102 protein-coding genes, 3 tRNA genes and 3 rRNA genes are annotated in these 111,967 nt (G+C 51.4%); 64 read left to right on the top strand and 44 right to left on the bottom strand.

The features are described from left to right. The 4 genes from ACJHYR_RS05875 to rrf (ACJHYR_RS05860) form a co-directional block, all read left to right on the top strand. Positions 1-78, top strand: a 23S ribosomal RNA gene (locus tag ACJHYR_RS05875); the annotation flags it as partial. 96 nt (positions 79-174) lie between these two features. Then, positions 175-290, top strand: a 5S ribosomal RNA gene (gene rrf / locus ACJHYR_RS05870). Positions 291-304: 14 nt separating this feature from the next. Beyond that, positions 305-380, top strand: a tRNA-Thr gene (locus tag ACJHYR_RS05865). Positions 381-419: 39 nt separating this feature from the next. Beyond that, positions 420-535: ribosomal RNA gene (gene rrf / locus ACJHYR_RS05860) — 5S ribosomal RNA — on the top strand. Between the two features lie 62 nt (positions 536-597). Here rrf (ACJHYR_RS05860) and ACJHYR_RS05855 read toward each other — a convergent pair. The 7 genes from ACJHYR_RS05855 to acrE all read right to left on the bottom strand — a co-directional run bounded on the left by ACJHYR_RS05855 (position 598) and on the right by acrE (position 9,928). After that, entirely contained in the window at positions 598-1,356 is a 759-nt protein-coding gene (locus tag ACJHYR_RS05855) for an amino acid ABC transporter ATP-binding protein (RefSeq protein WP_000078348.1), read from the bottom strand. A 7-nt stretch (positions 1,357-1,363) separates the two neighbouring features. Continuing rightward, the gene (locus ACJHYR_RS05850) at positions 1,364-2,467 is read right to left on the bottom strand and encodes an amino acid ABC transporter permease (protein WP_001306044.1); all 1,104 of its coding nucleotides are present in this window, start codon (positions 2,465-2,467) and stop codon (positions 1,364-1,366) included. Positions 2,468-2,476: 9 nt separating this feature from the next. Further along, positions 2,477-3,658: an amino acid ABC transporter permease gene (locus ACJHYR_RS05845; RefSeq protein WP_072837426.1), complete on the bottom strand. Its 1,182-nt coding sequence runs from the start codon at positions 3,656-3,658 to the stop codon at positions 2,477-2,479. Between the two features lie 67 nt (positions 3,659-3,725). Beyond that, entirely contained in the window at positions 3,726-4,751 is a 1,026-nt protein-coding gene (locus ACJHYR_RS05840; protein ID WP_000738584.1) for an amino acid ABC transporter substrate-binding protein, read from the bottom strand. Positions 4,752-5,180: 429 nt separating this feature from the next. Next, positions 5,181-5,402 carry a membrane protein gene (locus ACJHYR_RS05835; protein WP_000825639.1) on the bottom strand — a complete coding sequence of 74 codons (222 nt, stop codon included), beginning with the start codon at positions 5,400-5,402 and terminating at the stop codon, positions 5,181-5,183. A gap of 252 nt (positions 5,403-5,654) precedes the next feature. Beyond that, positions 5,655-8,759 carry a multidrug efflux RND transporter permease subunit AcrF gene (gene acrF, locus ACJHYR_RS05830; protein WP_001273305.1) on the bottom strand — a complete coding sequence of 1,035 codons (3,105 nt, stop codon included), beginning with the start codon at positions 8,757-8,759 and terminating at the stop codon, positions 5,655-5,657. An 11-nt stretch (positions 8,760-8,770) separates the two neighbouring features. After that, positions 8,771-9,928, bottom strand: a complete 1,158-nt coding sequence (gene acrE, locus ACJHYR_RS05825) for a multidrug efflux RND transporter periplasmic adaptor subunit AcrE (protein ID WP_072837425.1) — start codon at positions 9,926-9,928, stop codon at positions 8,771-8,773. Positions 9,929-10,326: 398 nt separating this feature from the next. Between acrE and acrS the strand changes: the two genes are divergently transcribed. Further along, on the top strand, positions 10,327-10,989 hold the full coding sequence (gene acrS, locus ACJHYR_RS05820) for a multidrug efflux transporter transcriptional repressor AcrS (RefSeq protein WP_410233094.1): 663 nt from the start codon (positions 10,327-10,329) through the stop codon (positions 10,987-10,989). A 2-nt stretch (positions 10,990-10,991) separates the two neighbouring features. Here acrS and ACJHYR_RS05815 read toward each other — a convergent pair whose 3' ends face one another. From ACJHYR_RS05815 to ACJHYR_RS05770, 10 genes are all read right to left on the bottom strand, one after another. Beyond that, on the bottom strand, positions 10,992-11,171 hold the full coding sequence (locus ACJHYR_RS05815) for a DUF2556 family protein (protein WP_001295275.1): 180 nt from the start codon (positions 11,169-11,171) through the stop codon (positions 10,992-10,994). Between the two features lie 83 nt (positions 11,172-11,254). Then, positions 11,255-12,139, bottom strand: a complete 885-nt coding sequence (gene yhdJ, locus ACJHYR_RS05810) for an adenine-specific DNA-methyltransferase (protein WP_059328206.1) — start codon at positions 12,137-12,139, stop codon at positions 11,255-11,257. Between the two features lie 85 nt (positions 12,140-12,224). Then, complete coding sequence (fis, locus tag ACJHYR_RS05805; RefSeq protein ID WP_000462905.1) at positions 12,225-12,521, bottom strand: DNA-binding transcriptional regulator Fis; 297 nt, start codon at positions 12,519-12,521, stop codon at positions 12,225-12,227. A gap of 25 nt (positions 12,522-12,546) precedes the next feature. After that, entirely contained in the window at positions 12,547-13,512 is a 966-nt protein-coding gene (dusB, locus tag ACJHYR_RS05800; RefSeq protein ID WP_001219652.1) for a tRNA dihydrouridine synthase DusB, read from the bottom strand. Between the two features lie 328 nt (positions 13,513-13,840). Beyond that, on the bottom strand, positions 13,841-14,722 hold the full coding sequence (gene prmA / locus ACJHYR_RS05795) for a 50S ribosomal protein L11 methyltransferase (RefSeq protein WP_001145827.1): 882 nt from the start codon (positions 14,720-14,722) through the stop codon (positions 13,841-13,843). 11 nt (positions 14,723-14,733) lie between these two features. Continuing rightward, entirely contained in the window at positions 14,734-16,185 is a 1,452-nt protein-coding gene (gene panF / locus ACJHYR_RS05790) for a sodium/pantothenate symporter (RefSeq protein WP_001175722.1), read from the bottom strand. Next, positions 16,175-16,417 (bottom strand): YhdT family protein, encoded by a 243-nt coding sequence (locus tag ACJHYR_RS05785; protein ID WP_000381170.1) that lies wholly within the window; start codon positions 16,415-16,417, stop codon positions 16,175-16,177. The genes panF and ACJHYR_RS05785 overlap by 11 nt, the downstream gene beginning before the upstream one ends. A gap of 108 nt (positions 16,418-16,525) precedes the next feature. Next, entirely contained in the window at positions 16,526-17,875 is a 1,350-nt protein-coding gene (gene accC, locus ACJHYR_RS05780) for an acetyl-CoA carboxylase biotin carboxylase subunit (protein WP_000884639.1), read from the bottom strand. 10 nt (positions 17,876-17,885) lie between these two features. Then, positions 17,886-18,356: an acetyl-CoA carboxylase biotin carboxyl carrier protein gene (gene accB / locus ACJHYR_RS05775; protein WP_000354622.1), complete on the bottom strand. Its 471-nt coding sequence runs from the start codon at positions 18,354-18,356 to the stop codon at positions 17,886-17,888. 977 nt (positions 18,357-19,333) lie between these two features. Next, positions 19,334-20,308: an MDR family oxidoreductase gene (locus ACJHYR_RS05770; protein WP_001148440.1), complete on the bottom strand. Its 975-nt coding sequence runs from the start codon at positions 20,306-20,308 to the stop codon at positions 19,334-19,336. 151 nt (positions 20,309-20,459) lie between these two features. Between ACJHYR_RS05770 and csrD the strand changes: the two genes are divergently transcribed. The 8 genes from csrD (at position 20,460) to tldD (ending at position 32,935) form a co-directional block, all read left to right on the top strand. After that, positions 20,460-22,400: an RNase E specificity factor CsrD gene (csrD, locus tag ACJHYR_RS05765; protein WP_410233093.1), complete on the top strand. Its 1,941-nt coding sequence runs from the start codon at positions 20,460-20,462 to the stop codon at positions 22,398-22,400. A gap of 304 nt (positions 22,401-22,704) precedes the next feature. Next, positions 22,705-23,748, top strand: a complete 1,044-nt coding sequence (gene mreB / locus ACJHYR_RS05760) for a rod shape-determining protein MreB (RefSeq protein ID WP_000913396.1) — start codon at positions 22,705-22,707, stop codon at positions 23,746-23,748. Positions 23,749-23,813: 65 nt separating this feature from the next. Further along, a complete protein-coding gene (gene mreC, locus ACJHYR_RS05755; RefSeq protein ID WP_000802511.1) occupies positions 23,814-24,917 on the top strand; it encodes a rod shape-determining protein MreC in 1,104 nt (367 codons plus the stop codon). Next, entirely contained in the window at positions 24,917-25,405 is a 489-nt protein-coding gene (mreD, locus tag ACJHYR_RS05750) for a rod shape-determining protein MreD (protein WP_000179409.1), read from the top strand. The genes mreC and mreD overlap by 1 nt, the downstream gene beginning before the upstream one ends. 8 nt (positions 25,406-25,413) lie before the next feature. After that, positions 25,414-26,007 (top strand): nucleoside triphosphate pyrophosphatase YhdE, encoded by a 594-nt coding sequence (gene yhdE, locus ACJHYR_RS05745; RefSeq protein WP_000203099.1) that lies wholly within the window; start codon positions 25,414-25,416, stop codon positions 26,005-26,007. Then, positions 25,997-27,466, top strand: a complete 1,470-nt coding sequence (rng, locus tag ACJHYR_RS05740; RefSeq protein ID WP_000123197.1) for a ribonuclease G — start codon at positions 25,997-25,999, stop codon at positions 27,464-27,466. The genes yhdE and rng overlap by 11 nt, the downstream gene beginning before the upstream one ends. Positions 27,467-27,533: 67 nt before the next feature. Further along, the gene (gene yhdP / locus ACJHYR_RS05735; protein WP_034173261.1) at positions 27,534-31,334 is read left to right on the top strand and encodes an AsmA2 domain-containing protein YhdP; all 3,801 of its coding nucleotides are present in this window, start codon (positions 27,534-27,536) and stop codon (positions 31,332-31,334) included. 155 nt (positions 31,335-31,489) lie between these two features. Continuing rightward, the gene (tldD, locus tag ACJHYR_RS05730) at positions 31,490-32,935 is read left to right on the top strand and encodes a metalloprotease TldD (protein WP_000055909.1); all 1,446 of its coding nucleotides are present in this window, start codon (positions 31,490-31,492) and stop codon (positions 32,933-32,935) included. 127 nt (positions 32,936-33,062) lie between these two features. Here tldD and aaeR read toward each other — a convergent pair whose 3' ends face one another. Continuing rightward, positions 33,063-33,992 (bottom strand): HTH-type transcriptional activator AaeR, encoded by a 930-nt coding sequence (gene aaeR, locus ACJHYR_RS05725; RefSeq protein ID WP_000440317.1) that lies wholly within the window; start codon positions 33,990-33,992, stop codon positions 33,063-33,065. Positions 33,993-34,174: 182 nt separating this feature from the next. Here aaeR and aaeX point away from each other — a divergent pair, with 182 nt between their 5' ends. The 4 genes from aaeX (at position 34,175) to ACJHYR_RS05705 (ending at position 37,655) form a co-directional block, all read left to right on the top strand. Further along, a complete protein-coding gene (gene aaeX, locus ACJHYR_RS05720) occupies positions 34,175-34,378 on the top strand; it encodes a p-hydroxybenzoic acid efflux pump operon protein AaeX (RefSeq protein ID WP_000051841.1) in 204 nt (67 codons plus the stop codon). Between the two features lie 7 nt (positions 34,379-34,385). Further along, entirely contained in the window at positions 34,386-35,318 is a 933-nt protein-coding gene (gene aaeA, locus ACJHYR_RS05715) for a p-hydroxybenzoic acid efflux pump subunit AaeA (protein WP_000854033.1), read from the top strand. Between the two features lie 5 nt (positions 35,319-35,323). Beyond that, positions 35,324-37,291: a p-hydroxybenzoic acid efflux pump subunit AaeB gene (gene aaeB / locus ACJHYR_RS05710; RefSeq protein WP_000510962.1), complete on the top strand. Its 1,968-nt coding sequence runs from the start codon at positions 35,324-35,326 to the stop codon at positions 37,289-37,291. A gap of 91 nt (positions 37,292-37,382) precedes the next feature. Beyond that, positions 37,383-37,655: a barstar family protein gene (locus ACJHYR_RS05705; RefSeq protein ID WP_001029005.1), complete on the top strand. Its 273-nt coding sequence runs from the start codon at positions 37,383-37,385 to the stop codon at positions 37,653-37,655. Positions 37,656-37,710: 55 nt separating this feature from the next. Here the strand turns inward: ACJHYR_RS05705 and yhcN are convergent, their stop codons facing one another. Both yhcN and argR read right to left on the bottom strand, forming a co-directional pair. Further along, positions 37,711-37,974, bottom strand: coding sequence for a peroxide/acid stress response protein YhcN (gene yhcN / locus ACJHYR_RS05700; protein WP_000695690.1), 264 nt, complete (start codon positions 37,972-37,974; stop codon positions 37,711-37,713). A 364-nt stretch (positions 37,975-38,338) separates the two neighbouring features. After that, the gene (gene argR, locus ACJHYR_RS05695; RefSeq protein ID WP_001257846.1) at positions 38,339-38,809 is read right to left on the bottom strand and encodes a transcriptional regulator ArgR; all 471 of its coding nucleotides are present in this window, start codon (positions 38,807-38,809) and stop codon (positions 38,339-38,341) included. A gap of 434 nt (positions 38,810-39,243) precedes the next feature. On the opposite strand from argR, the gene mdh reads away from it, so the two are divergent. Beyond that, a complete protein-coding gene (mdh, locus tag ACJHYR_RS05690; RefSeq protein ID WP_001315036.1) occupies positions 39,244-40,182 on the top strand; it encodes a malate dehydrogenase in 939 nt (312 codons plus the stop codon). Positions 40,183-40,244: 62 nt separating this feature from the next. On the opposite strand, the gene degS is transcribed toward mdh, so the two are convergent. The 3 genes from degS to zapG form a co-directional block, all read right to left on the bottom strand. Continuing rightward, positions 40,245-41,312, bottom strand: coding sequence for an outer membrane-stress sensor serine endopeptidase DegS (degS, locus tag ACJHYR_RS05685; RefSeq protein WP_059328204.1), 1,068 nt, complete (start codon positions 41,310-41,312; stop codon positions 40,245-40,247). 89 nt (positions 41,313-41,401) lie between these two features. After that, positions 41,402-42,769: a serine endoprotease DegQ gene (degQ, locus tag ACJHYR_RS05680; RefSeq protein WP_001295271.1), complete on the bottom strand. Its 1,368-nt coding sequence runs from the start codon at positions 42,767-42,769 to the stop codon at positions 41,402-41,404. 153 nt (positions 42,770-42,922) lie between these two features. Continuing rightward, entirely contained in the window at positions 42,923-43,321 is a 399-nt protein-coding gene (gene zapG / locus ACJHYR_RS05675; protein ID WP_001295270.1) for a Z-ring associated protein ZapG, read from the bottom strand. 193 nt (positions 43,322-43,514) lie between these two features. On the opposite strand from zapG, the gene zapE reads away from it, so the two are divergent. The 5 genes from zapE (at position 43,515) to sspB (ending at position 47,233) form a co-directional block, all read left to right on the top strand. Then, entirely contained in the window at positions 43,515-44,642 is a 1,128-nt protein-coding gene (zapE, locus tag ACJHYR_RS05670) for a cell division protein ZapE (RefSeq protein WP_001192326.1), read from the top strand. A 218-nt stretch (positions 44,643-44,860) separates the two neighbouring features. Further along, positions 44,861-45,289 (top strand): 50S ribosomal protein L13, encoded by a 429-nt coding sequence (gene rplM / locus ACJHYR_RS05665; protein ID WP_000847559.1) that lies wholly within the window; start codon positions 44,861-44,863, stop codon positions 45,287-45,289. Positions 45,290-45,304: 15 nt separating this feature from the next. After that, positions 45,305-45,697: a 30S ribosomal protein S9 gene (gene rpsI / locus ACJHYR_RS05660; protein WP_000829818.1), complete on the top strand. Its 393-nt coding sequence runs from the start codon at positions 45,305-45,307 to the stop codon at positions 45,695-45,697. Positions 45,698-46,091: 394 nt separating this feature from the next. Beyond that, on the top strand, positions 46,092-46,730 hold the full coding sequence (gene sspA / locus ACJHYR_RS05655; protein WP_000257293.1) for a stringent starvation protein SspA: 639 nt from the start codon (positions 46,092-46,094) through the stop codon (positions 46,728-46,730). A gap of 5 nt (positions 46,731-46,735) precedes the next feature. Continuing rightward, a complete protein-coding gene (gene sspB / locus ACJHYR_RS05650; RefSeq protein WP_000366118.1) occupies positions 46,736-47,233 on the top strand; it encodes a ClpXP protease specificity-enhancing factor in 498 nt (165 codons plus the stop codon). 43 nt (positions 47,234-47,276) lie between these two features. On the opposite strand, the gene dcuC is transcribed toward sspB, so the two are convergent. Beyond that, complete coding sequence (gene dcuC, locus ACJHYR_RS05645) at positions 47,277-48,644, bottom strand: anaerobic C4-dicarboxylate transporter DcuC (RefSeq protein WP_001586301.1); 1,368 nt, start codon at positions 48,642-48,644, stop codon at positions 47,277-47,279. Between the two features lie 379 nt (positions 48,645-49,023). Between dcuC and nanR the strand changes: the two genes are divergently transcribed. From nanR to nanQ, 6 genes are all read left to right on the top strand, one after another. After that, positions 49,024-49,815 (top strand): transcriptional regulator NanR, encoded by a 792-nt coding sequence (gene nanR / locus ACJHYR_RS05640; protein WP_000523844.1) that lies wholly within the window; start codon positions 49,024-49,026, stop codon positions 49,813-49,815. Positions 49,816-49,936: 121 nt separating this feature from the next. Then, on the top strand, positions 49,937-50,830 hold the full coding sequence (gene nanA / locus ACJHYR_RS05635; protein ID WP_000224714.1) for an N-acetylneuraminate lyase: 894 nt from the start codon (positions 49,937-49,939) through the stop codon (positions 50,828-50,830). 108 nt (positions 50,831-50,938) lie between these two features. Then, positions 50,939-52,429, top strand: a complete 1,491-nt coding sequence (gene nanT / locus ACJHYR_RS05630) for a sialic acid transporter NanT (protein ID WP_000108262.1) — start codon at positions 50,939-50,941, stop codon at positions 52,427-52,429. Between the two features lie 47 nt (positions 52,430-52,476). Further along, a complete protein-coding gene (locus ACJHYR_RS05625) occupies positions 52,477-53,166 on the top strand; it encodes an N-acetylmannosamine-6-phosphate 2-epimerase (RefSeq protein ID WP_001306034.1) in 690 nt (229 codons plus the stop codon). Further along, complete coding sequence (gene nanK / locus ACJHYR_RS05620) at positions 53,163-54,038, top strand: N-acetylmannosamine kinase (protein WP_000209038.1); 876 nt, start codon at positions 53,163-53,165, stop codon at positions 54,036-54,038. The genes ACJHYR_RS05625 and nanK overlap by 4 nt, the downstream gene beginning before the upstream one ends. Continuing rightward, positions 54,035-54,499: an N-acetylneuraminate anomerase gene (gene nanQ / locus ACJHYR_RS05615; RefSeq protein WP_000979890.1), complete on the top strand. Its 465-nt coding sequence runs from the start codon at positions 54,035-54,037 to the stop codon at positions 54,497-54,499. Before nanK ends, nanQ begins: the two co-directional genes overlap by 4 nt. Before the next feature lie 59 nt (positions 54,500-54,558). Here the strand turns inward: nanQ and ACJHYR_RS05610 are convergent, their stop codons facing one another. The 3 genes from ACJHYR_RS05610 to gltB all read right to left on the bottom strand — a co-directional run bounded on the left by ACJHYR_RS05610 (position 54,559) and on the right by gltB (position 61,761). Beyond that, positions 54,559-55,686 carry a YhcG family protein gene (locus tag ACJHYR_RS05610; RefSeq protein ID WP_001586299.1) on the bottom strand — a complete coding sequence of 376 codons (1,128 nt, stop codon included), beginning with the start codon at positions 55,684-55,686 and terminating at the stop codon, positions 54,559-54,561. A gap of 183 nt (positions 55,687-55,869) precedes the next feature. Then, a complete protein-coding gene (gene gltD / locus ACJHYR_RS05605; RefSeq protein ID WP_001521405.1) occupies positions 55,870-57,288 on the bottom strand; it encodes a glutamate synthase subunit GltD in 1,419 nt (472 codons plus the stop codon). 12 nt (positions 57,289-57,300) lie between these two features. Beyond that, positions 57,301-61,761: a glutamate synthase large subunit gene (gene gltB, locus ACJHYR_RS05600; RefSeq protein WP_000965039.1), complete on the bottom strand. Its 4,461-nt coding sequence runs from the start codon at positions 61,759-61,761 to the stop codon at positions 57,301-57,303. A gap of 674 nt (positions 61,762-62,435) precedes the next feature. On the opposite strand from gltB, the gene ACJHYR_RS05595 reads away from it, so the two are divergent. The 4 genes from ACJHYR_RS05595 (at position 62,436) to mtgA (ending at position 67,405) form a co-directional block, all read left to right on the top strand. After that, positions 62,436-63,365 (top strand): TIGR01212 family radical SAM protein, encoded by a 930-nt coding sequence (locus ACJHYR_RS05595; protein ID WP_001306030.1) that lies wholly within the window; start codon positions 62,436-62,438, stop codon positions 63,363-63,365. Between the two features lie 95 nt (positions 63,366-63,460). Continuing rightward, positions 63,461-65,797, top strand: coding sequence for an aerobic respiration two-component sensor histidine kinase ArcB (gene arcB / locus ACJHYR_RS05590; RefSeq protein ID WP_000809774.1), 2,337 nt, complete (start codon positions 63,461-63,463; stop codon positions 65,795-65,797). A gap of 229 nt (positions 65,798-66,026) precedes the next feature. Then, entirely contained in the window at positions 66,027-66,680 is a 654-nt protein-coding gene (elbB, locus tag ACJHYR_RS05585) for an isoprenoid biosynthesis glyoxalase ElbB (protein ID WP_001300411.1), read from the top strand. Next, entirely contained in the window at positions 66,677-67,405 is a 729-nt protein-coding gene (mtgA, locus tag ACJHYR_RS05580) for a monofunctional biosynthetic peptidoglycan transglycosylase (protein WP_000047064.1), read from the top strand. The genes elbB and mtgA overlap by 4 nt, the downstream gene beginning before the upstream one ends. Here the strand turns inward: mtgA and yrbL are convergent. The 12 genes from yrbL to ACJHYR_RS05520 all read right to left on the bottom strand — a co-directional run bounded on the left by yrbL (position 67,402) and on the right by ACJHYR_RS05520 (position 76,210). Beyond that, positions 67,402-68,034 (bottom strand): PhoP regulatory network protein YrbL, encoded by a 633-nt coding sequence (gene yrbL / locus ACJHYR_RS05575; protein ID WP_000620396.1) that lies wholly within the window; start codon positions 68,032-68,034, stop codon positions 67,402-67,404. The genes mtgA and yrbL overlap by 4 nt on opposite strands. A 212-nt stretch (positions 68,035-68,246) precedes the next feature. Further along, positions 68,247-68,519, bottom strand: a complete 273-nt coding sequence (gene npr / locus ACJHYR_RS05570) for a PTS phosphocarrier protein NPr (protein ID WP_000216791.1) — start codon at positions 68,517-68,519, stop codon at positions 68,247-68,249. Next, complete coding sequence (gene rapZ, locus ACJHYR_RS05565; protein ID WP_000243741.1) at positions 68,516-69,370, bottom strand: RNase adapter RapZ; 855 nt, start codon at positions 69,368-69,370, stop codon at positions 68,516-68,518. Before rapZ ends, npr begins: the two co-directional genes overlap by 4 nt. 45 nt (positions 69,371-69,415) lie before the next feature. Further along, positions 69,416-69,907, bottom strand: coding sequence for a PTS IIA-like nitrogen regulatory protein PtsN (gene ptsN / locus ACJHYR_RS05560; RefSeq protein WP_000183676.1), 492 nt, complete (start codon positions 69,905-69,907; stop codon positions 69,416-69,418). Between the two features lie 117 nt (positions 69,908-70,024). Continuing rightward, entirely contained in the window at positions 70,025-70,312 is a 288-nt protein-coding gene (gene hpf / locus ACJHYR_RS05555) for a ribosome hibernation promoting factor (protein ID WP_001176599.1), read from the bottom strand. Positions 70,313-70,334: 22 nt separating this feature from the next. Next, complete coding sequence (rpoN, locus tag ACJHYR_RS05550; protein WP_000809051.1) at positions 70,335-71,768, bottom strand: RNA polymerase factor sigma-54; 1,434 nt, start codon at positions 71,766-71,768, stop codon at positions 70,335-70,337. A gap of 47 nt (positions 71,769-71,815) precedes the next feature. Further along, positions 71,816-72,541 (bottom strand): LPS export ABC transporter ATP-binding protein, encoded by a 726-nt coding sequence (gene lptB, locus ACJHYR_RS05545; RefSeq protein ID WP_000224099.1) that lies wholly within the window; start codon positions 72,539-72,541, stop codon positions 71,816-71,818. Positions 72,542-72,547: 6 nt separating this feature from the next. Beyond that, positions 72,548-73,105, bottom strand: coding sequence for a lipopolysaccharide ABC transporter substrate-binding protein LptA (gene lptA / locus ACJHYR_RS05540; protein ID WP_000669785.1), 558 nt, complete (start codon positions 73,103-73,105; stop codon positions 72,548-72,550). Next, on the bottom strand, positions 73,074-73,649 hold the full coding sequence (lptC, locus tag ACJHYR_RS05535; protein WP_000030537.1) for an LPS export ABC transporter periplasmic protein LptC: 576 nt from the start codon (positions 73,647-73,649) through the stop codon (positions 73,074-73,076). Before lptC ends, lptA begins: the two co-directional genes overlap by 32 nt. After that, on the bottom strand, positions 73,646-74,212 hold the full coding sequence (kdsC, locus tag ACJHYR_RS05530; RefSeq protein ID WP_000030006.1) for a 3-deoxy-manno-octulosonate-8-phosphatase KdsC: 567 nt from the start codon (positions 74,210-74,212) through the stop codon (positions 73,646-73,648). The genes lptC and kdsC overlap by 4 nt, the downstream gene beginning before the upstream one ends. Before the next feature lie 20 nt (positions 74,213-74,232). Continuing rightward, complete coding sequence (gene kdsD, locus ACJHYR_RS05525) at positions 74,233-75,219, bottom strand: arabinose-5-phosphate isomerase KdsD (protein WP_001295557.1); 987 nt, start codon at positions 75,217-75,219, stop codon at positions 74,233-74,235. Between the two features lie 13 nt (positions 75,220-75,232). Next, positions 75,233-76,210, bottom strand: coding sequence for a calcium/sodium antiporter (locus ACJHYR_RS05520; protein WP_000922873.1), 978 nt, complete (start codon positions 76,208-76,210; stop codon positions 75,233-75,235). A gap of 209 nt (positions 76,211-76,419) precedes the next feature. Here ACJHYR_RS05520 and mlaF point away from each other — a divergent pair, with 209 nt between their 5' ends. The 7 genes from mlaF (at position 76,420) to murA (ending at position 81,250) form a co-directional block, all read left to right on the top strand. Further along, positions 76,420-77,229: a phospholipid ABC transporter ATP-binding protein MlaF gene (gene mlaF, locus ACJHYR_RS05515; protein WP_000438245.1), complete on the top strand. Its 810-nt coding sequence runs from the start codon at positions 76,420-76,422 to the stop codon at positions 77,227-77,229. Between the two features lie 7 nt (positions 77,230-77,236). Continuing rightward, entirely contained in the window at positions 77,237-78,019 is a 783-nt protein-coding gene (gene mlaE, locus ACJHYR_RS05510) for a lipid asymmetry maintenance ABC transporter permease subunit MlaE (RefSeq protein WP_000925795.1), read from the top strand. A 4-nt stretch (positions 78,020-78,023) separates the two neighbouring features. Next, positions 78,024-78,575 carry an outer membrane lipid asymmetry maintenance protein MlaD gene (gene mlaD, locus ACJHYR_RS05505; protein WP_001296448.1) on the top strand — a complete coding sequence of 184 codons (552 nt, stop codon included), beginning with the start codon at positions 78,024-78,026 and terminating at the stop codon, positions 78,573-78,575. An 18-nt stretch (positions 78,576-78,593) separates the two neighbouring features. Then, positions 78,594-79,229, top strand: coding sequence for a phospholipid-binding protein MlaC (mlaC, locus tag ACJHYR_RS05500; RefSeq protein WP_000476484.1), 636 nt, complete (start codon positions 78,594-78,596; stop codon positions 79,227-79,229). Next, a complete protein-coding gene (gene mlaB / locus ACJHYR_RS05495) occupies positions 79,229-79,522 on the top strand; it encodes a lipid asymmetry maintenance protein MlaB (protein WP_000004488.1) in 294 nt (97 codons plus the stop codon). The genes mlaC and mlaB overlap by 1 nt, the downstream gene beginning before the upstream one ends. A gap of 159 nt (positions 79,523-79,681) precedes the next feature. Further along, positions 79,682-79,936, top strand: coding sequence for a BolA family iron metabolism protein IbaG (gene ibaG / locus ACJHYR_RS05490; protein ID WP_032140254.1), 255 nt, complete (start codon positions 79,682-79,684; stop codon positions 79,934-79,936). Between the two features lie 54 nt (positions 79,937-79,990). Then, positions 79,991-81,250 carry a UDP-N-acetylglucosamine 1-carboxyvinyltransferase gene (gene murA, locus ACJHYR_RS05485; RefSeq protein ID WP_000357259.1) on the top strand — a complete coding sequence of 420 codons (1,260 nt, stop codon included), beginning with the start codon at positions 79,991-79,993 and terminating at the stop codon, positions 81,248-81,250. Between the two features lie 47 nt (positions 81,251-81,297). Here murA and sfsB read toward each other — a convergent pair whose 3' ends face one another. Together sfsB and ispB are read right to left on the bottom strand one after the other, a co-directional pair. Beyond that, positions 81,298-81,576, bottom strand: a complete 279-nt coding sequence (gene sfsB, locus ACJHYR_RS05480) for a DNA-binding transcriptional regulator SfsB (RefSeq protein WP_000445406.1) — start codon at positions 81,574-81,576, stop codon at positions 81,298-81,300. 226 nt (positions 81,577-81,802) lie between these two features. Further along, positions 81,803-82,774: an octaprenyl diphosphate synthase gene (gene ispB, locus ACJHYR_RS05475; protein WP_001047336.1), complete on the bottom strand. Its 972-nt coding sequence runs from the start codon at positions 82,772-82,774 to the stop codon at positions 81,803-81,805. A gap of 258 nt (positions 82,775-83,032) precedes the next feature. On the opposite strand from ispB, the gene rplU reads away from it, so the two are divergent. The 4 genes from rplU to cgtA all read left to right on the top strand — a co-directional run bounded on the left by rplU (position 83,033) and on the right by cgtA (position 85,902). Further along, the gene (gene rplU / locus ACJHYR_RS05470) at positions 83,033-83,344 is read left to right on the top strand and encodes a 50S ribosomal protein L21 (RefSeq protein ID WP_000271401.1); all 312 of its coding nucleotides are present in this window, start codon (positions 83,033-83,035) and stop codon (positions 83,342-83,344) included. A gap of 20 nt (positions 83,345-83,364) precedes the next feature. After that, positions 83,365-83,622 carry a 50S ribosomal protein L27 gene (gene rpmA / locus ACJHYR_RS05465; protein ID WP_000940595.1) on the top strand — a complete coding sequence of 86 codons (258 nt, stop codon included), beginning with the start codon at positions 83,365-83,367 and terminating at the stop codon, positions 83,620-83,622. 126 nt (positions 83,623-83,748) lie between these two features. Further along, on the top strand, positions 83,749-84,714 hold the full coding sequence (locus tag ACJHYR_RS05460; RefSeq protein ID WP_000813037.1) for a DMT family transporter: 966 nt from the start codon (positions 83,749-83,751) through the stop codon (positions 84,712-84,714). Positions 84,715-84,729: 15 nt separating this feature from the next. Next, positions 84,730-85,902 (top strand): Obg family GTPase CgtA, encoded by a 1,173-nt coding sequence (gene cgtA / locus ACJHYR_RS05455; protein WP_000673561.1) that lies wholly within the window; start codon positions 84,730-84,732, stop codon positions 85,900-85,902. 186 nt (positions 85,903-86,088) lie between these two features. Here the strand turns inward: cgtA and dacB are convergent, their stop codons facing one another. Beyond that, a complete protein-coding gene (gene dacB / locus ACJHYR_RS05450; RefSeq protein WP_001212619.1) occupies positions 86,089-87,522 on the bottom strand; it encodes a serine-type D-Ala-D-Ala carboxypeptidase in 1,434 nt (477 codons plus the stop codon). Positions 87,523-87,769: 247 nt separating this feature from the next. Between dacB and greA the strand changes: the two genes are divergently transcribed. Continuing rightward, positions 87,770-88,246, top strand: a complete 477-nt coding sequence (greA, locus tag ACJHYR_RS05445) for a transcription elongation factor GreA (protein WP_001148001.1) — start codon at positions 87,770-87,772, stop codon at positions 88,244-88,246. 155 nt (positions 88,247-88,401) lie between these two features. Here greA and yhbY read toward each other — a convergent pair whose 3' ends face one another. Beyond that, a complete protein-coding gene (gene yhbY, locus ACJHYR_RS05440) occupies positions 88,402-88,695 on the bottom strand; it encodes a ribosome assembly RNA-binding protein YhbY (RefSeq protein WP_001054420.1) in 294 nt (97 codons plus the stop codon). 125 nt (positions 88,696-88,820) lie between these two features. Between yhbY and rlmE the strand changes: the two genes are divergently transcribed. The 7 genes from rlmE to ACJHYR_RS05405 all read left to right on the top strand — a co-directional run bounded on the left by rlmE (position 88,821) and on the right by ACJHYR_RS05405 (position 96,497). Next, on the top strand, positions 88,821-89,450 hold the full coding sequence (gene rlmE / locus ACJHYR_RS05435; protein WP_000145975.1) for a 23S rRNA (uridine(2552)-2'-O)-methyltransferase RlmE: 630 nt from the start codon (positions 88,821-88,823) through the stop codon (positions 89,448-89,450). A 99-nt stretch (positions 89,451-89,549) separates the two neighbouring features. After that, on the top strand, positions 89,550-91,484 hold the full coding sequence (gene ftsH / locus ACJHYR_RS05430; protein WP_100032703.1) for an ATP-dependent zinc metalloprotease FtsH: 1,935 nt from the start codon (positions 89,550-89,552) through the stop codon (positions 91,482-91,484). Positions 91,485-91,573: 89 nt separating this feature from the next. Next, on the top strand, positions 91,574-92,422 hold the full coding sequence (gene folP, locus ACJHYR_RS05425) for a dihydropteroate synthase (protein ID WP_000764731.1): 849 nt from the start codon (positions 91,574-91,576) through the stop codon (positions 92,420-92,422). Then, entirely contained in the window at positions 92,415-93,752 is a 1,338-nt protein-coding gene (gene glmM, locus ACJHYR_RS05420; protein ID WP_000071137.1) for a phosphoglucosamine mutase, read from the top strand. Before folP ends, glmM begins: the two co-directional genes overlap by 8 nt. A gap of 227 nt (positions 93,753-93,979) precedes the next feature. After that, positions 93,980-94,312, top strand: a complete 333-nt coding sequence (gene secG / locus ACJHYR_RS05415; protein ID WP_001295556.1) for a preprotein translocase subunit SecG — start codon at positions 93,980-93,982, stop codon at positions 94,310-94,312. 14 nt (positions 94,313-94,326) lie between these two features. Then, a tRNA-Leu gene (locus ACJHYR_RS05410) sits at positions 94,327-94,413 on the top strand. A gap of 458 nt (positions 94,414-94,871) precedes the next feature. Beyond that, positions 94,872-96,497, top strand: coding sequence for a phosphoethanolamine transferase (locus ACJHYR_RS05405; RefSeq protein ID WP_072837422.1), 1,626 nt, complete (start codon positions 94,872-94,874; stop codon positions 96,495-96,497). A gap of 7 nt (positions 96,498-96,504) precedes the next feature. Here the strand turns inward: ACJHYR_RS05405 and argG are convergent, their stop codons facing one another. Beyond that, the gene (gene argG, locus ACJHYR_RS05400) at positions 96,505-97,848 is read right to left on the bottom strand and encodes an argininosuccinate synthase (protein WP_000207680.1); all 1,344 of its coding nucleotides are present in this window, start codon (positions 97,846-97,848) and stop codon (positions 96,505-96,507) included. A gap of 347 nt (positions 97,849-98,195) precedes the next feature. On the opposite strand from argG, the gene ACJHYR_RS05395 reads away from it, so the two are divergent. The 12 genes from ACJHYR_RS05395 (at position 98,196) to mtr (ending at position 111,908) form a co-directional block, all read left to right on the top strand. Beyond that, positions 98,196-98,272: transfer RNA gene (locus ACJHYR_RS05395), tRNA-Met, on the top strand. A 206-nt stretch (positions 98,273-98,478) separates the two neighbouring features. After that, positions 98,479-98,931, top strand: coding sequence for a ribosome maturation factor RimP (rimP, locus tag ACJHYR_RS05390; protein WP_001300397.1), 453 nt, complete (start codon positions 98,479-98,481; stop codon positions 98,929-98,931). A 27-nt stretch (positions 98,932-98,958) separates the two neighbouring features. Then, a complete protein-coding gene (nusA, locus tag ACJHYR_RS05385; protein WP_001031055.1) occupies positions 98,959-100,446 on the top strand; it encodes a transcription termination factor NusA in 1,488 nt (495 codons plus the stop codon). 24 nt (positions 100,447-100,470) lie between these two features. Then, positions 100,471-103,143, top strand: coding sequence for a translation initiation factor IF-2 (gene infB / locus ACJHYR_RS05380; protein WP_000133044.1), 2,673 nt, complete (start codon positions 100,471-100,473; stop codon positions 103,141-103,143). A 159-nt stretch (positions 103,144-103,302) separates the two neighbouring features. Beyond that, complete coding sequence (gene rbfA / locus ACJHYR_RS05375; RefSeq protein ID WP_001040205.1) at positions 103,303-103,704, top strand: 30S ribosome-binding factor RbfA; 402 nt, start codon at positions 103,303-103,305, stop codon at positions 103,702-103,704. Then, the gene (gene truB, locus ACJHYR_RS05370; protein ID WP_000089714.1) at positions 103,704-104,648 is read left to right on the top strand and encodes a tRNA pseudouridine(55) synthase TruB; all 945 of its coding nucleotides are present in this window, start codon (positions 103,704-103,706) and stop codon (positions 104,646-104,648) included. Before rbfA ends, truB begins: the two co-directional genes overlap by 1 nt. 148 nt (positions 104,649-104,796) lie before the next feature. Next, on the top strand, positions 104,797-105,066 hold the full coding sequence (rpsO, locus tag ACJHYR_RS05365) for a 30S ribosomal protein S15 (protein WP_000059466.1): 270 nt from the start codon (positions 104,797-104,799) through the stop codon (positions 105,064-105,066). Between the two features lie 246 nt (positions 105,067-105,312). Then, on the top strand, positions 105,313-107,448 hold the full coding sequence (gene pnp / locus ACJHYR_RS05360) for a polyribonucleotide nucleotidyltransferase (RefSeq protein ID WP_077248662.1): 2,136 nt from the start codon (positions 105,313-105,315) through the stop codon (positions 107,446-107,448). Positions 107,449-107,556: 108 nt separating this feature from the next. Then, on the top strand, positions 107,557-108,441 hold the full coding sequence (gene nlpI, locus ACJHYR_RS05355) for a lipoprotein NlpI (protein ID WP_000802080.1): 885 nt from the start codon (positions 107,557-107,559) through the stop codon (positions 108,439-108,441). Positions 108,442-108,547: 106 nt separating this feature from the next. Then, positions 108,548-108,628, top strand: a complete 81-nt coding sequence (gene yrbN / locus ACJHYR_RS05350) for a protein YrbN (protein WP_010723222.1) — start codon at positions 108,548-108,550, stop codon at positions 108,626-108,628. Beyond that, positions 108,621-110,510 carry an ATP-dependent RNA helicase DeaD gene (gene deaD, locus ACJHYR_RS05345; RefSeq protein ID WP_001295553.1) on the top strand — a complete coding sequence of 630 codons (1,890 nt, stop codon included), beginning with the start codon at positions 108,621-108,623 and terminating at the stop codon, positions 110,508-110,510. Before yrbN ends, deaD begins: the two co-directional genes overlap by 8 nt. 153 nt (positions 110,511-110,663) lie before the next feature. After that, positions 110,664-111,908, top strand: coding sequence for a tryptophan permease (gene mtr / locus ACJHYR_RS05340; protein ID WP_000224345.1), 1,245 nt, complete (start codon positions 110,664-110,666; stop codon positions 111,906-111,908). Positions 111,909-111,967: the final 59 nt, after the last annotated feature.

The raw sequence follows: 111,967 nt of genomic DNA, 5'->3' as shown, positions 1-111,967 counted from the left end.
CGACGTTGATAGGCCGGGTGTGTAAGCGCAGCGATGCGTTGAGCTAACCGGTACTAATGAACCGTGAGGCTTAACCTTACAACGCCGAAGATGTTTTGGCGGATGAGAGAAAGATTTTCAGCCTGATACAGATTAAATTAACCGGCGGTAAGCGGGTTAATAAAACAGAATTTGCCTGGCGGCCTTAGCGCGGTGGTCCCACCTGACCCCATGCCGAACTCAGAAGTGAAACGCCGTAGCGCCGATGGTAGTGTGGGGTCTCCCCATGCGAGAGTAGGGAACTGCCAGGCATCAAATTTAGCGTGCTGATATGGCTCAGTTGGTAGAGCGCACCCTTGGTAAGGGTGAGGTCCCCAGTTCGACTCTGGGTATCAGCACCACTCTTTAGGTTAAAGTTCGGCAGATTAGAAAAGAATTTGTCTGGCGGCAGTAGCGCGGTGGTCCCACCTGACCCCATGCCGAACTCAGAAGTGAAACGCCGTAGCGCCGATGGTAGTGTGGGGTCTCCCCATGCGAGAGTAGGGAACTGCCAGACATCAAATCAAGCGAAAGGCCATCCGAAAGGATGGCCTTTTTGCTTTTCGAACTAACATTCAATTAATGGATTACCTGCGATAAAAATGCCCTCGTACGCTCTGATTTAGGATGCGCAAAAAATTCATCAGGTGCAGCTTGCTCCACTATTTCCCCACGATCCATAAAAATCACCCTGTCAGCGACGGTTCGTGCAAACCCCATCTCATGTGTTACACACAACATTGTCATACCCGACTGCGCCAGCCCAATCATCGTATCCAGCACTTCTTTCACCATCTCCGGATCGAGCGCTGACGTAGGTTCATCAAATAGCATGATCTTTGGTTTCATACAAAGTGAACGTGCTATGGCAACGCGTTGCTGCTGACCACCAGAAATCTGTCCGGGAAACTTCTGGGCATGTTCGGCAATTCTCACCCGCTCAAGGTAATGCAACGCCAGATCTTCAGCCTCTTTCTTAGGCATCTTGCGTACCCAAATCGGTGCCAGGGTACAGTTCTGTAGAACGGTCAGATGAGGGAAGAGATTGAAATGCTGAAAGACCATTCCCACTTCCTGCCTGACGCGCTCAATATTGCGGATATCTTCATTAAGTTCGATGCCATCCACCACGATCCGTCCCTGTTGATGTTCTTCCAGATGATTAATACAACGAATGGTTGTCGATTTACCGGAACCAGAAGGGCCACACAGAACGATCCGTTCTCCCGGTTGCACGGTTAAATTTATATTTTTCAAAACATGGAATTGCCCATACCATTTATTGACGTTTTCCAGCGTAATCATCGCGTTAGCAGGTTGCAGTAAAATTTGGCTCATAGTGTCCTCAATGCGGTGTACGCCCGGTGTTAAAACGTTTTTCCAGATGTTGGCTATAACGTGACATGCTGAAACAGAAGATCCAGTAGATCAGTGCGGCGAAAACATACCCTTCCGTCGACATACCCAACCAGGCGGGATCAACGGTTGCCTGCTGAACGCTACTGAAAAGATCGAACAACCCGATGATGATCACCAGGCTGGTATCTTTGAAGAGTGCGATGATGGTATTTACCAGCCCAGGAATTACCAGCTTCAACGCCTGTGGCAGAATAACCAGCCCCTGAGTTTTCCAGTAACCCAACGCCAGCGACTCTGCCGCTTCATATTGCCCTTTAGGCAGCGCCTGTAATCCGCCTCGCACGACTTCCGCAACATATGCTGACTGAAACAGGATCACGCCAACCAGCGCGCGGATCAGTTTGTCGATACTGGTGCCTTCTGCCATAAACAACGGCAGCATGACCGAAGACATAAACAGAACGGTAATCAGCGGTACACCGCGCCAGAACTCGATAAAAATGACCGATAAGATACGCACAATCGGCATATGGGAGCGGCGACCTAACGCCAGTAAGATCCCCCACGGCAGCGCCCCCGCAATCCCAACTGATGCAATAATTAAAGTTAGCGTCAGCCCGCCCCATTGCCGGGTTTCAACCCGCTCAAGACCAAAAAAACCGCCATACATCAGCCACCAGACAATCAGTGGGTACATCACCGCCCAGACCGCAATATAGCGACCGCGATGCGGGAGTATTTTCCAGAACATTGGTGCGATCGACACAAGCCCAATCAGTAATGCCAGGTTAATTCGCCAGCGTTGGTCGTGTGGGTAAAGCCCATACATAAACTGACCAAATCGTTCGTGGATGAAGACCCAACAGGCACCGGCTTTTGTGCAGTCGGCACGCGTTGAGCCAACCCAGTTAGCCTGCAAAAATGCCCAGTTCAGCAACGGTGGGATCAGTTCCCACATCAACCATATGCAGCCAATAGTCAGCAGGCTATTGCTCCAGCTGGAGAACAGATTTTTTCGCACCCACACCATCGCGCGGCTTGAGTTATGGCTCGCCGGGCGCGGGGGATGAGACAGCAATACTTTTGTCATCATGACTCCTTAGCGTTCAACGATCGCGATGCGGCGGTTATAGATATTCATCAGCAGCGAGATAGTCAGGCTGATAATCAGATAGACCGACATGGTCATGGCTATCGTCTCGATGGCTTGCCCAGTCTGGTTTAGCACGGTGCCAGCAAACAGCGAAACCATATCCGGATAGCCAATAGCGGCGGCAAGAGAGGAGTTTTTGACGATGTTGAGATACTGGCTGGTTAACGGCGGAATAATCACTCGCAGTGCCTGGGGAATAATGACCTGGCGTAGCGTAACCGGGTTGGGTAATCCCAGTGACCGTGCCGCTTCATGTTGACCATAAGGCACTGCCTGGATCCCAGCGCGGATAATCTCGGCGATAAATGCAGAGGTATAAACCGAAAGCGCCAGCGTTAAGGCTACCAGTTCAGGAATTAAAACCATCCCGCCACGGAAGTTAAAGCCTCGTAGGGCTGGAACATCCCAGTGTAGTGCTGCGCCAAAAAGCCATTGCGCCAGTAAAGGCAAACCAATGATCAACACTGCGGCGATCGGCCAGGTGCGGCGCAGCTGTCCGGTCTTTATCTGGTATGTTTTATTAAAGCGGAATAGCCCAACAGAAAGGACTATAGCCATAACAACAGCCAGGATAAACGCAATAAATCCGTCTCCCAGCTGCGGTGACGGAATATAAAGCCCACGATTGCTCAAAAAGGCCAGATCAAACGCGCTCACAGCCTGGCGTGGTCCGGGCAAATTGCGCAACACGGCAAAGTACCAGAAGAATATTTGCAGCAGCGGCGGAATATTACGGAAGATCTCAATATAAATTGTGGAAAGCTTTCGTAGCAGCCAGTTATCCGAAAGTCGCGCCAGACCGATAAAGAAGCCCAGAACAGAAGCGAATATAATACACAATGCAGAAACCAGTAGCGTATTGAGTAAGCCAACAATGAAAACGCGTCCGTAGGTATCACCCTGCTGGTAATCGATCAAATGCTGGACAATACCGAAGCCAGCGCCGCGATCCAGAAAGGCAAAACCTGAAGTAATGCCACGATTACTGAGATTCGTCACAGTGTTGTGAAATAGCCAACCAACAATGCCGACAACAGCAACAACGGCAAGGATCTGGAATAACCAGGCGCGAACCGTAGGGTTGGCAAAGGAGAGTGAGCCTTTAACGGTTGAGCGGCGATGAGACATAGAAACCTCGGAAAGCATAACGCTGAAGAGAGCGCCGCCGTAGCGACGCTCGTTACCTCACACCGACTTAACGCACGGGCGGCGCGTACTGAATACCGCCGTTATTCCAGAGATTATTTTGCCCACGTTTAATTTTCAGCGGGCTTTCTGAACCTACGTTACGCTCAAAAATTTCCGAGTAGTTACCCACCTGTTTGATGATGTTGTAAGCCCATTTATTATCCAGCTTCAGATCCTTGCCGTAATCGCCCTCTTTACCCAGCAGATGTGCCATATCAGGCGTTGCTGGATTAGCCGCTTTTTCATCGACGTTTTGCGAGTTAACGCCCATCTCTTCAGCATTCAGCATGGCGAAAAGCGTCCAGCGTACAATCGAGAACCATTCATCATCGCCACGACGAACTACCGGCCCAAGCGGTTCTTTAGAGATAACTTCCGGTAAGACAATCCATTCAGCTGGGTTGCTTAATTTGATGCGCAGGGCATACAGTTGTGATTGATCCGAGGCCAACGTATCGCAGCGACCAGATTCCAGTGCCTTCGCTGATTCGTCAGAGCGATCGAAAGTCACTGGTGTGTACTTCATATTGTTTGCCTTGAAGTAATCAGCAACATTGAGTTCGGTATCAGTACCCGCCTGAATGCAGACTGTTGCACCATCCAGTTCTTTTGCGCTTTTTAGCCCCGCTTTATCGTGCGTCAGGAAGCCAATGCCGTCGTAATAAGTGACGCCAGTAAATGCCATTCCCATTCCTGCGTCGCGTGATGAAGTCCAGGTCGTATTACGGGAGAGCAAATCCACCTCCCCTGACTGTAAAGCCGTGAAGCGTTCTTTTGCAGTGAGCGGGGTATATTTCACTTTCGTGTCGTCACCAAATACAGCTGCCGCAACACCACGACAAACATCTACATCAATACCTGAAAACTTACCGTCAGCATCGGCATAAGAGAACCCAGGTAATCCATCACTGATCCCGCATTGCACAAACCCTTTTTTCTGAACGGCATCAAGCGTCGCGCCAGCATGCGCCTGATTTGCAACGGCAAGCAGCACGCTGGCGGCAGCCAGTGTGGCTATCATCATCTTTTTCATAATGCTTCCTGTGAGGCGAAAATTATCGTTATAGGACGTTTGGGAAACGTCTTTTACCTGTCTGTGGCCATCCTCTTATAAGCAAAAGTAGTGCCAGCTTTTGCGCACGATTTCGCGTCGCAATAAGCTGAGTGTAGACAGGAAATAATAAAAACAGCGCCCCGCAATGGTGCGAAAATGAAACATGCGCCACATTTTGGCGCAAAATATTTACGCATTTTTACTAAGCAGAATAATGATTGTTAGCGTGAGTATATTTCTGGTAGGAAGTGTGAAAATTAAATTGATGCGTTATTTCGAAAGCAGCGAAATAACGCGATATAACATGCTAAATCAGCAGGGAATTACCCAGCAGAATATAGCAATATTTTATCTTATGGAGAGATACTGTATCGTTAAACAGAGCGCGGTACTCCGCGCCCTGTGCAGTTATTTCGACAGAGCGATGATCCCCATCGTCAGGCCAGCAACAGCTGCAGCCCCGCCAGCAATAGCCCCAGCCGTTTCCCAGTTATCCTGAGTCGTGCCTTTCATACAGGTATTAGTGTGAACCAGTCGGCCCTGATCGTCATAAACCGGAACGCAGGGCGAATCGTGAGCACAGCCCGCCAGCAATGCGGTGAGCAATGCCACAGGAATTAATCTTTTCATGGTGTTACCTCAGTAATAAACGCTAACGCTTAATAAGTTAACTCTCTTATTAACGAGCTGAATGCCATTTTATCACTGGAGGTTATAAATCTTGCGGAATGAATAATGACAAATTATGTGAATTGTAAAAATAGTGAAGGGAACGGGAACTATAGAAAGTTTTTAAAGAGTGAGTAGAGGAATATCTTATTAATTTTTATGGGTTTCACTGGAAATAATAAAGGCACCCGAAAGTGCCTTTATGTTTCTGATTTATCCTTTAAAGCAACGGCGGATCACCACAAAGAACACCGGCACGAAGAAGATTGCCAGCAACGTTGCAGAAACCATCCCGCCCATTACCCCGATACCCACTGCGTTCTGCGCGCCACTGCCGGCACCGTTACTGATAGCTAGCGGTAATACGCCGAGAATAAAGGCGAGAGAGGTCATCAGGATAGGACGCAGACGCATACGTACTGCCATTAGTGTCGCTTCAACAACACCTTTACCCTCTTTCTCCATGAGATCTTTAGCGAACTCAACAATCAAGATAGCGTTTTTAGCCGACAAGCCAATTGTCGTTAGCAAGCCCACCATAAAGTAGACGTCATTTTTTTGATTAAAGAGTGTCGCCGCCAGTAGCACGCCGACAATCCCTAACGGCACGACCAACATAACCGAGACAGGAATTGACCAGCTTTCATAGAGTGCAGCAAGGCACAGGAAAACAACCACAAAGGAAATTGCTACCAGAGCGGGAGCCTGGTTTCCCGATAGGCGTTCCTGATATGACATACCCGTCCAGTCATAACCAATGCCAGCTGGTAATTGTGATGCAAGGTTTTCCATCAACGCCATGGCATCGCCGGAACTGGTTCCTGGCGCGGCTTCCCCCTGAATCTCCATTGACGGCAGACCGTTGTAGCGCTCCAGTCGCGGAGAGCCATACACCCAATGTGCAGTGGTAAAGGCAGAGAATGGCACCATTTCGCCATTGGCGCTACGGACATAAAGTTTATCGACATCTTCTGGCAGCATACGAAATTTGGCATCCGCCTGAACATACACCTTTTTTACGCGACCACGGTCAATGAAGTCGTTAACGTAAGTCCCACCCAACGCCGTTGAAATGGTCTGATTGATGTCAGAAAGTGAAACACCTAATGCTTGCGCCTTTTCCTGGTCAACTTCCAGTTTAAACTGCGCGGTGTCTTCCAGACCATTAGGACGCACGCTGACTAAGCTGGCAGGATGTTGCGCCGCCATGCCAAGCAACTGGTTACGGGCCTGGGTCAGGGCATCATGACCCAGCCCAGCCTGATCAATTAACTCAAAGTCGAAACCCGTTGCCGTGCCCAGTTCAACAATGGCTGGCATATTGAATGGAATGACAAAACCGTCGCGGATCTTGCCCAATTCCATTTTGGCACGATGGATTACCGCTTCCGCACTGTTTTCGTCACCACTACGCTCTTCCCACGGTTTCAGACTGACGAAAGCCATACCGGCGTTTTGTGCCTGGCCGCTGAAGCTAAAGCCGTTAACCGTAAAGACACTTTCTACGTTCGCTTTCTCGTTCTTCAGATAGTAATCCGTCACTTGATCCAACACTTTTTGCGTTCGCTCTTGCGTCGCGCCAGCGGGTAACTGAATCATAGTCAGAAAGACACCCTGATCCTCTTCAGGTAAGAAGGAAGACGGAAGACGTAAAAACAATACCACCATTCCAGCAACAATTAGTGCATAGATCAGTAAATATCGTCCTGTGGAACCGAGGATTTTGCCGACGCTGTTGGTGTAGTGGTTAACGCTATGATCGAAGGTGGTATTAAACCAGCCGAAGAAACCGCCCTTATTTTCGTGATGCTCAGCAGAGACGGGTTTGAGCAGTGTTGCACATAACGCTGGGGTAAGAATCAATGCCACCAGAACAGAAAGCGCCATTGCCGAAACGATGGTGATAGAGAACTGGCGGTAAATTGCCCCAGTAGAACCGCCGAAGAATGCCATTGGAATAAATACCGCTGACAGCACCATCGCGATACCCACCAGTGCGCCCTGGATTTGCGACATTGATTTTTCCGTCGCTTCTTTTGGCGGGAGCTTATCCTCCATCATCACGCGCTCGACGTTCTCCACCACCACTATCGCATCATCGACGAGCAGCCCGATGGCAAGCACCATCCCGAACATCGTTAGTGTGTTGATGGAGTAACCAAAAGCGGCGAGGATGGCAAACGTCCCTAACAACACCACGGGTACCGCAATGGTGGGGATCAGCGTTGCTCGCATATTCTGCAAGAATAGATACATCACCAGGAACACCAGCATAATAGCTTCGAACAGCGTTTTTACCACTTCGTGAATAGAAAGCTGGACGAATGGTGTGGTGTCATAAGGGTAGAGAACCTTCATTCCCTGCGGGAAGAATGGCTGTAATTCCGCCAGTTTTGCCTTAATGGCTTTCGCGGTATCGAGAGCATTCGCGCCGGTTGCCAGCTTAATACCCAGGCCCGCCGCCGGTTTACCGTTGATGCGAGCGATAACGTTATAGTTTTCACCGCCAAGTTCAACCCGTGCGACATCTTTCAGGCGTACCACCGAGCCGTCACTGTTTACGCGCAAGGTCACTTTGCCGAATTCTTCCGGATTTTTTAACCGCGTCTGAGCAATAATCGAGGCGTTCAACTGTTGCCCTGGTAACGCTGGCGTTCCGCCCAACTGTCCGGCAGCGATCTGATCGTTCTGTACCTTCAACTGGTTAATCACATCAACCGGCGTCAGTTTATATTTGTTTAGCAGATCGGCGTCCAACCAGATACGCATCGCATACTGTGCGCCGAAAAGCTGTACGTCACCGACGCCATTCAGACGGCTAAGCGTATCTTTAACGTTAGAGGCCACATAGTCCGATATATCGTCCTGTGTGGTGCCTGGGTTATCAGAGACAAAGCCCGCCACCATCAAATAGCTGCTACTGGACTTTTCAACACTGATCCCCTGCTGCTGTACTTCCTGCGGCAGCAACGGCGTGGCGAGCTGGAGTTTGTTCTGCACCTGCACTTGCGCGATATCTGGATCGGTCCCGGACTGGAAGGTAAGGGTAATTGTCACGCTACCGGCAGAATCGCTGGTGGAGGACATATACATCAGGTTATCGATACCATTCATATTCTGTTCGATAACCTGCGTCACCGTATCCTGCACGGTCTGCGCATCAGCGCCCGGATAGTTTGCCGAAACAGAAACTGCAGGCGGCGCAATGGTTGGGTATTGGGCGACGGGCAATTGTAGGATCGCCAGTACACCCGCCATCATCAGAATAATGGCCAGCACCCATGCAAATATCGGTCGTCGAATAAAAAAGTTTGCCATGTCAGATTGCCTTACTTCGATGCAGAATCTGCGGGGGTATCGGTAGTGGCTTTAACCTGCTCTCCCGGACGCGCTTTTTGCAGGCCGCTGACAATGACTTGATCGCCAGATTTCAGCCCTTCGCTAATCAACCATTTATCGCCAATCGCCTGGCTGGCAACGACAGGGCGCGCTTCAACCTGACTTTTATCGTTAACAATCAGCACGGTTGCATCACCACGCGGTGTGCGGCTAACGCCTTGTTGCGGGATAAGAATGGCATCAGATTGGACGCCTTCATCAATCCGTGCGCGCACAAACATACCAGGTAAAAGCGTATGTTGCGGGTTAGGGAAGACAGCACGTAGGGTTATGGAGCCGGTGCTTTCATCAACGGTAACATCGGAGAATTGCAGCGTACCTTTCAGGGGATAGGTTTGACCGTTCTCCATGACCAACTCTACGTTGCTGGTGGCGTTTTCCTTATGCAAATTTCCTTGCTCTACGGATTGCTTCAGCCTCATAAAATCGTTGCTGGATTGGGTCACATCAACGTAGATAGGATCGAGCTGCTGGACAGTCGCCAGTTCAGTCGTTTGCCCATTAGTGACAAGAGCGCCTTCGGTCACAGTCGATTTGCCGATACGTCCGCTAATTGGCGCAGTCACTTTGGTATAAGCAAGATTGATGTGAGCGCTTTCGACTGTGGCTTTTGCGGCAATCACGGCGGCATCGGCCTGGCGAGCATCAGCAATGGCCTGGTCGTACTCCTGCTGGCTGATGTATTTCGTACCCACGAGCGGAACGTAACGTTTTACCGTCAAATGCGCGATGGCGGCGGCGGCTTCACTTTTCGCCAGTTCGCCTTTCGTGCTGTCATAACTTGCCTGATAGGTCGCGGGATCGATCTGGTACAGAGACTGGCCTGCTTGCACATCGCTGCCTTCAGTGAAATTGCGATTCAGTACGATCCCGCTAACCTGTGGGCGAACTTCGGCTATACGGTAAGCATTGGTGCGGCCTGGTAATTCAGTCTTAACTTCTAACGGGGCCGTTTTCACAATATGAACGGTAACCTGCGGTTCACCGACGTGAGCTTTCTCTTCTCCCTTATCGTTACAACCGGCGATTAAAGCCGCGGAGATCAGAATAAAGGAGGGCAGGAGGAAAAACCTGGCATGTTTCGTCATTACTATTCCTCAAAAAACCAAAAGCGCGTTATTTACCCAAAAAGGCAACGCGTTAACTCGCAGAAAGAAAAATACAGTTCGCTATCCTACAAATTATCATTCGTCGATGTAAGGAATAGTTATGAATACTGGCGTCTCAAGGCACATAAACACAAAAAAAGATTAATATTCTACTGTTTTATTTTGACGCGGGTTGAAAGAGGTAGAATCAAATCCTCGTAAATTGAAATATATATTGATAGAGTGAATGTATTTTAGGTAAATAATAAACGTTATTTATTTGACGATTTATAGCAACTCAATATTAGCCTCTTGTATAAATATACATTAGGTGATAGATTAACCTTCGCTATTTTCTCATCCTGTGTCGAATATATTTATTTCCTGAATAATTAATCATGGCAAAAAGAACCAAAGCTGAAGCCCTGAAGACCCGGCAAGAACTGATTGAAACTGCCATCGCCCAGTTTGCGCAGCATGGCGTAAGCAAGACGACGCTCAACGACATTGCCGACGCCGCTAACGTTACGCGTGGCGCTATCTACTGGCACTTCGAAAACAAGACTCAACTGTTTAATGAGATGTGGTTGCAACACCCTTCATTGTGGGAGTTAATCCAGGAACACTTGACGGCTGGATTAGAGCATGACCCGTTTCAACAATTGCGTGAAAAATTGATTGTCGGCTTGCAATATATTGCCAAAATTCCCCGCCAGCAGGCGTTGCTGAAAATCTTATATCACAAATGTGAATTTAATGATGAGATGCTGGCCGAGGGAGTGATACGCGAAAAGATGGGCTTTAATCCGCAGAATCTCCGCGAAGTATTGCAGGCATGTCAGCAACAAGGTTGTATAGCAAATAATCTCGATTTAGATGTTGTGATGATTATTATTGATGGTGCCTTCAGCGGAATTGTTCAAAACTGGTTAATGAATATGGCGGGTTATGATCTTTATAAACAAGCACCCGCACTGGTCGATAACGTATTAAGAATGTTCATGCCAGATGAAAACATAACGAAATTAATTCATCAAACGAGTGAATTAAGTGTCATATAAATTCACATTCTGTCCTGAAAATTCAGTTCATCACAGTTAACCAGTTTTAGTGGATTAACTGAGTTCATATTGCGGCATTTGTCTGTTTCTGTTGCCAGCAGTTCAATCCACTGCATCAGTAAAGTATCAAACAGAAAAACGAAGACAGCGAAAACGACGAGCCACCAATACTTGCGAATCATTACCTGAGCCTGTGCATGTTTAACCAAGTCTGGCAGGAAATATACACGAAATGAATAATCTGAAAACCAGGCTTACACTTCCTTTACTTTGCAATGAGATCGGGGTCAACTTCGCTTAACCTGCTTCGTTTTGACAGGTTGCCGGTCTTTCTTTTTTTCACTTTCGCCAGTTCTTCCGCAGAGTAATGCGACGTGACATCCAGCCGTCGAAGCCCCATTTTGATGTACTCGCTGTTGATCTCAATACCAATGAATTTTCGCCCGCTGGCGACGGCTACGGCACCGGTAGTAAAGCTACCGGCAAACGGGTCGAGAACGATATCGCCTGGGTTGGAAGAGGCGAGAATAATGCGTTTCAGTAAGGCTTCCGGTTTTTGCGTCGGGTGATTCTCATATTCATCCATTAAATAACGCACGCGCGGAAAATCCCAGACGTTACCCGGTACTTTTTGATGATTGTAAGGCTGTGGAGGATTTTTGCGATAATCGATTAACGCACGCTGCGATCCGGTTTTGGCTTCTACCAGAATAGCATCACCGTTGAATGTGTAGTTCTTTGCGTCTTTCACCATCATCAGGATGGGTTCGTACATGGAGCCGTAGTGTTTTTTCGCCTGCACTCCAGAACTGTCATATGACCAGACGATGCGACTTTTGATGGTAAAAAGCTTGCGGCACTGGAGATCGATAAAGGGCATGTTTTCCGTGCTATTCATGATGTACATGCTGCCCTGCTTTTTCAGAACGCGATGGCACTCTGCAATCACTTCAAACAGCCAGTCGATAAACAGATCTTCTTTCCAGGCTTCGATCAGACCATCAAAATTTTTACCGATGTTATACGGTGGGTCGGCAAAGATCAGATCGACACTTTCGGCGGGGAGCTTTTTAAGTTCGGTTAATGCATCACCCTGGATGATGGTCTTTGCTTCATTACCAAATCGGGTCGGTTCACATCCTGTTCTCATGGTCACTCCCTTTGTGACACCTATAAAAAAGGCGCTTCCCCATGCCGAGTAGCGCCTTTTTAATCAAGCATTTAGCTAACCTGAATTAGTTCATGCCGTATTTTTTCAATTTTTTACGCAGCGTACCACGGTTGATGCCCATCATCAGCGCAGCACGGGTCTGGTTACCACGGGTGTATTGCATCACCATGTCCAACAGGGGCTGTTCTACTTCAGCCAGTACCAGCTCATAGAGGTCATTCACATCCTGACCGTTCAGTTGAGCAAAATAGTTCTTCAGTGCCTGTTTAACCGAGTCACGCAGGGGTTTTTGGGTTACCTGATCCTGAGAGTTAACGGTAGAAACGGTCAGTACGTCAGAATTTACGCGTTGTTCGAACATAGTTCTGTCAGCTCTTTATTTCTGTTTACGCAAAATTTTCGAAGTATGCCTCCAACGCCTCCAGCTGTTCGCTGGCATCCTCAATGGCGTTGAATGTGCGCCGAAACTGGTCATTTGGAGCGTGTTCCTGGAGATACCAGGAAACGTGTTTACGTGCAATTCGGTACCCTTTTGCCGGACCATAAAAGTCATGCAGTTCCCGAACGTGCGCGCAAAGCAAGCGCTTAACCTCTGCCAAAGGCAGCGGGGGCAGCAACTCCCCAGTGTCCAGATAATGCTGGATTTCCCGAAAGATCCAGGGTCTTCCCTGAGCTGCGCGGCCTATCATCAGGGCATCCGCCCCTGTATAGTCGAGCACAGCTCTGGCTTTAAGCGGGTCAGTAATGTCGCCATTCGCGATAACCGGAATGGAAACTTTCTGCTTAACTGCCCGAATACTGTCGTACTCAGCTTCTCCATTGAACAAACAGGCGCGTGTACGGCCATGAATGGTCAGAGCCTGAATGCCACAGTCTTCAGCCAGTTGGGCAATCTCTTCGCAGTTACGGTGTTCCGGTGCCCAGCCAGTGCGAATTTTCAGGGTAACAGGAACGTCCACTGCATTGACGACCTCGGTAAGGATCGATTTAACGACATCCGGGTACTGCAAGAGGGCTGAACCTGCGAGCTTGCGATTCACTTTTTTAGCCGGGCAACCCATATTGATATCAATAATCTGGGCACCGCTTTCCACGTTAATACGTGCTGCATCTGCCATTTCTTTCGGATCGCTACCAGCAATTTGCACGGTGCGAATACCGGGTTCATCAATGTGCACCATCCGTAAACGAGATTTGTCGCTTTCCCAAACCTGAGGGTTAGAAGACATCATCTCGGATACTGTCAATCCGGCTCCCATCTCGTAGCACAACGTCCGAAAAGGTCTGTCTGTAATGCCAGCCATGGGCGCTGCGATCAGGCGATTTCTGAGCTGATATTGTCCGATGCGCATGAGTTAAGAAATGACCATACTGTGACTGCAAGGCGGCGTATATTACGCATTTTTTGCACGAGATGAAAGGCCAAACTTTGACCAATCCTCTGAGATGGATCAAAGAATTGCATTTAAAATGAGCGTAGCGCGATAATTACTCATAAAAATCATCATATTAGAAAATAGTGACTAAAATTTACACTCAAAGAAATTTGAGTAAGTTCTCACTTTTTCTTTATGAATGAAAATTTTGGCACGCAAATTTGCGTAAATAATCGGCAAATTCACGTGCCTTTTGTGACCTTGCTCGCACTTCGCCCTGCGTCACCCTACGGCGATGCGAAGGTTAATTCTTACGACCGGTAATGCGGCACCACTCTTCTTTTTCCACGACCGGGTCCAGAGCGAAGCTGTCGGCATAAGCTTCGCAAACGCTCTCTGCCTGGCTTGCCAGAATACCGGAAAGGCCCAGCAAACCGCCTGAAACTGGCAGGACGCTGATTAACGGTGCCAGTTCACGTAATGGGCCTGCAAGGATGTTAGCGACCACCACGTCGGCTTTCATTTCTTCTGGCTGATCTTTCGGTAAGTAGAGTTCCAGACGGTCAGAGACGCCATTACGTTCCGCGTTGTCGCGGCTGGCCTGAATCGCCTGCGGATCAATATCAATACCAATGGCTTTTGCTGCACCCAGTTTCAGCGCCGCGATAGCCAGAATGCCGGAACCGCAGCCAAAGTCGATGACTGTTTTACCGGTTAAATCGAGGCTGTCGAGCCATTGCAGGCACAGAGAGGTAGTTGGATGGGTACCCGTACCAAACGCCAGCCCTGGGTCTAACATCACGTTGACGGCGTTTTCGTCCGGCACATCACGCCAGCTTGGGCAGATCCACAGTCGTTCACCAAAGCGCATCGGGTGGAAATTATCCATCCATTCGCGCTCCCAGTCTTTATCTTCCAGTTGTTCGATTTTATGCGCGAAGCCCGCGCCGAGCAGCGGATGGTTTTCCAGAATCGCCACCACGTCGTTCATATCGGTTTCAGCGTCGAACAGACCAATCACATCGGTGTCGCCCCACAGGCGCGTTTCGCCCGGCAGCGGCTCAAATACAGGCGTATCGTGGGTATCCTGAAAAGTGATAGAAACGGCACCCGCTTCCATCAGCGCATCGCTAAGATCTTCCGCGTTCGCGCCGGTAGTGTTCAGTTTCAGTTGGATCCAAGGCATGGCAAAACTCTTTATTTATCAGTAGTCAAAACGGTAGCTTGCGGGACGGATGTACCGAAACGGTTTCCGACCAGGAAAGCCAGCAAACTTAGTAGTAACGAGGGCACGATAGGGTGGAAGCCCAGGTACTGAATATTCAGCGTCGCGAGTACGGCATACAGTACGCCGCCAACAATCATCGCACTTAGCGCGCCTTTGGCGTTGGCGCGTTCCCAGTAAAGACCCAGTACCAGCGGCCACAGGAAAACGGCTTCCAGCCCACCGAAGGCCAGCAAATTCAGCCAGATGATCATTTCTGGCGGCTTCCAGGCGGCAAGCAGCAGCAACGCACCGAGAACTAACGTAATTACCGCCGACATCCGCTTCAGACGCGTCTCGTTTTGCATTTGATCCGGACGGATATTCAAATAGAGATCTTTAATGATCGTAGCGGAACTTTGCAGCAACTGGGCATTGATCGTCGACATGATCGCAGCCATAGGTGCAGCCAGGAAGATCCCGGCAGCAAACGGTGGCAACACTTTTACCATTAACGTCGGGATCACCAGGTCCGGTACGGTGAGATCGGGGATCACCGCCCGACCTAACGCTCCGGCCAGGTGCATACCGAACATCAGGATTGCGACCACAATCGTACCGATGATGATCCCCCGATGTACGGCTTTGCTGTCTTTATAAGAGATACAGCGCACCGCAGTATGTGGCAGGCCAATCACGCCAAAACACACCAGCACCCAGAACGACGTCATAAACGCAGGCGACAGAATATCGTCAGCGCCTTGTGGCGTAACCAGTTGCGGATCGATGGTTTGCAGCGTCTCTACCGCATTGCTTAAGCCGCCAGCAGCATGGACCACGCCAATAAGCAGCACAACGGTGCCAATCAGCATCACCAGTCCTTGCATGGTGTCGTTCAGCACGCTGGCGCGAAAGCCGCCGAAGGCGGTGTAAAGCGCAATGCTGATGCCAAAAATCAGCAAACCTGTTTCATAAGGGATACCCGCCGCAGTTTCCAGCAGACGCGCACCGCCGATAAACTGCACGGTCATCGCACCAACGAACGCAACCAGCAAACTTAAACTCGCCAGCCACACCAGCAGACGACTCTGGTAGCGGGCAAACAGCATATCGTTCAGCGTCACCGCATTGTAGCGGCGCGCAAGAATCGCGAACTTCTTGCCGAGAATACCGAGCGAAAGCCAGACCGCAGGAAGCTGAATCATCGCCAGCAATACCCAACCCAGGCCGTATTTATAAGCAGCGCCAGGCCCGCCGATAAACGAACTGGCACTGATATAGGTCGCGGTGAGCGTCATCGCCAGCACAATACCGCCCATAGAGCGGCTGCCGAGGAAATACTCATTAAGGAAGGTGCCTGTGCTCCGTTTACGCATCGCATAAACAGAGATACCGAACACCACCACCAGATAGGCGACCAGCGGTAGAATCACTTCAAGCTGCATCGTCATCCTCCAGTGGGATATCGCGATAGATAAATTTCACCATCGCCCAGCACAGTCCAATAAACAGCAGCGGCGTCAGGATGCAGGCCATCTCAAACCAGCGCGGAAAGCCGGTAAAACCGGGGGCAACGCCAGGTAAGTAAGCGGCTACTAACCATACCGCCAGATACAAAAGGGTCAGCCCCAGCGCCCAGCGCGCCTCTTTATGGGCCTGAACAAAACGAGTGTCCATTTTTTGTCCCTGATGGGTGAAGAAAGCGGGGATTGTACCTTATGGGGGTTGTCGATCCCCAGTAATAAAAAAGGCCGGAAAATCCGGCCTTTTGACGCTTTTGCAGTCTTATTTTTCCTGAAGACCGAGTTTTTTCTCCAGATAGTGGATATTAGTGCCACCATGCTGGAAGTTCTCGTCATTCATGATGCGGATCTGCAGATCAACGTTGGTTTTGATACCGTCGATGATCAGCTCCTGCAGCGCATTCTTCATGCGGGCAATCGCCACGTCACGGTTTTCACCGTAGCAAATCAGCTTACCGATCATTGAGTCATAGTACGGCGGTACGGTGTAGCCCGCGTAGATATGAGACTCCCAACGTACGCCAAAACCGCCAGGTGCGTGGAAACGGGTAATTTTGCCCGGACTTGGCAGGAAGGTGTTCGGATCTTCGGCGTTGATACGACATTCCACCGCATGGCCGCGAACGTGAACTTCTTCTTGCTTGATCGACAGCGGTTGACCGGCAGCGATACGCAGCTGTTCTTTGATCAGGTCAACGCCGGTGATCATTTCAGTAACCGGGTGTTCTACCTGAATACGGGTGTTCATTTCGATGAAATAGAACTCGCCGTTTTCGAACAGGAACTCGAAAGTACCCGCACCGCGATAGCCGATATCAACACATGCTTTAGCGCAACGTTCGCCGATGTAGCGACGCAGTTCCGGGGTAATGCCCGGTGCTGGTGCTTCTTCGACCACTTTCTGGTGGCGGCGCTGCATGGAACAGTCACGTTCCGCCAGATAGATAGCGTTGCCTTGACCGTCAGCCAGTACCTGAATCTCGACGTGGCGAGGATTTTCCAGGTATTTCTCCATGTAAACCATATCGTTGCTGAAAGCAGCTTTCGCTTCCGCACGGGTCATGGAGATGGATTGTGCCAGTTCAGCGTCGCCGCGCACTACGCGCATACCGCGACCGCCGCCGCCGCCGGAGGCTTTGATAATTACCGGATAACCAATGCGTTTAGCAATGGCGCGGTTTTTATCCATATCGTCGCCCAGCGGGCCGTCAGAACCCGGTACGCAAGGAACGCCCGCTTTTTTCATCGCCGCGATTGCGGATACTTTGTCGCCCATCAGGCGAATGGTTTCTGCTTTCGGGCCGATGAAGATAAAGCCGGAGCGCTCAACCTGCTCGGCAAAGTTGGCGTTCTCGGAGAGGAAGCCGTAGCCCGGATGGATTGCTACTGCGCCGGTGATTTCAGCGGCGCTGATGATTGCCGGGATGTTCAGATAACTTTTTACTGACGGAGCAGGGCCGATACAGACCGTTTCATCTGCCAGTAATACGTGTTTTAGATCGCGATCCGCGCTGGAGTGCACAGCGACAGTCTTGATGCCCAGTTCTTTACAGGCACGAAGAATACGCAATGCAATCTCGCCGCGGTTGGCAATAACAATTTTATCCAGCATGTTCGCCTCGTTACTCGATGACGACCAGCGGCTCGTCAAATTCTACCGGTTGTCCACTTTCGACCAGAATTGCTTTCACGGTACCGGATTTGTCCGCTTCGATCTGGTTCATCATTTTCATGGCTTCAACGATGCACAGGGTATCGCCCACGTTGACTTTCTGACCCACTTCGATGAACGCTTTCGCGTCCGGGCTTGGGGTGCGGTAGAAAGTACCAACCATCGGGGAACGTACGATGTGACCACTGATTTCCGCTGCTGCTGGCGCTTCCATGGAAGGAACGGTCGCCGGAGCGGCTGCGTTAGATTGAGCTGGCTGCTGCATCATTGGTGCAGCGTAAGCTTGTTGCATCACAGGGAAACTTGCGGCAGGAGCTGCACGGCTAATGCGTACTGACTCTTCGCCTTCAGAAATTTCCAGTTCGGAGATGCCTGATTCTTCAACCAGCTCGATCAGTTTTTTAATCTTACGAATATCCATGAGTGGGTTCCGTACTCTTTGTTTAGTGTGATTGTGACAGGCGTTTCACCGCCGTCTGTAAAGCGTATGCCCCGACAGCTGTATGCATAGCGATAAATTCCAGCAGGCCGGGACGCCGGTCTATTTTGCCCCAGAGTGTCAATGTTAGACTTGACGGACATTATGCAGCGATCTGCTGCTATCCTCCGGCAAAAAACAAAATATACCTTCGTTGCGCCAATGTCACCTTTTCCGCAGCGCAAAAACTGCGTCAGGGAGGACGAGGTCGCACATTATAACGATTTCGTAGCAATTGGCAGCTAAATACTGGTCTTATCAGGGAAGATAATCAACAGCTAACATGTAAATAACCTTCAACACCGTGTAATTTGCAACAAGCCGCACAATTCACGAAATTAGCGCCATCATCGACGGAACTTCTTATAACGTAAGGCTAAAAGCTGTAAAGCCAGCCCTGCGAAGATGAGGGGCTGTAATGAGATAATCTTCACAGACCACAAATAATGTAGGGATGCCAGGATCGCGACAAGATAGACGACATTACGCAGCGGTTGCTGAGGATTACGCAATTTTCACTGTATCGTCTGGATAGATGTGAATGCTAAAGCACGCAAAATCAACCGTCTGACAATGCTCAGCATCAAATACGTTCGAGTGGTTAATTTGTAGGCAAATAAAATCAGATTATTCACCCCATGGTACCAGAAATCAGTAACAGGTTAAGCGTAGCGTCGCCCAGGCAAAGCACCATAAACCTAACAGGCGACGGAGGCGTATCAATAATGGCTGTTTAGTGGAGTAACAGTGCGCATCAATTTATGGTCAGTCGAAATCATGACTTTCCAGTTTGGATGATGTTGTACAACTTCATGACCAAGATGTTCGACGAAAGCTGTCCGGCTAACCGCTTTTCCCGTTAACCGATTGAATAATGATTTCAAAATGAGTTCCCTCTCTTATTAATCCTTGCTAAATGGTTAGTTAACCTTCACCAGCGTGCGACCCTGGATCTGGTTATTAATGATGGCCTCGGCAAACTTCGGTGCCTCTGCCAGAGATATCTCTTGTGCCGCCTGGGTATAGAATGATTCCGGTAAATCGGCGACCAATCGCTGCCAGGCTTGTGCGCGGCGTGTTGGTGGCGTCATCACTGAATCCACCCCCTGTAAACGGACATTACGCAGAATAAATGGCATGACCGTGGTCGGCAGAGTGAAACCACCCGCCAGACCACAGGCCGCCACGCAGCCGCCGTAATTCATTTGCGCCAGCACTTTTGCCAGCACTTTGTCGCCAACGGTGTCAATTGCCCCAGCCCAGACTTGTTTTTCCAGAGGACGGGATTCGGCAAACTCATCGCGAGGGAGAATACGGCTGGCTCCTAAACTTTTCAGATATTCATGGGTACTTTCGCGACCAGAAACGGCAACGACCTGATAACCCAACTTATGCAGCAGCGCCACGGCGGTACTGCCGACGCCACCACTGGCACCCGTCACGACAATCTCCCCATCCTGCGGGCGAACACCGGCATCTTCCAGCGCCATCACACACAGCATGGCGGTAAAACCGGCAGTACCGATAATCATTGCTTTACGCGCGTCCAGCCCTTGCGGCATGGCAACCAGCCAGTCACCTTTCACTCGCGCCTGCTCCGCCAGCCCCCCCCAGTGGTTTTCACCAACGCCCCAGCCAGTGAGTAACACCTCCTGACCGGCATGAAAACGCGGATCTTCGCTGGTGCGTACAGTTCCGGCAAAATCGATCCCAGGAATCATCGGAAAATTACGGATGATTTTTCCCTTACCGGTAATCGCCAGCGCATCTTTGTAGTTCAGGCTCGACCAGTGAACATCAACCGTGACATCGCCCTCCGGCAGGCAACTTTCGTCCAGAGTCTTTACCGATGCGAGAGTTTTGCCGTCCTGCTGTTCTAAAAGTAACGCCTGCATAAGTGGTCCTCATGTGCATGATGGATTGGAAAATAATTTCTGAAGACTATACTCGCTAATGGAAAAGCAAAGCCGATGAAGCGCAATAAATTGCGAGATAAATCTGATTTGCTAGTATGCCCGCTTCCTCACTATCGGAGTTAACACAAGGATGAGATTAACGACGAAATTTTCGGCCTTTGTTACGCTGCTCACCGGGTTAACAATTTTTGTGACTTTGCTGGGCTGTTCGCTAAGTTTCTACAACGCCATTCAGTATAAGTTTAGTCATCGCGTTCAGGCGGTGGCGACGGCGATTGATACCCATCTTGTGTCGAATGACTTCAGCACATTAAGGCCACAAATTACCGAATTAATGATGTCAGCAGATATCGTTCGTGTAGACCTGCTGCATGGTGATAAACAGGTTTATACCCTCGCCAGAAATGGTAGTTATCGTCCGGTTGGCACCAGCGATCTGTTTCGCGAACTGAGCGTTCCGTTGATAAAGCATCCGGGGATGTCGCTGCGTCTGGTTTATCAGGATCCGATGGGCAACTATTTCCATTCGTTGATGACCACCGCGCCGCTCACGGGGGCGATTGGCTTTATCATTCTTATGCTCTTCCTGGCGGTACGCTGGTTACAACGGCAACTTGCCGGGCAAGAATTGCTGGAAACCCGGGCTACTCGTATCTTAAACGGTGAGCGTGGCTCTAATGTGTTGGGAACCATCTATGAATGGCCGCCCAGAATCAGCAGTGCGCTGGATACGCTGCTTCGTGAAATTCAGAACGCACGCGAACAACACAGCCGTCTTGATACGCTGATCCGCTCTTATGCCGCCCAGGACATGAAAACCGGCCTCAATAACCGACTCTTCTTCGATAATCAGTTAGCAACGTTACTGGAAGATCAGGAGAAAGTAGGTACCCACGGGATCGTGATGATGATTCGTCTACCGGATTTCAATATGTTGAGCGATACCTGGGGGCACAGCCAGGTTGAAGAACAGTTCTTCACTCTGACGAATCTGCTGTCGACATTTATGATGCGCTATCCTGGCGCACTGCTGGCGCGTTACCACCGCAGTGATTTTGCTGCGCTGTTGCCGCACCGGACGTTAAAAGAGGCTGAGAGCATAGCCAGTCAGTTAATCAAAGCCGTCGATACCTTGCCGAACAATAAAATGCTCGATCGCGACGATATGATCCACATTGGTATCTGCGCCTGGCGTAGTGGTCAGGATACCGAGCAGGTAATGGAACATGCAGAGTCTGCCACGCGTAATGCGGGATTGCAGGGCGGCAATAGCTGGGCTATTTACGATGACTTGTTGCCTGAAAAAGGACGCGGTAATGTTCGCTGGCGTACGCTTATCGAGCAAATGCTCAGTCGCGGCGGCCCGCGCCTTTATCAAAAACCGGCAGTTACTCGCGAAGGTCAGGTTCATCATCGCGAACTCATGTGCCGCATCTTCGATGGTAATGAAGAGGTTAGCTCGGCGGAGTATATGCCGATGGTCTTGCAGTTTGGCTTATCGGAAGAGTATGACCGTCTGCAAATCAGCCGTCTTATTCCACTATTGCGTTACTGGCCAGAGGAAAATCTGGCGATTCAGGTTACCGTTGAGTCGCTGATTCGCCCGCGTTTTCAGCGTTGGCTGCGCGATACGTTAATGCAATGTGAAAGATCGCAACGAAAACGCATAATTATTGAACTTGCAGAGGCCGATGTTGGTCAACATATCAGTCGCTTACAACCTGTTATTCGTTTAGTGAATGCTTTAGGGGTACGGGTAGCTGTCAACCAGGCTGGTTTGACGCTGGTAAGCACCAGTTGGATCAAAGAACTTAATGTTGAGTTACTCAAGCTCCATCCGGGGCTGGTCAGAAACATTGAGAAGCGAACGGAGAACCAGCTGCTGGTTCAAAGCCTGGTGGAAGCCTGCTCCGGGACCAGCACCCAGGTTTACGCCACCGGCGTGCGTTCGCGAAGCGAGTGGCAGACCCTGATTCAGCGCGGTGTTACAGGTGGGCAAGGGGATTTTTTCGCGTCCTCACAGCCACTTGATACTAACGTGAAAAAATATTCACAAAGATACTCGGTTTAACCTGCCGTTTAATCCGTTTTCACGTAGAATAACGCGCGCTGCGTCTCATGGGAGTGTGCTTGTCTGCTCGCCAGATTGTTGCAGCACATATGCAGATGAATGACCTTACGCGGTTGCAAACAGGCGAGGAATGCTGCTGATGCATTAAGCCTTTCTGGACTCAGGCAGAGATTTGTAACAAAGGAAACGAACTGCACTAATTTTCACCGTAGCAGATGATTTTTGCGCCTTGTCGCTGCTGCGTGTGGTTGGTAAAGTAAGCGGATTTTCTTTTCCGCCCCAGCTTTCAGGATTATCCCTTAGTATGTTGAAAAAATTTCGTGGCATGTTTTCCAATGACTTGTCCATTGACCTGGGTACTGCGAATACCCTCATTTATGTAAAAGGACAAGGCATCGTATTGAATGAGCCTTCCGTGGTGGCCATTCGTCAGGATCGTGCCGGTTCACCGAAAAGCGTAGCTGCAGTAGGTCATGACGCGAAGCAGATGCTGGGCCGTACGCCGGGCAATATTGCTGCCATTCGCCCAATGAAAGACGGCGTTATCGCCGACTTCTTCGTGACTGAAAAAATGCTCCAGCACTTCATCAAACAAGTGCACAGCAACAGCTTTATGCGTCCAAGCCCGCGCGTTCTGGTTTGTGTGCCGGTTGGCGCGACCCAGGTTGAACGCCGCGCAATTCGTGAATCCGCGCAGGGCGCTGGTGCCCGTGAAGTCTTCCTGATTGAAGAACCTATGGCTGCCGCAATTGGTGCTGGCCTCCCGGTTTCTGAAGCGACCGGTTCTATGGTGGTTGATATCGGTGGTGGTACCACTGAAGTTGCTGTTATCTCCTTGAACGGCGTGGTTTACTCCTCTTCCGTGCGCATTGGTGGTGACCGTTTCGACGAAGCTATCATCAACTATGTGCGTCGTAATTACGGTTCTCTGATCGGTGAAGCCACCGCAGAACGTATCAAGCACGAAATCGGTTCGGCTTACCCGGGCGATGAAGTCCGTGAAATCGAAGTTCGTGGCCGTAACCTGGCAGAAGGTGTTCCACGCGGTTTTACCCTGAACTCCAACGAAATCCTCGAAGCACTGCAGGAACCGCTGACCGGTATTGTGAGCGCAGTAATGGTTGCACTGGAACAATGTCCGCCGGAACTGGCTTCCGACATCTCCGAGCGCGGCATGGTGCTCACCGGTGGTGGCGCACTGCTGCGTAACCTTGACCGTTTGTTAATGGAAGAAACCGGCATTCCAGTCGTTGTTGCTGAAGACCCGCTGACCTGTGTGGCGCGCGGTGGCGGCAAAGCGCTGGAAATGATCGACATGCACGGCGGCGACCTGTTCAGCGAAGAGTAATCGGATGCAGGCAGGGGAAGCGTCTGTTTACCCTGCCTGGTCTGATACGAGAATACGCATAACTTATGAAGCCAATTTTTAGCCGTGGCCCGTCGCTACAGATTCGCCTTATTCTGGCGGTGCTGGTGGCGCTCGGCATTATTATTGCCGACAGCCGCCTGGGGACGTTCAGTCAAATCCGTACTTATATGGATACCGCCGTCAGTCCTTTCTACTTTGTTTCCAATGCTCCTCGTGAATTGCTGGATGGCGTATCGCAGACGCTGGCCTCGCGTGACCAACTAGAACTTGAAAACCGGGCGTTACGTCAGGAACTGTTGCTGAAAAACAGTGAACTGCTGATGCTTGGACAATACAAACAGGAGAACGCGCGTCTGCGCGAACTGCTGGGTTCCCCGCTGCGTCAGGATGAGCAGAAAATGGTGACTCAGGTTATCTCCACGGTTAACGATCCTTATAGCGATCAAGTTGTTATCGATAAAGGTAGCGTTAATGGCGTTTATGAAGGCCAGCCGGTCATCAGCGACAAAGGTGTTGTTGGTCAGGTGGTGGCCGTCGCTAAACTGACCAGTCGCGTGCTGCTGATTTGTGATGCGACCCACGCGCTGCCAATTCAGGTGCTGCGCAACGATATCCGCGTGATTGCAGCCGGTAACGGTTGTACGGATGATTTGCAGCTTGAGCATCTGCCAGCGAATACGGATATTCGTGTTGGTGATGTGTTGGTGACTTCCGGTCTGGGCGGTCGTTTCCCGGAAGGCTATCCGGTCGCGGTTGTCTCTTCCGTAAAACTCGATACCCAGCGCGCTTATACTGTGATTCAGGCGCGTCCGACTGCGGGACTGCAACGTTTGCGTTATCTGCTGCTGCTGTGGGGCGCGGATCGTAACGGCGCTAACCCGATGACGCCGGAAGAGGTGCATCGTGTTGCTAATGAACGTCTGATGCAGATGATGCCGCAGGTATTGCCTTCGCCAGACGCGATGGGGCCAAAGTTACCCGAACCGGCAACGGGGATCGCTCAGCCGACTCCGCAGCAACCGGCGACAGGAAATGCAGCTACTGCGCCTGCTGCGCCGACACAGCCTGCTGCTAATCGCTCTCCACAAAGGGCTACGCCGCCGCAAAGTGGTGCTCAACCGCCTGCGCGTGCGCCGGGAGGGCAATAGTGGCGAGCTATCGTAGCCAGGGACGCTGGGTAATCTGGCTCTCTTTCCTCATTGCGCTGTTGCTGCAAATCATGCCCTGGCCGGATAACCTGATTGTTTTCCGGCCAAACTGGGTGTTACTCATCTTGTTGTATTGGATCCTGGCTTTGCCTCATCGCGTAAATGTGGGCACAGGTTTTGTGATGGGTGCCATACTGGATCTGATCAGCGGCTCGACACTTGGCGTACGCGTATTGGCGATGAGCATCATTGCTTACCTGGTGGCGCTGAAATATCAGCTTTTCCGCAACCTCGCATTATGGCAGCAGGCGCTGGTCGTCATGTTGCTTTCGCTGGTGGTGGATATTATTGTTTTCTGGGCAGAGTTTTTAGTGATTAACGTCTCTTTCAGACCGGAAGTGTTCTGGAGTAGTGTAGTCAATGGAGTGCTCTGGCCGTGGATTTTCTTGCTGATGCGTAAAGTCCGTCAGCAGTTTGCAGTGCAATAAAGGTTTCTATGACTTCTCTGTATTTAGCTTCCGGTTCTCCGCGTCGTCAGGAGTTACTTGCGCAACTTGGCGTAACCTTTGAACGTATTGTTACGGGCATTGAGGAGCAGCGTCAGCCGCAGGAGAGCGCGCAGCAGTATGTTGTGCGTCTGGCGCGCGAGAAAGCACAGGCGGGTGTCGCGCAAACGGCGCAGGATCTCCCGGTGCTGGGTGCGGATACTATCGTTATCCTGAACGGAGAAGTGCTGGAGAAACCGCGCGACGCAGAGCATGCGGTGCAGATGTTGCGCAAATTATCGGGCCAGACCCATCAGGTAATGACGGCAGTGGCGTTGGCCGACAGTCAGCACATTCTCGATTGCCTGGTGGTCACCGATGTGACTTTCAGAACGTTAACAGACGAAGACATCGCGGGCTATGTCGCCAGCGGTGAACCGTTAGATAAAGCAGGTGCATACGGTATTCAGGGGCTGGGTGGCTGTTTTGTCAGGAAGATAAATGGCAGCTATCACGCCGTAGTCGGCTTACCGCTGGTTGAAACGTATGAATTATTAAGTAATTTTAACGCACTGCGTGAGAAAAGGGATAAACATGACGGCTGAATTGTTGGTAAACGTAACGCCTTCGGAAACGCGAGTGGCGTATATTGATGGCGGTATTCTGCAGGAAATTCATATTGAACGTGAGGCGCGACGCGGAATAGTAGGCAATATCTACAAGGGTCGTGTAAGTCGTGTACTTCCGGGTATGCAGGCGGCTTTTGTAGATATTGGGCTGGATAAAGCCGCGTTTCTTCATGCATCCGATATCATGCCGCACACTGAATGTGTGGCGGGTGAAGAACAAAAGCAATTCACGGTACGCGACATCTCGGAACTGGTCCGTCAGGGGCAAGATCTGATGGTGCAGGTGGTGAAAGATCCGCTTGGCACTAAAGGTGCGCGCCTGACTACCGATATCACGCTGCCTTCTCGCTATCTGGTGTTTATGCCAGGGGCTTCTCACGTTGGGGTTTCCCAACGAATTGAAAGCGAATCAGAACGTGAACGCCTGAAAAAAGTGGTCGCAGAGTATTGCGACGAGCAGGGCGGGTTTATCATCCGTACCGCAGCTGAAGGGGTTGGCGAGGCTGAACTGGCCTCCGATGCCGCTTATCTGAAACGCGTCTGGACCAAAGTGATGGAGCGTAAAAAGCGCCCGCAGACTCGTTATCAGCTGTACGGCGAACTGGCGCTGGCGCAGCGTGTTCTGCGTGATTTCGCCGACGCCGAACTGGATCGCATTCGCGTTGACTCACGCCTGACTTACGAAGCATTACTTGAGTTCACCTCGGAGTACATTCCCGAGATGACCAGCAAGCTGGAGCATTACACCGGACGCCAGCCGATTTTCGATCTCTTTGATGTCGAAAACGAAATCCAGCGAGCGCTGGAACGCAAAGTTGAACTGAAATCCGGTGGTTATCTGATTATCGACCAGACCGAAGCGATGACCACCGTGGACATCAATACCGGAGCGTTTGTCGGTCATCGCAATCTGGACGACACCATTTTCAATACCAATATTGAAGCGACGCAGGCTATCGCTCGCCAGTTACGGTTGCGCAATCTGGGCGGGATTATCATTATTGATTTCATCGACATGAATAATGAAGATCACCGTCGCCGTGTGTTGCATTCGCTGGAGCAGGCGTTGAGCAAAGACCGGGTGAAAACCAGCGTTAATGGTTTTTCGGCGCTGGGGCTGGTGGAGATGACGCGTAAACGCACCCGCGAAAGCATTGAGCACGTACTGTGTAACGAATGCCCAACCTGCCACGGTCGCGGAACGGTGAAAACCGTGGAAACGGTATGCTATGAAATCATGCGCGAGATTGTTCGTGTACACCATGCTTACGACTCTGACCGTTTCCTGGTCTATGCTTCTCCGGCAGTAGCTGAAGCCTTGAAAGGCGAAGAGTCACACTCGCTGGCGGAAGTGGAAATTTTCGTTGGTAAACAGGTTAAAGTACAAATTGAACCGCTCTATAACCAGGAGCAGTTTGACGTCGTAATGATGTAAACAGATGCTGGGCCGCCATCCGGCAAAGGGTTTTTGAGTCACATTTTTAGCAGACAAGGAGTGACGGGTGAGGCGATTGCCGGGGATATTACTGCTTACTGGAGCCGCGCTCGTTGTGATCGCTGCCCTGCTGGTTAGCGGCCTGCGTATTGCTTTACCGCATCTTGATGCCTGGCGTCCGGAAATCCTCAACAAAATAGAATCCGCGACTGGCATGCCGGTAGAAGCCAGTCAGCTCTCAGCCAGCTGGCAGAATTTTGGCCCGACGCTTGAAGCACACGACATCCGTGCAGAACTAAAGGATGGCGGCGAATTTTCGGTTAAACGCGTTACTCTTGCGCTGGATGTCTGGCAGAGCCTGTTACATATGCGCTGGCAGTTTCGCGACCTCACTTTCTGGCAGCTGCGCTTTCGCACCAACACTCCTATCACCAGCGGCGGTGGTAATGATAGCCTGGAAGCCAGTCACATCAGCGATCTGTTTCTTCGTCAGTTCGACCATTTCGATCTCCGCGACAGTGAAGTCAGTTTCCTGACGCCATCCGGTCAGCGCGCCGAGCTGGCGATCCCACAACTCACCTGGCTGAACGATCCACGTCGACACCGTGCGGAAGGCCTGGTAAGCCTCTCCAGCCTTACCGGACAGCACGGCGTGATGCAGGTGCGCATGGATTTGCGCGATGATGAGGGGTTGTTAAGCAATGGTCGCGTCTGGCTCCAGGCGGATGACATCGACCTGAAGCCGTGGCTCGGTAAATGGATGCAGGACAATATTGCGCTGGAAACGGCGCAGTTCTCCCTTGAAGGCTGGATGACGATCGATAAAGGCGATGTAACCGGTGGCGACGTCTGGCTGAAACAGGGCGGTGCCAGCTGGTTGGGCGAGAAGGAAACGCATACGCTGTCGGTGGATAATCTGACCGCGCATATTACGCGTGAAAATCCGGGATGGCAGTTCTCTATTCCCGATACACGGATCACGATGGACGGCAAACCCTGGCCGAGCGGAGCATTGACGCTGGCCTGGATACCGGAACAGGACGTTGGCGGCAAAGACAATAAACGCAGTGACGAACTCCGGATTCGCGCCAGTAATCTGGAGCTGGCAGGCCTGGAGGGCATACGCCCGCTGGCCGCGAAACTTTCACCTGCACTGGGTGATGTTTGGCGCTCCACACAACCGAGCGGCAAGATTAACACTCTGGCGCTGGATATCCCGCTTCAGGCGGCAGACAAGACCCGTTTTCAGGCATCGTGGAGCGATCTGGCCTGGAAGCAATGGAAATTATTACCGGGTGCGGAACACTTCTCCGGGACGCTTTCCGGCAGCGTAGAAAATGGTTTGCTTACCGCGTCGATGAAACAGGCAAAGATGCCTTACGAAACGGTATTCCGTGCGCCACTGGAAATCGCCGACGGCCAGGCAACGATAAGCTGGCTGAACAATGACAAAGGTTTCCAGCTGGATGGGCGTAATATTGACGTTAAAGCCAAAGCCGTCCATGCGCGCGGCGGTTTTCGTTACCTGCAACCAGCTAACGATGAACCCTGGCTGGGTATTCTGGCTGGCATCAGTACCGATGATGGTTCACAAGCCTGGCGCTATTTCCCGGAAAACTTGATGGGTAAAGACCTGGTTGATTACTTAAGTGGCGCGATTCAGGGCGGTGTAGCGGATAACGCGACGCTGGTTTATGGTGGCAATCCGCAACTCTTCCCCTATAAACACAACGAAGGTCAGTTTGAAGTGCTGGTGCCGCTGCGCAACGCGAAGTTTGCCTTCCAGCCGGACTGGCCTGCATTAACTAACCTTGATATTGAACTGGACTTTATTAACGACGGTTTATGGATGAAAACCGATGGCGTTAATCTGGGCGGCGTGCGCGCGAGTAATCTCACCGCAGTGATCCCTGACTACTCGAAAGAAAAACTGCTGATTGACGCTGACATTAAAGGTCCGGGTAAAGCCGTCGGCCCTTACTTTGATGAGACACCGCTGAAAGATTCTCTGGGTGCAACCCTGCAAGAACTCCAGCTCGACGGCGATGTGAATGCTCGCTTACATCTTGATATCCCGCTGAACGGCGAACTGGTAACCGCGAAAGGTGAAGTGACGCTGCGTAATAACAGTCTGTTTATCAAACCACTCGACAGCACCCTGAAAAATTTGAGCGGTAAATTCAGCTTTATCAATGGCGATCTGCAAAGTGAACCACTGACAGCAAGCTGGTTTAATCAGCCGTTGAACGTGGATTTTTCCACCAAAGAAGGGGCAAAAGCCTACCAGGTTGCGGTGAATCTCAACGGTAACTGGCAACCAGCGAAAACCGGCGTTCTGCCTGCAGCGGTGAACGAAGCATTAAGTGGCAGCGTGGCGTGGGATGGTAAAGTGGGCATTGATCTGCCTTATCATGCTGGCGCGACCTATAACGTAGAGCTAAACGGCGATTTGAAGAATGTGAGCAGTCACTTACCTTCACCGTTAGCCAAACCTGCGGGTGAACCACTACCGGTAAACGTTAAGGTTGATGGCAATCTCAACAGCTTTGAATTAACCGGACAGGCAGGTGCGGATAACCATTTCAATAGCCGCTGGTTGCTCGGTCAAAAGCTGACGCTCGATCGTGCTATTTGGGCGGCAGACAGTAAAACGCTCCCGCCGTTGCCGGAACAAAGTGGCGTTGAACTCAATATGCCGCCGATGAATGGTGCCGAGTGGCTGGCCCTGTTCCAGAAAGGCGCGGCGGAGAGTGTCGGTGGTGCAGCGAGTTTCCCACAACACATAACGTTACGTACGCCTATGTTGTCGCTGGGAAATCAGCAATGGAATAACCTGAGCATTGTTTCGCAACCGACGGCAAATGGCACCCAGGTTGAGGCGCAAGGGCGTGAAATCAACGCCACGCTGGCGATGCGTAATAACGCGCCGTGGCTGGCGAATATCAAATATCTTTATTACAACCCAAGCGTGCCGAAAACTCATGGTGACTCAACGAATTCATCACCTTTCCCGACAACGGAGCGCATTAGCTTCCGTGGCTGGCCGGACGCACAAATACGATGCGCAGAGTGCTGGTTCTGGGGGCAAAAATTCGGGCGCATTGACAGTGATATCACTATTTCTGGCAATACATTAACGCTGACTAATGGACTGATTGATACTGGTTTTTCGCGGCTCACTGCCGATGGGGAATGGGTTAACAATCCGGGGAATGAACGCACCTCGCTGAAAGGAAAACTGCGTGGGCAGAAAATTGATGCCGCCGCAGAATTTTTTGGTGTCACGACGCCCATACGCCAGTCGTCATTTAATGTGGATTACGATTTACACTGGCGCAAAGCACCCTGGCAACCAGATGAGGCGACGTTGAATGGCATCATTCATACTCAACTGGGTAAAGGCGAAATTACCGAAATCAATACCGGACACGCCGGGCAATTGCTGCGCTTATTGAGCGTAGATGCCCTGATGCGTAAGCTGCGTTTTGATTTCAGAGACACTTTTGGCGAAGGGTTCTATTTTGACTCCATTCGCAGCACCGCGTGGATTAAAGACGGCGTTATGCACACCGACGACACGCTGGTGGATGGCCTGGAAGCGGACATCGCCATGAAAGGGTCGGTAAATCTGGTACGTCGCGACCTGAATATGGAAGCGGTTGTCGCACCAGAGATTTCTGCGACGGTGGGTGTGGCTGCGGCTTTTGCAGTTAACCCCATTGTTGGCGCGGCAGTGTTTGCCGCCAGTAAAGTGCTGGGGCCGCTGTGGAGCAAAGTCTCCATTTTGCGCTATCACATTTCGGGTCCGCTGGACGATCCGCAAATCAACGAAGTGTTGCGCCAACCGCGTAAAGAAAAAGCGCAATGATTTGACGAGGGCGCGTAATTGCCCCAATCTCATAGGATAATCGTTGCCAAAGGCCAACGAGCCAGAACATAACCGTAGGCCGGATAGGGCGTTCACGCCGCATCCGGCAGCCGTAAAAAATCCTCTACTGCAGTAACTAACGAGTAGCAAAAACGATGAGTCTTAACCTGGTAAGTGAACAATTGCTAGCGGCGAACGGCCTGAAACATCAGGACTTGTTCGCGATCCTCGGTCAACTGGCCGAACGTCGCCTTGATTATGGCGATCTCTATTTTCAGTCGAGCTATCACGAATCCTGGGTTTTAGAAGACCGCATTATTAAAGATGGTTCTTACAACATCGATCAGGGCGTTGGTGTGCGTGCAATCAGCGGTGAAAAAACCGGATTTGCTTACGCAGACCAAATCAGCCTGCTGGCGCTGGAACAGAGTGCGCAAGCGGCGCGCACCATCGTCCGTGATAGTGGTGATGGCAAAGTACAGACGCTGGGCGCGGTAGAGCATAGCCCGTTGTATACCTCGGTAGATCCGCTGCAAAGCATGAGCCGTGAAGAGAAGCTGGATATCCTGCGTCGCGTCGATAAGGTTGCCCGCGAAGCGGACAAGCGCGTACAGGAAGTGACTGCCAGCCTCAGTGGTGTCTATGAATTAATTCTGGTTGCGGCCACCGACGGCACGCTAGCGGCGGATGTCCGTCCGCTGGTGCGTCTTTCCGTGAGCGTTCTGGTCGAAGAAGATGGCAAACGCGAACGCGGTGCCAGTGGCGGCGGCGGTCGTTTTGGTTATGAGTTCTTCCTTGCCGATCTCGACGGCGAAGTCCGTGCGGATGCATGGGCAAAAGAAGCAGTGCGTATGGCGCTGGTCAATCTTTCTGCCGTTGCTGCACCAGCGGGCACCATGCCGGTAGTACTTGGCGCAGGTTGGCCGGGCGTGCTGTTGCATGAAGCGGTGGGGCACGGTCTGGAAGGCGACTTCAACCGCCGTGGCACTTCAGTATTTAGTGGACAGGTCGGGGAGCTGGTGGCTTCTGAACTGTGTACCGTGGTTGATGACGGCACGATGGTCGATCGCCGTGGTTCGGTGGCGATTGATGACGAAGGTACGCCAGGCCAGTACAACGTGCTGATTGAGAATGGCATCCTGAAAGGCTACATGCAGGATAAACTCAACGCGCGTTTGATGGGGATGACGCCGACTGGCAACGGTCGCCGTGAATCCTACGCTCATCTGCCGATGCCGCGTATGACCAACACCTATATGCTGCCGGGTAAATCGACCCCGCAAGAAATTATTGAATCTGTTGAGTACGGTATCTATGCACCGAACTTTGGTGGCGGTCAGGTGGATATTACATCCGGCAAATTCGTTTTCTCCACTTCAGAAGCGTATCTGATTGAAAACGGTAAAGTAACGAAGCCGGTGAAAGGCGCGACGTTGATTGGTTCCGGTATCGAAACCATGCAGCAGATTTCGATGGTGGGCAACGACCTGAAACTGGATAACGGCGTGGGTGTCTGCGGTAAAGAAGGGCAAAGTTTGCCGGTTGGCGTGGGCCAGCCAACGCTGAAAGTTGATAACCTGACTGTTGGCGGTACCGCGTAATAATTTCACTATTTTCAGAAGGATAATTAATCCTTCTACGTGCACGAACGGTCCCCTCGCCCCTCTGGGGTTAGGGTGAGGGGAACCCGTTGGCACAGGTTTGTACAACGTAACAGTATAATATTAATTACTTCTCTTTCCCGCGCCCGTGCATCTCCTGAAACAATTTACCGACCTCAACAAAATAATCCGTCAGCGAGTTGATCACGACCTGTACCTTCAGCGGCAGCTTATCTTTTTCGGTATATAACGCATAAACCGGGCGTGGATCTGACTGATAACGCGGCAGCAGGATCTCCAGCTCCCCACGATTGATCTCGTTGATCACCCACATCAGCGGCACGTAGGCGATCCCGGCACCCGCCGTCAGCCAGCGCACCAGCGTCATCGGATCATTAGTCACAAATCTTCCTTGTGGGATCAGGCGAGTCGAGATCCCTTCCGGTGCGATCAGTTCAAATTCATTGTCGGGCCGCACGCTGTATTCAAGCCATGAATGACTACTCAAATCGGCGGGTTTTTCCGGTATGCCGTATTGTGTGAGATAGCTTTTCGCGGCGCACACCACCATCGGCATCGCGCCCAGACGGCGGGAAAACAGGCTGGAATCCTGCAACGCGCCGACGCGGATCACCACATCCAGACCATCGGCAATCAGGTCGGGGGCAGGAATTCCGGTAACCAGATTGACGCTCAAACCTGGGTATTCTTTCAGCATTTTTGCTGTCAGCCCGGCGAGAACATTTTGTGCCATAGTTGAAGAACAGCCAATGCGCAGCGTCCCGATGGGGGTGTTATTGAAGGCATACAGTTGCTCATGAACATCCTGCACTTCATGGAGCATCCGACGGCAGCCCTGGTAGTAAATTCTACCGGCTTCGGTCAGGCCAATGCTGCGTGTGCTACGGTTTAACAGCTTTACCTGCAACTCATCTTCCAGTTTTGACACCGTCTGACTGATGGACGAAACGCTCATCTGTAGCTGTCTGGCGGCGGCGGTAAAAGAGCCAAATTCAACTACTTTGGCAAACACCGACATGCGTTTTAGTCGTTCCATTATTCACTCTGACTTAAAAGTGATTTAGATCACATAATATAGATAACAGCATAACAGTTACGCTAATATATTAAATATCAATCTACAGCAATGTTGCTCTCGCCCGGCTTTCCATGCCCTTCTCTGCGGCGACAGATGCTGAAAATAATAACGCCTGCTCTCTCTATACAACCAAGGTCAACATGAGTCTGTTTCCCGTTATCGTGGTGTTTGGGCTGTCCTTCCCACCGATATTTTTTGAATTGCTTTTATCACTGGCGATTTTCTGGCTGGTGCGCCGGGTACTTGTGCCAACAGGTATCTACGACTTTGTCTGGCATCCGGCGTTGTTCAACACCGCGCTCTATTGCTGCTTGTTTTATTTGATATCGCGACTGTTCGTTTGAGGTTGAAGTGAAAACACTAATAAGAAAATTCTCCCGTACGGCCATCACGGTCGTATTAGTCATTCTGGCCTTCATCGCAATTTTTAATGCCTGGGTCTATTACACCGAATCCCCGTGGACGCGTGACGCGCGCTTTAGCGCTGACGTCGTTGCGATCGCGCCGGACGTTTCTGGACTTATCACCCAGGTGAATGTTCATGATAACCAGCTGGTGAAAAAAGGACAGGTACTGTTCACCATCGACCAGCCGCGCTATCAAAAGGCGCTTGAGGAAGCGCAAGCCGATGTTGCTTATTATCAGGTACTGGCACAGGAGAAACGCCAGGAGGCAGGACGTCGTAACCGTCTCGGTGTGCAGGCGATGTCTCGCGAAGAGATCGACCAGGCCAACAACGTACTACAAACAGTTCTGCATCAGTTAGCGAAAGCGCAGGCGACCCGCGATCTGGCAAAACTGGATCTTGAACGCACGGTGATCCGCGCGCCAGCAGATGGCTGGGTGACCAACCTCAACGTCTATACCGGTGAGTTTATTACCCGTGGATCAACGGCGGTTGCGCTGGTGAAACAGAACTCCTTCTATGTACTGGCCTATATGGAAGAAACTAAGCTGGAAGGGGTGCGCCCTGGGTATCGTGCAGAGATCACGCCGCTTGGCAGTAACAAAGTGCTGAAAGGGACTGTTGATAGTGTTGCCGCTGGGGTCACCAACGCCAGCAGCACGCGTGACGACAAAGGGATGGCGACCATCGACTCTAACCTTGAATGGGTGCGTTTGGCGCAACGTGTTCCGGTTCGTATTCGTCTCGACAACCAGCAAGAGAACATCTGGCCTGCGGGCACCACTGCTACAGTGGTGGTCACTGGCAAACAAGATCGCGACGAAAGCCAGGATTCGTTCTTCCGTAAAATGGCCCATCGCCTGCGTGAGTTTGGTTAATCACGATGGGTATTTTCTCCATTGCTAACCAACATATTCGCTTTGCGGTAAAACTGGCGACCGCCATTGTACTGGCGCTGTTTGTTGGCTTTCACTTCCAGCTGGAAACGCCACGCTGGGCAGTACTGACAGCGGCGATTGTTGCCGCCGGTCCGGCCTTTGCTGCGGGAGGTGAACCGTATTCTGGCGCTATTCGCTATCGTGGCTTTTTGCGCATCATCGGCACATTTATTGGCTGTATTGCCGGACTGGTGATCATCATTGCGATGATCCGCGCACCATTATTGATGATTCTGGTGTGCTGTATCTGGGCCGGTTTTTGTACCTGGATATCCTCGCTGGTACGAATAGAAAACTCGTATGCGTGGGGGCTGGCCGGTTATACCGCGCTGATCATTGTGATCACCATTCAGCCGGAACCATTGCTTACGCCGCAGTTTGCCGTCGAACGTTGTAGCGAGATCGTTATCGGTATTGTGTGTGCGATTATGGCGGATTTGCTCTTTTCTCCGCGATCGATCAAACAAGAAGTGGATCGAGAGCTGGAAAGTTTGCTGGTCGCGCAATATCAATTAATGCAACTCTGTATCAAGCATGGCGATGGTGAAGTTGTCGATAAAGCCTGGGGCGATCTGGTGCGACGCACCACGGCGTTACAAGGTATGCGCAGCAACCTGAATATGGAATCTTCCCGCTGGGCGCGGGCCAATCGACGTTTAAAAGCGATCAATACGCTATCGCTGACGCTGATTACCCAATCCTGCGAAACTTATCTTATTCAGAATACGCGCCCGGAATTGATCACTGATACTTTCCGCGAATTTTTTGACACGCCGGTAGAAACCGCGCAGGACGTCCACAAGCAGCTCAAACGCCTGCGGAGAGTTATCGCCTGGACCGGGGAACGGGAAACGCCTGTCACCATTTATAGCTGGGTTGCGGCGGCAACGCGTTATCAGCTTCTCAAGCGCGGCGTTATCAGTAACACAAAAATCAACGCCACCGAAGAAGAGATCCTGCAAGGCGAACCGGAAGTCAAAGTAGAGTCAGCCGAACGTCATCATGCGATGGTTAACTTCTGGCGAACCACACTTTCCTGCATTCTGGGGACGCTTTTCTGGCTGTGGACGGGCTGGACTTCCGGCAGTGGTGCAATGGTGATGATTGCGGTAGTGACGTCACTGGCAATGCGTTTGCCGAATCCACGCATGGTGGCGATCGACTTTATCTATGGGACGCTGGCGGCGCTGCCGTTAGGGCTGCTCTACTTTTTGGTGATTATCCCTAATACCCAACAAAGCATGTTATTGCTGTGTATTAGCCTGGCAGTGCTGGGATTTTTCCTCGGTATAGAAGTACAGAAACGGCGACTGGGCTCGATGGGGGCGCTGGCCAGCACCATAAATATTATCGTGCTGGATAATCCGATGACTTTCCATTTCAGTCAGTTTCTCGACAGCGCATTAGGGCAAATCGTCGGCTGTGTGCTCGCGTTCACCGTTATTTTGCTGGTGCGGGATAAATCGCGCGACAGGACTGGACGTGTACTGCTTAATCAGTTTGTTTCTGCTGCTGTTTCCGCGATGACTACCAATGTGGCACGCCGTAAAGAGAACCACCTCCCGGCACTTTATCAGCAGCTGTTTTTGCTGATGAATAAGTTCCCAGGGGATTTGCCGAAATTTCGCCTGGCGCTGACGATGATTATCGCGCACCAGCGCCTGCGTGATGCGCCGATCCCGGTTAACGAGGATTTATCGGCGTTTCACCGACAAATGCGCCGCACAGCAGACCATGTGATATCTGCCCGTAGCGATGATAAACGTCGTCGGTACTTTGGCCAGTTGCTGGAAGAACTTGAAATCTACCAGGAAAAGCTACGCATCTGGCAAGCGCCACCGCAGGTGACGGAACCGGTTCATCGGCTGGCGGGGATGCTCCATAAGTATCAACATGCGTTGACCGATAGTTAAGTCAAAACCGACGCCAAAAGCGTCGGTTTTTTCATGGCTATACTTAGCGATGAACGGCAGAACTCGCCGCGAAACGTGACGGTGGCAACAGATGAATATTTATACCTTTGATTTTGATGAGATTGAGAGTCAGGAGGATTTTTATCGCGACTTCAGCCAAGCCTTTGGTCTGGCGAAAGATAAGGTACGCGATCTCGACTCTCTATGGGATGTGTTAATGAACGATGTCCTGCCGCTACCACTTGAGATTGAATTTGTTCATCTGGGAGAGAAAACGCGTCGCCGTTTTGGCGCGTTAATATTGCTGTTTGATGAGGCAGAGGAAGAGTTGGAAGGGCATTTGCGTTTTAATGTTCGTCATTAGCGCAAAAAAAAGCCCCCGAACCGGGGGCAATATCGTCGGACAAGACGATGAGGGTTTATTTGTACAGTTCAGCCGTAGCGTGCCAGGTGTCACCGCTACGAGCTTCCGTAATCTGGTAGGCCGTTGCGCCTTTCTCTTCTGCTTTTTTGTTCAGCATTTCACGCATATCCATTGGCGAAGACGCCACACCACTTACGGATACGGTCCCGATTGCTTCACGATTTTGTGCTTGTGCAGCATCAATGGAGTCGGCAGCGAATGCACCGAAAGATAGAACAGAAAGTACGCTTAATGCAGCAACAGTGGTTTTGATTTTCATGATTTTTACCTCGACATAATCTTTTAGCTGGGCCTTTGTTTCGTGACCCATATCACAAAATCAAGTATACACTAATTATTGAACTAATTAATACCACGCTAACTGTTTCAGTTGATACTAAGTGTTAAAAATGTGAGTTTTAATAACAAAAAAGAATTAAAAACACGGTTATTTATTATTAATTCTATTGTTTTCAATTAGATAATGAATTTTGCATAATGTGCTTTTTTTACCGTATGTATTCATTGTGTGAATGACATGTCGCAGTAAAACGCACTATTCGTTAAATTAATCGCAGAGGAAAGCAGGGGGTTGAGAGGGATAAGCAACATTTTCCCCGCCGCCAGAAGCGACGGGGCAGAGATTAAAGCTCCTGGTCGAACAGCTCTAAAATCGCTTCGTACAGGTCTTTGACGGTGAAACCGTTAGCAGGGGTAGTAAAGATGGTGTCATCGCCAGCGATGGTGCCCAGAATACCTTCTGCTTTGCCCAGTGAGTCCAGCAGGCGAGCAATTAACTGCGCCGCGCCAGGGCTGGTATGAATCACGACAACTGCATCGTTGTAGTCGATATCCAGCACCAGATTTTTCAATGGACTGGAGGTGGTTGGTACACCCAGTTCAGCTGGCAGGCAGTAAACCATTTCCATTTTGGCATTGCGTGTACGTACAGCACCAAACTTGGTCAACATCCGCGAGACTTTAGACTGATTAATATTGTCAAAGCCTTGCTCCTGCAACGCGGCGACGATTTCGCCCTGGGAGCTAAATTTCTCTTCTTTAAGTAATGCTTTAAATGCTTTAACTAGTTCTTCTTGCTTAGCCGAGCTTCGCATAAGTCACCCGATATGGTGGTTGATACAACATTATTGTGCATACAGATGAATTTTTATGCAAACAGTCAGCCCTGAAGAAGGCTGAAATAATGTTATGAAAGAGCGGGATTTTATCAAATTTCGTTATTGAGAAACATGCCTGCGTCACGGCATGCAAATTCTGCTTAAAAGTAAATTAATTGTTATCAAATTGATGTTGTTTTGGCTGAACGGTAGGGTATATTGTCACCACCTGTTGGAATGTTGCGCTAATGCATAAGCGACTGTTAATTACGTAAGTTAGGTTCCTGATTACGGCAATTAAATGCATAAACGCTAAACTTGCGTGACTACACATTCTTGAGATGTGGTCATTGTAAACGGCAATTTTGTGGATTAAGGTCGCGGCAGCGGAGCAACATATCTTAGTTTATCAATATAATAAGGAGTTTAGGATGAAAGTCGCAGTCCTCGGCGCTGCTGGCGGTATTGGCCAGGCGCTTGCACTACTGTTAAAAACCCAACTGCCTTCAGGTTCAGAACTCTCTCTGTATGATATCGCTCCAGTGACTCCCGGTGTGGCTGTCGATCTGAGCCATATCCCTACTGCTGTGAAAATCAAAGGTTTTTCTGGTGAAGATGCGACTCCGGCGCTGGAAGGCGCAGATGTCGTTCTTATCTCTGCAGGTGTAGCGCGTAAACCGGGTATGGATCGTTCCGACCTGTTTAACGTTAACGCCGGCATCGTGAAAAACCTGGTACAGCAAGTTGCGAAAACCTGCCCGAAAGCGTGCATTGGTATTATCACTAACCCGGTTAACACCACAGTTGCGATTGCTGCTGAAGTGCTGAAAAAAGCCGGTGTTTATGACAAAAACAAACTGTTCGGCGTTACCACGCTGGATATCATTCGTTCCAACACCTTTGTTGCGGAACTGAAAGGCAAACAGCCAGGCGAAGTTGAAGTGCCGGTTATTGGCGGTCACTCTGGTGTTACCATTCTGCCGCTGCTGTCACAGGTTCCTGGCGTTAGCTTTACCGAGCAGGAAGTGGCTGATCTGACCAAACGTATCCAGAACGCGGGTACTGAGGTGGTTGAAGCGAAAGCCGGTGGCGGGTCTGCAACCCTGTCTATGGGCCAGGCAGCTGCACGTTTTGGTCTGTCTCTGGTACGCGCACTGCAGGGCGAACAAGGCGTTGTCGAATGTGCCTACGTTGAAGGCGACGGTCAGTACGCCCGTTTCTTCTCTCAACCGCTGCTGCTGGGTAAAAACGGCGTGGAAGAGCGTAAATCTATCGGCACTCTGAGCGCATTTGAAAAGAACGCGCTGGAAGGTATGCTGGATACGCTGAAGAAAGATATCGCTCTGGGCGAAGAGTTCGTTAATAAGTAATTGATTAGCGGATAATAAAAAACCGGAGCGCAGACTCCGGTTTTTTGTTTTGAGCGCACGACTTAATTGGTTGCCGGATATTCCTGAATGGTGACCTGCAGCGTTAACTGCTTATCATCACGCATCACTACAACCGGGATCACCGAACCAGGGCGAATTTCCGCCACCTGATCCATCGTCTCCAGAGCAGAGATGGCCGGTTTGTTATCCACCGAAATAATCAAATCATTGACCTGAATACCCGCATTCGCCGCCGGGCCGTCAGGTGACACTTCATTAACCACGATCCCTTGCAGTTGATCTATACCACCGCCCTGCGCGTGCAGTGGTGCGATCTCACGTCCGCCTATACCAATGTAGCCGCGGATCACGCGACCATCGCGGATCAGTTTATCCATAATTTTGGTTGCTAACAGGAAAGGAATCGCAAAGCCGATACCTTCCGGCGTTTCGCCATCGTTACTCTTATCAAACGACAGCGTGTTAATGCCCATCAGTTCGCCCAGCGAGTTCACCAGCGCGCCGCCAGAGTTACCGTGGTTAATGGAAGCATCGGTTTGCAGGAAGTTTTGCCGCCCGGTCGGGTTCAGACCGATTCGACCCGTGGCACTAATAATCCCCTGGGTAATGGTCTGCCCGAGGTTGTACGGGTTACCGATCGCTAGTACCACGTCGCCAATGTGCGGTACGCGACGTGCATTGATTGGAATGGTAGGTAAACCGCCAGTGGCATTAATTTTAAGTACCGCCAGATCGGTTAGAGAGTCAGATCCCACCAGCAATGCTTCAAATACACGCCCATCCTGTAAGGCGACGATGATCTGATCGGCGTCGTTGATGACGTGTTTATTGGTGATGATATAACCGCGTTGATCCATGATTACACCGGATCCCAGGGTGCGGATCTCAAGCTGGTTGTGAGAGTTGGTGTTCAAACCACGGTTGTAAACGTTAACCACCGCTGGTGCGGCGCGGCGAACCGCCAGATTATAGCTGGCAGGCGTCTCATCGGTACTGTCAAATTGCGGAGTGGAAAGCGGGTTAAGGCTGCGCAGCGAAGGCATGGCAACCAGCAGAATAGCGCCGACAATTAATCCAATCGCAACGGAACGTAAGAGCTTCACAAACATGATGGAGGCGTCATTAAAAAAGGGAACGGCAGCAGCATACCACGAGTTAACCGGACATCACACGTCAGCCTGATGCCCGGTTTACGACATTAACGCATCAGCAGATAGATGCTTTCATTGCCGCGTACAATTTGCAGGGCGATGATGGCCGGTTTTGCCGCCAGCACTTTACGCATTTCAGCAATCGAGTTCACCCGATCGCGGTTGACGCCAATGATCACATCGTCTTTTTGCAAGCCTGCCTGAGCAGCTGGGCTTCCTTTGACAACCTCATCGATCTTAATACCTTTGCCGCCATCTTTTAGCTGACCATCGCTCAACGTTGCACCTTCAAGCGCTGGCGTGATCATTTCAGCGCTGGCCGACGAAGAGGTGCTGGTATCGAGCGTCACTTCTACTTCCAGTGGTTTGCCGTTACGCAGCAGGCCAAGCTTCACTTTCGTGCCCGGCTCGGTGGTTGCGATACGAGAGCGCAACTCAGCAAAGCTATTCAGCGGTTTGCCGTTGAGGCTGGTAATAATATCGCCCGCTTTGACGCCCGCTTTTGCCGAGCCAGAACCTGGCAACACTTCGCTGACAAACGCGCCACGCTGCACGTCAAGGTTGAAGGCTTTGGCGATATCGGCACTCATCTCTGTGCCTTTGATGCCTAACAGACCGCGTTTGATTTCACCAAAGTCGATAAGCTGCTGCGCCAGTGTTCGCGCCATATTACTGGGGATGGCAAATCCAATCCCGACGCTCCCGCCGCCAGGCGCAAGGATTGCCGTGTTGATGCCAATTAACTCACCGTTAAGGTTTAACAGTGCACCGCCGGAGTTACCGCGGTTAATGGAAGCATCTGTCTGGATAAAGTTTTCAAGACCTTCAAGATTCAACCCACTGCGGCCTAATGCTGACACAATGCCAGAGGTGGCGGTTTGCCCAAGGCCAAATGGGTTACCGACCGCCACGGCAAAATCACCGACGCGCAATTTATCGGAGTCGGCAATAGCGATTTGCGTTAATTTGCTCGGGTTTTGAATTTGCAACAGGGCGATATCGCTCTGGTCATCGCTACCAATCAGTTTTGCATCAAACTCGCGCCCATCATTGAGCTGAATACTGATTTTCTGTGCCTGATTAATCACATGGTTGTTAGTCAGCACATAGCCTTTACTGGCGTTGATGATGACACCGGAGCCTAAACCTTCGAAGGGTTGTGCAGGTTGATCCGGTAAATCATCACCAAAAAACTTTTTGAATTCTTCCGGGATTTTCTGTCCCTGACTGGCCGTTCCTTCCACCCGTACGCTCACCACTGCCGGAAGCACTTTTTCCAGCATTGGGGCCAGACTGGGGAGGGGGGCCTGATCGGCAACCTGGCCTGGAATCGACGCAACGGCCTGAAATGACGCCGAGAGAGTTAACCCGACACTTAACGCTAATGCACTCAACAGCTGGGTTTGTTTTTTCATTATTCCTGCTCTCGTACCTGAATGATAAGAAAAGAGATTCAAAACAGTTTGATGTTATTGAATTTTCAGACGGCTAACAATGAGACACCAGATTAAATGATAGTCGGGGAGGGAAAGAAGAGGAGGGCGCAATGGCTGCGCCCGAAAAATAAATTAGTCGCGCTTCGCGCCAGTACGCAGCAGGCCGGATGCGCCTTCAGAATAGTCGCGAGGCATCTGCACCGGTGCCTGATCGTTGCTGGCTTCAGACTCTGCCAGACGATTACGGAACGGGTTTGCTTCAGCAGACAGTTCCGGCAGCAGGCTGCTGGAGCTTTTCGCCATGTGTTGATACAGCTGGCGATAGTCGTGCGCCATGGTATCCAGTAATTCCGCGCTGCGGGCAAAGTGGCTAACCAGCTCTTCGCGATACTCGTCCAGTTCAGCTTTATTCTTTTCCAGTTCGTACTGCAACGCCTGTTGCTGGCGTAGTTTACGATTACCAAAACGCATGGCCACAGCACCAATAATGATGCCGACGACTAACCCAATTAGCGCATATTCCCAGGTCATGAACATCTCCCGTTGTCTTTTGTTTCCGTAGGGTGTTGGCTTCAGGCTCCATGCCTGCGGCTGATTATGCCACTATAACCGTTAATTCCACAGAAGTGGAATCCCGACTGCATATCGCGTAGTGTAGAACGGCCTTTTTTTCGTCAACCGTGAACAACGGCGCACCGATTATTCAAGGAATAACAATAAGATCATGCAAAGCGTTACCCCAACATCGCAATACCTGAAGGCGCTCAATGAAGGCAGCCATCAACCCGACGACGTTCAAAAAGAGGCCGTCAGCCGCCTGGAAATTATTTATCAGGAACTCATCAATAGCACGCCTCCAGCCCCCAGGACGAGTGGGCTAATGGCGCGGGTCGGTAAGCTGTGGGGTAAACGCGAAGACACAAAGCATACGCCAGTGCGTGGCTTATATATGTGGGGCGGTGTAGGACGCGGGAAAACCTGGCTGATGGACCTTTTCTATCAAAGCCTGCCGGGAGAGCGGAAACAGCGCCTGCACTTTCACCGTTTTATGCTGCGGGTGCATGAAGAGCTAACTGCCTTACAGGGGAAGACCGATCCGCTGGAAATTATTGCCGATCGCTTTAAAGCAGAAACTGACGTGCTCTGTTTTGACGAATTTTTTGTTTCTGATATTACCGACGCCATGCTACTTGGCGGTCTGATGAAAGCCCTGTTCACCCGCGGAATAACGCTGGTAGCGACGTCAAATATTCCGCCGGACGAACTTTATCGAAATGGCTTGCAACGTGCGCGTTTTCTGCCTGCAATCGATGCCATTAAACAGCATTGTGATGTAATGAACGTGGACGCTGGTGTTGATTATCGACTGCGTACACTCACTCAGGCGCATCTGTGGCTTTCGCCACTCAACGATGAAATTCGGGCGCAAATGGATAAACTATGGTTGGCTCTGGCGGGGGCGAAACGAGAAAATTCACCGACGTTAGAAATCAACCATCGGCCATTGGCGACAATGGGCGTCGAGAACCAGACGCTGGCGGTCTCTTTTACTACGCTGTGCGTCGACGCCCGCAGTCAGCATGACTATATTGCGCTCTCACGCCTCTTTCACACAGTCATGTTGTTTGATGTACCAGTTATGACGCGGTTGATGGAGAGCGAAGCGCGACGTTTTATTGCGCTGGTGGATGAGTTTTACGAGCGCCATGTCAAATTAGTGGTGAGTGCAGAAGTGCCGCTGTATGAAATTTATCAGGGTGAGCGGCTGAAGTTTGAGTTCCAGCGTTGCCTGTCACGTCTGCAAGAGATGCAAAGCGAAGAGTATCTGAAGCGCGAGCATTTAGCGGGTTAAAACCTGCCACAAATCACAAAAAGGGGTCGATCTTTGACCCCGACTTCTCTATAATCCTGCGACCCCACGTTACAAGAAAGTTTTTTTCCCAAAACTTTTTGTGTGCTGGCATAGGCTATTCGAAGGGGTAGGTTTGCCGGACTTTGTCGTGTGAACCTCAACAATTGAAGACGTTTGGGTGTTCACCAACGTGTAACTATTTATTGGGTAAGCTTTTAATGAAAACTTTTACAGCTAAACCAGAAACCGTAAAACGCGACTGGTATGTTGTTGACGCGACCGGTAAAACTCTGGGCCGTCTGGCTACTGAACTGGCTCGTCGCCTGCGCGGTAAGCACAAAGCGGAATACACTCCGCACGTAGATACCGGTGATTACATCATCGTTCTGAACGCTGACAAAGTTGCTGTAACCGGCAACAAGCGTACTGACAAAGTGTACTATCACCACACCGGCCACATCGGTGGTATCAAACAAGCGACCTTTGAAGAGATGATTGCTCGCCGTCCTGAGCGTGTGATTGAAATCGCGGTTAAAGGCATGTTGCCAAAAGGCCCGCTGGGTCGTGCTATGTTCCGTAAACTGAAAGTTTACGCGGGTAACGAGCACAACCACGCGGCACAGCAACCGCAAGTTCTTGACATCTAATCGGGATTATAGGCAATGGCTGAAAATCAATACTACGGCACTGGTCGCCGCAAAAGTTCCGCAGCTCGCGTTTTCATCAAACCGGGCAACGGTAAAATCGTAATCAACCAACGTTCTCTGGAACAGTACTTCGGTCGTGAAACTGCCCGCATGGTAGTTCGTCAGCCGCTGGAACTGGTCGACATGGTTGAGAAACTGGACCTGTACATCACCGTTAAAGGTGGTGGTATCTCTGGTCAGGCTGGTGCGATCCGTCACGGTATCACCCGCGCTCTGATGGAATACGACGAGTCCCTGCGTTCTGAACTGCGTAAAGCTGGCTTCGTTACTCGTGACGCTCGTCAGGTTGAACGTAAGAAAGTCGGTCTGCGTAAAGCACGTCGTCGTCCGCAGTTCTCCAAACGTTAATTGGCTTCTGCTCCGGCAGAAAACAATTTGCGAAAAAACCCGCTTCGGCGGGTTTTTTTATGGCTAAATTCTGAATCAGCGTAAAAAATGGAAAGTTGCTTTTTGCTGCCGTCTGACAGACAGGCAAAACAAAAACCACATCGCCAATAAGGGACTAAGTCAACTATTTCAGACTAAAGCGCATCTCTTTTTCCCCATTTCCGGCATCGACTCACCACAAAGGTCGCAAAATCTGGTAAACTATCATCCAATTTTCTGCCCAAATGTCGGGTATTGCTCATTTTTTGTTTGATTTTCGAACAAAGAGAGTCGTTCCTTACTGGGTAACACAACTTCTGACTGGCCACCTGGTGGCTGGTAGCAGTAAAAATTCTGACTATACCTGGAGGTTTTCATGGCTGTCGCTGCCAACAAACGTTCGGTAATGACGCTGTTTTCCGGTCCTACTGACATCTATAGCCATCAGGTCCGCATTGTGCTGGCTGAGAAAGGTGTAAGTTTCGAGATCGAACACGTGGAAAAGGACAATCCGCCTCAGGATCTGATTGACCTCAACCCGAATCAGAGCGTTCCGACCCTGGTGGATCGTGAGCTGACCCTGTGGGAATCTCGCATCATTATGGAATATCTGGATGAGCGTTTCCCGCATCCGCCACTGATGCCTGTTTACCCGGTAGCTCGCGGTGAAAGCCGTCTGTACATGCATCGCATCGAAAAAGACTGGTACACGCTGATGAACACCATCATCAACGGTTCAGCTTCTGAAGCAGATGCCGCACGTAAGCAACTGCGCGAAGAACTGCTGGCGATTGCGCCGGTCTTCGGTCAGAAGCCGTACTTCCTGAGCGATGAGTTCAGCCTGGTCGATTGCTACCTTGCTCCGCTGCTGTGGCGTCTGCCGCAACTGGGTATCGAGTTCAGCGGCCCGGGTGCGAAAGAGCTGAAAGGCTATATGACCCGCGTCTTTGAGCGTGACTCTTTCCTTGCTTCTTTAACTGAAGCTGAACGTGAAATGCGTCTGGGCCGGAGTTAATCTGTATGGATTTGTCACAGCTAACACCACGTCGTCCCTATCTGCTGCGTGCATTCTATGAGTGGTTGCTGGATAACCAGCTCACGCCGCACCTGGTGGTGGATGTGACGCTCCTTGGCGTGCAGGTTCCTATGGAATATGCGCGTGACGGGCAAATCGTACTCAACATTGCGCCGCGTGCTGTCGGCAATCTGGAACTGGCGAATGATGAGGTGCGCTTTAACGCGCGCTTTGGTGGCATTCCGCGTCAGGTTTCTGTGCCGCTGGCTGCCGTGCTGGCTATCTACGCCCGTGAAAATGGCGCAGGCACGATGTTTGAACCTGAAGCTGCCTACGATGAAGATGCCAGCATCATGAATGATGAAGAGGCATCGGCAGACAACGAAACCGTTATGTCGGTTATTGATGGCGACAAGCCAGATCACGATGATGACACTCATCCTGACGATGAACCACCGCAGCCACCACGTGGTGGTCGACCAGCATTACGCGTTGTGAAGTAATACTAAAACAGGCCCTGGCGGCCTGTTTTGTCTTTTTAATCGCTTAATAAAATAGCGTGATAGTGGCAATCATATTCACCACGAAACCGACTGCCATGGGGATCGCTGTCCGCTTCACTACCGCAAAAGGCGAAACGCCTGCAATTCCTGACGTAACGACCACCACCGCAGTAATCGGCGAAACAGCGCGCGCTAGCGTCGTGGCAAAATGCATCGGCATAATCATTACAACCGCTGGTACATGTAGTCCGGCTGCGATATTCGGAATAAGACTGGCAAATGACATAAACGGCGCATTGCCTGAGCCCATCACAATGGCACAAATGGCAATGACCAGCGCCATAATAATCATCACGCCAATACCGCCCAGACCAGAATGCTCCGCACCCCTGATAACCGCATCGACAGTGCCAATCGTCGTTAAGCCTTTCGCAAATATTTCACCCGCGACCACCAGCGTTACCACGTTGGCAAACTGCGTACCCATGCCGTCAAAAAACGCCTGCACATCATCCATTGTTTCGCGCAAGTTATGCTTGCGGAAGAACTCAACAAACATCGTCACTGTCAAACTCAGTAACATCACCACCACCAGATGCAGTTCTGACTGCATCAGCCCGACGTGGGCAAGGAACAGCGAGCCGAGCATCAGGATTAACGGCATCACCGGTAAAATGGCGTAATAGAGCGGCGGGACATTATCGAGAGCTTTTTGCTCGGCCTGTTCGTGATTGATATTTTTATCTTTTTTGTCGAAAGCGCATTGCACGAAAAAGTGGGAGATCGCCACCGAGATAATGACGCAAGAGGCGACCGGAAGCTGGTAGTGGAAGAAGTAAGTGGCAATTTTCATTCCTGCGACCTGGGCAGCAAAAATGGAGTTCGTTTCCAGAATCCCCCACTCAATGGACATGGTGGTTGCGATAACCGCCACCGCAGAGAGGCGACTTACTCCCAGACTCACCAGCGTCGGAAATAAGGTGACCATCAGCAACATACCCAGACCGGAGGCGCTGGTAATAAACTGCGCCATGATTTGGCCGATGACGTAAGTTGCCGACAGAATAATATACGGCGAGCGAATGAGTTTTAACGGGCGGCTTAACAAGCTCACCATCGCGCGACTGGCCCCTATGCGCTCCATATAGCGGGCATAACCGCCCACTGCCATAATCGACAGCCCCAATCCGGCAATGCGGTTGGACAGCATGCGCAGGATTTCATTATAAATATCGACGATCAAGTAGCCGCTGCTTTTGGCGGGATCGAGCACACCACCGAACCCTAACCAGACACCGCACATCATCAGGAAGATACCTGCGGCAGCCAGCACCACCTGAGGTTTGTAGTTTTTCAGGATCAAATAGCCCATCGTAATTAATACGATGACAGATATAATTATGCCGAACATTGTTGAACTCCGTGTCAAAAGAAAACGGTCAATCCCATAAACGGCAGATTGAAAACAATGATGTTATATTTTTTGCAAGGCTATTTATGGTGCGGATGTCGTGTTTTTAATTGTAGGTGAGGTGATTTTTCATTAAAAAATATGCGCTTATGATTATTTTGTAAGAACACATTCATAATATTCATAATGCTCGTGAATAGTCTTATAAATAATTCAATCGGGATGTTTTTATCTGCTTTACATTAATTTTTCGCAATAGTTAATTATTCAGTTAATTATAGTAATGATGAGGCACAAAGAGAAAACCCCGCCATTTCCCCCTACTTTCAATCCTGTGATAGGATGTCACTGATGATGTTAATCACACTGACCTTACAGAATGGGCCTTATGAACGCATTTGATTCGCAAACCGAAGATTCTTCACCTGCAATTGGTCGCAACTTGCGTAGCCGCCCGCTGGCGCGTAAAAAACTCTCCGAAATGGTGGAAGAAGAGCTGGAACAGATGATCCGCCGTCGTGAATTTGGCGAAGGTGAACAATTACCGTCTGAACGCGAACTGATGGCGTTCTTTAACGTCGGGCGTCCTTCTGTGCGTGAAGCGCTGGCAGCGTTAAAACGCAAAGGTCTGGTGCAGATAAACAACGGCGAACGCGCTCGCGTCTCACGTCCTTCTGCGGACACCATCATCGGCGAGCTTTCCGGCATGGCGAAAGATTTCCTTTCTCATCCTGGCGGGATTGCCCATTTCGAACAATTACGTCTGTTCTTTGAATCCAGCCTGGTGCGCTATGCGGCTGAACACGCCACCGATGAGCAAATCGATTTGCTGGCAAAAGCACTGGAAATCAACAGTCAGTCGCTGGATAACAACGCAGCATTCATTCGTTCAGACGTTGATTTCCACCGCGTGCTGGCGGAGATCCCCGGTAACCCAATCTTCATGGCGATCCACGTTGCCCTGCTCGACTGGCTGATCGCCGCACGTCCAACCGTGGCTGATCAGGCTCTGCACGAGCATAACAACGTTAGCTATCAACAGCATATTGCGATCGTTGACGCGATCCGCCGCCACGATCCCGATGAAGCCGATCGCGCGTTGCAATCGCATCTCAACAGCGTCTCTGCTACCTGGCACGCCTTCGGTCAGACCACCAACAAAAAGAAATAATGCCACTTTAGTGAAGCAGATCGCATTATAAGCTTTCTGTATGGGGTGTTGCTTAATTGATCTGGTATAACAGGTATAAAGGTATATCGTTTATCAGACAAGCATCACTTCAGAGGTATTTATGGCAACGAATTTACGTGGCGTAATGGCCGCACTCCTGACTCCTTTTGACCAACAACAAGCACTGGATAAAGCGAGTCTGCGTCGCCTGGTTCAGTTCAATATTCAGCAGGGCATCGACGGTTTATACGTGGGTGGTTCTACCGGCGAAGCCTTTGTACAAAGCCTTTCCGAGCGTGAACAGGTACTGGAAATCGTCGCCGAAGAGGCGAAAGGCAAGATTAAACTCATCGCTCACGTCGGTTGCGTCAGCACTGCTGAAAGCCAACAACTTGCGGCATCGGCTAAACGTTATGGCTTCGATGCCGTCTCCGCCGTCACGCCGTTCTACTATCCTTTCAGCTTTGAAGAACACTGCGATCACTATCGGGCAATTATTGATTCGGCGGATGGTTTGCCGATGGTGGTGTACAACATTCCAGCCCTGAGCGGGGTAAAACTGACTCTGGATCAGATCAACACCCTGGTTACGCTGCCTGGTGTAGGTGCGCTGAAACAGACCTCTGGCGATCTCTATCAGATGGAGCAGATCCGTCGTGAACATCCGGATCTGGTGCTCTATAACGGTTACGACGAAATCTTCGCCTCTGGTCTTCTGGCGGGCGCAGACGGTGGTATCGGTAGTACCTACAACATCATGGGCTGGCGTTATCAGGGCATTGTTAAGGCGCTGAAAGAAGGCGATATCCAGACCGCGCAGAAACTGCAAACTGAGTGCAATAAAGTCATTGATTTACTGATCAAAACGGGCGTATTCCGCGGCCTGAAAACTGTCCTCCATTATATGGATGTCGTTTCTGTGCCGCTGTGCCGCAAACCGTTTGGACCGGTAGATGAAAAATATCTGCCAGAACTGAAGGCGCTGGCCCAGCAGTTGATGCAAGAGCGCGGGTGAGTTGTTTCCCCTCGCTCGCCCCTACCGGGTGAGGGGAAATAAACGCATCTGTACCCTACAATTTTCATACCAAAGCGTGTGGGCATCGCCCACCGCGGGAGACTCACAATGAGTACTACAATCCAGAATATCCCGTGGTATCGCCATCTCAACCGCGCACAATGGCGGGCATTTTCCGCTGCCTGGTTGGGATATCTGCTTGACGGTTTTGATTTCGTTTTAATCGCCCTGGTACTCACCGAAGTACAAGGTGAATTCGGGCTGACGACGGTGCAGGCGGCAAGTCTGATCTCCGCAGCCTTTATCTCTCGCTGGTTCGGCGGCCTGATGCTCGGCGCTATGGGTGACCGCTACGGGCGTCGTCTGGCAATGGTCACCAGCATCGTTCTCTTCTCGGCCGGGACGCTGGCCTGCGGCTTTGCGCCAGGCTACATCACCATGTTTATCGCTCGTCTGGTCATCGGCATGGGGATGGCGGGTGAATACGGTTCCAGCGCCACCTATGTCATTGAAAGCTGGCCAAAACATCTGCGTAATAAAGCCAGTGGTTTTCTGATTTCCGGCTTCTCTGTGGGGGCCGTCGTTGCCGCTCAGGTCTATAGCCTGGTGGTTCCGGTCTGGGGCTGGCGTGCGCTGTTCTTTATCGGCATTTTGCCAATCATCTTTGCTCTCTGGCTGCGTAAAAACATCCCGGAAGCGGAAGACTGGAAAGAGAAACATGCTGGTAAAGCACCAGTACGCACGATGGTAGATATTCTCTACCGTGGTGAACATCGCATTGCCAATATCGTAATGACACTGGCGGCGGCTACTGCGCTATGGTTTTGCTTCGCCGGTAACCTGCAAAATGCCGCGATCGTCGCTGTTCTTGGGCTGTTATGCGCCGCAATCTTTATCAGCTTTATGGTGCAAAGTACGGGCAAACGCTGGCCAACGGGCGTAATGCTGATGGTGGTCGTGTTGTTTGCTTTCCTCTACTCATGGCCGATTCAGGCGCTGCTGCCAACGTATCTGAAAACCGATCTGGCTTATAACCCGCATACTGTCGCCAATGTGCTGTTCTTTAGTGGCTTTGGCGCGGCGGTGGGATGCTGCGTAGGTGGCTTCCTCGGTGACTGGCTGGGAACCCGCAAAGCGTACGTTTGTAGCCTGCTGGCCTCGCAGCTGCTGATTATTCCGGTATTTGCGATTGGCGGCGCAAACGTCTGGGTGCTCGGTCTGTTACTGTTCTTCCAGCAAATGCTTGGACAAGGGATCGCCGGGATCTTACCGAAACTGATTGGCGGTTATTTCGATACCGACCAGCGTGCAGCGGGCCTGGGCTTTACCTACAACGTCGGCGCATTGGGCGGTGCACTGGCCCCAATCATCGGCGCGTTGATCGCTCAACGTCTGGATCTGGGTACTGCGCTGGCATCGCTCTCGTTCAGTCTGACATTTGTGGTGATCCTGCTGATTGGTCTGGATATGCCTTCCCGCGTTCAGCGTTGGCTGCGTCCGGAAGCATTGCGTACTCATGACGCTATCGACGGCAAACCATTTAGCGGTGCCGTGCCATTTGGCCGCGCCAAAAACGATTTAGTCAAAACCAAAAGTTAATCCTGTTGCCCGGTCTCTGTACCGGGCCTTTCGCTAAGGGAAGATGTATGTCGTTACTTGCACAACTGGATCAAAAAATCGCTGCTAACGGTGGCCTGATTGTCTCCTGCCAGCCGGTTCCGGACAGCCCGCTCGATAAACCCGAAATCGTCGCCGCCATGGCATTAGCGGCAGAACAGGCGGGCGCGGTTGCCATTCGCATTGAAGGTGTGGCAAATCTGCAAGCCACGCGTGCGGTGGTGAGCGTGCCAATTATCGGGATTGTGAAACGCGATCTGGAGGATTCTCCGGTACGCATCACGGCCTATATTGAAGATGTTGATGCGCTGGCGCAGGCGGGCGCTGACATTATCGCCATTGACGGCACTGACCGACCGCGTCCGGTGCCTGTTGAAACGCTGCTGGCACGTATTCACCATCACGGTTTACTGGCGATGACCGACTGCTCAACGCTGGAAGACGGCCTGGCATGCCAAAAGCTGGGAGCCGAAATTATTGGCACTACGCTTTCTGGCTATACCACGCCTGAAACGCCAGAAGAGCCGGATCTGGCGCTGGTGAAAACGTTGAGCGACGCCGGATGTCGGGTGATTGCCGAAGGGCGTTACAACACGCCTGCTCAGGCGGCAGATGCGATGCGCCACGGCGCGTGGGCGGTGACGGTCGGTTCTGCCATTACGCGTCTTGAACACATTTGTCAGTGGTACAACACAGCGATGAAAAAGGCGGTGCTATGACCACGCTGGCGATAGATATCGGCGGTACTAAACTTGCCGCCGCGCTGATTGGCGCTGACGGGCAGATCCGCGATCGTCGTGAACTTCCTACGCCAGCCAGCCAGACACCAGAAGCCTTGCGTGATGCCTTATCCGCATTAGTCTCTCCGTTGCAAGTTCATGCGCAGCGGGTTGCTATCGCTTCAACCGGAATTATTCGCGACGGCAGCTTATTGGCGCTAAATCCGCATAATCTCGGTGGATTACTACACTTTCCGTTAGTTAAAACACTGGAGCAGCTTACCGATTTGCCGACCATTGCCATTAACGACGCGCAGGCCGCAGCATGGGCGGAGTATCAGGCGCTGGAAGGCGATATAACCGAGATGGTGTTTATCACCGTTTCCACTGGCGTCGGCGGCGGTGTAGTGAGCGGCGGCAAACTGCTTACCGGCCCTGGAGGTCTGGCGGGGCACATCGGGCATACGCTTGCCGATCCGCATGGTCCAGTCTGCGGCTGTGGACGCACAGGTTGCGTGGAGGCGATTGCTTCTGGTCGCGGCATTGCGGCGGCGGCGCAAGGGGAGTTGGCTGGTGCGAATGCGAAAACTATTTTCACGCACGCTAGGCAGGGCGATGAGCAGGCGCAGCAACTGATTCACCGTTCCGCACGTACGCTTGCAAGGCTGATCGCTGATATTAAAGCCACAACTGATTGCCAGTGCGTGGTGGTCGGTGGCAGCGTTGGTCTGGCAGAGGGGTATCTGGCGCTGGTGGAAACGTATCTGGCGCAGGAGCCAGCGGCATTTCATGTTGATTTACTGGCGGCGCACTACCGCCACGATGCAGGTTTACTTGGGGCTGCGCTGTTGGCCCAGGGAGAAAAATTATGATGATGGGTGAAGTACAGTCATTACCGTCTGCCGGATTGCATCCTGCGTTACAGGACGCGTTAACACTAGCCTTAGCCGCCAGGCCGCAAGAAAAAGCACCGGGTCGTTACGAATTACAGGGCGACAATATCTTTATGAATGTCATGACGTTTAACACTCAATCGCCCGTTGAGAAAAAAGCGGAGCTGCACGAGCAATACATTGATATCCAGCTGTTATTAAACGGTGAGGAACGGATTCTGTTTGGCACGGCAGGCACTGCGCGTCAGTGTGAAGAGTTCCACCATGAGGATGATTACCAGCTTTGCAGCGCCATTGAGAACGAGCAAGTCATCATCTTAAAACCGGGAATGTTCGCCGTGTTTATGCCGGGAGAACCGCATAAACCAGGATGCGTTGTCGGCGAACCTGATGAGATTAAAAAGGTTGTGGTGAAGGTTAAGGCTGATTTAATGGCTTAAAACTTAGTTCGTTTTAAAGATTCTGCAGACACTGTCTGCAGAATTCGAAACCGCTGAAATTAACGGCGTCTATAGCCTTCCTCCAGCACCGCCTGTGTTCGAACGAGTTCATCCGCGAGTCGTTTTTCATCAGGTAGTTGCATCTTATATTCGCTCGCCAGAACGGTGTTAGGCAAACCTGCCAGAGCATAATGTGCTTCTCCGGCTCCTTTCTCTGCACAGAGAACCAGACCGATGGGCGGATTTTCATCCGGTAGCGTCCAGTGCTCTTTGGCGTAGTTGAGATACATATTCATCTGTCCGGCATCGCTATAGCTAAATTTGCCCACTTTTAGATCGACGATTAGCAGGCAGCGTAAACGGCGGTGGAAAAACAGCAGATCGACCCGAAACCAGTTGTCATCAATGCGTAACCTTCGCTGCCGACCAACAAAGGCAAAATCATCCCCAAGTTCCAGCATGAAATCCATCAGGTGGTTGATCAGCGCCTCCTCAAAATCAGATTCTGAGTATTCATCTTTCAACTCCAGAAATTCGAGCACAAAGGGATCGCGTATCGCATGTTGCGGAAGAATATGCATCTCGGCAGGAGCGTGTTGTTGCAGCATGGCTGATTTATCATGTGACAGTAGTGTTCGCTCATAAAATTGGGTCGCAATTTGCCGCTCTAGCTGGCGGACAGACCAACCACAGCGGAGCGTCTCTTTTTCATAAAAGCTGCGGGCGTCAGCGTTTTTAACGGAAAGTAGACGGACGTAGGTGGACCAGGGCAGGGGGAAAGATTTGGCAGACAGCGTCTGCCAAATCTTTGCCGATGGGAATTCTGCAGACGGTGTCTGCGGCATTCCCAATGGTGTTAATTCGCCAGACACTGTCTGGCGAATTTCAACATGTTGAAAAAAGAGGTAAAAAAGCCTCATTTGGCGTAAGTTTTTTGCAGAGAACCCACGCTTATACCTTAGACTTAAATCCTTTGATAGTCGCTTGATTAGCTGCGCACCATACGCAGCCCTGGCCTCGCCACCTTGTTCAAATTCGACAATTCGTCGGCCAATTTCCCAGTACGTCGCGGTCATTAACGCGTTAACGCTACGTACCGTTTCCGTTCGGGCGCTATCGACCAGATGAATAATGCCGTCGTGGATTTGCTGGTAGCCTGCTGTGGTTCCTTCTGAGAGCGATTCCATTATCTGTCCCTTAATATGGCGCAGTGTTGAATAATGGAATCAGCTATACGCCGGGCATCTGCCGGTAACAATCCAGATGTGCGTATTACATTGGTTTTCTTCAGATTATGCGAGGCGCTTTCCAGAACGAAAGGAGAATTTCAGCGCCGACTCTTTTCTGAGGAGGCGGCGCTGGGACAGAGCTTAAACTTCCAGCCAGTTCATAATGCCGTCTGCCGCTTTGCGACCTTCGGCGATGGCGGTAACGACCAGATCGGAACCACGGACGATATCGCCGCCAGCAAAGATTTTCGGGTTACTGGTCTGGAAGGCATTGTCGTTGCCTTCTGGGGCGATGATGCGACCTTGCGAATCCAGCTCGACGCTGTGTTTCGCCAGCCATTCCATGCTGTGTGGGCGGAAACCAAACGCCATGATCACCGCATCTGCCGGAACGATATGTTCGGAACCTGCCACGATCTCCGCGCGGCGACGGCCTTTGGCATCCGGTTCGCCCATTTCGGTACGTACCATTTTTACGCCGCTGACTTTGCCGTTACCGTTCACTTCAATCCCCAGTGGCTGGACATTGAATTTGAACTCTACACCTTCTTCTCGCGCGTTTTTCACTTCGCGGCGGGAACCTGGCATGTTCTCTTCATCACGACGATAGGCACAGGTAACGTGCTTCGCTCCCTGGCGTACAGACGTACGCACGCAGTCCATCGCAGTGTCGCCACCGCCAAGTACCACCACGCGTTTGCCTTCCATGCTGACGAACGGTTCTTCGCGGGTTTCGCCAAAGCCCATTAACTGTTTGGTGTTGGCGATAAGGAACGGCAGCGCTGCGTACACGCCATCGGCGTCTTCGTTTTCCAGCCCGCCGCGCATTGACTGATAAGTCCCGACGCCAAGGAACACGGCATCGTAATCACTCAGCAGATCGTCCAGCTGTACGTCGCGGCCCACTTCGGTATTGAGTTTGAATTCAATACCCATGCCGGTGAAGATTTCACGGCGGCGCGTCATTACCTCTTTTTCCAGCTTGAAAGCCGGAATACCGAAGGTCAGCAATCCGCCAATTTCCGGATGACGGTCGAAGACAACCGCTTTTACGCCGTTGCGCGTCAGCACATCCGCACACGCCAGACCCGCCGGGCCTGCACCGATAATCGCTACTTTTTTACCGGTCTGTTTCACGCCAGATATATCCGGACGCCAGCCCATTTCGAACGCTTTATCATTGATATAACGCTCAATGTTGCCGATGGTCACTGCGCCAAACTCATCGTTCAGGGTGCAGGAACCTTCGCACAGACGGTCTTGCGGGCAGACACGTCCGCACACTTCCGGCAGGGTATTGGTCTGATGCGACAGTTCCGCCGCTTCAAAAATACGCCCCTCGTTGGCGAGCTTCAGCCAGTTCGGGATGTAGTTGTGTACCGGGCATTTCCACTCGCAGTATGGGTTGCCGCACGACAGGCAGCGGTCAGCCTGCGCTTTGGCCTGGCCTTCGGAAAACGGCTCGTAAATTTCAACAAACTCAATTTTGCGGATCTTCAGCGGTTTCTTTGGCGGATCAACGCGCTGCAGGTCGATAAATTGATAAACATTCTGACTCATTGTTGCTACCCCTTACTGCGCCTGCACGCGCAACTCTGCTGCGCTACGACTACGGTGACCCAGCAGTGCTTTTACATCACTGGACTTCGGTTTAACCAGCGCAAATTTAGTGGCGAAGGTTGACCAGTTCGCCAGAATCTCTTCACCACGCTGAGAGCCAGTATGCTGAACATGCTCGGTGATAAGACCACGCAGATGCTCTTCATGGATCGCCAGATCGTCAACGCTTAAGACCTCGACCAGTTCCGGGTTAACGCGTTTGCGGAAATCGCCGCTTTCATCGAGAACGTAAGCGAAGCCTCCGGTCATACCCGCGCCGAAATTCACGCCGGTTTTACCCAGAATACAGACAATACCGCCCGTCATATATTCACAGCCATTGTCGCCAATGCCTTCTACCACGGTGATAGCACCGGAGTTACGTACGCCGAAACGTTCACCCGCGCGGCCTGCGGCATACAGACGACCTCCGGTCGCGCCATACAGGCAGGTGTTGCCGATAATGCTTGCTTCATGGCTGCGGAAGGCTGAGCCAACCGGAGGGCGAATGGCGATTAAGCCGCCCGCCATGCCTTTACCGACATAGTCGTTGGCATCACCGGTCAGGTACAGTTCCACGCCGCCCGCGTTCCACACGCCGAAGCTCTGGCCTGCGGTGCCGTTGAAGTACGCCTTGATCGGATCGGCAGCCAGCCCCTGATCGCCGTGCGTCTGGGCGATATAGCCTGAAAGCGATGCGCCGACAGAACGGTCGGTGTTGCGGATATCGAACCAGAAGGTTTTGCTCTGGCGTTCATCGACAAACGGTTTTGCCTGTTGCAGCAACTGCGCGTTCAGTAGGCCGTTATCAAACGGCGGGTTGTTTTCGGTGCAGTAGAGTGCCTTACCTGCATGTGGCTCGGCAGTTTCCAGCAGCTTCGACAGCGCCAGTTTCTGCTGTTTGGCGGTGAAACCGTCCAGCTCTTTCAGCAGGTCGGTGCGACCAATCAGATCCACCAGACGCGTTACCCCCAGCTGTGCCATCAGCTCGCGGGTTTCACGTGCGATAAACTCAAAGTAATTCGTCACCTTGAACGGCAGGCCGTGATAGTGATTCTTACGCAGTTTGTCATCCTGAGTTGCTACACCCGTGGCGCAGTTGTTCAGGTGGCAAATACGCAGATATTTACAGCCGAGCGCCACCATCGGGCCAGTGCCGAAGCCGAAGCTTTCTGCGCCGAGAATCGCCGCTTTGATGATATCGACACCCGTTTTCAGGCCGCCATCAACCTGCAAACGAATTTTATGACGTAAACCGTTGGCAACCAGCGCCTGTTGGGTTTCCACCAGGCCGAGTTCCCACGGACAGCCTGCATATTTCACCGATGAAAGCGGACTTGCGCCGGTGCCGCCATCATAGCCTGCGATGGTGATTAAATCGGCATAAGCTTTTGCCACGCCAGTCGCGATGGTGCCTACTCCCGGTTCGGAAACTAGCTTCACGGAGATCATCGCTTTCGGGTTAACCTGCTTGAGGTCGAAAATAAGCTGCGCTAAGTCTTCGATAGAGTAGATATCGTGGTGCGGCGGCGGGGAGATCAGCGTCACTCCGGGCACCGAATAGCGCAGTTTGGCGATGTAAGGAGTGACTTTGTCGCCCGGCAACTGACCGCCTTCGCCCGGCTTCGCACCCTGGGCGACTTTAATCTGAATGACGTCAGCATTGACCAGGTACGCCGGAGTAACGCCGAAGCGACCAGAAGCCACCTGCTTGATGCGCGACACTTTGTTAGTGCCGTAGCGCGCCGGATCTTCACCACCTTCACCGGAGTTAGAGTTGCCGCCGATGCTGTTCATCGCTTCAGCCAGCGCCTCGTGGGCTTCCGGGCTTAACGCGCCGATAGACATCGCAGCGGTATCGAAGCGTTTAAACAGTTCGCTTGCCGGTTCAACATCGGCAATGTTGACTGCGTTTTCACCCGGCGTAATTGCCAGCAGATCGCGTAGCGTGGTTGCCGGACGCTCATTAACCAGCTTCGCGTATTCCTGATAGTCGCTATACTCGCCGCTTTGTACCGCCTGCTGCAGTGTGCGCACCACGTCCGGGTTGTAGGCGTGGTATTCGCCGCCGTGCACGTATTTCAGCAGGCCGCCCTGGCTGATGGGCTTGCGCGCCAGCCAGGCACGTTTCGACAGATTCAGCAGATCCTGCTGGAAGTCTTCAAAGCTCGCCCCGCCAATGCGGCTAACCGCGCCCTGGAAGCACAGGCCTACGACATCATCGTGCAGACCGACCGCTTCAAACAGTTTCGAGCAGCGGTAAGAGGCGATGGTGGAGATGCCCATTTTGGACATGATTTTGTACAAGCCTTTGTTGATGCCGTTACGGTAGTTGAGCATCACGGTACGATAATCTTTGGCAATCGCGTGGGTGTCTACCAGGCGGCCCAGCGTTTCATAGGCAAGGTACGGATAAATAGCCGTCGCACCGAAGCCCAGCAACACGGCGAAATGGTGCGGATCGCGGGCGCTGGCGGTTTCGACGATGATGTTGGCATCGCAACGCAAGCTTTGATCGACCAGACGGGTCTGGATCGCGCCAACCGCCATCGGAGCCGGAACCGGCAGGCGATCTTTAGCGATATTCCGGTCGGAGAGCACCAGCAGCACAGTGCCGCTACGTACCATTTTTTCGGCTTTGTCGCACAGCTCTTTGACCGTCGCTTCGAGCGTGGTTTTAGTGACGTCAAAGGTGATATCCAGTGTATCTGCGCGGTAGTGCTCCTCTTTCATCGTCGTGAGCTGTTTGAAATCGGAATAGAGCAGAATCGGCGATTTAAAACTTAAACGGTGCGCCTGGCCCTCTGCTTCACAGAAGACGTTCATTTCACGACCAATGCTGGTGGCGAGCGACATAACATGCGCTTCACGCAGCGGGTCGATTGGCGGGTTAGTCACCTGGGCAAACTGCTGGCGGAAGTAGTCGTAAATAATGCGCGGCTGACTGGAGAGCACGGCGAATGGGGTGTCGTCGCCCATCGAACCGACCGCTTCCTGACCGTTTTCGCCCAGTACGCGAATTACGGAGTCCAGCTCTTCCGCGCTGTAGTTAAACTGTTTCTGGTAACTGGCAAGTGTGTCGTCGTCCAGTTCGCGGCTACCTACTTCTTCATCGGGCAGATCTTCAAACGGTACCAGTCGGCGGACGTTTTTCTCCATCCACTCTTTATATGGATGACGGCTTTTCAGATCGTCATCGGTTTCTGCCGAGTGCAGAATGCGCCCACTGCGGGTGTCGATAACCATCAGTTCGCCTGGCCCGACGCGGCCTTTTTCGACCACTTCGTCAGGCTGATAATCCCAGATACCAACTTCAGAGGCGCAGGTGATGAGCTTATCTTTGGTGATGACATAGCGTGCCGGACGCAGACCGTTACGGTCGAGGTTACAGGCGGCAAAACGACCGTCAGACATCACGATGCCCGCCGGGCCATCCCACGGCTCCATATGCATGGAGTTAAAGTCAAAGAAGGCACGCAGTTCCGGGTCCATATCCGGATTGTTCTGCCAGGCGGGTGGTACTAACAGACGCATGGCGCGGATGATATCCATCCCACCTGCCAGCAGCAGTTCCAGCATGTTATCCATGGAACTGGAGTCAGAGCCGGTTTCGTTGACGAACGGCGCGGCGTCGTGCAGGTCAGGGATCAGCGGCGTCTGGAATTTATAGGTACGCGCACGCGCCCATTGGCGGTTGCCGGTGATGGTGTTGATTTCACCGTTATGCGCCAGGTAGCGGAACGGCTGCGCCAGCGGCCAGCGCGGTACGGTGTTAGTGGAAAAGCGCTGGTGAAACAGGCAGATGGCCGATTCCAGACGCAGGTCCGCGAGGTCCAGGTAGAAGCGCGGCAGATCCGCCGGCATACACAGACCTTTATAGATGTTCACCAGATTCGACAGGCTACAGACGTAGAAGTCTTTGTCGGCTTCGAGACGCTTTTCAATGCGGCGGCGGGCGATAAACAGACGGCGCTCCATATCGCGCGGACGCCAGCCTGCCGGGGCGTTCACAAAAATTTGCTCAATGCGTGGCAGAGAGGAGAGGGCGATTTCACCCAGCACGCCTTCGTTAGTGGGGACATCACGCCAGCCCACAATCGACAACGTTTCGCGTTGCAGCTCTTCTTCAACGATGCGGCGTGCGGCAGCAGCGAGTTCAGGATCTTTATTCAGGAATAGCATCCCGACGGCGTAGTTTTTTGCTAAACGCCAGCCGCGCTCCTGCGCAACGATGCGAAAAAAGCGATCCGGTTTTTGTAACAGCAAGCCGCAACCGTCACCGGTTTTACCATCGGCGAGAATCGCGCCACGGTGCTGCATGCGGGCCAGTGCGTGTATTGCAGTACGCACTACCTTGTGGCTAGGTTCGCCTTCTATGTGGGCGATCAGGCCGAAACCACAGTTATCCCTCTCAAGGGATTTATCGTACAACATATCGTGAACCTCCCCCAGGCTCTGCGGGAACCCCACTTCCGAACCGCTGCGCACGGGCACAGAAAGAGCGTGGCGACGGGGGTTGCGTGTCATACGCGCGCCTCGCATTCGCCCCCTTGTTGTCCTTTTCGCATCGGTTAATACGGTGAAGAGGGGATCTCAATTACTGCATAAATATGATGAGCAGGCTGCTCATCCAGAAAGCTTCCAGCGGATTTCCAACTTATCGGGAAAGCTGATACAGGTCAAATGGCAAGCTTATTGGTACAGAAATGTGCTTTAGCGCAAAATTCTTTATTAATTATCTGAAATTAAAGTGGATTTTCTATTTAAGGCTAAAAGGGGCGTCGTTAGAGAAACAGCCAATTCCTGACTGTCATAAAGGCGTGTTAACCCTTATCCTGCCTTGAACTGACGAGAAAACCAGCATTTTATACTGCCTTAATTGGTAATAACGTTTCATGCTACTGTTTTTGCCTAAAATCCATAAGGAGATAAAAAAATCTGACACAAGATAAGCAAAAGTGATTTATGTGATTGTGCATGAAATTTCGGTAATTTTGATTGATTATGCAGTTGATAAAAGCAGGCCGGGACGATTGATCCAGGTCATCGCCGAATTGGGCTAAAAATGGCAGGCTTTGGCCTCTTTTCAAGGCGCGGTCTATCAGATTATGCAGTTACAGAAATTAGTCAATATGTTTGGTGGTGATCTCACCCGTCGTTATGGGCAAAAGGTGCATAAGCTGACGCTGCACGGTGGTTTTAGCTGCCCTAACCGTGACGGTACCATCGGGCGTGGTGGCTGCACATTCTGTAATGTTGCCTCGTTTGCCGATGAAGCGCAGCAACATCGTTCCATTGCCGAACAACTGGCGCACCAGGCGAATTTAGTTAACCGCGCTAAACGCTATCTGGCCTACTTTCAGGCGTATACCAGCACCTTTGCGGAAGTTCAGGTGCTGCGTTCTATGTATCAGCAGGCGGTGAGCCAGGCCAATATTGTCGGTTTGTGTGTTGGTACCCGCCCGGACTGCGTGCCGGATGCAGTGCTGGATCTGCTTTGTGAATATAAAGACCAGGGCTACGAAGTGTGGCTGGAGCTGGGGCTACAAACCGCCCACGACAAAACGCTACATCGCATTAATCGCGGTCATGATTTTGCCTGCTATCAGCGCACGACGCAGCTGGCGCGTGAGCGCGGGCTGAAGGTGTGTTCTCACTTAATTGTCGGCCTGCCTGGCGAAGGGCAGGCTGAATGTTTGCAAACGCTGGAGCGAGTGGTTGAAACCGGCGTGGACGGCATAAAGCTGCATCCGCTGCATATAGTAAAAGGCAGCATTATGGCGAAAGCCTGGGAAGCGGGGCGTTTGAATGGTATTGAACTGGAGGATTACACGCTCACTGCCGGAGAAATGATTCGCCATACGCCACCGGAAGTGATCTACCACCGCATTTCCGCCAGCGCCCGTCGCCCGACGTTACTTGCTCCGCTGTGGTGCGAAAATCGATGGACGGGAATGGTCGAGCTGGATCGTTATCTGAATGAACATGGCGTACAGGGATCGGCGCTGGGACGTCCGTGGCTACCTCCAACGGAGTAGGCCATTGAGGGGAATTCCGCATTTCTCACACAATTTATAACGTAACTGTCAGAATTGGGTATTATTGGGGCAGGTTGTCGTGAAGGAATTCCCTAATGAAGCAAATTCGTCTGCTGGCGCAGTATTATGTTGACCTGATGATGAAGTTAGGTCTGGTGCGCTTCTCAATGTTGCTGGCGCTGGCCCTCGTCGTTCTTGCCATTGTGGTACAAATGGCGGTAACCATGGTGCTGCATGGTCAGGTCGAAAGCATTGATGTTATTCGTTCTATCTTCTTTGGTTTGCTGATTACGCCGTGGGCGGTCTACTTTCTATCGGTGGTCGTCGAGCAACTGGAGGAGTCACGGCAACGTCTGTCACGGCTGGTGCAAAAACTGGAGGAGATGCGCGAGCGCGATTTGAGCCTCAACGTTCAGTTAAAAGATAATATTGCCCAGCTAAATCAGGAAATCGCCGTTCGTGAAAAAGCGGAAGCAGAACTGCAGGAAACCTTCGGCCAACTGAAAATTGAAATCAAAGAGCGCGAAGAGACACAAATTCAGCTCGAGCAGCAATCCTCATTCTTACGTTCCTTCCTTGATGCTTCACCCGACCTGGTTTTTTATCGTAACGAAGATAAAGAGTTTTCCGGCTGTAACCGCGCGATGGAGCTGCTGACCGGAAAAAGCGAAAAACAACTGGTTCACCTGAAACCTGCTGATGTTTACTCACCGGAAGCCGCTGCGAAAGTCATTGAAACCGATGAAAAAGTGTTCCGTCATAATGTGTCACTGACCTATGAGCAGTGGCTGGATTATCCCGACGGACGCAAAGCCTGCTTTGAAATCCGTAAAGTGCCGTACTACGACCGCGTGGGTAAACGTCACGGTTTGATGGGCTTTGGTCGCGACATTACCGAGCGTAAGCGGTATCAGGATGCACTTGAACGCGCCAGCCGCGACAAAACGACGTTTATTTCCACCATCAGTCACGAATTGCGTACACCGCTGAACGGTATCGTCGGCCTGAGCCGCATTCTGCTGGATACCGAACTCACCGCCGAGCAGGAAAAATATCTCAAAACCATCCATGTTTCGGCCGTCACGCTGGGGAATATCTTCAACGATATTATCGACATGGATAAGATGGAACGGCGTAAGGTCCAGCTTGATAATCAGCCGGTTGATTTCACCAGCTTCCTTGCCGATCTGGAAAATCTCTCCGCCTTGCAGGCGCAACAAAAAGGATTGCGCTTTAACCTGGAGCCTACGCTGCCATTACCGCATCAGGTCATTACCGACGGGACGCGTTTACGGCAGATCCTGTGGAATCTCATCAGTAACGCCGTCAAATTCACCCAGCAAGGCCAGGTTACCGTGCGCGTGCGCTACGATGAAGGCGATATGCTGCATTTTGAAGTGGAAGACTCTGGTATCGGCATTCCGCAGGATGAGCTGGATAAAATCTTTGCCATGTATTACCAGGTGAAAGACAGTCATGGCGGTAAACCTGCCACCGGCACCGGTATTGGTCTGGCCGTTTCTCGTCGTCTGGCGAAAAATATGGGCGGCGATATTACGGTTACCAGCGAACAGGGCAAAGGTTCTACCTTTACGTTGACGATCCACGCACCGTCGGTGGCTGAAGAGGTCGATGATGCGTTTGATGAAGACGATATGCCTTTACCGGCGCTGAATGTGCTGCTGGTGGAAGACATTGAACTGAACGTGATTGTCGCGCGTTCTGTGCTGGAAAAATTAGGTAACAGCGTTGATGTCGCCATGACCGGCAAGGCGGCGCTGGAGATGTTTAAACCGGGCGAATACGACCTGGTATTGCTGGATATTCAGTTGCCAGATATGACCGGGCTGGATATCTCTCGTGAACTGACGAAGCGTTATCCGCGCGAGGATTTACCGCCGCTGGTGGCCTTAACCGCTAACGTGCTGAAAGACAAGCAAGAGTACCTCAATGCTGGAATGGATGATGTGCTGAGTAAGCCGCTTTCTGTTCCGGCGCTAACCGCGATGATCAAGAAATTCTGGGATACCCAGGATGATGAGGAAAGTACGGTGACGACAGAAGAGAACAGTAAATCAGAAGCATTGCTCGATATTCCCATGCTGGAACAGTATCTCGAACTTGTAGGACCGAAGCTGATCACCGACGGGTTAGCGGTGTTTGAGAAGATGATGCCGGGCTATGTCAGCGTGCTGGAGTCGAATCTGACGGCGCAGGATAAAAAAGGCATTGTTGAGGAAGGACATAAAATTAAAGGTGCGGCGGGGTCAGTGGGGTTACGCCATCTGCAACAGCTGGGTCAGCAAATTCAGTCTCCTGACCTTCCCGCCTGGGAAGATAACGTCGGTGAATGGATTGAAGAGATGAAAGAAGAGTGGCGTCACGACGTAGAAGTACTGAAAGCGTGGGTGGCAAAAGCCACTAAAAAATGACCCCGGCTAGACCGGGGTGCGCGAATACTGCGCCAACACCAGGGAAATCTTGGCTGCGCCGTAAATTATTATGATGAGTTACAAGGGCACAGCACTGTTTTTCAGGCCGCACGCAGTTAAGATAGCAAAACTTAAATGATTTGTTACATGAATCAGTTAAATGTGTGATGCGTAGCATTTTTATTAAAAAAATTAATGTGTTTCAGTCAATTGCGAAAGGATGATCACAATGAAGAAAATTGGCGTAATTCTGAGCGGATGCGGCGTCTATGACGGTTCTGAAATTCATGAAGCGGTGTTGACGTTGTTAGCTATTTCACGCAGCGGTGCGCAGGCGGTCTGCTTTGCACCGGATAAGCAGCAGGTTGATGTTATCAACCATTTAACGGGCGAAGCGATGACGGAAACGCGCAATGTGCTGATTGAAGCGGCACGAATAACGCGCGGTGAAATCCGTCCTCTGGCCCAGGCCGATGCCGCTGAACTGGATGCGTTGATTGTGCCGGGGGGTTTTGGCGCGGCGAAGAATTTAAGCAATTTTGCCAGTCTTGGTAGCGAATGCACCGTTGACCGTGAATTAAAGGCGCTGGCACAAGCGATGCATCAGGCCGGAAAACCGCTTGGTTTTATGTGTATTGCCCCGGCGATGCTGCCGAAAATTTTCGATTTCCCGCTGCGTTTGACCATCGGTACTGATATCGATACCGCAGAAGTGCTGGAAGAGATGGGCGCGGAGCATGTGCCGTGTCCTGTCGATGATATCGTGGTTGATGAAGACAATAAGATTGTCACCACCCCGGCATATATGCTGGCGCAGAACATTGCAGAAGCGGCGAGCGGCATTGATAAGCTGGTTTCCCGCGTGCTGGTCCTGGCGGAATGAGTAAAAGCCGCTTAACGGTGTTTAGTTTCATTCGCCGTTTTCTTCTGCGGTTAATGGTTGTCCTCGCCGTTTTCTGGGGCGGGGGCATTGCGTTGTTTAGCGTTGCGCCTGTTCCTTTCTCTGCGGTAATGGTCGAGCGGCAAGTCAGCGCCTGGCTGCATGGCAATTTTCGTTACGTGGCACATTCTGACTGGGTCAACATGGATCAAATCTCGCCGTGGATGGGACTGGCGGTGATTGCCGCAGAAGATCAGAAGTTTCCTGAGCACTGGGGCTTTGATGTCGCTTCCATTGAGCAAGCCCTGGCGCACAACGAACGCAATGAAAACCGTATTCGCGGTGCGTCGACGATTTCTCAGCAGACAGCCAAAAATCTCTTTTTATGGGATGGGCGCAGCTGGGTTCGAAAAGGGCTGGAAGCCGGATTAACGCTGGGGATAGAAACTGTCTGGAGCAAAAAGCGTATCCTGACGGTTTACCTGAATATCGCCGAATTTGGCGACGGTGTGTTTGGCGTCGAAGCTGCGGCACAACGTTATTTCCACAAACCCGCGAGCAAACTTACCCGCTCGGAAGCTGCATTACTGGCTGCTGTATTACCTAATCCACTTCGTTTCAAAGTCTCCGCGCCATCGGGCTACGTGCGTAGCCGTCAGGCGTGGATTTTACGGCAGATGTATCAGTTAGGCGGTGAGTCGTTTATGCAACAACACCAGCTGGATTAAGCTTCGCGCGAAGTGAGGGTCAGCGTTTTGCTTTCACGAGGTTGCAGATCTTTCTGCAGGGCAATAGTCAGCGCCGGTTGGGCGATAAATCGTTTCCATAACCGCTCTTGCTTACGCAGACAACACCACTTCGACCAGGTCGCCAGTGGAATCAATGTGCTTTCACCAATGTTGTCGCAGACGACGGGGATAACCTCTGACTCACTGATGCGGTGACAGAGGATATTCTGCGGCTTCAGCGACATCGTCACGATACGGTTATCCTGCAAATAACGCTTCAGCTGTTTCAGTAGCTGGCGCAGTTGTGCAATGTCTTCTTCGTAACGGCATTGTGCAGCAAATTCGGTCAGCGTAATGGAGGGTTTGCCGTCAAAATCTGCAATCACATCGTAGACATAACCGGTTCCGCAATCCGTCTCAACGGTACCGTGATAGCGCGGTATTCCACTCCAGTCTTTTAACCGGCGACCAAGATGCGCGTAGTACTTTAACTCACGGCGGATCTCTTTATCGCCACCATCGCCACGATGGTAGACAATCTTGATACAGCGTTGGGCATCTTCCGGATGCGCATAACATTTCCGATGTCTTCCGGTGCCCAGGGGACTCTGTTCAGATAAGCGAATCATGCCATCTCCTGGAAATATTTTCTGACGATCTCCAGTATGGTCGATTAACTTAAACAAAACCTAAACAATGCCTCTTAAGGTTTTCTTAAGGTTCTTCTGAAAGTGAAAAGCGCACAAAATGTACAAATGACGTTGATTGAGAACGATTTCAGTACGCGCTTTTCTTATTGCCGGGGGAGCTTGAAGGGATTTGAATGTCAAAGTGATGAAGATTAATCTTCATCAAAACCAGAGTTAAAGAGGGCGATAACGGCGGCCAGTGCTTCCTCTTCCTGTGGACCGGTCGCTTCAACTTCAATCTGCCGTCCTTTGGCAGAATCCAACATCAGCAGCGCAATAACGCTGTTGGCTTCAGCCTCGGTGCCTTCGTCATTACGTAACAGCACTTCAGCGTCAAAACCCTGCATTAATTCAAACAGCTTCATTGCAGGCCGGGCATGCATGCCCAGCTTGTTTGTGATTTCAACAGTTTGCTTGACGGTCATGGTTTACGTTTTTCCAGCGTCCGATGGCGTGACTGGACGTTTTTACCGCGCGAGCGGAAGTAGTCTGCCAGTTGCTCTGCAATATACACCGAACGGTGCTTCCCGCCGGTACAACCAATGGCGACCGTCAGGTAGCTACGGTTGTTGGTTTCCAGCATAGGTAACCATAGCTCAAGATAGCTTCGCGTCTGGTAGATAAAATTGTGTACTTCTGTGTGGCGGTCGAGGAACGCGGCGACAGGTTTATCAAGACCTGTCATTGGACGCAGTTTCGGATCCCAGTGCGGGTTCGGCAAGAAGCGCACGTCAAAGACGTAATCTGCATCGATAGGGATACCGTGTTTGAAGCCGAAAGACTCAAAGACCATTGTCAGTTCGCGTTCACGTTTACCCAGCAGACGGGTACGCAGCATTTCAGCCAGCTCGTGAACGGACATTTCTGAGGTATCGACAATCAGATCCGCTCGCGAACGCAGAGGCTCCAGCAAATCGCTTTCTTTGTCGATAGCACTTTCCAGCGACAGGTTTTTGCTGGAAAGCGGATGCAGTCGGCGCGTGTCACTGTAACGACGAATTAAGGTATTACGGTCGGCATCCAGGAACAGGAGTTGCGGTGAGAAAGCGTCAGGCAGGTTACTCATCGCCTGTTCGAATATTTCTGGTGACTCCGGCATATTACGAACATCAATGCTGACGGCGGCAGAAATCTCGCGATCGGCCAGGGTTCGAGCCAGATCGGGTAACAACACTACGGGAAGGTTATCCACGCAGTAAAAACCCATATCTTCCAGCGCACGCAGGGCGACAGATTTACCTGAACCTGAACGTCCGCTGACGATCATCAGTACCATGTACTGTTTCTCCTCACAACGTCTAAAAGAGACATTACCGAATAACTACGCTTCATCCGGAGTACCTTCGGTATCCGTAATGATTTGATACAGCTCTTCATCGCTCTGGGCTGCGCGTAAACGGCGGCAGATGGTTTTGTCCGCCAGACGTTTCGCCACCAGTGACAGAGTATGCAGGTGCGTTTTAGTTTGGTCTGCCGGCACCAGCAGGGCAAAAAGTAAGTCCACCGGTTGGTTGTCGATGGCATCGAAAGCTATAGGCGTTTCGAGCTGAACGAAAACGCCAACGGCGCGCAGAGTATCTTCTTCCAGTTTGCCATGCGGAATGGCAATACCATTGCCGATACCGGTACTGCCCATTTTTTCCCGCGTCAGGATAGCTTCAAAAACCACCTGAGGCGGCAGACTAAGTTGTTTCGCCGCCAGCTCGCTGATGATTTCCAGGGCGCGTTTTTTGCTCTGACAGTGGACGCGGCTTCGCGTACATTCCCTGTTAAGAACACTGCTAAGCTGTAGAGTTGTATCATTATTTGTCATAATTTCACCTAAGAACCTGCCCACTCAAACAGTGGAACAGGCTCGGAGCATTAACCGTACAAATGGCCCGTTGTGCCGCACAACAGGCCGCCATGCACATGCTAATTGCCCGGACAATTAGTGTTGTTTCAGTTTATCTTTATGTTTGGTCAACTGGCGTGCCAGCTTATCAATTAAGCCATCAATGGCAGCGTACATGTCCTGACCTTCCGCGCTGGCATGAATTTCACCACCGTTTACATGCAGTGTTGCATCTGAGGTGTGGGTGACTTTCTCCACTTTCAGAACAACATAGACCTGGTTGATTCGGTCAAAATATTGCTCAAGTTTGGCAAATTTGGCTGTAACAAATTCGCGCAGTGCCTCGGTGATCTCGACGTTATTTCCGGTAATGTTGAGCTGCATAGTGTCTTCCTTATCGGTTGGGTCAAACGAGCTGTTTACGCTGGTTTGACGGCGGAATGGATAAAGACTCTCGGTACTTCGCAACAGTGCGGCGTGCCACCATGATACCTTGTTCCGACAGCAAAGAGGTTAACTTGCTGTCGCTCAATGGTTTCGCTGGGTTTTCCGCCGCGATTAATTTCTTCACCAGCGCACGAATCGCCGTGGAGGAAGCTTCGCCGCCGCCCTCGGTATTGACGTGACTGGAAAAGAAATACTTCAGTTCAAAAATGCCTCGTGGACTATGCAGGTATTTTTGCGTGGTCACGCGAGATATCGTCGATTCATGCATTTCGACAGCCTGGGCGATATCGGCCAGTACCATCGGTTTCATATATTCTTCACCTTGCTCAAAGAAGGCTTGCTGCTGTTCAACGATACAGCGACTCACGCGCAGTAGCGTATCGTTACGGCTTTCCAGACTCTTGATCAACCATTTGGCATCCTGCAGATTGCTGCGGATAAACTGGCTATCACCATCGTTGCGCGCGTTATTGCACATCGAGGCGTAGTGCTGGTTGATTTGCAGACGCGGAATGCTGTCACTGTTGAGTTCTACCGTCCAGTGACCGTTATGCTTACGCACCAGCACATCTGGAATGACATACTCAGGTTCGCCCGTCTGGATCGACTGCCCGGGGCGCGGATCGAGCGACTGGATCAGATTGACGGCTTCTTTCAGCACATCTTCTTTCAGACGCGTGACGCGCATTAAAGTGCGGAAGTCGTGATTGGCTAACAGATCGAGATGATCGCTAATAATCAGTCTGGCCTCTTCCAGCCACGGCGTGGTTTTATCGAATTGGGAGAGTTGGATCAACAGGCAGTCACGCAGATCTTTTGCCGCCACACCGACCGGATCAAACCGTTGGATCCGCTTAAGGACGGCTTCAACTTCGTCGATGTCGATCTCTTCATCGCCCATACTTTCGAGAATATCTTCCAGCGGGACAGTCAGATAACCGGTGTCATCAACGGCATCGACGATAGAGGTAGCAATGGCGCGGTCAGTATCGGAAAACGGTGTCAGCTCGACCTGCCACATCAGGTAATCCTGCAAGGTCTGCGTCGTTTCGCCCTGATAGACCGGCAGCTCGTCGTCAATGTAGTCACCGCTGGTGCCGGATGGTGTACCAGCGGTGTAAATGGTGTCCCAACTGGCATCGAGCGGCAGCTCTTCCGGCATCTCTTTTTGTTCGAGCGCGTCGGCGGTGTCCAGTGTTTCACTGTCTTGCGTTTCGCGGGTGTCGATTTCTTCATGAGTGTCGATTTGCTCAAGCAGCGGATTACTCTCCAGCGCCTGCTGTAGCTCCTGCTGAAGTTCCAGCGTCGACAACTGCAACAGACGAATTGCCTGTTGGAGCTGTGGCGTCATCGCCAGTTGTTGGCTAAGCCTGAGTTGCAAACCTTGCTTCATGTTCAGAATCGTACTCTCCTGCTAAAACGTCGCAAACTTCTACCCTATCAGAGTCTGAAGTCTTCCCCAAGGTATACACGCTTAACGTGTTCGTCTTGTAAGATTTCTGTAGGCGTGCCGTGGGCGATCAAATGCCCCTGACTGACGATATAAGCGCGTTCACAAACCGCCAGTGTTTCACGCACGTTGTGGTCAGTGATCAGTACGCCCAGGCCGCTGTCGCGCAGGTGCTCAATGATGCGTTTAATGTCGATAACCGAGATCGGGTCAACCCCGGCAAACGGTTCGTCGAGCAGAATAAATTTCGGATTCGCAGCCAGTGCGCGGGCAATTTCTACACGGCGACGTTCACCCCCGGAGAGTGACTGCCCCATGCTGTCACGCAGGTGCTCAATGTGAAACTCTTCCATCAGCTCGTTCGCGCGGTCTTCACGTTGTTCAGCAGACAAGTCGTCACGAATTTGCAGTACCGCCATCAGGTTATCGTAAACGCTGAGGCGACGGAAAATGGAGGCTTCCTGTGGCAGATAGCCGATACCGCGGCGCGCGCGTGCATGCAGAGGCAGCAGACTGATATCGTCATCATCAATAATGATGTTGCCCGCATCGCGCGGCACAATGCCTACAACCATGTAGAAAGTGGTGGTCTTACCGGCACCGTTTGGCCCCAGCAGACCGACAATTTCCCCGGAGTTGACGGTCAGGCTGACGTCTTCTACCACGCGACGGCCTTTATAGGCTTTTGCAAGGTTCTTTGCAGTTAATGTTGCCATAACGAATTAATTACCCTTCTTCTGTGCCGGGGTCTGGCCTTTGTTGTTTTTGTCCTGCAGCTGCGACGGCACCAGAACGGTGGTTACACGCTTACCTTTGTCGCTGAAAGCCTGCATTTTCTGCTCTTTCACCAGGTAAGTGATCTTATCGCCCTTAATGTTGCTATCGACCTGCTGCAGATAAGCATTACCCGTCAGAACGACAAAATCTTTTGCCAGTTCGTAGTGCATCTGGGAAGCGTGACCTTCAACGGGTTTACCATTGTCCTGCATCTGGTAGAACGTTGCCGGTTTACCGTAGCCGTCAATCACTTCTTTACCTTGTTCGCCGCCCGGACGGGTAACGACCACTTTGTCGGCATTAATTTTGATGGTGCCCTGGGTGACGATGACATTACCGGTAAAGGTAACCACGTTGCCTTGCATATCAAGAGATTGCTGGTCCGATTCAATGTGGATCGGCTGATCAGTGTCTCCGGTTACGGCAAATGCCGGAATGCTGGCGGCCAGAAGTGAGCTGGCAAGCACAAGATTAAGGCTGAGTTTGTTTGTTTTGAATTTCATAGGATGTTCTAACCTTTTCAATCAGCTCGGCGTTCTTGCTGCGTAAGTTGCCGCGCATTTTCAGACCGCTGGAGTTAAATGTTGTTCCGTATAACGTGACGAGGTCTTCAGAGGTAACATCCTGCGTCACCAGATTGATCTGCGCGTTATCCGTCGTGATTCTGCGAAGTTGAGAGTCCGGCACAAGTGCGTTGACTTCAACGTGTCCATATAAATAGAGCATCCGGTCATTGGTCAGCTTGGCTTTATCTGCTTTTACGGACCATGTCGGGATTTTATCCTTATCAAACGTGGTAAGTACCGGCTGCGTAAACCACGAAACGGCCTGATCGGAATAATATTCAACATGTTGAGCAATCAATCGATAGCTTAGTGCCCCTTCTGGGTTATAGACGAGCGTGTCCGTATGCTCGCTTTTATAGGTGGGATCATTGTTGTTGACGACCACCTGGGCGGTATCGTCTTTTTCGGCCATATTAATGCCGATCATCACCAGAACCGCCAGTGATAGCACAATGATAACCCAACGTCTGGCTTTACTCATATCGATTGCCCTTTGGCTTCATCCAGTTTGCCCTGCGCCAGGAGTAATAAGTCGCAAACTTCACGCACTGCACCACGACCGCCAGCAATGCGCGTCACGTAATCGGCGCGCGGGAGCAACAGTGGATGCGCATCGGCCACGGCGACGCTTAAACCCACTTTTTCCATTACCGGCCAGTCGATGAGATCATCGCCGACATAAGCAACATTTTCCGGGGCAATCGCCAGTTTTTCCAGCAAATCGCTAAAGGCGATCAGTTTGTTTGACTGCCCCTGATACAAGTGAGTGATCCCCAATGTGGCACAACGATCTTCTACCAGTTTAGCCTTTCGCCCGGTAATGATAGCGACTTCAATATCAGAGGTGAGCGCACAACGAATGCCATAACCGTCACGAACATTGAACGCTTTCAGCTCTTCGCCATTATTGCCCATATAAATCAGGCCATCTGACAGTACGCCATCGACATCGAGGATCAGCAGACGAATGTTCTCTGCTTTTGCTATAACGTCGGCGCTGACAGGGCCGTAACAGGTCGCAAGCGACGCACCTGCTTTGCTCATTGTTGTTTATCCTTGAATCTTTACACTACGCCTGCACGCAGTAAATCATGCATATGTAACACACCGAGTAAATGGTCGCCATCGGCAACCATCACGGAGGTGATATGGCGGGACTGCATTAAGTTCAGTGCCTCAACGGCCAGAATGCCAGGGCGCACGCGTATTCCCCCCGGCGTCATAACATCGGCAATACTTAACTGACGAACATCCACGCCCATATCGAAGACACGGCGTAAATCACCGTCGGTAAAGATGCCTTCAATCATCATATTGTCATCGCAAATGACAGTCATACCAAGATTTTTGCGGGTAACTTCCAGCAATGCGTCACGCAGACTGGCCGTTTTCTTAACATGCGGGATCTCATCGCCCGTATGCATAATATCGTTTACGCGCAGCAGAAGTTTACGACCCAGTGCGCCGCCTGGATGTGAGAGCGCAAAATCTTCAGCAGTAAAGCCGCGTGCTTTTAACAGCGCGACAGCGAGGGCATCGCCCATAACCAGCGTGGCGGTGGTGCTGCTGGTCGGTGCCAGCCCTAACGGACAGGCTTCTTTCGCTACTTTAACACACAGATGCACATCTGCGGCGCGCGCCATGCTGCTCTCCGGGCGACCGGTGATGCAGATTAACGGTACGTGAAGACGCTTAAGCACTGGAATTAAGGCCGTGATTTCGCTGGATTCACCTGAGTTAGAGATAGCAATCACCACATCCTGTGGGGTGACCATGCCTAAATCACCATGCGCGGCTTCACCAGGATGGACGAAAAATGAAGGTGTACCGGTGCTGGCAAACGTTGCCGCCATTTTGCGCCCAATATGCCCCGATTTCCCCATCCCCATGACGACAACTTTCCCTTTACACCAGAACATCTTTTCACAGGCAAGCGTGAAATTCTGATTGATGTATTGATCAAGCTCCGCCAGGCATTCACGTTCAATCGCCAGGACTTCTTTACCTGCTTGCTGAAAGTCAAAACCCGGTTGTAACTCTACGTGCGACATAATGCGTTTCCAGTTATTCAACGAGTATTGGCGATAACCAGTACAACATCGCCAGCCATACGATAAATCCGCCAGTTAATAATACCCCTACACCACGGCCCGATTGCGGGGAGCGCCGCCAGCACAGCAACGCAAAAATAATGCTCACCAGCAACATCACGCTGTAGTCACGACTGTACGCCAGTGGATCAATCTCTCCTGGCGTTATCAGCGCGGGTAAACCCAACACGATGACAATATTAAAAATGTTTGCGCCAATGATATTTCCGACAGCAATGTCGTTTTCACCTTTGCGAACCCCCGCTATTGCGGTTGCCAGTTCCGGTAAGCTGGTTCCGATAGCAATTGCCGTCAGCCCCATCGTCAACTCGCTGATGGCAAAGTAATTCGCCAGCACCGTGGCGTTATCAACCACCATCCGCGTGGCCACTGGCATGATGATAAGCGCAATGCCGAGCCATAAAAACGCGACGGGCAATCCGCCGTCACGAGGCAGCTCTGCAAGCTGCTCTCTGGTCAGGCTGTCAGTCCCCTGACGTTCAGCCTGACGTGCAAGTTTAACAATGAACAGCAGCCATAGCACAGCCAGAAAGAGGAGAAAGATACCATCGCTTCGACTAAGTTGTCCGTCATAGAGTACGGAACCGGCCACCACGCTGACCAACAACATTAAGGGTAATTCACGGCGTAGAACATCAGAATGGACGGTAAAAGGACGAACCAGCGCAGCCAGACCGAGGATCAGCAATATATTGATAATGTTTGAGCCGAGGGCTGTACCAACGGCTAAATCGCGTTGTTCGTGCAGAGACGCGGCAAGCGAGACGATGATTTCTGGTAACGATGTACCAATACTGACCACCGTCATGCCGATGATCAGCGGCGGGATGCCAAAGGTTCGGCAAAGAATAGACGCGGCAAAAACCAGGCGGTCGGCACTGTAAACGACCAAAAGTAAACCAACAATTAACAGTGCCGTAGCTAAAAGCATCTAACGTCCTTTCTTCAGGTATACTCGCCGGTCCGCTGAAGATTTTCAGAAAGCCGTAACGGATTCTTAATTTTGACTTTATGCGGCTAAAAAGTAAAACAAATGCCAGCTTTCGCTAACCACGGCGGGTAATATTCTGTAAATATGTTGGGTTCAAGGTTAAATTGAGCGCCATGCTTAGAAAATCAACGCAAGACGAAGGGTGAATTATGGAGCAGTCTGTGGCGAATTTAGTCGATATGCGCGATGTCAGTTTTACGCGTGGCAATCGCTGCATCTTCGATAATATTTCCCTGACCGTGCCGCGAGGGAAGATCACGGCGATCATGGGGCCATCGGGCATCGGTAAAACGACGCTACTCCGTCTGATTGGCGGGCAAATCGCACCAGATCATGGTGAGATTCTTTTCGATGGTGAGAATATTCCGGCGATGTCTCGTTCGCGCCTGTATACAGTGCGCAAACGGATGAGCATGTTATTTCAGTCCGGGGCGTTGTTCACTGATATGAACGTATTTGACAACGTCGCCTATCCACTGCGCGAACATACTCAACTTCCCGCGCCATTGTTGCATAGTACGGTGATGATGAAGCTGGAGGCCGTGGGGCTGCGTGGAGCGGCTAAACTAATGCCTTCTGAACTTTCCGGTGGGATGGCGCGGCGTGCAGCGCTGGCGCGTGCGATTGCGCTGGAGCCGGATCTCATCATGTTTGATGAACCTTTTGTTGGGCAAGATCCCATCACCATGGGCGTACTGGTGAAGCTGATTTCTGAGCTGAACAGCGCGCTGGGCGTGACTTGTGTGGTGGTTTCTCACGATGTGCCGGAAGTGTTAAGTATTGCCGATCACGCCTGGATCCTGGCGGACAAAAAAATTGTCGCTCATGGCAGTGCCCAGGCGTTGCAGGCGAATCCTGATCCGCGCGTACGTCAGTTTCTGGACGGGATAGCTGACGGGCCTGTTCCGTTCCGCTATCCTGCCGGCGATTATCACGCTGATCTTTTACCAGGGAGTTAAGCCACTCATGCTGTTAAATGCGCTGGCGTCGCTCGGACATAAAGGGATTAAAACCCTGAGAACGTTCGGGCGGGCCGGGTTAATGTTATTCAATGCGCTGGTCGGCAAACCGGAATTTCGCAAACATGCGCCGCTGCTGGTGCGCCAGCTCTATAATGTCGGCGTCCTGTCGATGCTGATTATTGTAGTTTCTGGCGTGTTCATCGGAATGGTGTTGGGGCTGCAAGGTTATCTGGTTCTGACCACTTATAGTGCGGAAACCAGTCTGGGTATGCTGGTGGCGTTATCGCTACTGCGTGAACTGGGGCCGGTGGTTGCCGCGTTGTTGTTTGCCGGGCGTGCTGGTTCGGCGCTAACCGCAGAAATCGGCCTGATGCGCGCTACAGAGCAACTCTCCAGTATGGAGATGATGGCGGTGGATCCGCTGCGTCGGGTTATTTCTCCCCGTTTCTGGGCTGGGGTTATTTCATTACCACTGTTGACGGTTATTTTCGTCGCCGTGGGGATCTGGGGCGGATCTCTGGTCGGCGTCAGTTGGAAAGGCATTGATAGCGGGTTCTTCTGGTCGGCAATGCAAAATGCCGTCGACTGGCGTATGGATCTGGTTAACTGTCTGATTAAGAGCGTGGTGTTCGCCATCACGGTGACGTGGATTTCGTTGTTTAACGGCTACGACGCCATCCCGACGTCTGCCGGGATTAGCCGGGCAACCACTCGCACCGTTGTCCACTCGTCTCTGGCTGTTCTGGGGCTGGATTTTGTGCTGACCGCATTGATGTTTGGGAATTGAGTTCATGCAAACGAAAAAAAATGAAATTTGGGTGGGTATCTTTTTATTAGCAGCACTACTGGCGGCGCTGTTTGTTTGCCTGAAGGCGGCGAACGTGACGTCCATACGTACTGAACCGACCTACACGCTTTATGCGACGTTCGATAACATTGGCGGCCTGAAAGCGCGCTCTCCGGTCAGCATTGGTGGTGTTGTTGTGGGCCGGGTGGCGGATATTACGCTGGACCCGAAAACATATCTGCCGCGCGTAACGCTGGAAATTGAACAACGTTATAACCACATTCCTGATACCAGTTCGCTGAGCATTCGTACTTCCGGCCTGCTGGGGGAACAATATCTGGCATTAAACGTCGGTTTTGAAGACCCGGAACTGGGGACTGCTATCCTGAAGGATGGCGATACAATTCAGGACACCAAGTCTGCGATGGTGCTGGAAGATCTTATTGGTCAGTTCCTTTACGGTAGTAAAGGCGATGACAATAAGAATAGTGGCGATGCGCCAGCTGCTGCGCCAGGTAATAATGAAACCACTGAACCTGTGGGTACAACGAAATAATTTCAGGAGAACCGACGCATGTTTAAACGTTTAATGATGGTCGCTTTGCTGGTGATTGCACCGCTGAGTGCGGCAACCGCGGCAGACCAGACCAATCCGTATAAGCTGATGGACGAGGCGGCGCAGAAAACGTTCGATCGCCTGAAGAATGAGCAACCGCAAATTCGGGCCAACCCGGATTATCTGCGTACCATTGTCGATCAGGAACTGCTGCCATACGTACAGGTGAAATACGCCGGTGCGCTGGTGCTGGGCCAGTATTACAAGAGTGCGACCCCTGCTCAACGTGATGCTTACTTTGCCGCTTTCCGTGAGTACCTGAAGCAGGCTTACGGTCAGGCGCTGGCGATGTATCACGGTCAAACCTATCAGATTGCGCCAGAACAGCCGCTGGGCGATAAAACCATTGTGCCTATTCGCGTTACCATTATTGACCCGAATGGCCGCCCGCCGGTGCGTCTGGACTTCCAGTGGCGTAAAAACTCCCAGACGGGCAACTGGCAGGCTTACGACATGATTGCTGAAGGCGTCAGTATGATCACCACCAAACAAAACGAGTGGGGAACGCTGCTGCGTACCAAAGGTATCGACGGCCTGACTGCACAACTGAAATCGATTTCTCAACAGAAAATCACTCTGGAAGAGAAAAAATAATGAGCGAGTCACTGAGCTGGATGCAGACGGGTGACACGCTGGCGCTATCCGGAGAGTTGGATCAGGACGTTCTGCTACCGCTTTGGGAAATGCGTGAGGAAGCGGTGAAGGGGATTACCTGCATCGATCTTAGCCGTGTGTCCCGCGTGGATACGGGTGGACTGGCACTGCTGCTCCATCTTATCGATCTGGCGAAAAAGCAGGGCAACAACGTGACGCTTCAGGGGGTAAACGACAAAGTGTATACCCTCGCGAAATTGTATAATTTGCCTGCTGATGTTCTGCCTCGTTAAATTTTTTCAGGCCGGATATGGTGTTAACCGCCTGTCCGGCAAACCTGCCTGCAAGTCGAGCCTTGTCTGATTTATCAGCGAGGCTTTTTGCTTATTTATGCCAGCGCAACTTTGCTCTAAGATGTTTCGCTGGTTTATTAACTGATGATTGAAGATCCCATGGAAAATAATGAAATTCAGAGCGTGTTGATGAGCGCTCTCTCCCTCCAGGAAGTCCACGTTTCCGGCGATGGCAGCCACTTTCAGGTTATTGCCGTGGGTGAGTTGTTTGACGGCATGAGTCGGGTTAAAAAACAGCAGACGGTCTATGGCCCGCTGATGGAATATATTGCGGATAACCGCATTCATGCTGTGTCGATCAAAGCGTATACCCCTGCGGAGTGGGCGCGCGATCGCAAACTGAACGGCTTTTGAGCTATGGGCGATTCGCCGGTAGCGGATATGAATTGTTAACTGAGAACAAACTAAATGGATAAATTTCGTGTTCAGGGGCCAACGAAGCTCCAGGGCGAAGTCACAATTTCCGGCGCTAAAAATGCTGCTCTGCCTATACTTTTTGCCGCACTACTGGCGGAAGAACCGGTAGAGATCCAGAACGTCCCGAAACTAAAAGACGTCGATACATCAATGAAGCTGCTAAGCCAGCTGGGTGCGAAAGTAGAACGTAATGGTTCTGTGCATATTGATGCCCGCGACGTTAATGTATTCTGCGCACCTTACGATCTGGTTAAAACCATGCGTGCTTCTATCTGGGCGCTGGGGCCGCTGGTAGCGCGCTTTGGTCAGGGGCAAGTTTCACTGCCTGGCGGTTGTACGATTGGTGCACGTCCGGTTGATCTACACATTTCTGGTCTCGAACAATTAGGCGCGACCATCAAACTGGAAGAAGGTTACGTTAAAGCTTCCGTCGATGGTCGTCTGAAAGGCGCACATATCGTGATGGATAAAGTCAGCGTTGGCGCAACGGTGACCATCATGTGTGCTGCAACCCTAGCGGAAGGCACCACGATTATTGAAAACGCAGCGCGTGAACCGGAAATCGTCGATACCGCGAACTTCCTGATTACGCTGGGTGCGAAAATTAGCGGTCAGGGCACCGATCGTATCGTCATCGAAGGTGTGGAACGTTTAGGCGGCGGTGTCTATCGTGTGCTACCGGATCGTATCGAAACCGGTACTTTCCTGGTGGCGGCGGCGATCTCTCGCGGCAAAATTATCTGCCGTAACGCGCAGCCAGATACTCTCGACGCCGTGCTGGCGAAGCTGCGTGACGCTGGAGCAGACATCGAAGTCGGCGAAGACTGGATTAGCCTGGATATGCATGGCAAACGTCCGAAGGCTGTTAACGTACGTACCGCGCCGCATCCGGCATTCCCGACCGATATGCAGGCCCAGTTCACGCTGTTGAACCTGGTGGCAGAAGGGACCGGCTTCATCACCGAAACGGTCTTTGAAAACCGCTTTATGCATGTGCCAGAGCTGAGCCGTATGGGCGCGCACGCCGAAATCGAAAGCAATACCGTTATTTGTCACGGTGTTGAAAAACTTTCTGGCGCACAGGTTATGGCAACCGATCTGCGTGCATCAGCAAGCCTGGTGCTGGCTGGCTGTATTGCGGAAGGGACGACGGTGGTTGATCGTATTTATCACATCGATCGTGGCTACGAACGCATTGAAGACAAACTGCGCGCTTTAGGTGCAAATATTGAGCGTGTGAAAGGCGAGTAATCGTCTGAGAGCTGGCAGCCCCGTTCGCGGGGCTACCGCCAGACCACTCATTTTTTCGGTTTAGTGTAGCTACGTATCAACTGCGTTCTGTCGATAAACTCATGGGTCAGCGGATCATGGTAGCGAGATGGCCAGATAATCCAGGGGTCAGTTCCCAGGGCTTTCGCAATAATCATCTCTCCTTTCGGCCAGGGGCGCGATAATGCGTTCGCCAGCGTTGAGGAACTCAAACCATTTCTGCGAGATTCCGCCGCCATTGACGTTCCCTTCTTGCGCAAACCCGCAATGATGTCAGCGGGATGCCAGTCAATGAAATTACTTTCCATCTTTCCTCACTCCTTAAGTTAGTCGCTTTCATTCAGAACACTTCTTCTGTCGAGCATCACTATACTCCTGATGGCCTATTGCTCTAAAAAGTTCCTGTAAAGAGTGTGAATATTCAGAATATATAAAGATGTACAGCCCTATTTTCAGGTGTTATAGAGCTGAATAAGTGTTTTTATGGAATTTACTGGAATCATCCCGCGCGCTGCGCGGGATGAGGGGAGGGGATTAACGATCGCGTTGAACAGCGATGTGCGCGAGGCCGATGAGTGCTTCTCGCCACGGGGTGTCCGGGAGCACCTGTAACGCTGCGATGGCTTTGTCTGCTTCTTCCTCGGCACGCTGACGCGTCCATTCAAGAGATCCACAAGCGTTCATTGCTTCCAGAACCGGTTCCAGAAGATGGCGACCGTTACCCTGTTCGATGGCGGTACGAATCATCTGTGCCTGTTCTGGTGTGCCATGATGCATTGCATGCAGCAGCGGCAGCGTCGGTTTACCTTCGTTCAGATCGTCGCCGACGTTTTTACCTAACTGTTCGCCATCGGCATTGTAATCGAGTAAATCGTCGATCAACTGGAAAGCAGTGCCGAGATAGCGCCCATAATCCTGCAGGCCTTTCTCCTCCTCCGGCGTACAGCCAGCCAGAATCCCGGAACACTGCGCGGCAGCCTCAAACAGACGCGCGGTTTTGCTATAGATAACGCGCATGTAGTTTTCTTCAGTGATGTCCGGATCGTTAACGTTCATCAGTTGCAGAACTTCACCTTCTGCGATGACGTTTACGGCTTCTGACATGACTTCCAGCACTTTGAGCGAGCCGAGGCTGGTCATCATCTGGAACGCGCGGGTATAAATAAAATCGCCTACCAGCACGCTGGCGGCATTGCCAAATGCGGCGTTGGCGGTAGCTTTACCCCTGCGCATATCTGATTCATCCACAACGTCGTCGTGCAGCAGAGTCGCCGTGTGGATAAACTCGATCAGGGCAGCAATGGTGACATGCGCATTTCCCTCATAGCCAACAGCTCGTGCAGCCAGTACAGCAATCATCGGGCGAATACGTTTACCGCCGCCGCTGACGATGTAATAGCCTAACTGATTGATCAGTTGGACGTCGGAATTAAGCTGCTCAAGGATTGCCGCATTAACACCCGCCATATCTTGCGCGGTTAACTCATTGATTTTTTCTAAATTCATCGCAAAAGCCGGGCTTTTCGCCCCGATTACCTTACTGTGAACAAAGGCAAGTTAGGGTTTATGGTTAGGAATATAGGGTGATTGTACTGAAAAAATGGCACAGATAAACGTTACCGTACAAGTTGTGTTTTTTTTCTTCGTGTATTGACTGTAGCACTTGTCAAAGGCGTGCGTTTTGCGTAATATTCGCGCCCTATTGTGAATATTTATAGCGCACTCTGAATCATTGAAAAGGTGTGCGCGGAAGCGGAGTTTTATATGTACGCGGTTTTCCAAAGTGGTGGTAAACAACACCGAGTAAGCGAAGGTCAGACCGTTCGCCTGGAAAAGCTGGACATCGCAACTGGCGAAACTGTTGAGTTCGCTGAAGTGCTGATGATCGCAAACGGTGAAGAAGTCAAAATCGGCGTTCCTTTCGTTGATGGCGGCGTAATCAAAGCTGAAGTTGTTGCTCACGGTCGTGGCGAGAAAGTTAAAATCGTTAAGTTTCGTCGTCGTAAACACTATCGTAAGCAGCAGGGCCATCGTCAGTGGTTCACTGATGTGAAAATTACTGGCATCAGCGCCTAAGACCTGAGGAGAGATTTCAAATGGCACATAAAAAGGCTGGCGGCTCCACACGTAACGGTCGCGATTCAGAAGCTAAACGCCTGGGCGTTAAGCGTTTCGGTGGCGAATCCGTTCTGGCGGGTAGCATCATCGTTCGTCAACGTGGTACCAAATTCCACGCTGGCGCTAACGTAGGTTGCGGTCGTGACCACACTCTGTTTGCTAAAGCAGACGGTAAAGTGAAATTCGAAGTTAAAGGCCCGAAAAACCGTAAATTTATCAGCATCGAAGCTGAATAAGTTTTTCGCGTCCCGGTAACGGATGAAAGCCCCGCAACACGTTGCGGGGCTTTTTACATTCGATAACCGGTAAAAATGCGCATGGTGCGACGTTAATTCGCAAATGCGCTTTGCAGGGAATACGGTATGAAGCAGCAGGCAGGCATTGGCATTCTTTTGGCGCTCACCACAGCAATTTGCTGGGGGGCGTTGCCAATCGCAATGAAGCAGGTGCTGGAGGTGATGGAACCTCCGACAATCGTGTTTTACCGTTTCTTGATGGCGAGTATTGGCCTTGGTGCCATTCTTGCGGTGAAGAAGAGGTTGCCGCCATTACGCGTGTTTCGTAAGCCACGCTGGTTGATTTTGTTGGCAGTGGCGACCGCCGGGCTGTTTGGGAACTTCATCCTGTTCAGCTCATCCTTGCAATACCTGAGTCCGACCGCTTCGCAGGTGATTGGGCAACTCTCGCCAGTTGGCATGATGGTTGCCAGCGTATTTATCCTGAAAGAGAAAATGCGCAGCACTCAGGTTGTAGGGGCATTGATGCTCCTGAGCGGCCTGGTGATGTTTTTTAACACCAGTCTGGTCGAGATATTTACAAAGCTCACCGATTACACCTGGGGAGTTATCTTTGGGGTCGGTGCGGCGACGGTTTGGGTGAGTTATGGCGTGGCGCAAAAGGTTTTATTGCGTCGGCTGGCCTCACCGCAGATCCTGTTTTTGCTGTACACTTTGTGTACAATCGCGCTCTTCCCTCTGGCAAAACCTGGAGTGATAGCGCAGCTTAGCCACTGGCAGCTCGCATGTTTAATTTTTTGCGGACTGAATACATTGGTAGGATATGGCGCCCTGGCGGAAGCGATGGCTCGCTGGCAGGCAGCGCAGGTGAGCGCGATCATCACGCTCACCCCACTGTTTACGCTGTTTTTTTCAGATCTTTTATCACTGGCCTGGCCCGATTTCTTCGCCAGACCGATGTTAAACCTTTTAGGTTATCTCGGTGCGTTTGTCGTGGTTGCGGGCGCGATGTATTCCGCCATTGGTCATCGTATTTGGGGCGGATTACGTAAGCATACAACGGTGGTATCGCAACCCCGCGCAGGCGAATGATTTACGGAGAATAAAATGAAGTTTGTTGATGAAGCATCGATTCTGGTCGTTGCAGGTGATGGCGGTAATGGTTGCGTGAGCTTCCGCCGCGAAAAGTATATTCCGAAAGGCGGCCCGGATGGCGGCGATGGCGGTGATGGTGGTGACGTATGGATGGAAGCCGACGAGAACCTGAACACGCTTATAGATTATCGTTTTGAAAAATCTTTCCGTGCAGAGCGTGGTCAGAACGGCGCAAGCCGCGACTGTACCGGTAAGCGCGGTAAAGACGTGACGATTAAAGTGCCGGTAGGTACGCGTGTTATCGACCAGGGTACCGGTGAAACCATGGGCGATATGACCAAACACGGTCAGCGTCTGCTGGTTGCTAAGGGCGGCTGGCACGGTCTGGGCAATACCCGTTTCAAATCGTCAGTTAACCGTACACCACGGCAGAAAACTAACGGTACGCCGGGCGATAAGCGTGAGCTGCTGCTGGAGCTGATGCTGCTGGCTGACGTCGGTATGTTGGGGATGCCAAACGCGGGTAAATCGACCTTTATTCGTGCGGTATCGGCGGCTAAACCGAAAGTGGCGGATTATCCGTTTACCACTCTGGTACCAAGCCTGGGCGTGGTGCGTATGGACAACGAAAAGAGCTTCGTTGTTGCCGATATTCCAGGACTGATTGAAGGCGCTGCAGAAGGCGCAGGTCTGGGCATTCGCTTCCTGAAGCACCTGGAACGTTGCCGCGTCCTGTTGCACCTCATCGATATCGATCCGATTGACGGCACCGATCCGGTTGAAAACGCGCGTATTATTATCAGCGAGCTGGAAAAATACAGCCAGGATCTGGCGGCGAAACCGCGTTGGTTAGTGTTCAACAAGATCGATCTGCTGGATAAGGCAGAAGCCGAAGAGAAAGCGAAAGCGATCGCTGAGGCGCTGGGCTGGGAAGATAAATATTATCTGATCTCTGCGGCGAGCGGACTGGGCGTGAAAGATCTCTGCTGGGATGTGATGACCTTTATCATTGAAAACCCGGTCGTGCAGGCTGAAGAAGCGAAACAGCCAGAGAAAGTCGAATTCATGTGGGATGATTATCACCGTCAGCAGCTTGAAGAGATTGCTGAAGAGGATGATGAAGACTGGGATGACGACTGGGACGAAGACGACGAAGAAGGCGTTGAGTTCATTTACAAGCGTTAATCACTGATGATAAACGCCAAATAAGCCTGATGCGCTACGCTTATCAGGCCTACAAGAGAATTGCAAAATGTTGAATTTGCACGACTTTGTAGGCCGGATAAGGCGTTCACGCCGCATCCGGCATAAACAAAGTGCACTTTGTCAATAATCTGAAGCCCCGGCCATGTGCCGGGGTTTCTCTTTAGACTAATTATTCTGATAAATATCTTTATACAAACGGCTTTCAAATCGCACTAACGGAATACGGCGATTACGCTGATCCGCCGGTTCTACTGCATAGCCGGAAAGATATTGTACAAACGCCATTCGTTGCCCGCTCGCCGTGGTAATGAATCCCGCCAGGTTATATACCCCCTGCAACGAGCCGGTTTTCGCTGAGACTTTGCCATCCACGCCCGCCTGATGCAGACCTGCACGGTACTGCAAAGAGCCGTCATAGCCCGCCAGCGGTAGCATAGAGATAAAGTTAAGTTCATTGTCGTGTTGGGCAATGTATTGCAGCACCTGCATCATGGTGGCGGGGGCAATCAGGTTATGCCGCGAAAGCCCTGAACCATCGGCAATAATGGTGTTACCAATATCGACACCGGCTTGCTGGCGCAGGATCTGACGCACGGCGTCTGACCCGGCCCGCCATGTTCCAGGCACATTGAAGCGTGCATGGCCTATCATGCGGAAAACCGTATCGGCGATCATGTTGTCTGACTTTTTCAGCATAATCTTAAGCAGATCGTGCAACGGGGCCGACTGTTTACTGGCAACTACCGTTCCAGGTTCGTTAACCTGCGTCTGACGCAGCAGTGTTCCGCTCCAGGTGATACCTGCCTGTTTTAACTCATCTTTCAGAATTGCTCCAGCATAGCTGGCACCATCCTGCACGGCAAAAGCCAACGGGAGCGGCTCAGAACGTTGTGGCAGGCATCCGGTCAGCGTAAAGCGGTTCAGGTCGCCTGGCACCACATCCAGCTCGCAATATTGCGCTTCGGCAGAACCACGGGGGAGGGTGCGTACCTGGCTGAACATCGTAACGGGGTAATAAGATGCCACGCGTATAAAAGCCATATCACCAGGTTTTGGGGCACTGTAGAGCGAGACGGAGAAACAGTTGCGGTCAACTATGGCGGCGGCAGGCGGAGCGCTAAAGCATTGTGTCATGTCATTCCATGGCCAGCCGGGGGCTTTATCGTGGCTGGCGAAAATGGAGGTATCTATCAACACATTGCCATCGATTTGGTTGACGCCAGATTTTTTCAAAGTCGCGACCATATTGCGAATATCCTGACGTTTTAACGTCGGATCGGCACCAAATCGCGCCACTAAGTCACCCTTAAGTACGCCGTTTTCCACATTACCTTTGGTTTCAAGCGTCGTGGTAAAACGAAAATCGGGGCCGAGTTGAATCAACGCCGCCAGTGCAGTAATCACTTTCTGCGTACTGGCGGGCAGCGCCATCTGCTGACTGTGGTAATCAATAGCGGGGGCCGACGCGCCGACTTTTTGCACCATCAGGGCAAGGTTGGCACCAGCGGGGAGTTGAGTAATGTACTCATCAACATTTGCGGCCTGAACACTGAACGCTATACAGCTGGTCAATCCGATGATAAATCTGGAAAATCGCATAATCTCGCGCTAACAACCTGGAATCGAGCCGTCATACTACGGCGCAACGCCCTATAAAGTAAACGATGACCCTTCGGGAACTTCAGGGTAAAATGACTATCAAAATGTGAATTGTAGCTGACCTGGGACTTGTACCCGGGTCGGTATTTTTTTGCTTCTGGTCCCGGTGAGGAGTTATGCCGGGCAGGCCGAACAGCCGGGGTGGGTGAAGACTTGCCCCATCAGGAATATTCAAGAGGTATAACAAATGCAAGCTATTCCGATGACCTTACGCGGCGCTGAAAAATTACGCGAAGAGCTGGATTTTCTGAAATCTGTGCGCCGTCCTGAAATCATTGCTGCTATCGCGGAAGCGCGTGAGCATGGCGACCTGAAAGAAAACGCCGAATACCACGCAGCTCGTGAACAGCAAGGCTTCTGCGAAGGCCGTATCAAAGACATCGAAGCCAAGCTGTCGAACGCGCAGGTGATTGATGTCACCAAAATGCCCAACAATGGGCGCGTTATTTTTGGTGCTACCGTAACGGTGCTGAATCTCGATTCTGACGAAGAACAGACTTATCGCATCGTTGGCGATGACGAAGCTGACTTTAAACAAAACCTGATTTCTGTAAACTCACCTATTGCTCGTGGCCTGATCGGCAAAGAAGAAGATGATGTTGTGGTCATCAAAACGCCGGGCGGCGAAGTAGAATTTGAAGTAATTAAGGTGGAATACCTGTAAGAATTACCCAATACTCAAGATGTTGATGTATTGTAAAGAAAGGAAAAAGGCCGCTATGCGGCCTTTTATCAACGAACAGAGCGTGGCATTTTGCTCTCCTGCCTGCGGAAAACCCCTCGTTTTACACAGCAAATGTGTGTAACTTTAGGATAATCTTAGCGTGGCAGCGAGATTTTACGTTCTTTAGTTGGGCGATAAAGCACCAGCGTTTTACCGATGACCTGTACATTACAGGCGCCGGTTTCGCGCACGATAGCTTCCACGATCAAGGTTTTAGTTTCGCGATCTTCGGTGGCGATTTTCACCTTGATGAGTTCATGGTGCTCTAACGCTTGTTCAATCTCGGCCAGCACCCCTTCGGTCAAACCATTACTGCCAAGCAGAACAACTGGCTTGAGCGGATGTGCCAGACCTTTCAGGTGCTGTTTTTGTTTAGTACTCAGATTCATCGTATTTTTTGCTTACGTTGGGATTGAAAACGGGTCATTCTACCGCCATCTCCCATATATCACCAAATAGGCGCGTAAAAATTTACGCAATTGGTTACGATGAGTTATCCCCATGGGAAAGTTAAATGACAGGTAAGAAGCGTTCTGCCAGCTCCAGCCGCTGGCTTCAGGAACACTTTAGCGATAAATATGTTCAACAGGCACAGAAAAAGGGGTTACGTTCCCGTGCCTGGTTTAAACTTGATGAAATACAGCAAAGTGACAAACTCTTTAAACCGGGAATGACGGTTGTCGACCTTGGTGCTGCTCCGGGTGGTTGGTCACAATATGTGGTCACCCAAATTGGCGGCAAAGGCCGCATCATCGCTTGCGATCTTTTACCTATGGATCCTATCGTTGGTGTGGACTTTCTTCAGGGCGATTTTCGTGATGAACTGGTGATGAAAGCACTGCTGGAGCGCGTTGGCGACAGCAAAGTCCAGGTTGTCATGTCCGATATGGCACCAAACATGAGCGGAACACCGGCGGTGGATATCCCCCGTGCCATGTATCTGGTGGAACTGGCGCTAGAAATGTGTCGTGATGTATTAGCGCCAGGTGGCAGTTTTGTAGTGAAGGTGTTCCAGGGCGAAGGTTTCGATGAGTATCTAAGGGAAATTCGCTCCCTGTTTACGAAGGTCAAAGTTCGTAAGCCGGACTCTTCTCGTGCACGTTCGCGGGAAGTGTATATTGTAGCGACCGGGCGTAAACCCTAACCGGGAGATTTCAGACGAAAGTTTGAAAGATGCTGGATATAGAGTATCCTGACGCTGTTTTTAACACAGTTGTAATAAGAGGTTAATCCCTTGAGTGACATGGCGAAAAACCTAATACTCTGGCTGGTCATTGCCGTTGTGCTGATGTCAGTATTCCAGAGCTTTGGGCCCAGCGAGTCTAATGGCCGTAAGGTGGATTACTCTACCTTCCTACAAGAGGTCAATAACGACCAGGTTCGTGAAGCGCGTATCAACGGACGTGAAATCAACGTTACCAAGAAAGATAGTAACCGTTATACCACTTACATTCCGGTTCAGGATCCGAAATTACTGGATAACCTGTTGACCAAGAACGTCAAGGTTGTCGGTGAACCGCCTGAAGAACCAAGCCTGCTGGCTTCTATCTTCATCTCCTGGTTCCCGATGCTGTTGCTGATTGGTGTCTGGATCTTCTTCATGCGTCAAATGCAGGGCGGCGGTGGCAAAGGTGCCATGTCGTTTGGTAAGAGCAAAGCGCGCATGCTGACGGAAGATCAGATCAAAACGACCTTTGCTGACGTTGCGGGCTGCGACGAAGCAAAAGAAGAAGTTGCTGAACTGGTTGAGTATCTGCGCGAGCCGAGCCGCTTCCAGAAACTCGGCGGTAAGATCCCGAAAGGCATCCTGATGGTCGGTCCTCCGGGTACCGGTAAAACGCTGCTGGCGAAAGCGATTGCAGGCGAAGCGAAAGTTCCGTTCTTTACTATCTCCGGTTCTGACTTCGTCGAAATGTTCGTCGGTGTGGGTGCATCCCGTGTTCGTGACATGTTCGAACAGGCGAAGAAAGCGGCACCGTGTATCATCTTTATCGATGAAATCGACGCCGTAGGCCGCCAGCGTGGCGCAGGTCTGGGCGGTGGTCACGATGAACGTGAACAGACTCTGAACCAGATGCTGGTTGAGATGGATGGCTTCGAAGGTAACGAAGGTATCATCGTTATCGCCGCAACTAACCGTCCGGACGTTCTCGACCCGGCGCTGCTGCGTCCTGGCCGTTTCGACCGTCAGGTTGTGGTTGGTTTGCCAGATGTTCGCGGTCGTGAGCAGATCCTGAAAGTTCACATGCGTCGCGTACCATTGGCACCCGATATCGACGCGGCAATCATTGCCCGTGGTACTCCTGGTTTCTCCGGTGCTGACCTGGCGAACCTGGTGAACGAAGCGGCACTGTTCGCTGCTCGTGGCAACAAACGCGTTGTGTCGATGGTTGAGTTCGAGAAAGCGAAAGACAAAATCATGATGGGTGCGGAACGTCGCTCCATGGTGATGACGGAAGCGCAGAAAGAATCAACGGCTTACCACGAAGCGGGTCATGCGATTATCGGTCGCCTGGTGCCGGAACACGATCCGGTGCACAAAGTGACGATTATCCCACGCGGTCGTGCTCTGGGTGTGACTTTCTTTTTGCCTGAGGGTGACGCAATCAGCGCCAGCCGTCAGAAACTGGAAAGCCAGATTTCTACGCTGTACGGTGGTCGTCTGGCAGAAGAGATCATTTACGGGCCGGAACATGTTTCTACCGGTGCGTCCAACGATATTAAAGTTGCGACCAACCTGGCACGTAACATGGTGACTCAGTGGGGCTTCTCTGAGAAATTGGGTCCACTGCTGTACGCGGAAGAAGAAGGTGAAGTGTTCCTCGGCCGTAGCGTAGCGAAAGCGAAACATATGTCTGATGAAACTGCACGTATCATCGACCAGGAAGTGAAAGCACTGATTGAGCGTAACTATAATCGTGCGCGTCAGCTTCTGACCGACAATATGGATATTCTGCATGCGATGAAAGATGCTCTCATGAAATATGAGACTATCGACGCACCGCAGATTGATGACCTGATGGCACGTCGCGATGTACGTCCGCCAGCGGGCTGGGAAGAACCAGGCGCTTCTAACAATTCTGGCGACAATGGTAGTCCAAAGGCTCCACGTCCGGTTGATGAACCGCGTACGCCGAACCCGGGTAACACCATGTCAGAGCAGTTAGGCGACAAGTAAGTTCCCGCATCAGATGACTGTATTTGTACCGAAAACCCCGGGGCGTGCTCCGGGGTTTTTTCTTATCAATTCATACCAGGGATAACACCATGAAACTCTTTGCCCAGGGCACTTCACTGGACCTTAGCCATCCTCACGTAATGGGGATCCTCAACGTCACGCCTGATTCCTTTTCGGATGGCGGCACGCATAACTCGCTGATAGATGCGGTGAAACATGCGAATCTGATGATCAACGCTGGCGCGACGATCATTGACGTTGGTGGCGAGTCCACGCGCCCGGGGGCTGCGGAAGTTAGCGTTGAAGAAGAGTTGCAACGTGTTATTCCGGTGGTTGAGGCAATTGCTCAACGCTTCGAAGTCTGGATCTCGGTAGATACATCCAAACCAGAAGTCATCCGTGAGTCAGCGAAAGTTGGCGCTCACATTATTAATGATATTCGCTCCCTTTCCGAACCAGGGGCTCTGGAGGCTGCTGCAGAAACCGGTTTGCCGGTTTGCCTGATGCATATGCAGGGAAATCCAAAGACCATGCAGGAAGCCCCGAAGTATGACGATGTCTTTGCGGAAGTGAATCGCTATTTTATTGAGCAAATAGCACGTTGCGAGCAGGCGGGTATCGCAAAAGAGAAATTGTTGCTCGACCCCGGATTCGGTTTCGGTAAAAATCTCTCCCATAACTATTCATTACTGGCGCGCCTGGCTGAATTTCATCATTTCAACCTGCCGCTGTTGGTGGGTATGTCACGAAAATCGATGATTGGGCAATTGCTGAACGTGGGGCCATCTGAGCGTCTGAGCGGTAGTCTGGCTTGTGCGGTCATTGCCGCTATGCAAGGCGCGCATATCATTCGTGTTCATGACGTCAAAGAAACCGTAGAAGCGATGCGGGTGGTGGAAGCCACTCTGTCTGCAAAGGAAAACAAACGCTATGAGTAATCGTAAATATTTCGGTACCGATGGGATTCGTGGTCGTGTAGGGGATGCGCCGATCACCCCTGATTTTGTGCTTAAGCTGGGTTGGGCCGCGGGTAAAGTGCTGGCGCGCCACGGCTCCCGTAAGATCATTATTGGTAAAGACACGCGTATTTCTGGCTATATGCTGGAGTCAGCACTGGAAGCGGGTCTGGCGGCTGCGGGCCTTTCCGCGCTCTTCACTGGCCCGATGCCAACACCGGCCGTGGCTTATCTGACGCGTACCTTCCGCGCAGAGGCCGGAATTGTGATATCTGCATCGCATAACCCGTTCTACGATAACGGCATTAAATTTTTCTCTATCGACGGCACCAAACTACCGGATGCAGTAGAAGAGGCCATCGAAGCGGAAATGGAAAAAGAGATCAGCTGTGTTGATTCGGCAGAACTGGGTAAAGCCAGCCGTATCGTTGATGCTGCGGGTCGCTATATCGAGTTTTGCAAAGCCACGTTCCCGAACGAACTTAGCCTCAGTGAACTGAAGATTGTGGTGGATTGTGCAAATGGTGCGACTTATCACATCGCGCCGAACGTGCTGCGCGAACTAGGGGCGAATGTTATCGCTATCGGTTGTGAGCCGAACGGTGTGAACATCAATGCCGAAGTGGGGGCTACCGACGTTCGCGCGCTTCAGGCGCGAGTGCTGGCTGAAAAAGCGGATCTCGGTATTGCCTTCGACGGCGACGGCGATCGCGTGATTATGGTTGACCATGAAGGCAATAAAGTCGATGGCGATCAGATCATGTATATCATCGCGCGTGAAGGTCTTCGTCAGGGCCAGCTGCGTGGTGGCGCTGTGGGCACATTGATGAGCAACATGGGGCTGGAACTGGCGCTGAAACAGTTAGGTATTCCATTTGCGCGCGCGAAAGTGGGTGACCGCTACGTACTGGAAAAAATGCAGGAGAAAGGCTGGCGTATCGGTGCAGAGAACTCCGGTCATGTGATCCTGCTGGATAAAACCACTACCGGTGACGGTATCGTTGCTGGCTTGCAGGTGCTGGCGGCGATGGCGCGTAACCATATGAGCCTGCACGATCTTTGCAGCGGCATGAAAATGTTCCCGCAGATTCTGGTTAACGTGCGTTACACCGCAGGTAGCGGCGATCCGCTGGAGCATGAATCAGTCAAAGCTGTGACCGCAGAAGTTGAAGCGGCGCTGGGTAGCCGTGGACGTGTGCTGTTGCGTAAATCCGGCACCGAACCGTTAATTCGCGTGATGGTGGAAGGCGAAGACGAAGCACAGGTGACTGAATTTGCACACCGCATCGCCGATGCAGTAAAAGCCGTTTAAAGCGTGAGATAACTGGCTAAAAAGGCGGCGGTTGTCGCCTTTTTTCTCAGCGAACACATCAGTTTTGCTGTTTTTTTCCGCAGTTGATACAATGCGATAAAATTGCCCTTGCGAAGGTCATTCGCTTTGGTTAGTATTCACACCCGCTTCAGTGGGAAAGATTAAAAACTCCCGCTTTATTGGTTGAAGCATTGGTACGCGGCAACTCCGCAAGGAACAGGTTGATTATGTACGAAGCTCTTTTAGTAGTTTTCCTTATTGTGGCAATTGGCCTTGTTGGTCTGATCATGCTGCAGCAAGGTAAAGGCGCTGATATGGGAGCCTCCTTCGGAGCAGGCGCTTCCGCTACGCTGTTTGGTTCAAGTGGTTCTGGTAACTTCATGACCCGCATGACGGCGCTGCTGGCAACGTTATTCTTCATCATCAGTCTGGTGTTGGGTAACATCAATAGCAACAAAACCAATAAAGGTAGCGAATGGGAAAACCTGAGTGCGCCGGCGAAAACCGAACAAACTCAGCCAGCTGCTCCGGCTAAGCCGACCAGCGATATCCCGAACTAAAAAGTAGTATCCGTGCCGAGGTGGTGGAATTGGTAGACACGCTACCTTGAGGTGGTAGTGCCCAATAGGGCTTACGGGTTCAAGTCCCGTCCTCGGTACCAAATTCCAGAAAAGAGACGCTGAAAAGCGTCTTTTTTCGTTTTGGTCCTGGTCTGAGGAATGGTTGTCAGGTATCTGTATCTCGTCCAGTTGCTTTACTCGTAGCTGGTACTTTGAAACGATGGTGCCGGTACGCCTTAGTTATAAACTTTTCCCTTCTGCTGACATAATTGGCACTTTATTGTGTCAACTCCAGTTCCGGTACGAATACGGATATGTTTACTTCTCGATAAACCATCCTGCTCCTGTCAGTATAACTACTGCTGGCTACGTTCTGCGTAATGTTTAGAGACGCATTGATAATGTTATTTAATTACTGAGAACGCAATGGCCGCATCATTTAAAAAGAAAAAACTAACAGTGTTTCGTTCTGATATGGATCAGAGTTGAAAAACATGTCTGATATAAAATTGAACATTGTTGATGATTGTTTATATTGGTTGTGAACTTGGATTTCTGGATGACAGTATTCAACAAATTTGCTAGAAGTTTTAAATCTCATTGGTTGTTGTATCTTTGTGTTATTCTTTTTGGTATTACGAACTTAGTCGCTTCTTCCGGAGCGCATATGGTTCAGCGATTGCTGTTCTTCGTCCTGACCATCCTGGTTGTTAAACGTATATCATCCCTTCCGCTTCGCCTGCTTGTTGCCGCACCATTTGTGTTACTGACTGCGGCAGACATGAGTATTAGCCTCTATTCATGGTGTACCTTTGGTACAACTTTCAATGATGGATTTGCGATTAGTGTGCTGCAGAGTGATCCGGATGAAGTTGTCAAAATGCTGGGGATGTATATCCCTTATCTATGTGCTTTTGCCTTTTTATCCCTTCTTTTTTTGGCAGTAATAATAAAATATGATGTTTCCTTGCCGACGAAAAAAGTGACAGGAATATTATTGCTGATTGTCATTTCGGGCAGTTTATTTTCCGCTTGTCAATTTGCTTATAAAGATGCAAAAAATAAAAAAGCGTTCAGTCCATATATACTAGCGTCGCGATTTGCTACCTATACACCGTTTTTCAATCTCAATTATTTTGCTTTAGCAGCGAAAGAGCATCAAAGATTACTCTCAATTGCAAACACGGTGCCGTATTTTCAATTATCAGTCAGGGATACAGGTATTGATACCTACGTGTTGATTGTGGGGGAGTCCGTACGCGTCGACAATATGTCTTTGTATGGATATACACGCTCTACGACACCGCAAGTCGAAGCACAAAGAAAACAGATCAAACTGTTTAATCAAGCAATAAGCGGTGCACCTTACACTGCGCTGTCGGTTCCCCTTTCTTTAACTGCTGATTCCGTTTTGAGTCATGACATTCATAATTACCCCGACAACATTATTAATATGGCTAATCAAGCAGGATTTCAGACTTTCTGGCTAAGCTCGCAATCCGCTTTTCGGCAGAATGGTACAGCAGTTACCAGTATCGCCATGCGCGCCATGGAAACAGTCTATGTCAGAGGATTTGATGAATTGTTGTTGCCGCATTTATCGCAAGCGTTACAGCAAAAGACGCAGCAAAAGAAACTGATTGTTCTTCATTTAAATGGAAGCCATGAACCGGCTTGTAGCGCCTATCCGCAATCCAGCGCCGTGTTTCAACCGCAGGACGATCAGGATGCCTGCTATGACAACTCCATTCATTACACAGATAGTTTGCTAGGTCAGGTTTTTGAATTATTAAAAGATCGTCGCGCCTCGGTCATGTATTTTGCCGATCACGGCCTGGAACGCGACCCTACGAAGAAGAACGTCTATTTTCATGGAGGCAGGGAGGCCAGCCAGCAGGCATATCATGTCCCGATGTTTATCTGGTATAGCCCCGTTCTTGGGGATGGCGTTGATCATACAACGGAAAACGATATCTTTTCCACTGCGTACAATAATTACCTTATTAATGCGTGGATGGGGGTAACAAAGCCGGAACAGCCGCAAACGCTGGAGGAAGTGATTGCACACTATAAAGGAGACTCACGGGTTGTAGATGCAAACCATGATGTTTTCGATTTTGTGATGCTAAGAAAGGAGTTTACTGAGGATAAGCAAGGTAACCCCACCCCTGAAGGGCAGGGTTGATGTCGAATTACTGGCCTTTATTTTCCAGATTCTCCACCTGCGGCACGCCCGAAGCGGCAGAGGAGGAGAGCAGGCCAGTTTTGGCATAACCGAAAAGTTTCTCGCGGGTATCGGTGATATCCAGGTTACGCATGGTCAATTGACCAATACGATCATCTGGCGAGAACACCGAGTCACCTTTTTCCATCGTCAGACGCTCTGGCTTGTAGGTCAGGTTCTCTGAGACGGTATTCAGGATCGAATAATCGTTCCCACGGCGCAGCTCCAGGGTAACCTCACCAGTGATCTGGCTGGCAACCCAGCGTTGCAGAGAGTCACGCAGCATCAGCGCCTGGGAATCAAACCAACGCCCCTGGTACAGCAGACGGCCCAACTGACGACCATGTGCATGATACTGCTCAATGGTGTCTTCGTTGTGAATACCAGTAAGCAGACGTTCATACGCAATGTGCAGCAGCGCCATTCCCGGAGCCTCGTAAATACCACGGCTTTTCGCTTCGATGATACGGTTTTCAATCTGGTCGCTCATGCCCAGGCCGTGACGACCGCCGATGCGGTTAGCTTCCAGCATCATTTCTACGTCGTCGCTAAAGGTTTTACCGTTCAGCGCCACCGGATGACCTTGCTCAAAGCGTACTGTGACTTCTTCTGCCGGGATCTTCACGCTCTCATCCCAGAACTTCACGCCCATAATCGGGTTGACGATTTTGACGCTGGAGTTGAGGTATTCCAGATCCTTCGCTTCATGCGTTGCACCAAGCATATTGGAGTCCGTGGAGTAGGCTTTTTCGACAGACATTTTGTAGTCGAAACCGCAGGCAATCATAAATTCAGACATTTCATGACGACCGCCCAGTTCATCAATAAAGTCAGTATCAAGCCACGGTTTGTAAATCTGCAGTTCAGCATTGGTCAGCAGACCGTAACGATAGAAACGTTCGATATCGTTTCCTTTATAGGTGCTGCCGTCACCCCAGATATTCACGCCATCTTCTTTCATAGCAGCAACCAGCATGGTGCCAGTCACGGCGCGGCCCAGCGGCGTCGTGTTGAAATAGGTCAGGCCGCCAGTGGTGTTATGAAATGCGCCACACTGAATAGCGGCAATACCTTCGGCCACCAGTTGTTTGCGGCAGTCGATCAGACGTGCGTTCTCCGCGCCGTATTCCATGGCACGACGAGGGATCGCATCATAATCCTCTTCGTCTGGCTGGCCCAGATTTGCAGTATATGCATAAGGAACAGCTCCCTTTTGTCGCATCCACAGCAGTGCGGCACTGGTGTCCAGACCGCCGGAAAAAGCGATACCAATACGTTGACCTACCGGGAGATGCTTGAGAATCGTCGTCATAAAATAACACCCTGCTTAATTAACTGATGATGAGCCTGGATTTCCGCTCTCACTGAATTTTTATGCAAAATAAATGAGTTTTCATTTAATCATCTTTTATCGGAGACAGGAAGAGTTTAGTGTGTTTTTTGTAAAATAATGCGCTTAAGGGAGAGCAGGAGAAGGCAAAAGTATTCAACAAATGAAAGTGAACTGGATATTCATTCACGTGATTAGCAATAAACGTTGACAAAATGTGGCGTGGATCACTATAATGCCTGCAGATTTTACGTCCCGTCTCGGTACACCAAATCCCAGCAGTATTTGCATTTTTTACCCAAAACGAGTAGAATTTGCCACGTTTCAGGCGCGGGGTGGAGCAGCCTGGTAGCTCGTCGGGCTCATAACCCGAAGGTCGTCGGTTCAAATCCGGCCCCCGCAACCACTTTCCCTTAGAGTCCTTTTTCAAATATACTGTGAAGACTTCGGCCTTCGTAGTGGGATTTGAAAAAATCCTTCTGGAAAGTGCTCCAGACCGCAGTTGCGGTTATAGGGTTCAGTTATATAAAGCCCCGATTTATCGGGGTTTTTTGTTATCTGACTACAGAATAACTGGGCTTTAGGCCCTTTTTTTATGTCTTGGGGGTGGGCTTGTCCACATTAGAGCAAAAATTAACAGAGATGATTACTGCGCCAGTTGAGGCCCTGGGTTTTGAACTGGTTGGCATCGAATTTATTCGCGGTCGCACATCCACACTGCGCATCTATATTGATAGTGAAGATGGCATCAATGTTGATGATTGTGCTGATGTGAGCCACCAGGTAAGTGCTGTGCTGGATGTTGAAGATCCCATCACCGTTGCTTATAACCTGGAAGTCTCCTCACCGGGTCTCGATCGCCCACTGTTCACGGCTGAACACTACGCCCGTTTCGTCGGAGAAGAGGTGACTCTGGTTCTCCGCATGGCGGTACAAAACCGTCGTAAATGGCAGGGCGTTATCAAAGCGGTAGACGGTGAAATGATCACAGTTACCGTCGAAGGTAAAGATGAAGTGTTCGCGCTGAGTAATATCCAGAAGGCGAACCTGGTTCCCCACTTTTAATAGTCTGGATGAGGTGAAAAGCCCGCGATGAACAAAGAAATTTTGGCTGTAGTTGAAGCCGTATCCAATGAAAAGGCGCTACCTCGCGAGAAGATTTTCGAAGCATTGGAAAGTGCGCTGGCGACAGCAACAAAGAAAAAATATGAACAAGAGATCGACGTCCGCGTACAGATCGATCGCAAAAGCGGTGATTTTGACACCTTCCGTCGCTGGTTAGTTGTTGATGAAGTCACCCAGCCGACCAAGGAAATCACCCTTGAAGCCGCACGTTATGAAGATGAAAGCCTGAACCTGGGCGATTACGTTGAAGATCAGATTGAGTCTGTTACCTTTGACCGTATCACCACCCAGACGGCAAAACAGGTTATCGTGCAGAAAGTGCGTGAAGCCGAACGTGCGATGGTGGTTGATCAGTTCCGTGAACACGAAGGTGAAATCATCACCGGCGTGGTGAAAAAAGTAAACCGCGACAACATCTCTCTGGATCTTGGCAACAACGCTGAAGCCGTGATCCTGCGCGAAGATATGCTGCCGCGTGAAAACTTCCGCCCTGGCGACCGTGTTCGTGGCGTGCTCTATTCCGTTCGCCCGGAAGCGCGTGGCGCGCAACTGTTCGTCACTCGTTCCAAGCCGGAAATGCTGATCGAACTGTTCCGTATTGAAGTGCCGGAAATCGGCGAAGAAGTGATTGAAATTAAAGCAGCGGCTCGCGATCCGGGTTCTCGTGCGAAAATCGCGGTGAAAACCAACGATAAACGTATCGATCCGGTAGGTGCTTGCGTAGGTATGCGTGGCGCGCGTGTTCAGGCGGTTTCTACTGAACTGGGCGGCGAGCGTATCGATATCGTCCTGTGGGATGATAACCCGGCGCAGTTCGTGATTAACGCAATGGCACCGGCAGACGTTGCTTCTATCGTGGTGGATGAAGATAAACACACCATGGATATCGCCGTTGAAGCCGGTAACCTGGCGCAGGCGATTGGCCGTAATGGTCAGAACGTGCGTCTGGCTTCGCAGCTGAGCGGTTGGGAACTCAACGTGATGACCGTTGACGACCTGCAGGCTAAGCATCAGGCGGAAGCGCACGCAGCGATCGACACCTTCACCAAATATCTCGACATCGACGAAGACTTCGCGACTGTTCTGGTAGAAGAAGGCTTCTCGACGCTGGAAGAACTGGCCTATGTGCCGATGAAAGAGCTGTTGGAAATCGAAGGCCTTGATGAGCCGACCGTTGAAGCACTGCGCGAGCGTGCTAAAAATGCACTGGCCACCATTGCACAGGCCCAGGAAGAAAGCCTCGGTGATAACAAACCGGCTGACGATCTGCTGAACCTTGAAGGGATAGATCGTGATTTGGCATTCAAACTGGCCGCCCGTGGCGTTTGTACGCTGGAAGATCTCGCCGAACAGGGCATTGATGATCTGGCTGATATCGAAGGGTTGACCGACGAAAAAGCCGGAGCACTGATTATGGCTGCCCGTAATATTTGCTGGTTCGGTGACGAAGCGTAATAAACTGTAGCAGGAAGGAACAGCATGACAGATGTAACGATTAAAACGCTGGCCGCAGAGCGACAGACCTCCGTGGAACGCCTGGTACAGCAATTTGCTGATGCAGGTATCCGGAAGTCTGCTGACGACTCTGTGTCCGCACAAGAGAAACAGACTTTGATTGACCACCTGAATCAGAAAAATTCAGGCCCGGACAAATTGACGCTGCAACGTAAAACACGCAGCACCCTTAACATTCCTGGTACCGGTGGAAAAAGCAAATCGGTACAAATCGAAGTCCGCAAGAAACGCACCTTTGTGAAACGCGATCCGCAAGAGGCTGAACGCCTTGCTGCGGAAGAGCAAGCGCAGCGTGAAGCGGAAGAGCAAGCCCGTCGTGAGGCAGAAGAATCGGCTAAACGCGAGGCGCAACAAAAAGCTGAACGTGAGGCCGCAGAACAAGCTAAGCGTGAAGCTGCTGAACAAGCGAAACGTGAAGCTGCGGAAAAAGACAAAGTGAGCAATCAACAAGACGATATGACTAAAAACGCCCAGGCTGAAAAAGCCCGCCGTGAGCAGGAAGCTGCAGAGCTCAAGCGTAAAGCCGAAGAAGAAGCGCGTCGTAAACTCGAAGAAGAAGCACGTCGCGTTGCTGAAGAAGCACGTCGTATGGCGGAAGAAAACAAATGGACTGATAACGCGGAACCGACTGAAGATTCCAGCGATTATCACGTCACTACTTCTCAACATGCTCGCCAGGCAGAAGACGAAAGCGATCGTGAAGTCGAAGGCGGCCGTGGCCGTGGTCGTAACGCGAAAGCTGCGCGTCCGAAGAAAGGCAACAAACACGCTGAATCAAAAGCTGATCGTGAAGAAGCACGCGCAGCAGTACGTGGCGGTAAGGGCGGAAAACGTAAAGGTTCTTCGCTGCAGCAAGGTTTCCAGAAGCCTGCTCAGGCCGTTAACCGTGACGTTGTGATCGGCGAAACCATCACCGTTGGCGAACTGGCGAACAAGATGGCGGTTAAAGGCTCTCAGGTCATCAAAGCGATGATGAAACTGGGCGCAATGGCAACCATCAACCAGGTTATCGATCAGGAAACCGCACAGCTGGTTGCTGAAGAGATGGGCCACAAAGTTATCCTGCGTCGTGAAAACGAGCTGGAAGAAGCGGTAATGAGCGACCGTGACACAGGTGCAGCGGCTGAACCGCGCGCACCGGTTGTGACCATCATGGGTCACGTTGACCACGGTAAAACCTCTCTGCTGGACTACATTCGTTCAACGAAAGTGGCCTCTGGCGAAGCGGGCGGCATTACCCAGCACATTGGTGCATACCACGTTGAAACTGAAAACGGCATGATCACCTTCCTGGACACCCCGGGGCACGCCGCGTTTACTTCAATGCGTGCTCGTGGTGCGCAGGCAACGGACATCGTAGTCCTGGTTGTTGCTGCCGACGACGGCGTAATGCCGCAGACCATCGAAGCAATCCAGCACGCGAAAGCGGCGCAGGTTCCGGTGGTGGTTGCAGTGAACAAGATCGATAAACCAGAAGCCGATCCGGATCGCGTTAAGAACGAACTCTCCCAGTACGGCATCCTGCCGGAAGAGTGGGGCGGTGAAAGCCAGTTCGTACATGTGTCTGCGAAAGCGGGTACTGGTATCGATGAGCTGCTGGACGCTATCCTGCTGCAGGCGGAAGTTCTGGAGCTGAAAGCGGTACGTAAAGGTATGGCGAGCGGTGCGGTTATCGAATCCTTCCTCGATAAAGGTCGTGGTCCGGTTGCTACCGTTCTGGTACGTGAAGGTACTCTGCACAAGGGCGATATCGTTCTGTGTGGCTTCGAATACGGTCGTGTTCGTGCGATGCGTAACGAACTGGGTCAGGAAGTGCTGGAAGCGGGTCCGTCCATTCCGGTGGAAATCCTCGGCCTGTCTGGCGTTCCGGCTGCGGGTGATGAAGTTACCGTTGTACGTGACGAGAAGAAAGCGCGTGAAGTTGCACTCTATCGTCAGGGTAAATTCCGCGAAGTTAAACTGGCACGTCAGCAGAAATCTAAACTCGAGAACATGTTCGCCAACATGACCGAAGGCGAAGTTCACGAAGTGAATATCGTCCTGAAGGCAGACGTACAGGGTTCCGTGGAAGCTATCTCCGACTCCTTGCTGAAACTGTCTACTGACGAAGTTAAAGTGAAGATCATCGGTTCTGGCGTAGGTGGTATCACCGAAACCGACGCTACCCTGGCTGCGGCGTCCAACGCCATCCTGGTTGGCTTCAACGTACGTGCTGATGCCTCTGCACGTAAAGTGATTGAAGCGGAAAGCCTGGATCTGCGTTACTACTCCGTCATCTATAACCTGATCGACGAAGTGAAAGCGGCAATGAGCGGTATGCTGTCTCCGGAACTGAAACAGCAGATTATCGGTCTGGCGGAAGTTCGTGACGTGTTCAAATCGCCGAAATTTGGTGCCATCGCAGGTTGTATGGTTACCGAAGGTGTGGTTAAACGTCACAACCCGATCCGCGTTCTGCGCGACAACGTGGTTATCTACGAAGGCGAGCTGGAGTCCCTGCGCCGCTTCAAAGATGACGTTAACGAAGTCCGTAACGGTATGGAATGTGGTATCGGCGTTAAGAACTACAACGATGTCCGCACTGGCGATGTGATCGAAGTATTCGAGATCATCGAAATCCAACGTACCATCGCTTAAGGTTGTCTGGGTTGTAGGCTGGATAAGGCTTTTACGCCGTATCCGGCAGCCGTTGCCTGATGCGACGCTCGCGCGTCTTATCAGGCCTACACAGCCCTTCCACCTGAAATTAATTTTTAAAAAGGGGCTATGGCCCCTTTTTTGTCAGGAGAATTTATTATGGCGAAAGAATTTGGTCGCCCGCAGCGCGTAGCGCAGGAAATGCAAAAAGAGATCGCTCTCATCCTGCAACGCGAAATTAAAGATCCTCGTCTGGGCATGATGACCACCGTTTCCGGTGTCGAAATGTCTCGCGACCTGGCGTATGCCAAAGTATATGTAACGTTCCTCAACGACAAAGATGAAGACGCGGTTAAAGCGGGCATCAAAGCGTTGCAGGAAGCTTCTGGTTTCATCCGCAGCCTGCTGGGGAAAGCGATGCGCCTGCGTATCGTGCCGGAACTGACCTTCTTCTACGACAACTCGCTGGTTGAAGGGATGCGCATGTCAAACCTGGTGACCAGCGTGGTCAAACATGACGAAGAACGTCGTGTTAACCCGGACGACAGCAAGGAGGACTAATGAGTCGTCCTCGTCGTCGCGGTCGCGACATTAACGGTGTTTTGTTGCTGGATAAACCGCAGGGTATGTCCAGCAATGATGCGCTGCAAAAAGTGAAACGGATTTATAACGCCAACCGTGCCGGGCATACCGGTGCGCTGGACCCGCTGGCAACTGGCATGTTGCCAATTTGCCTCGGGGAAGCGACGAAGTTTTCCCAGTATCTGCTGGACTCCGACAAACGCTATCGGGTGATTGCGCGTCTTGGACAGCGTACCGATACGTCTGACGCCGATGGACAAATCGTTGAAGAACGTCCGGTAACCTTTAGCGCAGAGCAACTGGCGGTGGCACTGGATACTTTCCGTGGCGATATCGAACAGATCCCATCGATGTATTCAGCACTGAAATACCAAGGCAAAAAACTGTACGAATATGCGCGTCAGGGCATTGAAGTACCGCGTGAAGCGCGCCCGATTACCGTTTATGAATTGCTGTTTATTCGCCACGAAGGCAATGAGCTGGAGCTGGAAATTCACTGCTCAAAAGGCACTTATATCCGCACCATCATTGATGACCTGGGTGAAAAACTCGGTTGTGGCGCGCATGTTATTTACCTGCGTCGTCTGGCGGTAAGTAAATATCCGGTTGAACGGATGGTGACCCTGGAACATCTGCGTGAACTGGTTGAACAAGCCGAACAGCAGGATATTCCAGCCGCGGAGTTACTTGATCCATTACTGATGCCAATGGACAGTCCAGCTTCGGACTACCCGGTGGTGAATCTTCCGTTAACGTCTTCTGTTTACTTCAAAAATGGTAACCCGGTTCGTACATCCGGTGCGCCGCTGGAAGGACTGGTTCGCGTTACAGAAGGTGAGAACGGCAAGTTTATCGGTATGGGCGAAATTGACGATGAAGGCCGCGTCGCGCCTCGTCGCCTGGTGGTTGAATACCCGGCGTAATGTTAACCGTCTTGCGATAACAGGTCGCTACGAGTAGAATACTGCCGCTTAACGTCGCGTAAATTGTTTAACACTTTGCGTAACGTACACTGGGATCGCTGAATTAGAGATCGGCGTCCTTTCATTCTATATACTTTGGAGTTTTAAAATGTCTCTAAGTACTGAAGCAACAGCTAAAATCGTTTCTGAGTTTGGTCGTGACGCAAACGACACCGGTTCTACCGAAGTTCAGGTAGCACTGCTGACTGCACAGATCAACCACCTGCAGGGCCACTTTGCAGAGCACAAAAAAGATCACCACAGCCGTCGTGGTCTGCTGCGCATGGTTTCTCAGCGTCGTAAACTGCTCGACTACCTGAAACGTAAAGACGTAGCACGTTACACCCAGCTCATCGAGCGCCTGGGTCTGCGTCGCTAATTCTTGCGAGTTTCAGAAAAGGGGGCCTGAGTGGCCCCTTTTTTCAAGCTGACGGCAGCAATTCACTGGAAACTAATGTATTGTTGCTATGAATGATCTTCCGTTGCAGAGGTTCGCGCGGCTAATGAGAGGCTTTACCCACATTGGGCTGGGTTAGGGTTGTCATTAGTCGCGAGGATGCGCAGAAGATCGGGTATTAACACCAGTGCCGTAAGGTACTGTCTAAGAAAGAGAAAGGATATTACATTGCTTAATCCGATCGTTCGTAAATTCCAGTACGGCCAACACACCGTGACTCTGGAAACCGGCATGATGGCTCGTCAGGCTACTGCCGCTGTTATGGTTAGCATGGATGACACCGCGGTATTCGTTACCGTTGTTGGCCAGAAAAAAGCCAAACCAGGTCAGGACTTCTTCCCACTGACCGTTAACTATCAGGAGCGTACCTACGCTGCTGGTCGTATCCCGGGTAGCTTCTTCCGTCGTGAAGGTCGTCCAAGCGAAGGCGAAACCCTGATCGCGCGTCTGATTGACCGCCCGATTCGCCCGCTGTTCCCGGAAGGCTTCGTCAACGAAGTTCAGGTTATCGCCACTGTGGTTTCTGTTAACCCGCAGGTTAACCCGGATATCGTCGCGATGATTGGCGCTTCCGCAGCACTGTCTCTGTCTGGTATTCCGTTCAATGGTCCGATTGGTGCTGCCCGCGTAGGTTACATCAATGACCAGTACGTACTGAACCCGACTCAGGACGAGCTGAAAGAGAGCAAACTGGATCTGGTTGTTGCCGGTACTGAAGCCGCTGTACTGATGGTTGAATCTGAAGCTGAACTGCTGAGCGAAGACCAGATGTTGGGCGCAGTAGTGTTCGGTCATGAACAACAGCAGGTTGTCATTCAGAACATCAATGAACTGGTGAAAGAAGCCGGTAAACCGCGTTGGGACTGGCAGCCGGAGCCGGTAAACGAAGCGCTGAACGCGCGCGTTGCTGCACTGGCTGAAGCTCGTCTGAGCGATGCTTACCGCATCACCGACAAACAAGAGCGTTATGCGCAGGTTGATGTCATCAAATCTGAAACCATCGCGACGCTGCTTGCTGAAGATGAAACCCTGGACGAAAACGAACTGGGTGAAATTCTGCACGCTATCGAGAAAAACGTTGTTCGTAGCCGCGTACTGGCAGGCGAACCGCGTATTGACGGTCGTGAAAAAGATATGATTCGTGGTCTGGATGTGCGTACTGGCGTGCTGCCGCGTACTCACGGTTCTGCGCTGTTCACCCGTGGTGAAACTCAGGCGCTGGTTACCGCAACGCTGGGTACTGCACGTGACGCGCAAGTTCTTGATGAACTAATGGGCGAACGTACTGACACCTTCCTGTTCCACTACAACTTCCCTCCGTACTCAGTAGGCGAAACCGGCATGGTCGGTTCTCCGAAGCGTCGTGAAATTGGTCACGGTCGTCTGGCGAAGCGCGGTGTGCTGGCAGTCATGCCGGATATGGACAAATTCCCGTACACCGTACGTGTTGTGTCTGAAATCACTGAATCCAACGGTTCCTCTTCTATGGCTTCCGTGTGCGGCGCGTCTCTGGCGCTGATGGACGCAGGTGTGCCAATCAAAGCTGCTGTTGCGGGTATCGCAATGGGTCTGGTGAAAGAAGGCGACAACTACGTTGTACTGTCTGACATTTTGGGCGACGAAGATCACCTGGGCGATATGGACTTCAAAGTTGCGGGTTCCCGCGACGGTATCTCTGCATTGCAGATGGATATCAAAATTGAAGGTATCACCAAAGAGATCATGCAGGTTGCGCTGAACCAGGCTAAAGGTGCGCGTCTGCATATCCTGGGCGTAATGGAACAGGCGATCAACGCGCCGCGTGGCGATATCTCTGAGCTCGCTCCGCGTATCCATACCATCAAGATCAACCCGGACAAGATCAAAGACGTTATCGGTAAAGGCGGTTCTGTAATCCGTGCTCTGACCGAAGAAACTGGCACCACCATCGAAATCGAAGATGACGGTACTGTGAAAATCGCAGCGACCGACGGCGAGAAAGCGAAACATGCTATTCGTCGTATCGAAGAGATCACTGCAGAAATCGAAGTGGGCCGCGTCTACAATGGTAAAGTGACCCGTATCGTTGACTTTGGCGCATTTGTTGCCATCGGCGGCGGTAAAGAAGGTCTGGTACACATCTCTCAGATCGCTGACAAACGCGTTGAGAAAGTGACCGATTACCTGCAGATGGGTCAGGAAGTACCGGTGAAAGTTCTGGAAGTTGATCGCCAGGGCCGTATCCGTCTGAGCATTAAAGAAGCGACTGAGCAGTCTCAACCTGCTGCAGCACCGGAAGCTCCGGCTGCTGAACAGGGCGAGTAAGGTTGCCATTTGCCCTCCGCTGCGGCGGGGGGCTTTTAACCGGGCAGGACGCCTTGTTAGCAACCGGGAACAGGACGTTCATTCAACCGTGGTCTTCGGGAGTGGGAAATGAAGCCTTTTTTGCGCTGGTGTTTCGTTGCGACAGCACTTACGCTTGCAGGATGCAGTAATACTTCCTGGCGTAAAAGTGAAGTCCTCGCGGTACCATTGCAACCGACTTTACAGCAGGAAGTGATTCTGGCACGTATGGAACAAATCCTTGCCAGTCGGGCTTTAACCGATGACGAACGCGCACAGCTTTTATATGAGCGCGGAGTGTTGTATGATAGTCTCGGTCTGAGGGCATTAGCGCGTAACGATTTTTCGCAAGCGCTGGCAATCCGACCGGATATGCCTGAAGTATTCAATTACTTAGGCATATATTTAACGCAGGCAGGCAATTTTGATGCTGCCTATGAAGCGTTTGATTCTGTACTTGAGCTTGATCCAACTTACAACTACGCGCACTTGAATCGCGGGATCGCATTATATTACGGCGGTCGTGACAAGTTAGCGCAAGATGATCTGCTGGCGTTTTATCAAGACGATCCCAATGATCCTTTCCGTAGTCTGTGGCTTTATCTCGCCGAGCAGAAGCTCGATGAGAAGCAGGCTAAAGAAGTGTTGAAACAGCACTTCGAAAAATCGGATAAGGAACAGTGGGGATGGAACATTGTCGAGTTCTACCTGGGCAACATTAGCGAACAAACGTTAATGGAAAGGCTCAAGGCGGACGCAACGGATAACACCTCGCTCGCTGAGCATCTCAGTGAAACCAACTTCTATTTAGGTAAGTACTACCTAAGTCTGGGGGATTTGGACAGCGCCACGGCACTGTTCAAACTGGCGGTTGCCAACAACGTTCATAACTTTGTTGAGCACCGATACGCATTGTTGGAATTATCGCTCCTGGGCCAGGACCAAGATGACCTGGCAGAATCGGACCAGCAATAGCTGACGTACACATCAGCCCGTAATCTTTTTTGATTGCCATCACCTTAACGGGTGAGGGCGTTGTTGTTCGTTAATACACCTACTTTGAGCCGGTTCACACTTTTCAATGAAAATTGCTGATCAATTTCATGATGAGTTATGTAGACTGGCCGCCATTAATTTTGAGGCACACGTACTACATGGCTGAATTCGAAACCACTTTTGCAGATCTGGGCCTGAAGGCTCCTATCCTTGAAGCCCTTAACGATCTGGGTTACGAAAAACCATCTCCAATTCAGGCAGAGTGTATTCCACATCTGCTGAATGGCCGCGACGTTCTGGGTATGGCCCAGACGGGGAGCGGAAAAACTGCAGCATTCTCTTTACCTCTGCTGCAGAATCTTGATCCTGAGCTGAAAGCACCACAGATTCTGGTGCTGGCACCGACCCGCGAACTGGCGGTACAGGTTGCTGAGGCAATGACGGATTTCTCTAAACACATGCGCGGCGTAAACGTGGTTGCCCTGTACGGCGGCCAGCGTTATGACGTGCAATTACGCGCCCTGCGTCAGGGGCCGCAGATCGTTGTCGGTACTCCGGGCCGTCTGCTGGATCACCTGAAACGTGGCACTCTGGACCTTTCTAAACTGAGCGGTCTGGTTCTGGATGAAGCTGACGAAATGCTGCGCATGGGCTTCATCGAAGACGTTGAAACTATTATGGCGCAGATCCCGGAAGGTCATCAGACCGCTCTGTTCTCTGCAACCATGCCGGAAGCGATTCGTCGCATTACCCGCCGCTTTATGAAAGAGCCGCAGGAAGTGCGCATTCAGTCCAGCGTGACTACCCGTCCTGACATCAGCCAGAGCTACTGGACTGTTTGGGGTATGCGTAAAAACGAAGCACTGGTACGTTTCCTGGAAGCGGAAGATTTTGATGCGGCGATTATCTTCGTTCGTACCAAAAACGCGACTCTGGAAGTGGCAGAAGCTCTTGAGCGTAACGGCTACAACAGCGCCGCGCTGAACGGTGACATGAACCAGGCGCTGCGTGAGCAGACACTGGAACGACTGAAAGATGGTCGTCTGGACATCCTGATTGCGACCGACGTTGCGGCCCGTGGCCTGGACGTTGAGCGTATCAGCCTGGTAGTTAACTACGATATCCCGATGGATTCTGAGTCTTACGTTCACCGTATCGGTCGTACTGGTCGTGCGGGCCGTGCTGGCCGTGCGCTGCTGTTCGTTGAGAACCGTGAGCGTCGTCTGCTGCGTAACATTGAACGCACCATGAAGCTGACCATTCCGGAAGTTGAACTGCCGAACGCAGAACTGCTGGGCAAACGTCGTCTGGAAAAATTCGCCGCTAAAGTACAGCAGCAGCTGGAAAGCAGCGATCTGGATCAATACCGTGCACTGCTGAGCAAAATTCAGCCGACGGCAGAAGGTGAAGAGCTGGATCTCGAAACTCTGGCCGCCGCACTGCTGAAAATGGCACAGGGTGAACGTACTCTGATTGTTCCGCCAGATGCGCCGATGCGTCCGAAACGTGAATTCCGTGACCGTGATGACCGTGGTCCGCGCGATCGTAACGACCGTGGCCCGCGTGGTGACCGTGAAGATCGTCCGCGTCGTGAACGTCGTGATGTTGGCGATATGCAGCTGTACCGCATTGAAGTGGGCCGCGATGATGGTGTTGAAGTTCGTCATATCGTTGGCGCGATTGCTAACGAAGGCGACATCAGCAGCCGTTACATTGGTAACATCAAGCTGTTTGCTTCTCACTCCACCATCGAACTGCCGAAAGGTATGCCGGGTGAAGTGCTGCAACACTTTACGCGCACTCGCATTCTCAACAAGCCGATGAACATGCAGTTACTGGGCGATGCACAGCCGCATACTGGCGGTGAGCGTCGTGGCGGTGGTCGTGGTTTCGGTGGCGAACGTCGTGAAGGCGGTCGTAACTTCAGCGGTGAACGCCGTGAAGGTGGTCGTGGTGATGGTCGTCGTTTTAGCGGCGAACGTCGTGAAGGCCGCGCTCCGCGTCGTGATGACTCTACCGGTCGTCGTCGTTTCGGTGGTGATGCGTAATCATCGCTAAACAGCGAACACAATCTGTAAAATAATATATACAGCCCCGATTTTTACCATCGGGGCTTTTTTTCTGTCTTTTGTACTCGTGTACTGGTACAGTGCAATGCATAACAACGCAGTCGCACTATTTTTCACTGGAGAGAAGCCCTCATGGCAACACTAACCACCACCCAAACGTCACCGTCGCTGCTTGGCGGCGTGGTGATCATCGGCGGCACCATTATTGGCGCAGGGATGTTTTCTCTGCCTGTGGTCATGTCCGGGGCGTGGTTCTTCTGGTCAATGGCGGCGCTGATCTTTACCTGGTTCTGTATGCTGCATTCCGGCTTGATGATTCTGGAAGCTAACCTGAATTATCGAATCGGTTCTAGCTTTGACACCATCACCAAAGATTTGCTGGGCAAAGGCTGGAACGTAGTCAACGGCATTTCCATTGCCTTTGTGCTCTATATCCTGACTTACGCCTATATTTCTGCCAGCGGTTCGATTCTGCATCACACCTTCGCGGAGATGTCGCTGAACGTCCCTGCACGGGCAGCTGGATTTGGTTTTGCACTGCTGGTAGCGTTCGTGGTGTGGTTGAGTACGAAAGCTGTCAGCCGGATGACAGCAATTGTGCTGGGGGCGAAAGTCATTACTTTCTTCCTCACCTTCGGCAGCCTGCTGGGGCATGTACAGCCTGCGACATTGTTCAACGTCGCCGAAAGCAATGCGTCTTATGCGCCGTATCTGCTGATGACACTGCCATTCTGTCTGGCATCGTTTGGTTATCACGGTAACGTGCCGAGCCTGATGAAGTATTACGGCAAAGATCCGAAAACCATCGTGAAATGCCTGGTGTACGGTACGCTGATGGCGCTGGCGCTGTATACCATCTGGTTGCTGGCGACGATGGGCAACATCCCTCGTCCGGAGTTTATCGGCATCGCCGAGAAGGGCGGTAACATTGATGTGCTGGTACAGGCATTAAGCGGCGTGCTGAACAGCCGTAGCCTGGACCTTCTGCTGGTCGTGTTCTCAAACTTTGCGGTAGCAAGTTCGTTCCTTGGCGTAACGCTGGGTTTGTTTGACTATCTGGCAGATCTGTTTGGTTTCGATGACTCGGCTATGGGCCGCTTGAAAACAGCATTGTTGACCTTTGCACCGCCTGTTGTGGGTGGTTTACTGTTCCCGAACGGATTCCTGTACGCCATTGGTTATGCTGGCTTAGCGGCTACCATCTGGGCGGCAATCGTTCCGGCGCTGCTGGCCCGCGCATCGCGTAAACGCTTTGGCAGCCCGAAATTCCGCGTCTGGGGCGGCAAGCCGATGATTGCGCTGATTCTGGTGTTTGGCGTTGGCAACGCACTGGTGCATATTTTATCGAGCTTTAATTTGCTGCCGGTGTATCAGTAATTGAACGAGCCGGATGAGCAGTTTTCATCCGGCAATAATTCACAAGTACACGAGATGGT

The sequence above is a fragment of the Escherichia sp. WS1450 genome, assembly GCF_046487395.1.
Classification (GTDB): domain Bacteria; phylum Pseudomonadota; class Gammaproteobacteria; order Enterobacterales; family Enterobacteriaceae; genus Escherichia; species Escherichia coli.
Note: the sequence above shows the minus strand (reverse complement) of the source record. Positions and strands in the feature narration are given on the sequence as shown.

What these genes read in the sequence shown, in the direction of transcription:
- ACJHYR_RS05855 (WP_000078348.1), bottom strand. Translation starts at nt 1,356, where the DNA reads ATGAGCCAAATTTTACTGCAACCTGCTAACGCGATGATTACGCTGGAA.
- ACJHYR_RS05850 (WP_001306044.1), bottom strand. Translation starts at nt 2,467, where the DNA reads ATGACAAAAGTATTGCTGTCTCATCCCCCGCGCCCGGCGAGCCATAAC.
- ACJHYR_RS05845 (WP_072837426.1), bottom strand. Translation starts at nt 3,658, where the DNA reads ATGTCTCATCGCCGCTCAACCGTTAAAGGCTCACTCTCCTTTGCCAAC.
- ACJHYR_RS05840 (WP_000738584.1), bottom strand. Translation starts at nt 4,751, where the DNA reads ATGAAAAAGATGATGATAGCCACACTGGCTGCCGCCAGCGTGCTGCTT.
- ACJHYR_RS05835 (WP_000825639.1), bottom strand. Translation starts at nt 5,402, where the DNA reads ATGAAAAGATTAATTCCTGTGGCATTGCTCACCGCATTGCTGGCGGGC.
- acrF (WP_001273305.1), bottom strand. Translation starts at nt 8,759, where the DNA reads ATGGCAAACTTTTTTATTCGACGACCGATATTTGCATGGGTGCTGGCC.
- acrE (WP_072837425.1), bottom strand. Translation starts at nt 9,928, where the DNA reads ATGACGAAACATGCCAGGTTTTTCCTCCTGCCCTCCTTTATTCTGATC.
- acrS (WP_410233094.1), top strand. Translation starts at nt 10,327, where the DNA reads ATGGCAAAAAGAACCAAAGCTGAAGCCCTGAAGACCCGGCAAGAACTG.
- ACJHYR_RS05815 (WP_001295275.1), bottom strand. Translation starts at nt 11,171, where the DNA reads ATGATTCGCAAGTATTGGTGGCTCGTCGTTTTCGCTGTCTTCGTTTTT.
- yhdJ (WP_059328206.1), bottom strand. Translation starts at nt 12,139, where the DNA reads ATGAGAACAGGATGTGAACCGACCCGATTTGGTAATGAAGCAAAGACC.
- fis (WP_000462905.1), bottom strand. Translation starts at nt 12,521, where the DNA reads ATGTTCGAACAACGCGTAAATTCTGACGTACTGACCGTTTCTACCGTT.
- dusB (WP_001219652.1), bottom strand. Translation starts at nt 13,512, where the DNA reads ATGCGCATCGGACAATATCAGCTCAGAAATCGCCTGATCGCAGCGCCC.
- prmA (WP_001145827.1), bottom strand. Translation starts at nt 14,722, where the DNA reads ATGCCTTGGATCCAACTGAAACTGAACACTACCGGCGCGAACGCGGAA.
- panF (WP_001175722.1), bottom strand. Translation starts at nt 16,185, where the DNA reads ATGCAGCTTGAAGTGATTCTACCGCTGGTCGCCTATCTGGTGGTGGTG.
- ACJHYR_RS05785 (WP_000381170.1), bottom strand. Translation starts at nt 16,417, where the DNA reads ATGGACACTCGTTTTGTTCAGGCCCATAAAGAGGCGCGCTGGGCGCTG.
- accC (WP_000884639.1), bottom strand. Translation starts at nt 17,875, where the DNA reads ATGCTGGATAAAATTGTTATTGCCAACCGCGGCGAGATTGCATTGCGT.
- accB (WP_000354622.1), bottom strand. Translation starts at nt 18,356, where the DNA reads ATGGATATTCGTAAGATTAAAAAACTGATCGAGCTGGTTGAAGAATCA.
- ACJHYR_RS05770 (WP_001148440.1), bottom strand. Translation starts at nt 20,308, where the DNA reads ATGCAGGCGTTACTTTTAGAACAGCAGGACGGCAAAACTCTCGCATCG.
- csrD (WP_410233093.1), top strand. Translation starts at nt 20,460, where the DNA reads ATGAGATTAACGACGAAATTTTCGGCCTTTGTTACGCTGCTCACCGGG.
- mreB (WP_000913396.1), top strand. Translation starts at nt 22,705, where the DNA reads ATGTTGAAAAAATTTCGTGGCATGTTTTCCAATGACTTGTCCATTGAC.
- mreC (WP_000802511.1), top strand. Translation starts at nt 23,814, where the DNA reads ATGAAGCCAATTTTTAGCCGTGGCCCGTCGCTACAGATTCGCCTTATT.
- yhdE (WP_000203099.1), top strand. Translation starts at nt 25,414, where the DNA reads ATGACTTCTCTGTATTTAGCTTCCGGTTCTCCGCGTCGTCAGGAGTTA.
- rng (WP_000123197.1), top strand. Translation starts at nt 25,997, where the DNA reads ATGACGGCTGAATTGTTGGTAAACGTAACGCCTTCGGAAACGCGAGTG.
- tldD (WP_000055909.1), top strand. Translation starts at nt 31,490, where the DNA reads ATGAGTCTTAACCTGGTAAGTGAACAATTGCTAGCGGCGAACGGCCTG.
- aaeR (WP_000440317.1), bottom strand. Translation starts at nt 33,992, where the DNA reads ATGGAACGACTAAAACGCATGTCGGTGTTTGCCAAAGTAGTTGAATTT.
- aaeX (WP_000051841.1), top strand. Translation starts at nt 34,175, where the DNA reads ATGAGTCTGTTTCCCGTTATCGTGGTGTTTGGGCTGTCCTTCCCACCG.
- aaeB (WP_000510962.1), top strand. Translation starts at nt 35,324, where the DNA reads ATGGGTATTTTCTCCATTGCTAACCAACATATTCGCTTTGCGGTAAAA.
- ACJHYR_RS05705 (WP_001029005.1), top strand. Translation starts at nt 37,383, where the DNA reads ATGAATATTTATACCTTTGATTTTGATGAGATTGAGAGTCAGGAGGAT.
- yhcN (WP_000695690.1), bottom strand. Translation starts at nt 37,974, where the DNA reads ATGAAAATCAAAACCACTGTTGCTGCATTAAGCGTACTTTCTGTTCTA.
- argR (WP_001257846.1), bottom strand. Translation starts at nt 38,809, where the DNA reads ATGCGAAGCTCGGCTAAGCAAGAAGAACTAGTTAAAGCATTTAAAGCA.
- mdh (WP_001315036.1), top strand. Translation starts at nt 39,244, where the DNA reads ATGAAAGTCGCAGTCCTCGGCGCTGCTGGCGGTATTGGCCAGGCGCTT.
- degS (WP_059328204.1), bottom strand. Translation starts at nt 41,312, where the DNA reads ATGTTTGTGAAGCTCTTACGTTCCGTTGCGATTGGATTAATTGTCGGC.
- degQ (WP_001295271.1), bottom strand. Translation starts at nt 42,769, where the DNA reads ATGAAAAAACAAACCCAGCTGTTGAGTGCATTAGCGTTAAGTGTCGGG.
- zapG (WP_001295270.1), bottom strand. Translation starts at nt 43,321, where the DNA reads ATGACCTGGGAATATGCGCTAATTGGGTTAGTCGTCGGCATCATTATT.
- zapE (WP_001192326.1), top strand. Translation starts at nt 43,515, where the DNA reads ATGCAAAGCGTTACCCCAACATCGCAATACCTGAAGGCGCTCAATGAA.
- rplM (WP_000847559.1), top strand. Translation starts at nt 44,861, where the DNA reads ATGAAAACTTTTACAGCTAAACCAGAAACCGTAAAACGCGACTGGTAT.
- rpsI (WP_000829818.1), top strand. Translation starts at nt 45,305, where the DNA reads ATGGCTGAAAATCAATACTACGGCACTGGTCGCCGCAAAAGTTCCGCA.
- sspA (WP_000257293.1), top strand. Translation starts at nt 46,092, where the DNA reads ATGGCTGTCGCTGCCAACAAACGTTCGGTAATGACGCTGTTTTCCGGT.
- sspB (WP_000366118.1), top strand. Translation starts at nt 46,736, where the DNA reads ATGGATTTGTCACAGCTAACACCACGTCGTCCCTATCTGCTGCGTGCA.
- dcuC (WP_001586301.1), bottom strand. Translation starts at nt 48,644, where the DNA reads ATGTTCGGCATAATTATATCTGTCATCGTATTAATTACGATGGGCTAT.
- nanR (WP_000523844.1), top strand. Translation starts at nt 49,024, where the DNA reads ATGGGCCTTATGAACGCATTTGATTCGCAAACCGAAGATTCTTCACCT.
- nanA (WP_000224714.1), top strand. Translation starts at nt 49,937, where the DNA reads ATGGCAACGAATTTACGTGGCGTAATGGCCGCACTCCTGACTCCTTTT.
- nanT (WP_000108262.1), top strand. Translation starts at nt 50,939, where the DNA reads ATGAGTACTACAATCCAGAATATCCCGTGGTATCGCCATCTCAACCGC.
- ACJHYR_RS05625 (WP_001306034.1), top strand. Translation starts at nt 52,477, where the DNA reads ATGTCGTTACTTGCACAACTGGATCAAAAAATCGCTGCTAACGGTGGC.
- nanK (WP_000209038.1), top strand. Translation starts at nt 53,163, where the DNA reads ATGACCACGCTGGCGATAGATATCGGCGGTACTAAACTTGCCGCCGCG.
- nanQ (WP_000979890.1), top strand. Translation starts at nt 54,035, where the DNA reads ATGATGATGGGTGAAGTACAGTCATTACCGTCTGCCGGATTGCATCCT.
- ACJHYR_RS05610 (WP_001586299.1), bottom strand. Translation starts at nt 55,686, where the DNA reads ATGGAATCGCTCTCAGAAGGAACCACAGCAGGCTACCAGCAAATCCAC.
- gltD (WP_001521405.1), bottom strand. Translation starts at nt 57,288, where the DNA reads ATGAGTCAGAATGTTTATCAATTTATCGACCTGCAGCGCGTTGATCCG.
- gltB (WP_000965039.1), bottom strand. Translation starts at nt 61,761, where the DNA reads ATGTTGTACGATAAATCCCTTGAGAGGGATAACTGTGGTTTCGGCCTG.
- ACJHYR_RS05595 (WP_001306030.1), top strand. Translation starts at nt 62,436, where the DNA reads ATGCAGTTACAGAAATTAGTCAATATGTTTGGTGGTGATCTCACCCGT.
- arcB (WP_000809774.1), top strand. Translation starts at nt 63,461, where the DNA reads ATGAAGCAAATTCGTCTGCTGGCGCAGTATTATGTTGACCTGATGATG.
- elbB (WP_001300411.1), top strand. Translation starts at nt 66,027, where the DNA reads ATGAAGAAAATTGGCGTAATTCTGAGCGGATGCGGCGTCTATGACGGT.
- mtgA (WP_000047064.1), top strand. Translation starts at nt 66,677, where the DNA reads ATGAGTAAAAGCCGCTTAACGGTGTTTAGTTTCATTCGCCGTTTTCTT.
- yrbL (WP_000620396.1), bottom strand. Translation starts at nt 68,034, where the DNA reads ATGATTCGCTTATCTGAACAGAGTCCCCTGGGCACCGGAAGACATCGG.
- npr (WP_000216791.1), bottom strand. Translation starts at nt 68,519, where the DNA reads ATGACCGTCAAGCAAACTGTTGAAATCACAAACAAGCTGGGCATGCAT.
- rapZ (WP_000243741.1), bottom strand. Translation starts at nt 69,370, where the DNA reads ATGGTACTGATGATCGTCAGCGGACGTTCAGGTTCAGGTAAATCTGTC.
- ptsN (WP_000183676.1), bottom strand. Translation starts at nt 69,907, where the DNA reads ATGACAAATAATGATACAACTCTACAGCTTAGCAGTGTTCTTAACAGG.
- hpf (WP_001176599.1), bottom strand. Translation starts at nt 70,312, where the DNA reads ATGCAGCTCAACATTACCGGAAATAACGTCGAGATCACCGAGGCACTG.
- rpoN (WP_000809051.1), bottom strand. Translation starts at nt 71,768, where the DNA reads ATGAAGCAAGGTTTGCAACTCAGGCTTAGCCAACAACTGGCGATGACG.
- lptB (WP_000224099.1), bottom strand. Translation starts at nt 72,541, where the DNA reads ATGGCAACATTAACTGCAAAGAACCTTGCAAAAGCCTATAAAGGCCGT.
- lptA (WP_000669785.1), bottom strand. Translation starts at nt 73,105, where the DNA reads ATGAAATTCAAAACAAACAAACTCAGCCTTAATCTTGTGCTTGCCAGC.
- lptC (WP_000030537.1), bottom strand. Translation starts at nt 73,649, where the DNA reads ATGAGTAAAGCCAGACGTTGGGTTATCATTGTGCTATCACTGGCGGTT.
- kdsC (WP_000030006.1), bottom strand. Translation starts at nt 74,212, where the DNA reads ATGAGCAAAGCAGGTGCGTCGCTTGCGACCTGTTACGGCCCTGTCAGC.
- kdsD (WP_001295557.1), bottom strand. Translation starts at nt 75,219, where the DNA reads ATGTCGCACGTAGAGTTACAACCGGGTTTTGACTTTCAGCAAGCAGGT.
- ACJHYR_RS05520 (WP_000922873.1), bottom strand. Translation starts at nt 76,210, where the DNA reads ATGCTTTTAGCTACGGCACTGTTAATTGTTGGTTTACTTTTGGTCGTT.
- mlaF (WP_000438245.1), top strand. Translation starts at nt 76,420, where the DNA reads ATGGAGCAGTCTGTGGCGAATTTAGTCGATATGCGCGATGTCAGTTTT.
- mlaE (WP_000925795.1), top strand. Translation starts at nt 77,237, where the DNA reads ATGCTGTTAAATGCGCTGGCGTCGCTCGGACATAAAGGGATTAAAACC.
- mlaD (WP_001296448.1), top strand. Translation starts at nt 78,024, where the DNA reads ATGCAAACGAAAAAAAATGAAATTTGGGTGGGTATCTTTTTATTAGCA.
- mlaC (WP_000476484.1), top strand. Translation starts at nt 78,594, where the DNA reads ATGTTTAAACGTTTAATGATGGTCGCTTTGCTGGTGATTGCACCGCTG.
- mlaB (WP_000004488.1), top strand. Translation starts at nt 79,229, where the DNA reads ATGAGCGAGTCACTGAGCTGGATGCAGACGGGTGACACGCTGGCGCTA.
- ibaG (WP_032140254.1), top strand. Translation starts at nt 79,682, where the DNA reads ATGGAAAATAATGAAATTCAGAGCGTGTTGATGAGCGCTCTCTCCCTC.
- murA (WP_000357259.1), top strand. Translation starts at nt 79,991, where the DNA reads ATGGATAAATTTCGTGTTCAGGGGCCAACGAAGCTCCAGGGCGAAGTC.
- sfsB (WP_000445406.1), bottom strand. Translation starts at nt 81,576, where the DNA reads ATGGAAAGTAATTTCATTGACTGGCATCCCGCTGACATCATTGCGGGT.
- ispB (WP_001047336.1), bottom strand. Translation starts at nt 82,774, where the DNA reads ATGAATTTAGAAAAAATCAATGAGTTAACCGCGCAAGATATGGCGGGT.
- rplU (WP_000271401.1), top strand. Translation starts at nt 83,033, where the DNA reads ATGTACGCGGTTTTCCAAAGTGGTGGTAAACAACACCGAGTAAGCGAA.
- rpmA (WP_000940595.1), top strand. Translation starts at nt 83,365, where the DNA reads ATGGCACATAAAAAGGCTGGCGGCTCCACACGTAACGGTCGCGATTCA.
- ACJHYR_RS05460 (WP_000813037.1), top strand. Translation starts at nt 83,749, where the DNA reads ATGAAGCAGCAGGCAGGCATTGGCATTCTTTTGGCGCTCACCACAGCA.
- cgtA (WP_000673561.1), top strand. Translation starts at nt 84,730, where the DNA reads ATGAAGTTTGTTGATGAAGCATCGATTCTGGTCGTTGCAGGTGATGGC.
- dacB (WP_001212619.1), bottom strand. Translation starts at nt 87,522, where the DNA reads ATGCGATTTTCCAGATTTATCATCGGATTGACCAGCTGTATAGCGTTC.
- greA (WP_001148001.1), top strand. Translation starts at nt 87,770, where the DNA reads ATGCAAGCTATTCCGATGACCTTACGCGGCGCTGAAAAATTACGCGAA.
- yhbY (WP_001054420.1), bottom strand. Translation starts at nt 88,695, where the DNA reads ATGAATCTGAGTACTAAACAAAAACAGCACCTGAAAGGTCTGGCACAT.
- rlmE (WP_000145975.1), top strand. Translation starts at nt 88,821, where the DNA reads ATGACAGGTAAGAAGCGTTCTGCCAGCTCCAGCCGCTGGCTTCAGGAA.
- ftsH (WP_100032703.1), top strand. Translation starts at nt 89,550, where the DNA reads ATGGCGAAAAACCTAATACTCTGGCTGGTCATTGCCGTTGTGCTGATG.
- folP (WP_000764731.1), top strand. Translation starts at nt 91,574, where the DNA reads ATGAAACTCTTTGCCCAGGGCACTTCACTGGACCTTAGCCATCCTCAC.
- glmM (WP_000071137.1), top strand. Translation starts at nt 92,415, where the DNA reads ATGAGTAATCGTAAATATTTCGGTACCGATGGGATTCGTGGTCGTGTA.
- secG (WP_001295556.1), top strand. Translation starts at nt 93,980, where the DNA reads ATGTACGAAGCTCTTTTAGTAGTTTTCCTTATTGTGGCAATTGGCCTT.
- ACJHYR_RS05405 (WP_072837422.1), top strand. Translation starts at nt 94,872, where the DNA reads ATGACAGTATTCAACAAATTTGCTAGAAGTTTTAAATCTCATTGGTTG.
- argG (WP_000207680.1), bottom strand. Translation starts at nt 97,848, where the DNA reads ATGACGACGATTCTCAAGCATCTCCCGGTAGGTCAACGTATTGGTATC.
- nusA (WP_001031055.1), top strand. Translation starts at nt 98,959, where the DNA reads ATGAACAAAGAAATTTTGGCTGTAGTTGAAGCCGTATCCAATGAAAAG.
- infB (WP_000133044.1), top strand. Translation starts at nt 100,471, where the DNA reads ATGACAGATGTAACGATTAAAACGCTGGCCGCAGAGCGACAGACCTCC.
- rbfA (WP_001040205.1), top strand. Translation starts at nt 103,303, where the DNA reads ATGGCGAAAGAATTTGGTCGCCCGCAGCGCGTAGCGCAGGAAATGCAA.
- truB (WP_000089714.1), top strand. Translation starts at nt 103,704, where the DNA reads ATGAGTCGTCCTCGTCGTCGCGGTCGCGACATTAACGGTGTTTTGTTG.
- rpsO (WP_000059466.1), top strand. Translation starts at nt 104,797, where the DNA reads ATGTCTCTAAGTACTGAAGCAACAGCTAAAATCGTTTCTGAGTTTGGT.
- nlpI (WP_000802080.1), top strand. Translation starts at nt 107,557, where the DNA reads ATGAAGCCTTTTTTGCGCTGGTGTTTCGTTGCGACAGCACTTACGCTT.
- yrbN (WP_010723222.1), top strand. Translation starts at nt 108,548, where the DNA reads ATGAAAATTGCTGATCAATTTCATGATGAGTTATGTAGACTGGCCGCC.
- deaD (WP_001295553.1), top strand. Translation starts at nt 108,621, where the DNA reads ATGGCTGAATTCGAAACCACTTTTGCAGATCTGGGCCTGAAGGCTCCT.
- mtr (WP_000224345.1), top strand. Translation starts at nt 110,664, where the DNA reads ATGGCAACACTAACCACCACCCAAACGTCACCGTCGCTGCTTGGCGGC.